The sequence below is a fragment of the Pseudomonas reidholzensis genome, assembly GCF_900536025.1.
In the GTDB taxonomy this organism is placed as follows: Bacteria; Pseudomonadota; Gammaproteobacteria; order Pseudomonadales; family Pseudomonadaceae; genus Aquipseudomonas; species Aquipseudomonas reidholzensis.
Window position 1 is genome coordinate 54920 of record NZ_UNOZ01000004.1, and the last position, 111462, is coordinate 166381.

Sequence of the window (111462 nt, forward strand, 5' to 3'; positions counted from 1 at the left end):
GCGCAACTTGCAGAGCATTCGAGAAGCCACAGCCAGGTCAGAGCCGTCATCCAGGCATTGGCGCAACAAAAGGCCGAACTTGTGCAACAGCTCGACACCTTGACTGCTGTCCGAACCACGTTGCTGGGCATTCAAAAATACCTGCAAGTACAAGTCGTGTTCTTCAACGACGTTTCAAACTTCTACGTGACCGCGAGCACCTATTGCGACAGCGCCAACTTCAATGTCGACATGGCCACGGAAATGCTCGGCGTATTGAGCGATGACCCGCATGCCGTTGAGTTTGTTGACGATATGAAAGTGGAAGTGTTGTCCATCCACACCGCCGTCACGCGTTTTGACCAAATGATGTTTGATCTGCAAGCGGCGACGCATCATCTACCGTCGTCCGTCGCCTGTGATGGCTGAGTGTGCCCAACACTGCAGTTACCTTTACGCCCGTTGTGACATTCAGCGTGTTTGAAGTTTAACGGGTCATTTGCTTTCACCCCGTCCACCCGCTCACCGTCGGTTTGAACCGGCGGCGTCAGCCCTTTGCCTTGAGGAATGTGCAATGAGTGAAGATACCTTCATCATCGACAACCATGAATACTCCATCAGCCAGTCACCGTTGCCCGGTGATGTCTTGGTGCTTAAAAAGAAGCAAGCCATCCTCGGCAGCTTGCGCTTGGACACCGTCACACAAAACCTCGAACTGTGCGTCGATATGTACCGCTTGGCCTATATTGGCGCGACTGCGGCCAATGCCGGCCCTACCAAAGCCCGCGTAGTCGGGTTGCAAAGTGAATTTGGCAAGATCTGTGTGCAGGCCAACGAGGCAATGGGTACGCTCAAGGATGCCTCGCAACTGACGCTGGAATTGTTGCTCGGCGCCTACCGATACCTGGTGACGGGTAAGGACAAGGTGGCCCTGGCAAAACTGGCCCGCTGCTCGGAGCAGGCCAAACGCATGGCTGCTGCGGCGGCGAAGCTGTCCCAGGAGTTTCTGGCGCTGCAAAGCAAGTCTGCAGAAGCCAAGAGCGAGGCGGTACTGGCGCATGCCAGTGAAGAGGAAAAACGCCGCACCGCTGATGCCGAGATGGCCCGTTTTACAGAAGAGGTCAATGGTTTCAATGCGTCCATGTCGAACTTGATAGAGGAGTTGGATGCCCTCAATGAAACCCAGAGAAAGGCCGAAAAGCAGTTGGCCGAAGATAATAAAAAGGGCTTCATCATGGGCATTATTTCGGTCGTGGCCAACGTGGCCGCGACCGGCTTGCAAACCTACGCCAAGATGAGCAACCCGCTTTCGGTGTTGGTCGCACAGAACAGTGCAGGCCAGCTTGATAACGCCGAGCTCAAGGCCGCCACCGAGAAATGGGAAGCTGCAGAAAAGCAGCGGCTGGCGAGTGAGCAGACGTTGCGCGAGTTGAACCGTCAGGTCGGGACCCTTAAAAAAACCATTGCCGATTGCGAATTGGAGATACAGCAGCTCAACGCCAAGCAGTCAGCAGAGGGGGTGGACAAGGCGGCCCCTGACAATGCACAGCGCATTGCCGACAAGCAAACGATCCTCAATGACCAGACGGCCAAGCTGCAGGCGCTTGAGGGGCAGATCGAAGACCAGAAGGTTACGTTGGCGCAACACACCAAGACCTGTGCAGCCTTGGGTGATTCTGCGCGAACGTTGGCCACCGGCTGCGACAACATGGCCAAGCAGGCCTTTAGTGCGGCCGACAAGTCGCAAGCGGTGCTGGACAAGGCAATGGACAACCAACGCAAGGTCCGTCAGGAACGGAATGAGCTGCAGTTGAAAATGGGCGGTGTGCTGGGGCAACTCGCTGCCACCAAACTGGTGTCCAACAACGCCGAAGTCGCGGTCAAGGCGCTCCAAGTGTCCATGTTCGCCATCAGCCAGGTCATCATCGCGCTCAATGATGCCAGCCTGTTCTGGACGCAAATGGCGGGTGCCTGCGAGGCCCTTGATCAGCGCGGCCTCGACCGCGATGTGATTGACATGGACCTGTTGCAGCCCGAGGAGCGGATCCAGGAATACAAGACCGACCCGTTCCGCTATGCCTACCTGCAGCATATTTGTTCATGGGTGGCGCTTAACGACATTGCCAGTGAGTACCTGGTCTACGTCGAATCGTCGCGCACGCAGAACAATCACAACATCAGCCATTCCATTGACGACCCTCAACAGGCGGCCCAGCTTGTTTCCAGCTTGGCCCAGTCGATCAACGAGAAGATGGACAAGTACGCGAGTCAGGCTATAAAAGCCGTGGCTTGAGGCGCTAGTGCACGCACTGTTTTTACATTACCACGCTCATGTTTAAGTGGGAGCCTGTTATGCCTAATTACCTGAAGTTTCAATATGTGTCGCTAGAAAAGCCAACCTTGCCGATCCATGATGATTTGCAGAATACCTTTCTCGAGTATGCCGTCCAGGACCCTACGCTGAGAGTGGAACTGCAAGTGTTGCCGATGAGTGCCCGTTACCGGGTGATTCGATTTTTGCATGCGGTTGACCAGGCGCAAGCCTCATCGCATTTTGACCCTGCGCACACAACGCTGAAGCTGATGGTGGCGCCAGAGTTCTTTTTCAGGGACGACACCACACTCGACAGTTATCAGGATGTCACCCTGGTGACTCAGATATACGCCACGCTGTTGCGGGCGCTATCGACACCTCAGTACAAAGACTGGTTATTCATCCCAGGCTCGGTGTTCTGGCACTCGCTGATCAACGGTGTGCCGCACTATTTCAACACCACCCTGATCATCAACGGCGGTGGCCATCAGGTCGCCCCCGGGCAGGGGCGTACAGCGCAAGGCATCCGCGTGGTGGGCGCAGGCGTGACCACTCAGAAGGCCCTGATGTCGCGGATAGATTACGCGGTGGGCCTTGATAAGACGGCCCAGGACGGCGCGTTGAATGAGTTGTTCAAGCCTATCATTGGTGACCTCGAGTGGCGCAGGGACCACGTCTTCAGTCCCTATGGCAAGTCGGACTCGCAGGGCAATCCGCTGCTAGTGGGGGTGGAGACTTGCCTTGAGCATGTGCAGTCCACCCAAGGCGCACAGATCGGTTTGATCAAGGACGTCGAGCGTGAACTGCAATCCCTTGGCCAACACCTGCCACCGCTGCATTTTCAGGTAGTGAGCTCTTGTGGCATGCGGCTTAATCCTGCCAGCTTGCATATTCGCCCAAACAACGCGTATGCCTTGTTGTGCGACGGTGCAGGGGGAGGGACTACCGGTTGCACAACAGTATTGTACGGCGCCGTCAACCCGATCCAGTACAACACGGAACCGCTACCGCCACTGGCCGTCAAGACGCTGAAGGCGCCGGGGCTTGTACCGCTCAATCTTCCAGCGACCTTTAACACGGAGTTGAAGATTTACAAGCCCGAGCCACTGTGAGGTATGAGCCTGGAGCGGTCGGCTCCGTTGGCGAATTGAGTCTGATAGTCGCCCGGTAGGGTTCCATGTCAATGGTTTACCGGCCTACAGGCAAAGCCCGCCGACTGCGGGCTTTGTTTTTTCTTCTCGGATGGCCTTTACGTCTAAGTCGATCCTGCGGGCTATGCGCATCAGGCTCGCCGATTCGCGTGATGTCCAGCAAAGGGACTGGCTGCTAGCCCGTGCAGGTCCGGCCAGGCTACGGCGACCTCCCTTCCCGACCCACTCCATTGCCTCCCAATTCGACTTATGGGCGCACGTCATTCGAGATAGTGCTTATCTTGAATTTTGATTTCGTCCAGTGTTTCCGGGAAGAAAATCGTAAATTTTAGAGATAGTGCTTCAACCGCTCAGAGATGTTTTCTGGATTCGGGTTGTTCCGCCCGTCAGCTACTGGTAACGGGTGGGACGAAGCTGCTCACCCATGCGCTGTTGATGAAGTAGGGCTTTGAGGTGAACGTCGCTGGCGGTCTGTTGAATCCCACTTCAACTTTTGTCTTTTTTCCTTCAACACTCCAGGAAATTTCTGCCCCCCTCGGCCCTTGCGCTGAGGTCCTGCCAAGGGATAGATTCTTTTAGTCGCAGCAAAATCTGCGACCGGGTGTAGGAACCCGCTGATAAACTTGGCGCACGCATTAGGCGCCCCTATCACCACAGCTGGCGCTTTTTTTGTGCCCGCTGCGATGTGTTATGGCGGCTGTGTGTGGGCAGGCTTCGGCCTGGCCGGGTTCCAAGTTTCCCGGTATTCCTACCCCATGCACAGCTGCCACCCAATCCCGTAGGAAGGATCGTGGTAGCTCCAACCTGAAAACTTGGAGTCTCATGCATGCCTATCCGCATTCTGAGCAACATCCTCGCATCCGCTCTCCGCCGCAGCGCGCCGACGGTGTCCTCTCATTGCTTCTATCCAATCCACACCCAGTCCCACCGTAAATCCGTTCAAAAGAAGGTATCCCCATGACCGATAATGAACGCTTGTCCAGCGTCCAGAGCTTTGTCTGGACCCTCGAACTGCTTGGTGAAGCGCTCGTCCAGCACGACGAGGTGCTGGAGTGTGAACACAATCCGCAACTGAGCTTCCGCAACACGGCGGGTATCCATCAGGCGATTCGCATCATCAGTCGTCTGGCGGCTGAGCAATGCGGCAAGCTGCTCAAGACCGACGAAGAGATACCGGTCGATAGCCGCTAGGCAAGGCGCGCAGAACCTGTGAGTGGGCCGCGCTTACTTAAGCGCGGCTCCTCTCACTGTCCAATTTGCTTGGATTCTGTGATGCATTTGATCACTGCAGTCTAAACGTATTTTTCAGACGCTCGACGATTCCGGCCAGCTCGCCACTGAGCCCCAAGTCTTTCAAATTTACGTTCTCTCCCTCCAGCAACTCCAGAAACACCTTCATATCCTCAGTGATCCTGTCTGGTAGCTCGACTGGATCGGAGGTCAGCAACCCCGTTAGCGCCAGTACATCATTGCGGTGTTTGCGGATGTTTCTTGCGTCGATCTTTTCTCCTGCTTGCTGGCGAGTCGACAAATCCAGCCATGCTTTAGCTTTGAACGGAATGAGTCGATCAGCACCGATGTAGCAATGCAGTTGATTCTGCTGGCGCCCACCCAGAAGAAAGTTGTAGTAAGCGTCGTCCAGCAGGATCGCAGACAAACTCGACAATGCTTCATCAGTAGGGATGGGTGTGAGCGTCGCATTCTCGGGGTGCTCAAGGCTTTCCGTTGCCCGAGAGAAGAGCTCGATCTGCACGGGGTAAGCTTCATCCGAGGGGTGCTGGAAGCGGTAGAACACAGGACGTCCGATGCTGCTTTGCTTGATGCGATAGCCGCCGCTCTTGATGTACTCCCAGAAGGTGGCGAAAAACGCATTGTTCAGCGCCTCGATGACCAGGACGATGTCGAGGTCCTTGGTTGTCCTGAACGTCTCCCCGGCATCCTCCATCGTCAGCGAAGCAGCGACACCGCCAATCAGCACATAGCGATGCCGATGCTCGCTGAAATACCGTCCAAAATGCGCTAGCCCTCTGACTTCAGCCATTCCAATCGCTCCCTGAGTTCATCGAGCGCAATCTGGATGCGCTCGTCCGGACTAGTGTCCAGACTCAGGAGCAATGAAGCTTCATCCGCTACTTCACCGGATATTTCCAACGTGGCATATGCCCAGATCTCCACCCAGGCGTGGGTCTCGTCTACCGAGTCCACAGCCCTGAAAACCTGCGCTTGCGACAGTTGGTCAAACCGCTGCTTGGTCATGCCGTAGACGGGCTGTTGGGGTTCGGCAAGCATCGTATACGTCGCCAGTGCAGTTTCGCCCGCGAGGAATGTGCCGTTGCCAAGAGGCGGTTTGGCATCAATTGCCACTTTCCGTTTCACAGGTGAGCGAAGGCATGGCAGGGCCTGCTTGAAGACTTCAGATGGCGTGCCTGCAAACGCATATGAATGGGTAGCAGCCTTGCGTTGAGCCTGTTGAATCAGCTTCAGCTGGAGTAACTGATCGACAACCTTAGAGAGCGTGACTCGGCTGTATCTCAGCTTGCCCATGAGGGCATTTGCCTGGAACAACGGGTGGTCGCTCCACCCCTCATACAGGCAGCGGAGCAGCATTGCCTGGGCCGCAGGCAGCAGTGTGGCTACCTCACTGCGTGTCTCGCGTTTGCGGAAGCGCTCGCGCAGGTCCATTGCCAGCTCGGGAATGAACATCTGGTAGCCCGGCTGGATGAAGTTGAGGCGGTGCGCAATCAGGCTGCGGCGCTCCTGGGCGGAGAGGGATTTGCAGACGTATACGGGCACTGCCTCAGTCGCTTTGCGGACCTGAGCGATGTGCTTGCCCAAAGTGATTGCGCCCGGGTACTCGTCGGCAACGGACGCTAGCAGTAAAAGGGGCGGCGTCGGGTCTTCGAACTGGAGTGTCAGTTCGCAGAGCGCGTAAGCATCCTGGATACCGTAAGCGACCTTGGCCTTCGACCGCTCCACGTGCGCTGGCACGCCCAGGATGGACTCAAGATAGAACCTGACTTCGTCTCTGAGCGTGGCCATTTCAAGTCTTCGTGTTAACTCTATTTTTTAACTGTAAGCATTAGAGGTTTGCAAGTCAAAAATTGGGTTAACACCGAGGCCCTGGCATCAGTCGCATCAAGCCGCCAAAAGCGCTTTACCTAGGCCGGACGCTATTCAGCCTCAAGTACAACGGTGACAGGATCAGCACTCCAGCCGCGTGACCCACTCATTCGTTTCCTCGCAGTCAAACTCCGTAGCATCGAACGCCTCCCCAAACCACTCCATCCTGAACGCATGGTCCGGGTGGTCAGCATCAGCCATCGCCGCGACAAACTCGGAGTAGCCCCAAGGTCCGCCGACATCCTCCGGCGGGCAGGCATTGGCGCCGTCGATGCAGCACGGAACCTGCGGGTAGGCGATGGCCGGGAGGATTTCTTCCACTTCGATCCGGTGCTGCCAGCTGTCACCGAAGTCGTAGAGGTAGCGAAACTCATGCTGACCATTGAGGACTTTGGCCAAGCGCTTGCGGGCTTCTGACTGCACCGGGCTGCCCCAGCCATCCGGGTCGGGGACGCTGTAGCGCTCGGCACCGATGTGAAACTCATGCAGGTGGCAATCCTGCCAGCCCATCGCAGCCTGGATGACCTTGTGCAGGCGAGTCAGGGTGATGGTGTCCGGCACGACTACACGACGCCAGATCTTAGGCTCGATGTCTTCAAGTTCGATGCGCAGCACAAACAACGATGCTGCGGGCTTGGAGGGGCGAACAGGTTTAACCATTGGCTGGCGGTCTCGTAAGGCTTGTAGGGCGTGAGCGCTTATCTTAACGAGGTTTTCTGCGCAGCAAGTGCTCAGTTGTCCTGTTCAGCGAATGCCTCAGTGCGCTTGGCTGCCAATGGCCTAGGCAATTCAGGCTGGGAGGGAGCGGTACGGCCCGCTTTCATGCCTTTTCTGCATGCAGCACAACCACCAACAGGTCGACTTTCGTCCGTAGCAGGTTTATATTTTTAGAGAATTTATAAATTCTATAAACCGCTCAGAGAGGTCAGCCATGATCGGTGAACGCCTGAAACGCGCTCGCGCTGCCGCAGGCCTGTCGATGCAGGCGCTCGGAGACCTGGCCGGCGTCAGTGCCAACATGATCAAGAAGTACGAGCATGACCAGAGCATGCCTGGCTCCGCCACGCTGATCCGGTTGTGCAAGGCGCTTTCGGTGCGGGCTGAGTATTTCTTCCGGCCCGTAAAGGTCGAACTCTCGGGTGTCGAGTATCGCAAGCGCTCCAATACGCCCAAGGCAACGCTAAAGCGGATCGAGGCCGACGTGCTCGATCAGGCTGAGCGCTGGCAGGAACTGATCAATGCCTGGCCGGAGTTTCCTCTGCAGGCCTATGCCCCGCCCGCCGGGCTGCCTGGGCGAGTCAGTACGCTGGAGCAGGTCGACGGTCTGGCTGACCATGTGCGGGCTCAGTGGGCGCTTGGCTTGAGTCCGATCCCTGACCTGATTGATGTGCTCGAGACGCACGGCATCCTGGTGATCATCACCGATGTCGAGGCGCACGCTAAGTTCGATGGCCTTCAGGCTAGCGTGGGCGGCCAACCGGTGATTGTGGTGTCCAGCAACTGGCCTGGGGACCGGCAGCGTTTCACCCTTGCCCATGAGCTAGGGCATTTGCTGTTGCATGAGCGTCTGGCATCAGAGCTAGACGAGGAAAAGGCTTGTAATCGTTTCGCGTCGGCATTCCTGGCACCCGCCAGCGCGATGCGCCAACATCTGGGCAGCCAGCGGCACATGCTGGAGATGCGTGAACTCTACCTGCTCAAGGCCGAATATGGCCTGAGCATGCAGGGCTGCCTTTACCGAGCAGGTGACCTGGGTATCGTCGCGCAAAATGTCCGAGAGCGCCTGTTCATGGTCTTCGTCAAGCAAGGCTGGCGTAAGCAGGAGCCAGGGCAACCGTATCGCCAGGAGACCACGCGATTGTTCCAGCAACTTGTCTATCGTGCGCTGGGGGAGGGCATTGTCGGTGAGTCCAAGGCCGCCGAGCTTTTGGGGATGACTGTGTTCCATTTCCATCAGGCGCGTAAGCTGGAGTTGTTGGATGCAGCTGCTCATCAGTGATGCCAACATCCTGATCGACCTCGAGGAAGGAGGGCTGCTTGAACAGCTCTTCAGGCTTGCGTACCGGTTCACCATTCCCGATATTCTTTTCTATGACGAACTTGAATCACAGCATGCGCACCTGTTGGAGCGTGGGCTTGAGTTGGGCGAACTGAGCCCAGACACCATGCTTTATGCGATGAATCTCATTGCTAGAGTGCGCGGGCCGAGCCGCAATGACTGCTTCGCTCTCGCGTTGGCCAAGCAGGAGAATTGTCCGCTGCTTTCTGGCGATGAGGCGTTGCGCAAGGCTGCAGTCAGAGAAGGGGTGGAGGTCAAAGGTACGCTGTGGGTGGTTGAGGCGCTCGTGGGCAGCAACATCATTTCGCTTGCTCAAGCCCACGCAGCCTACGAGCTGATGAAATCGAATGCCCGGCGTTTGCCCTGGACGCTCGCTCATCAGCGGCTGGATGAGCTAGAGCGCTGAGTCCATTTTCCAAGCTACGACTAGCTATCCAGTTCAGCGAGTGCATCATTCCGCTTTCTGGGCGCCTTGCCCGGCACTGCTGGCACCGCCTCAGTCTCTTTACGCAGCCCAACGCCGCGCTCACTCATATTCGCTCCCACTGCTTGCCCCACCTCAAACCACCCCGGCCAAGAACTCCGATGGCGGCTCTCCACCTCAACACAAGGGATCAGCCGCTCAGTAAGCACGGCCGTCTGCCCCACCGACTTGGCCGTCCGATATTTCACGCTGTGCACGCACTCTCGATCGCCAAACTCGCAGCGGTTCAGCGATGTCCCGCCGCAAGGCCCATTGGCGAGGCCTTTGGGGCACGTCTCAGGGCAGATATAAAGCGTATCTTGCAGTCGGCAACTGCCGCAGGTGTCACAGCCCACCAGCGGCCTTTTGATGCTGCGTTCCAGCCCATGCAGCACGCGTGCGGCGCCGGGCGATAACCAGAGCGGGCGGGTCACGGCCCAGCCGAATGCGCGGCTGACCCAGTTGCGCCGGTCAAACAGCAACGCGTGGAAACCGGACAGCAGGTGATACCGCGCTTTCTCGCGAGGGCTGGCGCTGACGTGGGATTCGCCGAGCCGCCAGTTCGCACCCGGTGGGTTGAAGGCCACGGCAGGCAACCCTGGCATCTGCCAACTGGCTGCCCACGCCGGCGCCCACTGCTCCAGCGTGTCGATCTGCGGCTGCCAGGTCTCCAGCGCCTGCTCCAGCGCGTGCAGCTGGGCAAGGTCGTGAATCCCCGACAGGTGCACGCCGGCATACCCCATCAACTTCAACCCGATGATCTGCAGTGCCAGGCGCTCCACGCTGCGCGCCTGGGCGAATGCCTTGGACACCTCGAGCTCGGCCGCGAGGATCTCGCGCATGGAGGGCGTGACGACAGCGCCGGCGACGTGCTCGAGCATCTTCGCGCGGCCGTGGGTCAGGGCCATCAGGCAGGCGATCAGGGGCTTGGGCGAGCGTTGGCGGCGCATCCACTGCAGGGCTTCGTGGTGCTTGCGGTCGTCGTAGCCGAGTTGCAGGGTCATGAAGTCCGCGCCCGCCGTGAGCTTTTTCTCGGCCTTGAAGTACTGCGCGCCGCCTTCCTCCTCAACGTACTTGAAGGGGTTGAGGGCGGCGCCGAGCAGCCAGTTGGGGCGCGCCTGGCGGGCGATCTGCAAGGCGGCGACGGACTCGAGGTAGCGCACCGGGCGCTGGCCGGGCTCGTGGCCGGGCAGGCGGTCGCCGGTGAGGATCAGTAGCTGGTCGAGGCCGGCGGCGTCCATGTGCTGCAGCTGGGTGAGCAGGTCCTGGCGTTCACGGGCTTTGCCGGAGAAGTGCAGCAGGGCGGGCACGGGGGTGTCGAAGGACGTGAAGGCGTCCAGGGGCGACATGTCCAGCGGGCTGCCGACGCGGTCGCCGATGGCCACGGTCAGGGGCCAGCCGCACAGCTGGGTGCGGGCCATGATCGCTTCGATCGCGGCGAAGCGATCAGCGCTGGGCTTGGGGACGAACTCCATGACGCAGACGAAGCGGTGTTCGTGCAGCGCCTCTTTCAGCAGGCTCATGGGGGCGGGTCACCGGGTCGGGGTAGGGTGGCAGTGTGCGGGATGTTGGGGGGCGGCGCTTGTCTGGATGCGCAGGCTAGTGATTCGGTTGAGACATCGCGCAGCAGGCCGAGCACGCTGTGGTCATGAAAAAATCTCGCGATGACTACAAATTATATGAGTTTGTCTCACAACCTCGATCCCCGGAAAATCCCCTCATTGAATTTCCACTCTACGGGACAAGAAACATGGCACTGGCGCACAACCTGGGTTTCCCACACATCGGCCGCGACCGTGAGCTGAAGAATGCCCAGGACGCCTTCCGCAAAGGCGAGCTGGACGAGGCCGGCCTGCGCGCCGTTGGCCGCCAGTTTCGCGCCAGCCACTGGCAAGCCCAGAAAGACGCCGGTATCGAGCTGCTGCCCGTCGGCGACTTCGCCTGGTACGACCAGGTTTTGAGCCACTCGCTGGCCTTCGGCGTGCTTCCGGCGCGTTTGCAGGGGCACGACGTTGCCCACGCGCAGGAACTGGCCACCTGGTTCGACACCAACGATCAGTACCGGGTCCCCGCGTTCACCGCCGATCAACAGTTCGCCCTGAGCTGGGAGCAACTGTTCGAAGAGGTGGACGAAGCCAAGGCCCTGGGCCATGCCGTCAAGCCGGTAGTGATCGGCCCGCTGACCTACCTGTGGCTGGGCAAGACCCAAGGCGCTGAGTTCGACAAGCTGGAACTGGTCGACCGCCTGCTGCCGCTGTACGACGAGATCTTCAACCGCCTGGCTGCCCAGGGCGTGGAGTGGGTGCAGATCGATGAGCCGATCCTGGTCCTGGACCTGCCGCAGGCGTGGAAGAATGCCTACGAGCGCGTCTACAACATCCTTCAGCGCGCGCCGCTGAAAAAGCTCGTCGCGACCTATTCCGGTGGCCTGGAAGGTAACCTTGGCCTGGCCGCCAATCTCCCCGTCGATGGCCTGCACGTCGACTTGGCCCGCGCGCCAGAACGGTACCTGACTGTCCTCGATCGTCTGCCTGCCTATAAGGTGCTGTCGCTGGGTGTGGTCAATGGCCGCGATATCGCGCGCTGCGACCAGGAACAGACCCTGGATGTGCTGCGCCACGCGGCCCAGCGCCTCGGTGATCGCCTGTGGGTGGCGCCGTCCTGCTCGCTGCTGCACAGCCCGGTCGACCTGGGCGGTGAAGACCGGCTGGCGCTCGCGGTGCAGAAATGCCAGGAGGTCGCGGAGCTGACCCAGGCCATCAATCAGCCGGTCGCCGAAGTGATCACCTTCGAGCCCTCGCGTGCGGACATGGCGCGGGTCAACAGGGTCGCGGCGGCGCGGGAACTGCGTGGCGCAGCCCTGGCCTGAGCGATGCGGTAAGTACGGCAACGGGACGCACTGCGTCCCGTTTTGCGTTGCGGCGAGTCAGGGTCATGTCTTGATACACCTGAGGCTTTGCCGGCTGTTTGGGCTTCTGTTTGGATGGCCGCTGGCAATCTTGTCGACAGGGAGCGTTGCATGAAAGTACTGGTGGTAGGTGCCAGCAAAGGGCTGGGCAAGGCATTGATCGAGGGCCTTGGCGACCCGGGCGATACGCTGATCGGCGTGTCGCGCGCGCAGCCTGAACCGCTGCCGGCAAGGGCTGGCATCGAGGTGCAGTGGGTTACCGCAGACCTGGGGCAGCCGGGTCGGGCTGTGGAGGCCATCGTCGAGGCAGTGCAGCAGGGCGGCGTCGATGCGTTGATCTACAACCTAGGGGTGTGGGAGACGCAGGCGTTCGAGGAGGGGTACCGTTTTCTGGCCGACAGTGATCCGCAACTGGAGCACATGGTCAGTTGCAACATCACCTCAACGATCTTGCTGATCAAGCGCTTGTTGCCGGTGCTGCTCAAGAGCGACAGACCGCGGATCATCCTGACGGGCTCGACGTCTGGGCTGCCGCAGAGTGGGCGGCCGGAGGTGACATTTGCAGCGTCGAAGTTTGCCTTGCGCGGGATTGCCGAGGCGCTGCGCGAGGGGTATCGGGACCAGCAGTTGGGGGTGACGTGCCTGAACCTGGGCTATCTGAATACCGAGGATGGTTTGGCGGTGCCGCTGGACGAGGCGGCGCAGCGGGGGGCAGGGGGGCTGATACCCGTGCATGATGTGGTGTTGATGGTGCGTACGATCTTGAGTCTTTCGGCGGCGAGTTATGTCAGGGAGCTGACCTTGCCGGCGATTCTGGATGAGCGATTCTGAGCTGAGACCTTGGGGCTGCTGCGCAGCCCATCGCAGGACAAGCCAGCTCCTACAGGGGCCGTGCCGAGCCGAGGATTGGAGGGTCGGCACGGGCCTGTGCGGCGGTTGGGGGGTGGTCAGCGTTCGATCGCCAAGGCCACGCCCTGACCACCGCCAATGCACAGCGTCGCCAGACCTTTGTGCGCATCGCGCTTGATCATCTCGTGCAGCAGCGTCACCAGCACGCGGCAACCGGAAGCACCAATCGGGTGGCCCAAGGCGATGGCGCCGCCATTGACGTTGACCCGCTCGGCATCCCACTCCAGCGATTTACCCACCGCCAGCGCCTGGGCGGCAAACGCTTCGTTGGCTTCGATCAGGTCGAGGTCCGCGAGCTGCCAGCCGGCCTTTTCCAGGCAGCGCTGGGTCGCCGACACCGGGCCAATGCCCATGATCGCCGGGTCGACGCCGGCACTGGCATAGGCGGCAATCCTCGCCAATACCGGCAAGCCCAGCGCCTTGGCCTTGGTCGCGCTCATCAGCAGCACGGCGGCGGCCCCGTCGTTGAGGCTGGAGGCGTTGCCCGCCGTGACGCTGCCGTCCTTCTTGAACGCCGGCCGCAGCTTGGCCAGCGACTCGGCCGTGGTCTCGGGGCGCGGCTGCTCGTCACGGTCGACGATCGTTGGCTCGCCCTTTTTCTGCGGCAACACGATCGGCGTGATCTCCTCCTTGAAGCGCCCAACCTCGATCGCCGCCACCGCCTTGCGCTGCGACGCAGCAGCAAACGCATCCTGCTGCTCACGGCTGATGTCGAATGTATCCACCAGGTTCTCGGCGGTGATGCCCATGTGGTAGTCGTTGAACGCATCCCACAGGCCATCGCTGATCATGCTGTCGATCAACTGCCCATGGCCCATGCGCTGGCCGGTGCGTGCGGACGGCATGACGTAGGGCGCCAGGCTCATGTTCTCCTGGCCACCGGCGATCACCACCTCGGCATCGCCACAGCGAATCGCCTGGGTCGCCAGGTGCAGCGCCTTCAGGCCCGAGCCGCAGACCTTGTTCAGGGTCAGCGCCGGCACCGCGAAGGGCAGGCCGGCCTTGACCGCGGCCTGGCGCGCAGGATTCTGCCCGGCACCGGCGGTGAGCACCTGGCCGAGAATCACCTCATCGACCTGCGCCGGGTCGAGCCCGGTCTGCTCGAGCAGGCGCTTGATCACCGCCGCGCCGAGGTCGACCGCCGGCACGCTGGCCAGGGCACCCTGGAAACTGCCAATGGCCGTGCGGGTAGCCGCGACGATGACGACTTCATTCATTGTGGTGTTCTCCATGCAGGGTGAGGCGCCGGGACGACGCGGTGCACCAGCATCGGGGGGATTGGCTGATTTGTTAAGTTTGTTTTTCTGAGTGATTGATGTGAAAAGCAAATGAATGGGCGGCGAGTGACTTGCTACCACACAGCTAAGCTTTTTGGGCTTGGCCGCGCATCACGCTGGTTCACCCACACTGGAGCTCATTGGCATGCGTACCCTGATCATGCTCAGCCTGCTGCTCGTCAGCGGCACCGTTCTTGCCTCGCCCACCTGCACCACCGCCGAACGCAGCACCTGGCAGGACCCGGAGAAATTCCAGACCCAGCTCAAGGATCAGGGCTACAAGATCAACAAGTTCAAGGTCACCAAGGGCAATTGCTACGAGATCTATGGCTTCGACCCGCAGGGCCGCAAGGTCGAGATCTACCATGATCCGGTCAGCGGCAAGGCGGTGAAGACCGAGATCGAAGACTGATGCCTGCCGCCACGGTGCGGCTGTGGGACCCGCTGCTCAGGTTCTGCCATTGGTCAGTGGCGACGGTGTTCTTCGCCAATTACTTCTTCAACGAGGAAGGTGACGACTGGCACCAGTGGCTCGGGTATTACGCCGTGGGCTGTGTGCTGGTGCGGGTCGGGTGGGGCTTCGTCGGGCCGCGGAGTGCGCGTTGGGTCGACTTCTGGCCGACCCCGGCGCGGCTGGCTGCGCATACGCGGGCGGTGCTGCGTGGGCAGCCTTTTCATCGGCTCGGGCATTCGCCGATTGGCGCGTTGGTGATGCTGCTGATGCTGGGGTGCATTGCCGGGCTGGGGCTGACCGGGTGGTTGTCGCAGGAGGTGGACGCGCTCTGGGGCGCGGACTGGCCGGTGGATATACATGCCGTGCTCGCCAATACGCTGCTGGGGTTGGTCTGCGTGCATGTGCTGGCGGCGATCGTCGAGAGTGTGCGGATGCGTGAGAACTTGCCGTGGTCGATGATTACCGGGCGTAGGCGTGGGCCTGAAGATTCGTGAACCTGGGGCCGCTTCGCGGCCCTTTCGCGACACAAGGCCGCTCCCACAGGGGTTGCGCAAGGCTTGAGAGCAGCGCTTTCCCTGTGGGAGCGGCCTTGTGTCGCGAAAGGGCTGCGAAGCAGCCCCAGAGGCCCTGATTACACCGCCGGGCACTGGTGAGTAACGCAGTGGATGCCGCCACCGCCCGCCGCAATCGCATCGATATCCAGCTGCACCACCGCCCGCCTCGGATACAGCTTCACCAACAATCCGCGGGCTTTTTCATCCGCCTCTTGATCACCGAATTGCGGCGCAATCACCGCCCCATTGATCACGAAATAATTGATATACCCCGCCGCAAAATCCGCATTCCCCCGGCTGAACTTGCTCCGCCGCGGCGCCAGCGGTGGCGACAGCAAATGAATCTCCAGCCGGCGCCCATCTGCGTCGGTGGCCTTCTGCAGAATCTCCAGATGCCGCTTGGTCACCGCGTGATCATAGGACTGCGGATCGCTGTCCAGATTCGCCACCACCACCCCAGGCCGGACAAAGCGGGCATAGAAGTCCACATGCGCATCGGTGATGTCCTTGCCCTTGATCCCCGGCAGCCAGATGATCTTGCGCAGCCCCAGCCGCGCCTTGAGTTCTTCCTCGACCTCGGCCTTGCTCCAGCCAGGGTTGCGGTTTTCGTTGACCCAGCAGCTCTCGGTCATGATCCCGGTGCCATGCCCGTCCACCTCGATCCCGCCACCTTCACCGACCAGCTCGCTGCGCTGGTACTGCGCGCCGGCCAGGGTGGCGACCCGCGCCGCCAGGCGGGCATCGTTGGCGTGGCGTTGCTTGCCACCCCAGCCATTGAAGTTGAAGCCCACTGCGCCGAGCGCGCCGTCATCGTCGACGACGAAGTTGGCGCCGATGTCGCGCATCCAGATGTCGTCCAGCGGGCAGCTGACAAAGGTGACGTTGTGGCTGCCACAGTGCTGCTCCGCCAACGCCCGCTCGCTGGCGCGGCAGAACACCGTCACCGGCTGATAGCCGGCAATGGCGCGGGCAATGCGCCCCAGGGCGGCCTGCACATCGGCGGTAAAGTCTTCCCAGATGGCCTCCTGGGCGCCAAAGGCGAGGTAGGCACGCTGCTGCGCTTCGCCCTCGTCGGGCATGAACCAGCGGCCGGCTTCGGCGGCACGCGCAGCGCCCAGCGGCAGCCCGAGCCCGGCGCCAAGGCCGGCGGCCAGGGACAGTTGCAGAAAGGTTCGGCGGGTCGGCATGGGGTCAGTCCTGTGCAGTCTTGAAGCGGGTCCACACGCGCATGCGCGCACGCATGTCTGCCTGGGGGATGTCCTTGCCCGGGATCAGCCGGGCATAGGTCGCGTCGTCGAGGTAGATGTCGGGGTTGTCGCGCATCTGCGCATCCACGGCCAGGCGCGCCTTGGCGCTGGCGGTGGGGTAGCCGGTGAAGTTGCTGATCGCGGCCATGTTTTCCGGGCGCGTGACGAAGTTGATGAAACGATAGGCGTACTCCGGGTGGCGTGCGTCGGCGGGGATGGCCATGGTGTCCATCCACACCGTGGTGCCCTCGCGCGGTACGCGGTACTGGAAGTCGATGGCCTTGCCCGCGGCGGCGGCGGTGCGCTGGGCCTGGATCACGTCGCCGCTGTAACCGAGCGACAGGCAGAGGTTTTCGTTGACCAGTTCGGTCACCGGCTGCGACTGGAACTTGCGCACGTACGGGCGGATGGCGCTGAGCAGCTCGCTGGCCGCCTGCAGGTCTTCGCGCTTGGCGCTGCGTGGTTCGCGGCCTAGGTAGTTGAGCACCACGGCGAGCGCTTCGTCGGGCGAGTCGATGATCGAGATGCCGCAGTCGGCGAACTTCGCCGCCAGTTCCGGCTTGAGCAACAGGTCGAGGCTGTTCAGCGGCGCATCGGGCATGCGCTGGCGGACCTTGTCGGCATTCACCGTCAGGCCAATGGTGCCCCAGGTGTAGGGCACGGTCGCCTGGCGCGCCTTGGGGTATTGGTCGTGCAGCTTGCGCAGGCCCGGCTCGAGGTCATCCAGTGCCGGCAGTTGGCTGCGGTCGAGCGGTTGCAGGCTGCCGGCGCGCATCAGCCGTTCGGCCACGGTGTCCCCCGGGAACACCAGGTCATACCCGCTGCGCCCGGACATCAGCTTGGCTTCGAGCACTTCGCTGCCGTCCATGACGTCGTAGATCACCTGGATGCCGGTTTCGGCGGTAAACCGCTTGAGGGTGTCCTCGGCAAAATAGTCGGCCCAGTTGTACAGGCGCAGGGTCGGTTGTTCGGCCACGGCGTGGCTGGCGCAGGACGCCAGGGCAACAGCCGCGAGCAGGTGGCAAGGGCGCAGGGGCATGTTCAGGTCCTCGTGCTGGGTTGGCCGTCGAGTGTCATCAGCGGCGCGTACAGGTCGGGGCGGCGGTCGCGGTAGATGCCCCAGCTCAGGCGGTCTTCGCGCATGCGCGCAAGGTCCAGGTCGTGCAGCCAGACGCCGCTGCTGTCGCGGTCGGCTTCGGCCAGCAGCGCGCCCTTGTGGTCGCAGATGAACGACGAGCCGTAGAAGCGCATGGCAAGGTTCTGGTCGCTGGGTGCGACTTCGCGGCCGACCCGATTGGCCGCGACCACCGGCAGCAGGTTGGCGGCAGCGTGGCCGCGCATGGCGATCTGCCAATGGTCGCGCGAGTCGACCTCGGCGGCGCCGGGCTCGGAGCCGATGGCGGTGGGGAACAACAGCACTTCGGCGCCCATCAGGGCCAGGCAGCGGGCGGTCTCGGGGAACCACTGGTCCCAGCAGATACCGATACCCAGGCGGCCGAACGCGGTGTCCCAGACCTTGAAGCCGGTGTCGCCGGGGCTGAAGTACTCCTTCTCCTGGTAGCCGATGGCGTTGGGGATGTGGGCCTTGCGGTAGACCCCGAGCAAGCGCCCGTCGGCATCGGCCACGCTCAGCGAGTTGAAGAAGGCGTTGCCGGCGCGCTCGTACCAGCTCAACGGCAGCACCACGCCAAGCTCGCCGGCCAGCGCCGCAAAGCGTTTGAGCAACGGGCTGTGTTCATACGTCTGGGCCAGCGCCTGGTGGCTGTGGCACTGCTCGATGCAGAAGTACGGCGTGGCGAACAGCTCCTGCAGCAGGATCACCTGCGCGCCCTGGGCCGCCGCCTGGCGCACCAGTTGCTCGGCGCGGTCGAGGTTGGCCGGCAGGTTCCAGTCGCAGCTCATTTGCGTGGTGGCAATGCGCAGCAGGCTCATGGCCGCGCCTCCTGCAGTGGCCAGGCCGGCTGCTGCTGGGTGATGCAGTGGATGCCGCCGCCGCCGTGGGCGATGTGGTCGATGCGCACCGGGACGATTTCGCGGCCGGGGAAGGCCAGCGCCAGTTGGCGGGCGGCGGCCTGGTCGGCGTCGATGCCATAGGCCGGCATGATGACCGCGCCGTTGCACAGGTAGAAGTTGGTGTAGGAGGCGCAGAACACCTCGGCTTCGGGGTCGACGGCCGCGCTCGCCTCATACAGGTCGAGCAGCTCGAACGCGCGGCCTTGGGCGTCTGTGGCGAGCTCGAGGGCGCGGCGATTGTCCCGCGCTACTTGCGCGTACACCGAGCCGTGCTCATGGGTCGCGTCGACCAGCAGCACGCCGGGGCGGGCGAAGGCGCAGACGCCATCGACGTGGCCATCGGTCATGTCGCCGGTGACGTAGTCCGGGTCACCCGGCAGCCAGATCGTCTTGCGGATGCCCAGCACGCGGGCGAAGCAGTCCTCGAAGTCGGCCTTGCTGATGCCGGGGTTGCGGTTGGGGTTGAGCAGCACCGATTCGGTGGTGATCAGGGTGCCTTCGCCGTCCACATGAATCGCACCGCCTTCGTTGCACAGTGGGGTGCTGAAACCCTCAAGCCCAAGGTGGTCAAGGATGCGCCGGCCAAGGCTGCGGTCGTGCCCATGCTCGGACTTGTCGCCCCAGGCGTTGAAGCGCCAGCTCAGGCCCGCCAAGCCCTGCTGCGGGTGGCAGATAAAGCTCGGCCCGCTGTCGCGGCACCAGCTGTCGTCCACGGCCAGTTCCACCAGCTCGATGCCATGACCGCACAGGCCCCTGGCGCTGGCGACGGCCGACGGGTGGACGACCATTTTCACCGGCTCGAAGCGGGCGATGGCAGTGGCGACCTTGGCATAGTCACGCTGCACATCCGCCAGGGTCACGCCCCAGCCGGACTCCCACAGGGCTTGGTTGTGTGGCCAGATCATCCAGGTGGCGGCGTGGCGGGCCCATTCGGCGGGCATACGCCAGCCGCTGTCGGTGGACAGGTGCATAGACAACTCCGTTCAAGTAAGAATTATTTATCAACGAAGCCCGCCGTCGCGGGTGTTGGTGTCAATGCTAGGGCTAGGAAGGGGCAGCGACAAACGATAGATTTAGCGTATATCTGATCAGTCAGGCTTATCACCATGCTCAAACACTGGCCCCCACTGAATGCCTTGCGCGGCTTTGAAGCGGCTGCCCGCCTGGGCAGTTTTCACAAGGCCGCCGAGGCGCTGAACCTCACCCAATCGGCGATCAGCCAGCAGATCCGCAGCCTGGAAAGTTACCTGGAGCAGCCGTTGTTCCACCGCAACGGGCGCAGCGTCAGCCTGACCGATGCCGGGCATGACCTGCTCAGCACCACTCAGTCGATGCTGCAGCAACTGGCGGTGGGTATTCGCCGGCTCGACCAGTACCGCAAGCCCAATCAGCTGGTGGTCAACACCACGCCGGCGTTCGCCCGGCATTGGCTGCTGCCGCGGCTGGGGGATTTTCGCCAGCGCTGCCCGGAGGTGGACCTGTGGCTGTTCACCAGTTTTGAGGTGCCCGACATGGCCAGCCAGACCATCGACCTGGCCATCCGTGACGACCTCAGCGCGCAGGCGGAATGCAGCTTCAGCGTGCTGCATCAGGACCAGCTGTATCCGGCCTGCCAGCCGTCGTTGCCGGCCGCGGGTCGTTGCACCCTGCATGGCGAGCGCGAGATGGACTGGAGCCATTGGCAGGTGGAGGGCGGCGAGGATGTCGGGCAGCAGGGCAAGGGGCTGAATTTTTCCGACCCGGGGTTGTTGCTCGATGCGGCCTGCGAAGGGCTGGGGATTGCCCTGGTGAGTCAGTTGCTGGCGCAGCGGGCGGTGGCCGAGGGGCGCTTGCAGGCGCTGTCGCCGCAACGGGTGCGGGGGCCGGCGTGGGCGTGCCTGGTGCACCGGGACAGCCAGGATGATCCGCTGGCGCGGGGGTTTCTCGAGTGGTTGCGGGGTGAGCTTGGGTAGCGGTTGTCAGGTCGGCCCTCTTCGCGGGTAAACCCGCTCCTACAGGGCGTATTTACCTGCGAAAAGGGCGACTTGCTTCCGAACCCTGATTGTGTCGACAATAATGCGACGAATTATCATTTGCGATCACCATCATGGATGCAGGAAGCACCGGCGCGCCCGCCGTCGATATCGAGCAGCTGTATGGCGAGCATCACGGCTGGCTGAGGGGCTGGCTGCGAGTGCGCACCGGCAACCACGCCGATGCCGCGGACCTCGCCCAGGACACCTTCGTGCGCATGCTCGGCCTGCGACAGTTGCCGGTGCTGCGTGAGCCGCGCCACTACCTGGTGACCATCGCCCGTGGCCTGTTGATCGACAAATCGCGTCGCCGCCTGCTCGAGCAGGCCTATCTCGAAACCCTTGCCGCACGCCCCGAGCCGGTGCAGATCTCCGCCGAGGCGCAGCACCTGATCATCGAATCGCTGCTGGCCATCGACTCTATGCTCGATGGCCTTGGCGCGCGTACCCGGCAGATCTTCCTGCTGGTGCAGCTCGAGGGGCTCAGCTATGTCGAGGTCGGCCGACAACTGGGCTTGTCGGTGACCACGGTGAAAAACCACCTGGCCAAGGCCATGCTCAACTGCATCCTGCTGGTGGACGAGTGACCCCCAAGCCGAGCCGCGCCCAGCTGCAGGCGGCGGTGCAGTGGTACCTGACCCTCAACGACGAACAGGTCGCCCCCGAACAGCGCCTGGCCTGGCAGCGCTGGTGCGCGGCCAGCGTGCAACATGCGCAGGCCTGGGCGCGGATCGAGCAGGTCCAGTCACGTTTGCGCGGTGTGCCGCAGGCGGTGGCGCTGCCGGTGCTGACGCAGATGGGCGTGAAGCGCCGCGAGGCGCTCAAATTGCTGCTGGTGCTGGGTGTCGGCGCTGCGGGTGTCGCCGGTTATCGGCAGTCATCGTTGAGCGTCGATTACGCCACCCGCACCGGCGAGCGCCGGCCACTGCGCCTGGAGGAGGGCAGCCAGCTGGTGCTGAACACCGATAGCCGTGTGGATGTGCGGTTCACTGCCGGTGAACGGCTGATCGTGTTGCATCAGGGTGAAATCGCCGTCACCACCGGCAAGGACCCCCGGCCGTTTTCGGTGCAGACCGTGGATGGTCGGGTGCTGGCGCTGGGTACCCGTTTCAGCGTGCGGCTGCACCGCGACTTCACGGTGGTCAGTGTTCAGGAGCACGCCGTGCAGGTATGCGCCGTGCAGCGGGTCGAGGCCGGGCAGGCGCTGACGTTTGCCGCCGGGCAAGTCGGCCCGGTGCGCCGCGAGGCGGTGGACGGCAGTAGCTGGACCACGGGGATGCTGATCGCCATCGACTGGCGGCTGGGCGATTTCATCCAGGAACTGGCGCGCTATCGACCGGGGTACCTGGGGTGCGCCGAGGCGGTCGCGCAGATGCGTATTTCCGGGTCTTTTCGCCTGGATGACCTGGAGGGCGTGCTGGCCAATCTTCCCGCGTCGTTGCCGGTCAAGGTGCGGCACTTTTCACGGTACTGGGCGCGGGTGGAAGCGGTCGGGTAGGGGTTGCTAGTACTGGCCTCTTCGCGGGGCAAGCCCGCTCCCACAGGTACCGGGCTGGTCTGAAGTCTTGCACGGTACCTGTGGGAGCGGGCTTGCCCCGCGAAGAGGCCGGCAACTGACACAACGAAACCTGTGCTCAAAAAAATCCCGGTTCGGCCTTGCCGATTGCCATTGCCGTTCGGCTCCCCCTGTAGAGCGGTCATTTCAGCCGCCATCACCGCCACCGCACAGGAGCCCCGTCAATGACTCACCCTGCACCCGCACGCGTGCGGCAACGTCTCCAGCAAGCGCTGTTCAGCGTAGGCCTCGGCGTCGCCAGCAGCCTCTGCCTGCCGCTCGGCAGCGCCCAGGCCGCCGAAGCCATGGCCTATCACATCCAGCCCGGCCCGCTGGGCACCGCGCTGAGCCAGTTCGCCGCCGCCAGCGGGGTGACCCTGTCGTTTGGCTCGGCACAGACCGCCGGCCTGCGCTCGCCGGGGTTGCAGGGGCGCTTCGAGTTCTACGACGGTATCAGCCGCTTGCTCGCAGGCAGCGGCCTGCAGTTGCGCCAGGAAGGCCCAGGGCGTTACAGCCTAGTCACGGGCGAAAACACCTCGGCCCTCGAACTGGGCGCGACCACCGTGTCCAGCAATCGCCTGGGTGCCGTCACCGAAGGCAGTGGCTCCTACACCTCGGGGCCGATGAGCAGCGCCACCAAGTTCCAGGCCAGTGCGCGGGAGACGCCGCAGTCGGTCAGCGTGATCACCCGGCAGCGCATGGACGACCAGAACATGCAGACCCTCGAGGACATCGCCCTCAATACCACCGGTCTGAGCCTGCGCAAGACCGGAGGCGAGCGCCCGGAATTCTATTCCAGAGGCTCGGCGATCGACGCGATCATGATCGACGGCCTGCCGATCGGCTATGACAGCGACACCCTTGGCAGCGCCACCTTGGCCATGTTCGACCGCGTCGAAGTGGTGCGTGGCGCTTCCGGGATGATGGTCGGTGCGGGCAACCCGGCCGGCACCTTGAACCTGATCCGCAAGCGCCCGACGCTCGACCCGCAACTGTCGGTCAGCCTCGGTGCCGGCAGTTGGGACAACTACCGCAGCGAGATCGACGCGAGCAATCGGCTCAATGCCTCGGGCAGCATTCGCGGGCGTGTGGTCGCGGCCTACCAGGACCGCAACAGCTTCACCGATGCCTACAGCAACAAGCGCCAGCTGCTGTACGGGATCACCGAGTTCGACCTGTCCGAGGCCACGCGCCTGACCCTCGGTGGCTACTACAACCGCGAAGACAACCCCGGTGCCGACTGGAACGGCATGCCGACGTTTGTCAGCGGCAACTTCCTGCCGGTGTCGCGCTCGACCCGCTACACGCCGTCCTGGACGTACTGGGACAAAGAAAACCACAACCTCTTCGCCGAGATCGAGCACCGGTTCGACAACGACTGGAAGCTGCGCCTGAACACCGCCTGGCTCAAGTCCAACCTTGAAATGCTCGGCGGCAGCTTCTACCGCGAAGACGCTACCGACAACCTGACCCTCAACATCGGCCGCTATTCCTACGAGCACACCCAGAAGACCGTGGACGGTTACGCCACCGGCCCCTTCGAACTGTTCGGCCGGACCCATGAGCTGGTCATCGGCGGCAGCTATCGGCACGATGACACCGACGATGGGCCTGGCGGCGGACCGGACCTTGACCAGTTTCGGGTGATCGTCGACCCACTGAACTTCGACTACCACTCGGTGGCCCAGCCGGGCATCGTCTACAACTGGTCGCGCAAGGGCACGGTTGAGCAATCCAGCGCCTACCTGGCCGGGCGTTTCAGCCTGCGCGACGACCTCAAGCTGATCCTCGGCAGCCGCCTGGACTGGTACGCGTACGAGCAGACCACGGCCGTGGGTGATTTCTCCTTTGGCGGCAGCTCGAAGGCCACCCGTGAGCCGACCCCGTATGCCGGCCTGATCTTCGATATCGATGACACCTACTCGGTGTATGCCAGCTGGACGCGGATCTTCAAGCCCCAGCAGTATCGCGACGTCAGCGGCAGCTACCTGGACCCGGTCACCGGCACCAACCTCGAAGCCGGGCTCAAGGCGGCCTACTTCGACGGTGCGCTCAACGCCAGCGTAGCGGTGTTCCAGCTCGAGCAGGAAAACCTCGCCCGCTACATCCCCTGTGCCAGCACCGACGGCTGCTATGAAGCCGCAGGCGAGGTGCGTACGCGTGGTATCGAACTGGAACTGGCGGGCGAGTTGTTGCCCGGCTGGCAGGCTTCGGCGGGCTACACCTACGCCACCGCCGAATACCTTGAAAGCAACAGTGACGGCATCGACAAGGGTGACCGGTACGCCAGCGACACGCCGTACAACCTGTTCAAACTCGCCACCAGCTACCAACTGCCAGGCGTACTGGAGCGCTGGAGCATCGGCGGTGCCCTGCGCACGCAGAGCAGCGCCTACACCAGTTTTGGCGTGCAGCAGGGCGGCTACAGCATCGTCGACCTGATGACGGGCTATCGCGTCAACCAGCACCTCAAGCTGCAGGCCAACCTCAACAACGTGTTCGACAAGCGTTACTACCAGAGCATCAGCAACCCGGCCGGGGCGAATATCTTCGGCGACCCGCGCAACATGATGCTGACCCTGAAATGGTCGCTCTGAGCCGATCCTGAGCGTTGCGGCTGCTGCTGCATGGGGTGAGGAGGTTGCGACGCTGACTTGCAACCCGGCGATCACTGCTTAAGATGTGTCGGATCGCTTGCGGGTGTAGTCTCACCCTCCAGATAACCGGACGACCGTCGTGCTGACGGTCGCCCCATGCATAAACACCTGATGAGGTACTGACATTGGCCATCATTCATCCTAAGGTCCGCGGTTTCATCTGCACCACGACCCATCCGAAGGGCTGCGAGCTCAACGTCCGTGACCAGATCGAAGCCACCCGCAAGTTGGGCGTGCGCGAGGATGGGCCGAAGAAGGTCCTGGTGATCGGTGCATCCAGCGGCTACGGCCTGGCTGCGCGCATCACCGCGGCGTTCGGCTTCAAGGCCGACACCTTGGGCGTCTTCTTCGAAAAACCGGGTACCGAAACCAAGCCTGGCACCGCCGGCTGGTACAACGCCGCGGCCTTCGACAAGTTTGCCAAGGCCGAAGGCCTGTACAGCAAGTCGATCAACGGTGACGCCTTCTCCGACGAAGCGCGGGCCAAGGTCATCGAGCTGATCAAGAACGAGATGGGCGGCAAGGTCGACCTGGTCATCTACTCGCTGGCCTCGCCGGTGCGCAAGCTGCCGCAGACCGGTGAACTGATCCGCTCGGCGCTCAAGCCGATCGGCCAGCCGTACAAGTCGACCGCCATCGACACCAACAAGGACGTCATCACCGAAGCGTCGATCGAGCCGGCTTCCGAGCAGGAAATCGCCGACACCATCACCGTGATGGGCGGCCAGGACTGGCAGCTGTGGATCGACGCGCTGACCCAGGCCGACGTCCTGGCTGACAAGGCGCGCACCGTCGCGTTCAGCTACATCGGCACCGAAATCACCTGGCCGATCTACTGGCACGGTGCGCTGGGCAAGGCCAAGCAAGACCTCGACGACACCGCTGAGCGCCTGAACGCCAAGCTGGCCAGCGAAATCGGCGGCGGCGCCAACGTGGCCGTGCTGAAGTCGGTGGTCACCCAGGCCAGCTCGGCCATCCCGGTGATGCCGCTGTACCTGTCGATGGTGTTCAAGATCATGCAGGAGAAGGGCGTCCACGAGGGCACCCAGGACCAGCTCGACCGCATGTTCCGCGACCGCCTGTTCCGTACCGACGGCGCACCGGCAGAAGTCGACGAGAAGGGCCGTCTGCGCCTGGACGACTGGGAGCTGCGTGATGACGTGCAGGACGCCTGCAAGGCGATGTGGCCGCAAGTCACCACCGAGAACCTGTTCGAGCTGACCGACTACGCCGGTTACAAGAAGCAGTTCCTCAACCTGTTCGGTTTCGAGCGCGCTGACGTCGACTACGACGCCGACGTAGCCACCGACGTGCAGTTCGACTGCGTCCAGCTGTAAGCAAGCCTCTGGCCGTGCACCGGGAGCCTCCCGGTGCACGGTTCTCGCCCAGGCAGGGAGTGCGCCATGAGCAGCCTCACCCAACCCGCCAGTGCCTTCAGCTACCTTGCCGCCGACGGCTGTCGCCTCGCCGGTTTCTGCTGGCGCCACGCTCACCCCGATCCACAGCGCCCGCTGGTGATCATCAATGCCGCCACCTCGGTGCGCTGTCGTTACTACTCGCGTTTTGCCGATTACCTGTTTGCCCAGGGCTGCGATGTGCTGACCTACGATTACCGTGGGATTGGTGAATCGAGGCCGGCCTCGTTGCGCGGGTTCAGGGCGAGCTGGAGTGATTGGGGGCGGTTGGATTTCGAGGCCATGCTGCAGTTGGCGGCCGAGCAGTTTCCGGGGCAGCCGGTGGACGTCGTGGGGCACAGTTTTGGCGGCTGGGCGGTGGGTTTGGCGCCGTCTGCGCAGCGCGTGCGGCGGGTGGTGATGGTCGGCGCGCAGTTTGCCTACTGGCGTGACTATGCGGCGCAGGAGCGTTGGCAGCTGTTTGCCAAGTGGCATGTGCTGATGCCGTTGCTGACGCGGGTGTTGGGGTATTTTCCGGGCAAGCGGCTGGGGTGGCTGGAGGATACGCCGGCGGGTGTGGTGGCGGACTGGAGCACGCGCACGCCGCGTTTCGAGCAGCGGCCGAGCGGGAGGTTGCTCGAGACGTTGCCGTTTGCCCAGGTGCGGGCGGCGACGCTGGCGATCACGTTGAGTGACGATCCGTTTGGCACGGTGGCGGCGACCGAGCGGTTGTTGGGGTATCTGACCGAGGCCGAGACGGCGCACTGGCGGGTGGCACCGGGGGATATCTCAGTGGACGAGATTGGCCATTTCGCGTTTTTCCATGACCGGTTTCGCGAGGTGCTGTGGCCGATTGCCTTGCAGTGGTTGCAGGCGGGGCGGGTGGCACAAGAGGCGCCGGGGCAGCGATTGCGCTGACCCGGCTGGCCTCATCGCGGGCAAGCCCTAATGCCAGTCAGTTAAGACGTGGTCGCCTGTTTTGGGGCCGCTCTGCGGCCCTTCGCGGGTAAACCCGCTCCCACAGGGTTCTGTGGAACCGCAGAATTGAGGCCTCGCAGAGAACCTTGTGGGAGCGGGTTTACCCGCGAAGGGCCGCAGAGCGGCCCCCAGGGCTATCAGGCCAGGCGCTTGAGCGGCTGTTCGGCGAACTTCACGCCCGCCAGGCCATGGGCGATCAGCGCGCGGATATTGCCATGGTCGCTGCCGTCCGGCGTCGCCACCACACTGCGGTAATGCTCACCAAACGCCAGCAGCGCTTCCTGATCGGTCAGGCCTTCGAGCAACGCCAGGCCCAATGTCTTGCACGAGCCTTCGTTCTGCCCGGCGGCGTTTTCCACGCCGCCATTGTTGAAGGCCTGAGGCTGGTAGCTGTACTGCTCGGCAATGAACGCCAGGGTGTCGGCAAAGGCATGTTCGCCGCCGGCAAGGCTGGCGCGCAGGGTGTTCAGATCAGTCACTGGGGTTTTCCTTGTTCGAACGCCGCTTGCTGCTCGGCGCTGGCTTCTTTCTGGTATTGGGCTTTCCACTCGGCATAAGGCATGCCGTACACCGCTTCGCGGGCATCGTCCAGGCTCAGGTCGATGTGCTGCTCGTCGGCCGCCGCCTTGTACCACTTCGACAGGCAGTTGCGGCAGAAGCCGGAGAGGTTCATCAGGTCGATGTTCTGCACGTCGGTGCGTTTCTGCAGGTGGTCGACCAGGCGCCGGAACGCGGCGGCTTCGAGTTCGAGCTGTTGTTGTGGGGTCATGGGCTTCTCTCAGGTCATGCGGTTCTTCAGATGGCGGCCACCGTTGATGACCACCTGGCTGCCGGTGCTGTACTGGCTGTCGAGCAGGTAGCGGACCGCCTCGATCAACGGCCCGGCGCCGGGTTCGAACTCCAGCAGGGCCTTTTTCAGGGTCTGCTGGCGGTACGCCTCGTCGCCGCCTTCCTTGAGGATCAGCAACCCCGGCAGGATACCGTTGACGCGCACCGTGGGCGCGTACTTTTCGGCGAATGACAGCACCATGTTCTGCAGCGCGGCCTTGGTCGCGGCATAGCCGATATGGCTCTTGCTGCCGCGTGACGAGGTCTCGTCGCAAATATGAATGATGTCGGCCTTGTCGACCTGGGTCAGCAGATCGCCCAACGCCAGGTTGAGGTGATAGGGCGCTTCGACGTGCAGGCGGAACATCATCTCGAGGTTGTCCAGGCCGTCGTCGAGCCACACCGAGGCGTTGTGGATGATCGCCCGCAACCCGTCGTAGTGGCTGTGCAGGTGGTCGATCAGCGCCTGGCGCTCGGCCTGCTGGCAGAGGTCGGCGCGAAACTGGACGATGTTCGGGTGCGGGCTCTGCGCCTGCACGTGGCGGCTGGCCGTGACCACGCTGTGGCCGGCCTGCGCCAGGTCAAGCGCCAGCGCCAGCCCTACGCGTTGGCTGGCGCCGGTGATGAGGATCGGGCTATTCATGTTCAGGGCGGTCTACTTGTCTGTGCATGCAGTGATGCCCCAGCATACCCGAACTGTCTGCCTCTTGGGTGGCGTGCCTCAGCGGCTGCGCAGGCCGCGCGGCGATGGCTCGGCGGTGCGTGCGGCGGGGTGCAGCCAGCGCGCCAGTAAACGGGTCGACAGGGGTATGAACAGGTAGACCATCACCGGCGTCAGGGCCAAGGTGCTGAGCACCACCCGCGGCACCAGGTCGAGTGCCGACAGCCAATGGCCGAACAGCACATTGAACAGCAGCGACACCGGGAAGAACGCCAGCCAGATGGCCACCGCCTGCTTCCAGCGCGGTGGTTTCTGCACCGTATGGGTGCCAAACCAGTCGTCGATGCCGCTCACGCGCTGCTCCCTGGGGCGCTCGAACAGGCCATCGCCGCGTTGCAGCCAGGCGCGGCGCGAGGCCGAATGCTCCCAGGCATGCAGGGTGTGCTCGTCGGTAAAGCGGAAGATGATCTGGAATTCATCGCCATCGCTGGGCGGCGCGAGGATGCCCGAGCCGAGGTAACCGGGGAAGTCGGTGGCCAGCTGCTCGCCTTCATGCAGCCAGGTCAGCAGGTCCTGGTAGCGGCCGTGGGCGGCCCGGCGCGAGACCATCAAGGTGACGGGTGGGGTAGACATCGTGTATCTCCTGGCGACGGGGCTGGCGGGTAGCTGGCCCCTTGGCTTGATCGCCCGGGGTGGTGGGCGACCAGAGCATGCATGCAAGAATCAGGCGCGGATTATCGCGGATAAATCGTGACTCGTCAGTGCCAGTCGGCGAATAGTGGGCACGGAACCCTTTTTCGCTCGCCGCGCGTAGAATGCCTTTCGAATACTTGATTCAGGGGAGTCAGGGCGCATGAACAATCAGCTATCGACGTTTGCCGATGCCGTCGATCTGGAGCGGGAGCTGTTCCCGATCCGTGAAGTGTCGCGCCTGACCGGCGTCAACCCGGTCACCTTGCGGGCCTGGGAGCGCCGCTATGGGCTGATCCAGCCGACGCGTACCGAGAGCGGCCACCGGCTGTATTCGCAGGCCGACATCACGGCCATCCAGAGCATCCTCGGCTGGCTCGAGCGCGGCGTGGCGGTGAGCAAGGTCGGTAGCATCCTGGCTCGCGGCCAGGCCCTGGCCGAGGACAGCTGGGCGGCGACCAGCGCCGACGACCTGGCACGCTGGCGCACCCAGGTCCGCGAGGCGGTGCAGCGCTTTGACGCCGGCGGCCTCGATCGGCTGTTCGACCAGGTGTTTGCCGGCAACGCCCAGGACCAGGCATTCAGCGACATCTTCATGCCGGTGTGGCACGCCTTGCGTGTCGGCCAGAGCGGCTTCGGCCAGGCCAGTGAGTGGGCGTTTCTCGACCAGTTCTTGCGCGGACGGGTGTTGATGCGCCTGCACCTGGCGCGTGGCCGGCATCGCCAGCAGGTGCTGCTGGCGCCGTTGGGTGACTACCTGCAGGAGCTTGAACTGCTGGTCGCCGGGCTGTTGCTCGGCAGTGACGAGGTCGGTGTGCGGGTGCTGCCGGTGACCCAGCCCCTGGAGGAGCTGGCGCTGGTCTGCGAGCGGTTGGTGCCGGATGCGCTGGTGCTGTTTTCCAACCAGCGGCCGACCACCGAGTTGGCCAAGCGCCTGCCACGGCTGGGGTTGGCGGTGGGCTGCCCGTTGTTGCTCGCGGGGGAGGCGGCCGAGTTGGCCCAGGAGACCCTGGCAGGCAGCCCGGTGGCGTGCCTGGGCGCCGACGCCAGCCTGATGCGCAAGCGTCTGCGGCAATACCTGGCGGGTCAGCTCGACACTTAAGCGTGCAGTTCCGGGTGGGCCGCGCGGTGGGCCTGGAGGATGTACTCGCGCAGGCGCTCGATCTCTTCGGCGGGGCTGCGGCTCAGGTCGTAGGCGGCCAGGTCGCGGCCGATGCGCCGGCGCAGCACGCCGTGCAGGCTGATCGGCGGGATACCCTCCGGGGCAAAGCGCAGTTCGAAGCGCTTGGGCGCCGCGCGCAGGCCGCGCACTTCCACCAGTGCGCCCTTGAAGGAAATGTCGCGTACCCGCAGGCCGCTGTCTTCACCCTTGTGGCCGAGCAGTGGCGACGGCTCGTCCATCGACAGCCGCCAAGGGCGCAGCATGGGGCCGTCTTCGTAGATTTCCGGTGAGCCGAGCTGCAGGTGCAGGGCGTGGAACTCGTCCTCGACCAGTTGCAGCGGGAAGCTGATCTGCTGGTTGTTGAAATTCGCCTGCAAGGTGACCTGCTCGTTGGCCGCGAGGCGCGTGAGCAATTGCTGGAGCTGACGGTCGCCGTTGACCAGCAGGCTCGACATGGGGTCAGCCAGATTCAACTGCGGCGTATGCTGCATGTCCTGAATGAAGCTCATCTCGTCCTGAGTGAGGAGGGCGTCTGCTTGTTGCATGATCGAACTCGAATGTGGCGATTTCTTCAAGAGTGAGAAGATGGACAGCGGTTAGGGCGCTTGGTTCAGCGGCGCGCCGTGGATTTCATCTCGGCCAGTTGCGCGTGGCTCTTGTCCAGCTCGCGCTGCAGCTCGACCTGGCGGCTGACGTCCTTCTGGATGCCGATGAAATACGTGCGGTTTTCCGCCTCGTTGTACACCGGGGTGATCGACAGCTCGTTCCAGAACGCGCTGCCATCCTTGCGGTAGTTGCGCAGCACTTCGCGGCACGGCTTGCCCTCGGCCAGCGCCTTGCGGATCCGCGCGCGGCCCAGTTGGTCGCGGTCGTCGCCCTGCAGGAAGCGGCAGTCCTGGTAGAGGATTTCATCTCGGCTGTAGCCGGTCAGGCGTTCGAACGCCGCGTTGACGTAGAGCAGGATGGTGTCTTCACCTTCCTGTTCAGCCACCACGATGCCGTCGTTGGAGGCATCGACCATGGATTGCAGCAGTTGTGCGTTGATCATGTCTGGACCATTGTCGAGTGAGCGTGCGGTAGGCGGATGCGGCCTTTTGCCACTGCTGGGTGCTAGTATCCTACGTTTTCACTCAGTTTCGGAATTCCCTTTCAGATGAAAGTCGCCATTATTTCCGGTTCGGTGTACGGCACCGCCGAAGAAGTCGCCCGTCATGCCGAATCGCTGCTCAAGGCCGCAGGGTTTGAAGCCTGGCACGCCGCCCGTGCCAGCGTCCAGGATATCCAGGGGTTTGCGCCGCAGGCGTTGCTCGCCGTGACCTCGACCACCGGCATGGGCGAGTTGCCGGATAATCTGATGCCGTTGTTCAGCACCATTCGCGACACCTTGCCAGCCGAATGGCGCGGCCTGCCCGGCGCGGTGATCGGCCTGGGTGACTCGAGCTACGGTGACACCTACTGTGGCGGTGGCGAGCAGATGCGTGAACTGTTCGCCGAGCTCGGCGTGCGCGAAGTGCTGCCGATGCTGCGCCTGGACGCCAGTGAGACCGTGACCCCAGAGACCGACGCCGAGCCTTGGCTGGCCGAGTTCGCCGCCGCGCTCAAAGGCTGATCCTGAAGCCGTCAGTACCGCCTCATCGCGCGGTGGTACTGGCAGCCCTGATTCGACCGTTCATACCCCTGACCCGCAAGGTCATCAAGCTGGCTGCCAACGCAAGTTTCGCGGCCGCGGCCGCTGACTAGACTGTTCCTCGACACGACATAGAGAGCACATGTAAGTGCCGAGGTGACATGCAATGACCGCAGCCTTGCCGTTTGACTCAACCGATTCTCTCCCGGGACGACTCTGATGCCTTTGGCCGAAATTCCATTGTGCGTCTGGCGAACCCGGAGTCAGAGTTTCTCATTCCGGGGCCAGAGCATCCGCTACTGGACCGCAGGGCAAGGAGAGCCCCTGCTTTTGCTGCATGGTTTCCCCACAGCCAGTTGGGATTGGCACTATCTGTGGGGGCCTTTGGCCCAGCGCTTTCGCGTGGTGGCCTGTGACATGCTCGGCTTTGGCGATTCGGCCAAGCCGGTTGACCACCACTACAGCCTGATCGAGCAGGCCGATCTGCAGCAGGCCTTGCTGGCTCACCTGCAGATTGACGAGCCGGTGCACCTGCTCGCCCACGACTACGGCGGCAGCGTCGCCCAGGAGTTGCTCGCCCGGCATCACGAGCAGCGCGCCGAGCTCGCCAGCTGCGTGTTCCTCAACAGCGCGCTGTTCCCTGAACGCTGCCCGCTGCTGCTGGTGCAGAAGCTGCTGCTCAGCCCGCTGGGCTGGCTGGTCGGGCGTTCGTTCGGGCGCGATGACCTGGTGCGCACGGTCAGCCAGATCTACGGGCCCTGCACCCACCCCAGCGAGAGCGCGCTGGACGACAGCTGGAGCCTGATCGCCGCCAACCGCGGCACGCGCATCCTGCACAAGCTGATCAGCTACGTGCCGGAGCGGCGCAGCCACCGCGACCGCTGGGTCGGCGCGATGCAGCGCGAGGGCGTGCCGTTGCGCTTCATCAATGGCGCGGTCGACCCGTTGTCCGGCGCGCACATGCTCGAGACGTATCGGCAACAGGTGCCCGACGCCGACACCGTGCTGTTGCAGGGCATCGGCCACTACCCGCATATCGAGGCACCGGTACAGGTGCTGCGTCACTACCTGACCTTTCGCGAGCAGCCTTTGAGCTATATCCCGCAGAAGGTTGCCTGGTCCTAGCATGAGCACACGGCCGATGCCCGTCATCGGCCGGTCTTATCGCCTGTCATTCAGCCCCAGTGCGCTTGATTGTCCGCTGGCCTCGGCTGGCCGAAACTGCCCTCGATCCGACCCCTGCCTGGAGCCTTGAACATGAGCGAATCAGTACGTCTGCAAGACCGTGTGGTGATCGTCACCGGCGCCGGTGGTGGCCTGGGCCGGGCGCATGCCCTGCTGTTCGCCGCCCATGGCGCGCAGGTGGTGGTCAACGACCTTGGCGGTTCGACCCACGGTGAAGGTGCCAATGCCTCGGCGGCCGATCGGGTGGTCGAAGAGATCCGCGCCGCTGGCGGTGTGGCGGTGGCCAACCATGACTCGGTGAGCGACGGTGCGCGCATCGTCGAACAGGCGCTGGACACCTATGGCCGAGTCGATGTGCTGGTGAACAACGCCGGCATCCTGCGCGACAAGACCTTCCACAAGATGGAAGACGCTGACTGGGAGCAGGTCTACCAGGTGCACGTCGAGGGTGCCTACAAGGTGACCCATGCGGCCTGGCCGCACCTGCGCGGGCAGAACTGGGGGCGGGTGATCTTCACCGCATCGACCTCGGGCATCTACGGCAATTTCGGCCAGGCCAACTACGGCATGGCCAAGCTTGGCCTGTATGGCCTGACCCGCACCCTGGCCATCGAGGGGCGCAAGCACGGCATCCTGGTCAATGCCATCGCGCCCACCGGCGGCACGCGGATGACCGAGGGGCTGATCCCGCCGCAGGTGTTCGAGCGGCTCAAGCCCGAGTTGGTCAGCCCGCTGGTGGTGTACCTGGGCAGTGAGCAGTGCCAGGACAGCGGTGGGTTGTACGAGGTGGGGGGCGGCTGGGTCGGCAAGGTGCGCTGGGAGCGCAGCCTGGGGGTTGGCTTCGACCCGCGTGAAGGCTTCACGCCGGAGCAGGTCGCGCAACGCTGGGCGCAGATCGGTGACTTTGCCGACGCGGTGCATCCCGAGGACAGCTTGCAGGCCCTGCAGCAGATGATGGCCAACCTGCAGCAGTATCCCCTGGACTGACGCCTTCGCGGGCAAGCCCGCTCCCACAGGACCGCGCAAATCTTCAGAGCAACGCCATCCCTGTGGGAGCGGGCTTGCCCCGCGAAGAGGCCCGAGCAGCCCCCACAAAACCATCAGGCAAAAAAAAGCCGCTGCAAACGCAGCGGCCAATGGGACGTTAGATCAAGGAGCTTCAAAATCAACGTCGGTACACCGTGGTCGGCGCGAGTGGCGGGGGAGTGCCCTTCGTGCCGGCCAGTGAGATCAGAATAAGCGCTTGATCCCGTAGGAAAAATAGCCGCTTATGACATTCACTTTTACGCTCAGGGTAAGAGTGAACGCGGCGACTATACCCACTCAGTTCGACGTTTCCATGTAATGCTTTGTCAGCGTTTCAGCTGACCGGTGCATACCCCATGCGCCAGCTGATCTCCCGCGTCGCCGCCAGCAGGCGCTCGGCCGCCGGCCCATGCTCGTCGGCATGGAAGATCGACGTCGGGCCGACCACCGTCATCACCGCCACCACCTGCCCCATGGCGTTGAACACCGGTGCCGACAAGGCATCCACCCCCGGCATCAACAGCCCGTGCACATGGTGCAGCCCGCGCGCGCGGATGCCCGCCAGCAACGGCGTGTAGCTGTCGAAGTCTTGCCCGAGCACCGCCAGTTCCCGCTCACGCAACTCGACCGTCTCGCGTTCCGGCAGGTGCGCCGCGAACACCAGGCCGGTGGACGAGCTGAGCAGCGGCAGCACCGAGCCGATCTGCGTCACCACCGTGACCGCGCGCACCGCCGGTTCGATACTGACCACGGTCGCGCCCTGGTTGCCCCACACCGCGATAAAGCAGCTTTCGTTGAGCGCGTCACGCAGTGCCGACAGCGGTAGGGCCGCGACCTTGAGCACGTCGATGCTGCCCAGCGCCGCCATGCCCACGCGCAATGCCTCACGCCCCAGGCCATAGTGGTTGGTGGCCGAATCCTGCTCGGCGAAGCCGCTGGCGATCAGCGCCTGCAGGTAGCGATGGACCTTGCTCGCCGGCATGCCCACGTGCTCGGCCAGGCGCGACAGCGAGGTCGACGGGGAAAGTTCGGCCAGCGCCTTGAGGATGTCGGTGCCGACTTCCGCCGAGCGGACCTTCTGCTTGCCGGTGTCGGCAGAGTTGCTGGCTTTGGCCATGGGGAAGTTGAGTCCAGAGTGACAGATGGCGACTTTATAGCTTGACGCCATGCATCGAGCAAATTACGTTATTCGTAATCTGATTACGATAATAACAATTGCAGACGCGCTGCCACGCCTGAGCCATCGAGCCCGGGGTCGGGCCCGCAGCCAGCTGCCAGCACGGCTCCCAGTGAGCCCGGAGGCACAGATGACCCGCGACACCTCACCGCTCGAGTACCTCAGCGGCTTTGCCAACGAGTTCGCCAGTGAGGCGCTGCCTGGCGCCCTGCCGGTTGGCCAGAACTCGCCACAGCATGCGCCCTACGGCCTGTACACCGAGCTGCTGTCGGGTACCGCGTTCACCATGGCCCGCAGCGAGCTGCGCCGCACCTGGCTGTACCGGATTCGCCCGTCGGCCCTTCACCCGCGTTTCGAGCGCCTCGCGCGCCAGCCGCTCAGCGTGCCGCTGGGTGCGGTGACGCCCAACCGCCTGCGCTGGAACCCGCAGCCGATGCCGAGCGAGCCGACCGATTTCATCGACGGCTGGCTGCCGATGGCGGCCAACGCCCCAGCCGATAAAGCGGCCGGGGTGAGCCTCTACCGCTACTGCGCCAACCGCTGCATGGAACGGGTGTTCTTCAACGCCGACGGCGAACTGCTGCTGGTGCCTGAGCAAGGCCGCCTGCGCATTGCCACCGAGCTGGGCGTGCTGGAGATCGAACCGCTGGAGATCGCGGTGATCCCGCGCGGCATGAAGTTTCGCGTCGAACTGCCTGACGGCCAGGCGCGCGGCTACATCGCCGAAAACCACGGTGCGCCGCTGCGCCTGCCCGAGCTTGGGCCGATCGGCAGCAACGGCCTGGCCAACCCGCGCGACTTCCTCACCCCGGTGGCGCACTACGAAGAGGCGGACGGCCCACAGCAGATGGTGCAGAAGTTTCTCGGCGAACACTGGGCCTGCGAGCTGCAGCATTCACCGCTGGACGTGGTCGCCTGGCATGGCAGCAACGTGCCGTACAAGTATGACCTGCGCCGTTTCAACACCATGGGCACGGTCAGCTTCGACCATCCGGACCCGTCGATCTTCACCGTGCTGACCTCGCCGACCAGCGTGCATGGCCTGGCCAACATGGACTTCGTGATCTTCCCGCCGCGCTGGATGGTGGCCGAGAACACCTTCCGCCCACCGTGGTTCCACCGCAACCTGATGAACGAGTTCATGGGCCTGATCAGCGGCGCCTACGACGCCAAGGCCGAAGGCTTCCTGCCCGGCGGCGCCTCGCTGCACGGCGTGATGAGCGCCCACGGCCCGGACGCCGAGACCTGCAGCAAAGCCATCGCGGCAGACCTCGCACCGCAAAAGATCGACAACACCATGGCGTTCATGTTCGAGACCAGCCAGGTGCTGCGCCCGAGCCAACAGGCGCTCGAGAGCCCGCAATTGCAGGCCGACTACGACAGCTGCTGGGCCACCTTGCCGAGCACCTTCAACCCGAATCGGAGATAACCCATGAACCACACCGCCATTGCCCGTAGCTGGGTCGAACACGCCAACGGCCACCGCGACTTCCCGTTGCAGAACCTGCCGCTGGGTATTTTCAGCCGGCCGGGTGAAGCGCTGCGTTGCGGCGTGGCCATCGGCGACGCGATCCTCGACCTTGAGGCCGTGCTGGCTGCCGGGTTGTTCGAGGGGCCGGCCAAGGCCGCGGTGGAGGCGACCCGCGGCGGTGCCCTGAACGGCTATTTCGCCCTTGGCCGCAGTGCCCGGGTGGCCCTGCGCGAGCGCCTGCTGGTGCTGCTGGGTGAACACAGCGAACACCAGGCACTGCTGCAGGCGGCGCTGTATCCGGCCAGCGACTGCCAGCTGCACCTGCCCGCCAAGGTCGGTGACTACACCGATTTCTATGTCGGCATCGAGCACGCCAAGAACGTCGGCAAGCTGTTCCGCCCCGACAACCCGCTGCTGCCCAACTACAAGTACGTGCCGATCGCCTACCACGGCCGCGCCTCGACCTTGCGCCCGTCCGGTACCGACGTGCGCCGGCCCAAGGGCCAGACCCTGCCAGCCGGCCAGACCGAGCCGAGCTTCGGCCCCTGCGCGCGCCTGGACTACGAGCTGGAAATGGGTATCTGGATTGGCCAGGGCAACGACATGGGCGAGTCGATCGCCATCGGTGATGCCGCCGAGCATGTGGCCGGCTATTGCCTGCTCAACGACTGGTCGGCGCGCGATATCCAGGCCTGGGAATACCAGCCGCTGGGGCCGTTCCTGTCGAAGAGCTTCATCACCAGCCTGTCGCCATGGGTGGTGACGGCCGAGGCGCTGGCGCCGTTCCGCTGCGCCCAGCCGGCCCGCCCCGAGGGTGACCCCGAGCCGCTGTCGTACTTGCTGGACAAGCGCGACCAGGCCAATGGCGCCCTCGACATCGAGCTGGAAGTGCTGCTGATCACCGAGCGCATGCGTGAGCAAGGCCTGCCTGCCCATCGCCTGGCCCTGAGCAACACCCGCAGCATGTACTGGACCGTGGCGCAGATGGTGACGCACCACAGCGTCAACGGTTGCCAGCTGCAGCCGGGTGACCTGTTTGGCTCGGGGACGCTGTCGGGCGCCCAGCCTGGCGCCTTCGGCAGCCTGCTGGAAATCACCGAGGGCGGCAAGCAGCCGATCGAACTGGCCAGCGGTGAGGTGCGCAAGTTCCTCGAGGACGGCGACGAAATCATCCTGCGCGCCCGCTGCACGCGTGACGGCGTGGCCAGCATCGGTTTCGGCGAATGCCGCGGCACGATCATCGCGGCCAACTGAGAGGGCAGGGTGATGGAACTGTTCGGCTACTACCGTTCCACGTCCTCCTATCGGGTACGTATCGCCTTAGCGCTCAAAGGCCTGGATTATCAGGCCGTGCCGGTCAACCTGCTCAAGGGCGAGCAGCGCGCGCCTGAGTACCTCGCGGTCAACCCGCAGGGCCGGGTGCCGGCGCTGCGCACCGACGGCGGGACGCTGCTGGTGCAGTCATCGGCGATCATCGAGTACCTCGAGGAGGGTTATCCACAACCTGCCTTGTTGCCCGAGGCGGCCGAGGCGCGGGCCAAGGTGCGCGGTGTGGCGGCGCTGGTCGCCTGCGATATCCACCCGCTGCACAACGTCAGCGTGCTCAACCAGCTGCGTCAGTTGGGGCATGACGAGGTGCAGGTCAATCAGTGGATAAGTCACTGGATCAGCCAGGGCCTGGCCGCAGTGGAGCAGATGATCGGTGACGACGGCTTCTGCTTTGGCCAGGCGCCGGGCTTGGCGGATGTCTACCTGGTCCCGCAGCTGTATGCGGCCGAGCGCTTCAATGTCGACCTCGGCAGCTACCCGCGCATTCGCCGGGTGGCGGCGCTGGCCGAGCAGCATCCGGCCTTTGCCTCGGCGCATCCGGCCCGGCAGGGGGATACGCCGGCTCAGTGAAGCGACTGGCTGCTGGCCGGCAGGTGGCCGAGGCGCTCGCTCAACTTCACCCGCTGTACCGGGTCATCGGTCAGCAGCAGGGCGTGCTCCAGGTCGTAGCGTTCGGCCTGTGGGCAGTCCAGGCGCTGGTAGAGCGTGGCGCGCGCCAGGTAGTCGCTGACCTGCACTGGCCCCAACTGCATCACCCGCTCGGCGTCGATCAACGCCGCCAGGTCGTTGTCGTTGCTGATGTGCAACTGGCGCAGGTTGCGCGACAGGCGCTGCATCATCTGCAGCGGGCTGGCCGCGAGCATGTGTTCGGCCGTCAGCGTCACTTGCGGGCCGAACTGGCGCGCGAGCAACTGGCGGCATTCGGCCGGGTACAGCCGCCGGCCGCCACACGGGTCGAGCAGGTGGTCGGCACCGGGCACGCGGAGCAGGAAGTGGCCGGGGAAATTCACCCCTTCCAGCGGGATCGACAGGCGTCGGGCCAGCTCCAGGGCCAGTATCGCCAACGCCAACGGCTGGCCGCGACGGCGCTGCAGCACCTTGTCCAGCAGGGCCGCCTGTGGGCGCAGGGGGTGGTATTCGTCCTGTTGAAAGCCCAGGGCGTTGAGCTGGCGCAGCAGCGGTTGGGCCAGCTCGCACAGCGGCAGCATCGGCAGGCTGGCGTTGATTTCCCGCTGCAGGTCCTGCAGGCGGGCAAGGCTGTCCGCGGGCACGACGCTGCGCTCGTGCTCGGCGGCTATCCATAACGAGGCTTCCAGCAGGGCAACCGGCTCGCGTTCCAGGCAGGCCAGGCAGGCTTGACGTGGTTTCATGAAAATCTCCCGACAGGCTTAACTATTAGCCCTGGCGCGCGGTTTCGTCCAGTGGTCCGGCGGCCAGGCGCCCACTGGTGGCCTGCCTATACTGTGTGGAGCACCTCTTCGGGGAGCCGGTCGATGTTCGCGCTCATGCAAAGCACCCGTACGCAGTCCCTGCACCTGTTCATCGACCCGCCCACGGGCCTCAAGGCCGTGGTGGCGATTCACAGCGAGCAGCTCGGCCCCGCCTTGGGTGGCTGCCGCTACCTGCCGTATGCCGACGACGAAAGCGCCATGACCGATGCCATTCGCCTGGCCCAGGGCATGAGCTACAAGGCGGCCCTGGCCGGGTTGGCGCTGGGCGGCGGCAAGGCGGTGATCATGCGCAACCCGCACGTGGAAAACCGCGCCGCGCTGTTCGAGGCGTTCGGCCGCTTCGTCGACAGCCTGCAGGGGCGATTCATCACTGCAGTGGACAGCGGCACCTCGACCCTGGACATGGACTGCATTGCCCAGAGTACACCGCATGTCACCAGTACCACGGCCTCGGGCGACCCCTCGCCGCATGCGGCCATGGGCGTGTTCGCCGGTATTCGCGCGACCTCGATGGCGCGCCTGGGTAGCGACAACCTCGAAGGCTTGCGCATCGCCGTGCAAGGCTTGGGCAATGTCGGCTACGCACTGGCCGAGCAGCTGCATGCGGCGGGCGCGGAGTTGCTGGTGAGTGATCTCGACCCGGGCAAGGTGCGCTTGGCGGTGGAGCAGTTCAATGCGCACCCGGTCATGAATGACGCGTTGATCAGTACTCCCTGCGATATTTTTGCGCCGTGCGGGGTTGGCCCGGTGCTCAACGGGCAGAGCGTGATGCAACTGCGTTGTGCGGCGGTGGCGGGGGCGGCGAACAACCAGCTGACGACCTTGCAGGTGGCGGATCAGCTGGAGAAGCGCGGGATCTTGTATGCGCCGGATTATGTGATCAATGCGGGCGGGTTGATCTATGTGGCGTTGACCCACCGCGGCGAGGCGCTGGGCACCATTACCGCGCACCTGGCGCGGATCCCCTCACGGCTGACCGAAGTGTTTGCCCATGCCCAGGCAGAAAAACGCTCGCCGGCGCGCGTGGCGCAGATGTTGGCTGAGCGTTTGTTGTACGGCTGACTGGCCTCTTCGCGGGGCAAGCCCGCTCCCACAGGATCGCGCCGTTCTTTCGGTCAGCAGAGATCCTGTGGGAGCGGCCTTGTCTCGCGAAAGGGGCGCGCAGCGCCCCCAGCGATGTCACTCGGCAGCGCCGCCCTCGAGCAATTCGGCCAGCGCATCTGGCTGGCTCTTGAACGCCCGGGCGAACACATCGCGGTTCTTGGCCATGTAGATACCGGCTTCCTCGACCTGCTGTTCGCTCAGCGACGGCACCGCCTTTTGCAGCACCTCGGCCAGGCGCTCGGCCAGTTCGAGCATCTTGTCATGACGATCGGCTTCGACTTTATCCATGAACAAGCGCTCCGGGTCGCGGCTGCTGCGGTACACCACTTCGACGGCCATTCATCACCTCTGTGCCTTTTTGCGGGTTGATTGCTAGATAACTGTATCTATATACAGTAATCGCTCCGGCCCCCTCAGCGCAACTAAATAGTGGCCATTTATCTCCGGGAAAAGCGTAGCGCACAGGTGCCTTGCGGCAATCGGTCGCCTTCCAAGGCAGGTGCCTGGCCTTTTTACTGCATGGCACAAGCGTCACAGGCGTGACGCATCATCCTTCATGTCGTATCGGGGACTGGACAATCGTGAACATCAAATGGGCAGAAAAGCTGCGCAAGAGCCTGCACGGCACCGCCGACTCACTGGGCAACCTGTGCGTCGAGTCGTTCCACTACCTGGCGTTGTTCGGGATCGGCGGGATTACCGCCTGGGCGGCGGTGGTGACCTTCCTCGAGATGCTCAGCAAGGGCGGGGTCAGCGTCGATGACATCCTGCTGCTGTTCATCTACCTGGAGTTGGGGGCGATGGTCGGGATCTACTTCAAGACCAACCACATGCCCATCCGCTTCCTGCTGTACGTGGCGATCACCGCGTTGACGCGCCTGTTGATCGGCGATGTGTCGCACCACAAGGCGCCGGACGAAGGCTTGCTCTACGTGTGCGGCGGCATCCTGCTGCTGGCGTTCTCGATCCTGGTGGTGCGCTATGCGTCGTACCGCTACCCGTCGAGCCGGGTGCTGGACGCCAATGGCAAGGAAGTCGACGAGGGCCGTTGACCCTCAGGTAGCGACGCGGGTGGCCGTGAAGCGGTGCTGGCGCGGGTCGCGGGTCAGCGCGGCGAGCACTTCCAGCGGGTTCTCGCCCTGCTCGATGGCCAGGCCCAGGCGGATGCTGTCGATCACCCGCTGCAGGCGGACCGGGTCATTGCGTTGGGCTTCGCTGATCAGCCGCTTGGCGACCGCGCCGCTGTCATCGGACAGGGTCAGCATGATGCTGCCGTCGAGGCGCTCGATGCTCAGGTTTACCCGGTAGCGGGGGGCGAAGGCGTCACTGATGAGGTCGAACGGGTTGTGCATGGTCGCGCACCTGCAAATGGCAATGGAGCAATTGACCAGGCTACCGCAGGGTTGGTTCACGGCCGCTGATCGGCCATGAACGAAAACGCCCGGTGCAATGCACCGGGCGTTTGTGTTCAGCAGACCTCGATCATTCCTCCGGATCACTCGGTTCGAGGATCACCCGCTTGCTGCGCAACTTGCCGTAGAAGTGTTCAAGGGCGTTGTTCAGCTTGCTGGCGGCGCCATCTACCGCATGGTCCAGGGTAGTGGCGGTGTGGGTCACGGAAATCGGTTGATGGCCTTTGGGGCGAGCCTCCATCTGGCAGCGTTTGTCATGCGGTCCGGGTTTTGCGCCGTTGTCGTCGCGCAAGTGGACCTCGATGCGGGTCAGATCGTCCTCGTAGCGTTCGAGGGTGCTCTCTAGCGTGCTGCGGACCCACTCGTTAAGCCGGATGTTGCTTTCGATATGGTTGCTGCTGTTGACCTGGATTTGCATGACTTCAATCCTTATTCAGCTTGCTCGCAAAGAGACGCGCCTAGGCCACTGAGGGCTGTGGAATTGTTTCGCCTCTTGACTCTAAGGTCAGGCATCCGCGCGACGATTTCAACCCCTTTTTCAGATAAATTTTTTGTAGCAAATACACCGTCGCAAAGCGCCATTTGCGGTCTATGCGCGCGGTGATGTGCCTGGCGATGCGGGCGAGACGCGCAGTTGATCGTTCAAGCTTTGCTTATGAGAATTAAAATCATTATTATTGCAGCCCCGTTTTTTCGGACCCTGTCATGAAGAGCAAAGCCGCCGGGTTGCCCCTGAGTTACCGACTGGCCGTGACCTCGCGCAGCCTGGCTGCATTGCTGGGCGGCTACCTGCTGGCCTCCATGGCGAGTATCAGCCTGGCCTTGCTGCTGCCCCTGTCGAAAGTCGACGCGACCCTGATCGGCACGCTGCTGTCGTTCGTGTTCTATCTGCTGGCGTTCATCGGGTGTTTCGCCTGCCGCAGCGCCTGGCGGGCCTGGCTCGGGGTACTGCTGCCGAGCCTGCTGCTGGGGATGATCAATGGAGTGGCCTACTGGATGAAAAACCCATGAAAGAGGGCTTCCGCCAGGCCATGGCCTGGTTGCACACCTGGACCGGCCTGATCTTCGGCTGGCTGCTGTTCGCGATCTTCCTGACGGGCACGATGTCCTACTTCAAGGACGAGATCAGCCACTGGACCCAGCCCGAAATCCGCAGCCACCGGCTCGACCCGGTCGCCAGCCTGGGCCTGGCCCAGCGCTACCTGGAGGCCAACGCGGGCGATGCCAGCAGCTGGTTCATCCGCCTGCCCAGCGAGCGCGAGGCGGCATTGGGTGTCGGCTGGCGTGACAAGGACGCGGTCGGTCGGCGCGGCTTCACCAACAAGGCGCTGGACGCCGGCGACGGCGAAGTGGTCGAGGCGCGTGACAGCCGCGGCGGCGATTTCTTCTACCGCTTCCACTTCCAGCTGGAGATGCCGCACCCCTGGGGCCGCTGGTTGTCGACCTTCTGCGCGTTCATCATGCTGCTGGGGTTGGTCACCGGGATCATCACCCACAAGAAGATCTTCAAGGAGTTCTTCACCTTCCGGCCGGGCAAGGGCCAGCGCTCGTGGCTGGACGGCCACAACGCGATCGGCGTGCTGGTGCTGCCGTTCCACCTGATGATCAGCTACAGCAGCCTGGTGCTGTTCATGTACATGGTCATGCCGGCCGGCATTCTTGCCAGCTATGGCAACACTGGCGGCTACTTCAATGACCTGTTCGGCCGCGACGAGCCACCCGCGTTGAGCGGTGTCGCCGCGCCGATGACGCCGCTGCCCGCGTTGTACGCCAAGGTGCAGGCACTCGAGCCCGGCGCGCGGATGGGCTTCATCCAGGTACAGAACCCGGGCGATGGTAATGCCCGGGTAACCTTTACCCAGTCCGCCGCCGACCATGTCGCCTACCGGCGCAGCGCCAACTGGACGTTCGACGGGGTCACCGGCGAGCTGTTGCGCCAGGGCGCGGGAGAAAGCGCCGCGATGATGACTGCCTTCAGTTTCGCCGGCCTGCACATGGGCAACTTCGCTGGGCCGTGGCTGCGCTGGTTGTACTTCGTCTTCGGCATTGCCGGCACCGCGGTGATCGGCACCGGCCTGGTGATGTGGCTGGGCAAACGCCAGCTCAAGCACGCCAAGAGCGCCAGCATGCCGGGCGAACTGCGCCTGGTCGAAGTGCTGAACATCGCCAGCATGAGCGGCTTGCTGCTCGGCGTGGCGGCATTCTTCTGGGCCAACCGCCTGTTGCCGGTGGGCCTCGAGGGCCGCGCCGACTGGGAGGTCAACGCCTTCTTCCTGGCCTGGGCGCTGTCGCTCCCGCACGCCGTCCTGCGCCCTGGGCGCAAGGCCTGGGGCGAGCAGCTGGCGCTCGGTGCGCTGGCGTTTGCCCTGCTGCCGCTGCTCAACGCCGTGGCCACCGGGCAGGGCCTCGATCAGTCGATCGCCGCCGGTGACTGGGTCATGGCCGGCTTCGACCTCACCGCGCTGGGGACCGGGCTGTTCCTCGCCTGGGCTGCCGGCAAGATGCTGCGCCCGCCAAAACCCGCCGCCAAGCGCGCGCCCCGCGCGGCCAAGGCCAGCGTCCAACCGCTGGAGGTGCCGTGATGTTGAGCATTGCCCTGATCGGCTTCGCCGGGTTCGCGGCACTATGCCTGGCGATGGACAAACACTTCACCGAGCTGCTCAAGCGCAAGCCACGCCCACTGCAACTGCGCGCCTTGCGCACGGCGGGCTGGCTGCTGTTGACCCTGGCCCTGGTACTGGCCGTGCACCAGCGCGGTTGGGCGCTGGGCCTGGTCGAGTGGATCGCCGTGCTGATGGCCGGGGTCACCCTGTGGGTGTTCGCCCTGCCGTACCAGCCGCGCCTGCTGCTCGGCCTGGCGGCGGCCAGCGTGGTGCTCGGCCCGCTGTTGGCCGTGTTCGGCGTGTGACGCGTGAGCGAGCCGGTGGACCTGAGCAAGCCTGAGGCCGACACCAGCAGCGGTCGGGCGCGGTTTCTCCAGGTATTCCTCGCCCAGCGAGGGCGCATGGAGGCGCTGGTCAGCCGGCGGGTGGGCTGCCGCGCCACCGCGGCGGACCTGGTCCAGGAGTTGTTCCTGCGGTTCTGGCGGCGGCCCGAGGTCAAGGTCGAGGCGCTCGACACCTACCTGTTGCGCTGCGCCGGCAACCTGGCGATCGACCACCTGCGCAGTGAAGGCAGCCGTGAACGGGTGGTCGAAGGCCTCGCGCCGACCGAGCACGACAGCGCGGGGCAGGCCCTGCAACAGGCCCTGGAAGTCGACCACGACCTGCAACGGATCGAGGCCGCCCTGCGCGCCTTGCCCGAGCGCACGCGGCAGATTTTTCTCCTCAACCGCATCCATGGCTGCACCTACGGCGAGATCGCCAAGGCCATGCAGCTGTCCCAGAGCGCGGTGGAAAAGCATATGATGCGCGCCCTCACTGTGTGCAAGGCGAGTGTTGCCGAGCCCGCACCCGCCATGCGCAGGCCAGGGAGCGCCGTTTGATGAGCCATACCGACCCGACCACCGCCGATCCAGGCCAGGCGGCCCTGAGCTGGCTGAGCCGGATCAACCAACAGCCTGCAGCGGCCGACAGCGCCGCCTTCAAGCGCTGGTTGCTGGCCGACCTCGCGCACCGCAATGCGTATGCCGAGGCCCAGGCGCTGTGGCGCTTGAGCGAGGCGCCGGCGGCGAAGCTCGCGGTTGAGCAGCACGCCAGCCTGCAGCCCTACCTGGACGCCATTCGCCAGGCCCCGGCCCCGCGCCCGTGGCGGCGGCGGGGCGGTGCCTTGGCTGTGGCCGCATGCCTGCTGCTGGCGCTGGGCAGCCTGGGCGGCTGGCAGCCGCAGTTCTGGCTGCAGGACCTGCAGGCCGACTACACCAGCACCGGCCAGCTGCGCCAGGTGACCTTGACTGACCACTCGCAGGTGACCCTCGACGCCGGCAGCGCGGTAGCTGTCGACTTCGCCCACGGCGAGCGGCGGGTGCGGCTGTTGCGCGGTGCGGCGTTTTTCGAGGTCACCCACACCGGTGAGCCGTTCCTGGTCGATGCGGCGGGGGGCGAGGTGCGCGTGCTCGGTACCCAGTTCGAGGTGCGCGATCAGGCTGATGGCGCCCAGGTTACGGTGCGCAGTGGCCGCGTCGCGGTGACGCCGGCTGCCGGCCAGCAGGCCCGCGAGCTGACGGCCAACCAGCAACTGGCTTACGCCGATGGCACAGCGGGGGAGACCCTGGCGGTGGACAGCGACAGCCGCCTGGCCTGGCGACAGGGCTGGCTGAACTATTACCAGGTGCCATTGGCGCAGGTGGTCGAGGACCTGGGGCGGTATTACCCAGGGCGGATCCTGCTGCTCGATGATGAACTGGGGCAGCGCAAGGTCAGCGGCAGTTTCCCGGTCGAAGAGCCGCTGGTGGCGCTTGATTCGCTGGGCAAGGTGATGGGCTTTTCGCGCAATACCCTCCTGGGGCGCCTGACCCTGCTGAGATAGGGGGCCGCTTTGCGGCCCTTCGCGGGTGAACCCGCTCCCACAGGAAAGGTGCTGGCCGTTCAAGAGCGCGGACCCTGTGGGAGCGGGTTCACCCGCGAAGGGCTGCAAAGCAGCCCCAACTCACCCTGCAATGAGTGTGAAGTGAACAGACGCATACTGAGCCTGGGAACATTTTTCTAATTATTTTCAGCACTCAGGTGAGGTACCCCGACGCGGCATCCGTGTAGTGAGTGAATTGCGATTCATTCGCAGGCAATCACCCCCTCACAGGTCAGCGTCCATGAAGTTCACCCCGCGTTGCGTTCCCCTCTGGCTCGGCCTCACCGCCCTGTCCGCCGTTGCCGTCGCCCCCTTGGCCAGCGCCGCGCAACAGGCCCAGGTGTATGCCTTCGCGCAACCGAGCCAGCCGCTGGCCGGGGCGCTCAACGCGTTCAGCCGCACCACCGGCCAGAGCGTGGTCTACACCCTCGAGCTGCCCGACCTGCAAGCCCCCGCGCTGAACGGCGCGCTCAGCGCCGAGCAGGCGCTGGCGCAGTTGCTCGGCAACGCCGGGCTGAGCTGGCGCCGGGTCGATGCGCGGACCCTGACCCTGGAGCCCGCCGACACCTCCGGCGCGCTCAACCTGCAGGCCACCAACGTCACGTCGCAGATGGACGCCTTCAGCTACCAGCCGCCGGCCAGCGCCTCGATCATGCGTGGCCAGGGCCCGACCCAGGACATCCCCCAGGCGATCAACGTGGTCCCCGCCCAGGTCATCCGCGACCAGGCGCCGCGCAACCTCGACGACGCCCTGACCAACGTCAGCGGTATCACCCAGGGCAACAACTTCGGCGGCACGTCCGACACCGTGATGAAGCGCGGCTTCGGCGACAACCGCGACGGCTCGATCATGCGTGACGGCATGCCGCTGGTGCAGGGCCGCAGCCTCAACGCCAGTAGCGAGCGGGTCGAAGTGCTCAAGGGCCCGGCCTCGCTGCTGTACGGCATCCAGGACCCGGGCGGGGTGATCAACGTGGTCAGCAAGCGCCCGCAGCGGGAGCAGTACAACGCCCTGACCGTGCGCGGCTCGACCTACGGCAGCGGCAAGAACGGCAGCGGCGGTGGCTTCGACAGTACCGGTGCGCTCGGCGACAGCCCACTGGCCTACCGCTTGATCGTCGATCACGAGGATGAAGACTACTGGCGCAACTATGGCGTGCACCGCGAATCGCTGGTGGCGCCGTCGCTGGCCTGGCTGGGCGAAGACACCCAGGTGGTGCTGTCCTACGAGCACCGCGAGTTTCTCTACCCGTTCGACCGTGGCACCGCCTTTGGCAGCGACGGCCATGCGCTGAACATCCCCGCCACGCGTCGCCTGGACGAGCCGTTCAACGACATGCAAGGGCGCTCCGACCTGTACCGCCTGGAGGTCGATCACCAGCTCAGCGACGACTGGAAAGCGCACTTCGGCTACAGCTTCAACCGCGAAACCTACGATGCCAGCCAGGTGCGCGTCACCGGCGTCAACGAGGCCGCCGGCACCCTGACCCGCAGCATCGACGGCACCCACGGCTCGCTGAGCCGCGCCCAGTACGCGACCTTCAGCCTCAACGGCAATGTCGAGCTGGCAGGCCTGCGCAACGACCTGCTGGTCGGCGTCGACCACGAGGACCGCAAGGTCTACCGCGCCGACCTGATCCGCCAGACCAGCAGCAGCACCTTCAGCTATGTGAACCCGGTGTACGGCCAGGAGCCGGAAGGCACCAACGTGCGCGCCAGTGACAGCGACCAGACCGACAAGCTGCGCACCGACTCGCTGTTCTTCCAGGATGCCTTGCACCTGGACGAACACTGGATCCTGGTGGCCGGTGCGCGCTTCCAGCAATTCGACCAGTACGCCGGTCGCGGCCGGCCGTTCAAGGCCAACACCGACAACAAGGACCAGGCGTGGGTGCCGCACGCCGGCATCGTCTACAAGGTCGATGACCAGCTGTCGCTGTATGGCAGCTACAGCGAGTCGTTCAAACCCAACTCGAGCATTGCGCCGCTGACCGGCAACGTCGTGCTCGACTCGTCGATTGCGCCGGAGGAGGGCAAGTCGTGGGAGCTGGGGGCCAAGCTGGACATGCCGGGCGCACTGACCGGCACGCTGGCGGTGTTCGACATCACCAAGCAGAACGTGCTGGTGGCCAACTTCGATGCGGCCACCGGCGACACGCTGTACAGCAACGCCGGCGAAGTGCGTTCGCGCGGTGTCGAGCTGGACCTGACCGGCCAGCTCAGCGAGCGCTGGAGCCTGATCGGTAGCTACGCCTACACCGACGCCGAAGTCACCAAGGACCCGTCGCTCAAGGGCAAGGCCCTGCAGAACGTGGCGCGCAACAGCGGCTCGCTGTCGGCGGTGTACGACTACGGCAGCCTGTTCGGTGGGGATCGCCTGCGCATCGGCGCCGGTGCGCGCTATGTCGGCGAGCGTGCCGGCAACCCGACCAACACTTTCGACCTGCCGGCCTACACCGTGGCCGACGCCTTCGCCAGCTATGAGACCCAGCTCGATGAGCACAAGGTGCGCTTGCAGTTGAACGTCAAGAACCTGTTCGACAAGGTCTACTACAGCTCGGCGGTGAACCAGTACTTCGTCGCCCTCGGCGATGCGCGCCAGGTCAGCCTGTCGAGCACCTTCGAGTTTTGAAGTCGGGTTCGTGAGCTTTTCTGAAACGGCGCATGGCTTGCGATTGCTGGGGCCGCTTCGCGCCCCTTTCGCGACACAAGGCCGCTCCCACAGTTACCCGGCAAGTCTGTAAAACTGCGCGGTCTCTGTGGGAGCGGCCTTGTGTCGCGAAAGGGCTGCGAAGCGGCCCCAGCCATCGCAGCGCCCACATAAAAGGCCGGGGTCTAATGCCGGAAGGCCGCGCGGTAGTCGCCGGGGGTTGCGCCCAGAGACTGGCGGAAGCGGTTGCTGAAGTGGCTGGCGCTGGCGAAGCCGCAGAGCAGGGCGACCTGCACCAGCGGCAGCTCGCCCACCCGTAGCAGCTGGCAGGCCCGTTGCAGCCGGCGGGCCAGCAGGTACTGGTGCGGCGGCAGGCCGAAGCTGGTGCGGAACATCCGCGCGAAGTGGTATTCGGAGAGGTTGCAGCGCAGCGCCAGGTCACCCAGGGTGATCGGCTGGTCGAGGTGCGCTTCGATGTAGTCGACCAGTTGCCGGCGCAGGCTCGGCGCCAGCCCGCCCTTCAGGCGCAAGCCCTGGCGCAGGCCGGCCTGGCTGAGCACGGCGTGGTCGACGATGGCGTGGGCCAGGCTGCTCGCCAGCAGGCGCTCGCCGGGCTCGGCCCACTCCAGCGCGATCAGCTCGCGGAAACGCCGGGCCTGTTGCGGGTCTTCGAGAAAGGTCGCTTCGCGCAGCTGCATCTCGCGCGGTTCGCGGTCGAGCAGGCGAATGCAGCCGAGGGCGAACTGCGCTTCGTCGATGTACAGGTGGGCCAGGCGGATGGCGCCGTTGACCACCCAGTTCGACTCGTGGCCGGCCGGCATGATGCACAGTTTGTCGGGCGCGCCTTTGGCCGACGGGCGCTGGCGACGAAAGGTGCCGGTGCCGTCGGCGATGTAGCACGACAGGGTGTGATGGCTGGGCGCCTGGTAGTCGCGGGCGTCGTCGCGGTTGCTCCACAACGCCGCGGCCAGGCCGTCGCCCAATTGCGCGCTGTGCTCCAGGCGGGCATGGGGGGAGGCGTGCATGGCATTGAAGACGTGCAGCTGGCTGAGTGGCGACATGAGTGATTCCTCTGAATGCCATCCTACTGCGCCCGCACGGCGATGACAGCCGTTGCCGATGGAAAAGCGCAAGTTTGTGCAAGCGCACCGGTCATTCGAGGTTCGACACTGTTGGCACGTCTTCAGAGTCTCCCGCCATGAACCTCTCGCTCTACCTGCTCACCGTGCTCATCTGGGGCACCACCTGGATCGCCCTGAAACTGCAACTGGGGGTGGTCGCCATCCCGGTCTCGATCGTCTACCGCTTCGCCCTGGCGGGGCTGATCCTGTTCGCCATCCTCCTGCTCACCCGCCGGCTGCAACCGATGAACCGGCGTGGTCACTTGATCTGCCTGGCCCAGGGTGTGTGCCTGTTCTGCGTCAACTTCATGTGTTTTCTCACCGCCAGCCAGTGGATCGCCAGCGGCCTGATCGCCGTGGTGTTCTCCACCGCGACCCTGTGGAACGCGCTCAATGCACGGGTGTTCTTCGGTCAGCGGATCGCCAGCAACGTGCTGGCCGGCGGCGCCCTGGGCTTGCTTGGCCTGGGCCTGCTGTTCTCGCCGGAGCTGTCGAGCCATGCCGCCAGCCGCGAAACCCTTTATGGGCTGGGCCTGGCGCTGCTTGGCACGCTGTGCTTCTCGGCCGGCAACATGCTCTCGAGCATGCAGCAGAAAGCCGGGCTCAAACCCATGACCACCAATGCATGGGGCATGGTCTACGGCGCGGCGATGCTGTCGGTGTACTGCCTGGTCAGCGGCATTCCCTTCACCATGGAGTGGAACAGCCGCTACCTGGGCTCGCTGATGTACCTGGTGATCCCAGGTTCGGTGATCGGCTTTACCGCCTACCTGACCCTGGTCGGGCGCATGGGGCCGGAACGCGCGGCGTATTGCACGGTGCTGTTCCCGTTGGTGGCGCTGAACGTTTCGGCGTTTGCCGAGGGCTATGAATGGACGGCGCCGGCGCTGGCTGGGCTGGTCGCGGTGATGGCGGGCAATGTGTTGGTGTTTCGCAAGCCCAAGGCAAGCAGGGTGCAAGGGGCAGCCGTTGTGAGGTGACCTTGTCGGCCTCTTCGCGGGGCAAGTCGCATCGGCGCACCGCCGCTCCCACAGGATAGCGCCGCTCTTCCGGTCAGCAGAAATCCTGTGGGAGCGGGCTTGCCCCGCGAAGAGGTCGGTACATTCAGTGAAGAACGATCAGCCCTTCCACACCTGCGGGTTCACCAGGTCGCGTGGCCGCTCACCCAGCAGCGCTGCGCGCAGGTTGTCGATCGCGCGGTTGGCCATGGCTTCGCGGGTCTCGGCGGTGGCCGAGCCGATGTGCGGCAAGGTCAGCGCATTCGGCAGGCTGAACAGCGGCGACTCGCTCAGCGGCTCCTTCTCGTACACATCCAGCCCGGCGCCGCGAATCGTGCCGGTCTGCAGCGCCTCGATCAGCGCCGCCTCATCCACCACCGGCCCACGGGCGATGTTGATCAGGTAGGCGCTGGGCTTCATCAGCTTCAGCTCACGTGCGCCGATCAGCTTGCGTGTGGCGTCGGACAACGGCACCACCACGCAGACGAAGTCCGACTCGGCGAGCAGTTGCTCGAGGCTGCGGTACTGCGCGCCGAGCTCCTGTTCCAGCGCCTGCTTGCGGCTGTTGCCGGCATACAGGATCGACATGTTGAAGCCCAAGCGCCCACGCCGGGCGACGGCTGCGCCGATATTGCCCATGCCGATGATACCCAGGGTCTTGCCGTGCACATCACTGCCGAAACGGTCCGGGCCGACGGTGGCCTGCCACTGCCCGGCCTTGGTCCAGGCGTCCAGCTCGGCGGTGCGGCGGGCGCAGCCCATGATCAGCGAGAAGCCCAGGTCGGCGGTGCTTTCGGTGAGCACGTCGGGGGTGTTGGTCAGGGCGATGCCGCGCTCGTTGAAGTAGTCGACGTCGTAGTTGTCGTAGCCGACCGAAACGCTGGACACCACTTCGAGCTTGGCCGCGCCTTCGAGCTGGCTGCGGCCGAGCTTGCGGCCCGCGCCGATCAGGCCATGGGCCTCGGGCAGGGCTTCATTGAACTGGGCCGCGATGTCGCCGAGCTTGGGCGACGGGACGATCACGTTGAAGTCGTGCTGCAGGCGCTCGGCCATGGGCGGGGTGATGCGGCTGAAAGCCAGGACGGTCTTTTTCATCGGCAACTCTCTGCAAGGCGCGGGGTTAATGGATAGCAACCTACCATTGTCCCCCGCCCCAATGCAGCAGCTTTTTCAGTTGGCGATCAGCAACTCATGGGTTTTCAGGTCAGCCTCATGGGCCGCCAGAATCTCCGGCAACGAGTTGCGCAGGTACTCGACCCAGGTCTTGATCTTGGCATCCAGGTACTGCCGCGACGGGTAGATCGCGTACAGGTTCAGCTCCTGCAGGCGGTAGTCGGGCATCACCCGCACGATGCTGCCATCGCGCAAGCCGTCGATCGCCGAATAGATCGGCAACACCCCAACCCCCATGCCGCTGCGGATCGCCGTCTTCATCGCGTCGGCCGAGTTGACCTGGAACGGCGCGCTGGTGATGTTCACCAGCTCCTGCCCCTCGGGCCCGTCGAACAGCCACTTCTCCAGCGGGATCACCGGGCTGACCATGCGCAGGCAGGCGTGCTTGAGCAGGTCGACCGGCTTTTGCGCGATGCCGTGCTTGGCCACGTACTCAGGGGACGCACAAACGATGCTGTAGGTGATGCCCAGGCGCTGCGAAACGAAGCCGGAGTCGGGCAACTCGCTGGCGAGCACGATGGACACGTCGTACCCCTCGTCGAGCAGGTCCGGCACGCGGTTGGCCATGGTCAGGTCGAAGGTCACGTCCGGATGCGATTCACGGTAGCGGGCAATCGCGTCAACGACGAAATGCTGGCCGACGCCGGTCATCGAATGCACCTTCAACTGCCCGGCCGGGCGCGCGTGGGCGTCGCTGGCCTCGGCTTCGGCTTCCTCGACATAGGTGAGGATCTGCTCGCAGCGCATCAGGTAACGCTTGCCCGCCTCGGTCAGGGCGATGCGCCGGGTGGTGCGGTTGAGCAGGCGGGTTTGCAGATGGGCTTCCAGGTTGGAGACCGCCCGCGACACGTTCGCGGTGGTGGTATCCAGCTGCGCGGCGGCGGCAGTGAAGCTGCCGAGCTGGGCGACGCAACTGAAAGCACGCATGTTTTGCAGGGTGTCCATGGGTCACTCTCAAGATAGAGGCCGAAATTGTGACATGAAGTGGCGGATTTGTTCCTTCGACCAAAGCCGGATTATCGCTGTTTTGGTAACAAAGATTCGCAGGATTATGCGCTTATCGCCAGTGCGGCGGCCCCCTAGAATTGCTCGGCCTCATTCACCTCTTCCTCGGGAAATCGCAGCTGTGCCGCGTCGCATCATCAGAGCGTTGAAGGCGCTCAGTGCCTGTGCCCTTAGCCTGACCTTGTCTGGCTGTATCGGAACCTGGGGCATCGCCCCGCAAAGCGAGACGCTGCACGCCAATACCCTGACCCCCGATCACGCCATCCGCGAGGCCGCCGGCGACGCCCGCTGGCCAGACCAACAGTGGTGGCACGCCTATGGCGATGCCCAGCTCGACCGCTGGGTGGCGCTGGCCCTGGCTGGCAGCCCGAGCCTGGCGATGGCCGCGGCACGGGTGCGCGAAGCCAAGGCGATGGCCGGCGTGCTCGAGTCGGCGGAGCAGCTGCAGGTCAATGGCCAGGCCACGCTCAAGCGGCACAACTGGCCGGAGGATCAGTTCTACGGCCCGGGCGCGCTGTCGGGCGCCAACACCTGGGACAACAATGCCGCGCTCGGCCTGAGCTACGCCCTCGACCTCTGGGGGCGTGAGCGCAACGCCAGCGAGCAGGCGGTCGACCTCGCCCACATGAGCGTGGCCGAAGCCCGCCAGGCTCAGCTGGAACTGGAAAACAACCTGGTCAAGGTCTACATCCAGTTGGCCCTGCACTTCGCCCAGCGTGACATCGTCAAGGCCGAGCTCGAGCAGCAGGCGCAGATCGTCAGCCTGGCCAAGCGCCGCCTGGACGGCGGCATCGGCACCCATTTCGAGGTCAGCCAGGCTGAAGCACCGCTGCCCGAGACCCATCGCCAGCTCGACGCGCTCGACGAAGAAATCGCCCTGGCGCGTAACCAGCTGGCGGCGCTGGCCGGTAAAGGCCCGGGCGAGGGCGCACAGTTGCAGCGCCCGACCCTCACCCTCGGTGCGCCGCTCACGCTGCCGTCGGCACTGCCCGCCGAACTGGTCGGCCAGCGCCCGGATGTGGTCGCCAGCCGCTGGCAGGTCGCGGCGCAGGCGCGCGGCATCGACGTCGCGCATGCCGGCTTCTTCCCCAATGTCGACCTGGTCGGCGGCCTGGGCTTCATGGCCACCGGCGGTGGTGCGCTAGAATTTCTCACCGGGCGCAAGTTCAACTACAACGTCGGCCCGGCCATGAGCCTGCCGATCTTCGATGGCGGCCGCCTGCGCGCGCAACTGGGCGTGGCCTCGGCCGGCTATGACGTCGCCGTCGCGCGTTACAACCAGACGGTGGTCGGTGCGCTGAAGCACATCTCCGACCAGTTGATCCGCCGCGAATCGATGCAGCAGCAGGCGCACTTCGCCGCCGAGTCGGTGGCCGCCGCGCAGAAGACCTACGATATCGCCCTGGTGGCCTTCCAGCGTGGTCTCACCGACTACCTCAACGTGCTCAACGCGCAGACCTTGCTGTTCCGCCAGCAGCAAGTCCAGCAGCAGGTCCAGGCGGCGCGCCTGACCGCCCATGCGGAGCTGGTCACCGCCCTCGGTGGCGGTTTGCAGGCCGGCCAGGATGCCCCGGCCGACGAGCGTCAGGCCGCGCCGAAAACCCCGGCCACGCTGGCCGTGTTCGACCACTCGGGCGCCGCCCAATGAGCAGCGCAAGCCTGACCCTGCGCTGGCTGCACAGCCTCGAGTGGCGCCGCGGCTTCTTTGCCTGGGCGCGCACCGACGGGGTCACCTGGGTGTATATCTTCAAGGTATTGGCCGCCGCGTTCATCACCCTCTGGCTGGCCATGCGCCTGGAGCTGCCGCAGCCGCGCACGGCGATGATCACCGTGTTCATCGTCATGCAGCCGCAGAGCGGCCACGTCTTCGCCAAGAGCTTCTACCGGGTGCTCGGCACCCTGGCCGGCTCGGCGATGATGGTCGCGCTGATTGCGCTGTTTCCGCAGAACAGTGAGCTGTTTCTGCCTAGCCTGGCGGTGTGGGTCGGCCTGTGTTCAGCCGGCGCCATGCGCTACCGGACCTTTCGCGCCTATGGCTTCGTGCTGGCCGGTTATACCGCGGCGATGATCGGCCTGCCGGTGCTCGAGCACCCCGACCAGGCGTTCATGGCCGCCGTCTGGCGGGTGCTGGAGATCTCCCTGGGGATCCTCGTGTCGACCCTGGTCAGCGCGACGATCCTGCCGCAATCGGCCAGCGCCGCGATGCGCAACGCGCTCTACCAGCGCTTCGGGGTGTTCGCCGGGGTGGTCGTCGAAGCCCTGCGCGGCGACAGCCAGCGTGACCGCTTCGAGACCAGCAACGTGCGCTTCATCGCCGAGGCGGTGGGCCTGGAAAGCCTGCGCAACGTCACCGCCTTCGAAGACCCGCACATGCGTCGGCGCAGCGGCCGGCTGGTGCGCATGAACAGCGAGTTCATGGCCATCACCACCCGCTTCAACGCCCTCCATCGCCTGCTCGAGCGCTTGCGCGCGCGGGGCCCGCTGCAGATCGTCGGCGCCATCGAGCCCGGCCTGAAGACGCTGGCAGAATTGCTCGAACCCTACGTCGGCCGGGCCCTCACCGACGCCGACGCGCTGCGCCTGACCCTCGAACTGGCCGCCTATAAAGAAGGCCTGCAGGCGCAGGTGCGCAGCCTGCGCGCCGAGTACCTGGAGACCGACCCCAGCGACAGCGACCTGCTCGATTTTCACACCGCCTTCGAGCTGCTCTACCGCTTCGTCGACGAGATGTTCAGCTACGCCCAGACCCACGCCTCGCTGTCGGCGCACAACCACCCGCTTGAGCAGTGGGACGAGCCCTACGTGTCGCAGACCAGCTGGCTGGTGTCGCTGGCCGCTGGCGTGCGCGCCTCGGCGGTGTTGCTCCTGCTTGGCAGCTACTGGCTGCTCAGCGACTGGCCGAGCGGGGCGATGATGACCCTGATCGCCACGGTGACCGTCGGCCTCTCGGCGGCCTCGCCGAACCCCAAGCGGATGTCCTTCCAGATGGCCTGCGGGACGCTGATCGGCGCCTTCATCGGCTTCTTCGAAACCTTTTTCGTGTTCCCCTGGATCGACGGCTTCCCGCTGCTGTGCATGGTCCTGGCGCCGGTATTCGTGCTCGGCGCGTTTCTCTCGTCGCGCCCGGCGTACGCCGGCTACGGCATCGGCCTGCTGGTGTTCTTCGCGATTGGCTCGGTGCCCAACAACCTCACCGTGTACGACCCCTACACCTTCATCAATGACTACATCGGCATGGTCATCGGCATGCTGGTCTGCGCCGCCGCCGGGGCGATCATCCTGCCGCCCAACAGCCGTTGGCTGTGGAGCCGCCTGCAGCGCGACCTGCGCGAGCAGGTGCTGTTCGCCATCGGCGGGCGCCTGCGCGGGCTCGGCTCGGCGTTCGAAAGCCGCACCCGCGACCTGCTGCACCAGGCCTATGGCCTGGCGGCCGGCAAGCCGCAGGTGCAGAGCGAGCTGATGGGCTGGATGTTCGTCGTGCTCGAAGTCGGCCACGCCATCATCGAACTGCGCAAGGAGCAGGCCCGCGCCCCGGTGCACCCGGCCTATGCCGAGTCGCAGCCCTGGCGCCAGGCGATCCGCGTGATGGGCCGGGCACTGGCGCGGCTGTTCCTGCAGCCCAGCGCCAGCAACCACGAGCGCGCGCTGGTCGCGGTCGACCATGCGATCAGCCGCGTGCAGGCCACCGACGAACCGTTCGCCCGCCACTTCGACACCTCGGTACTGCGCCGCACACAAAGCTACCTGCACTTCATCCGCAGCTCGCTGCTCGACCCCCAATCGCCGCTGGCCCCGGCCAAAGGACTGCACTGATGCCCCGTGAGATCGCCTTTCATGGCGTGTACATGCCGACCATGACCTTGATGTTCCTGTTTGCCGCGGGCCTGGCCTGGGGCCTCGACCGCTTTATCGCCAGCCACGACGGCTACCGCTTCTTCTGGCACCCGGCGTTGTTGCGCCTGTGCCTGTTCATCTGCCTTTTCGGCGCCCTGGCGCTGACTGTCTACTGGTGAGAAACCTTCGATGAAAAAGTTCTTCAGCCTGATCGCCACCCTGCTGGTGCTGCTGGCGGCCGTGGCCATCGGCCGCCAGTTGTGGCTGCACTACATGACCACCCCATGGACCCGCGACGGCCGCGTGCGCGCCGACATCATCAACGTCGCGGCCGACGTGCCAGGCTATGTCAGCGATGTGCCGGTGCACGACAACCAGCGGGTGAAGAAGGGCGATGTACTGATCCAGATCGACCCCGAGCACTACCAGGTCGCGGTCGACCAGGCCAAGGCGCTGGTGGCCTCGCGCAAGGCCACCTGGGAGATGCGCAAGGTCAACGCCAAGCGCCGTGCCGACCTGGACAACCTGGTGATCTCCCGCGAGAACCGCGACGACGCCAGCAACATCGCCAACGCGGCCCAGGCCGATTACCAGCAGGCCCAGGCGCAGCTGGCCGCGGCCGAGCTGAACCTCAAGCGCACGCGCATCCTCGCCACCGTCGATGGTTACGTGACCAACCTCAATGTGCACCGCGGCGACTATGCCCGCACCGGGGAGGCGGTGATGGCGGTGGTCGATGAGAGCTCGTTCTGGGTCTATGGGTTTTTCGAAGAGACCAAGCTGCCACACGTGAAGGTGGGTGATCAGGCCGAGCTGCAGATGATGAGTGGCGAGCGCCTCAGCGGGCATGTCGAGAGCATTGCGCGCGGCATCTATGACCGCGACAACCCGCAGAGCCGCGAGCTGATCGCCGACGTCAACCCGACCTTCAACTGGGTGCGCCTGGCCCAGCGGGTGCCGGTGCGGATTCACATCGATGCGGTACCGGAAGGGTTTTTGCTGGCGGCGGGGACGACGTGTACGGTGGTGGTCAAGCCGAGTGAGGGGTGAGCTGGGTTGTAATGGTTGTGGGCTGCCGGGTGCATGTCACAGCTTCTCTAGCGCTCTCACTATCGAGCGCCGCCCGCGCGGCGCTTCGCGAGTAAACTCGCTCCCACATTTGTTGCAACGCACCATGGCCTGTGAAAGAGGAGTTGCCAGCCTTGGTGCAAGGCGAAAGGTTGCAGGAAGGCCATTTGGGTCGGCTCAAGATTTTCGCCGGACAAACAAGGGCTACGCTTGGGGGCTGTCAGGCCATGGCACGATGTAATAAATGTGGGAGCGAGTTTACTCGCGAAGCGCCGCGCGGGCGGCGCTCGATCTTGAGGACGCTGCAAAAGCAGGTGACAGGCTAAACAGTAGCCCCCACCAGCACCGGAATCTCCACCCGATCAATCACCTTCCCGCTGACCGACGGATCCAGCAGTCGCCCCAGCCGTGACAGGTGGCGGTGGCCCATGATGATCAGCTCGCAGTCCAGTGCCTTGGCCGTGTCGACGATGGCATCCACCGGCTCGGCGGCGAGTGTGCTGCCCTGAGTGGTGAAGCCAGCATCGCGCAGGGTCTGCACTGCGTGGGCGATGGCGCGTTCGGCGAGTTGCTGCTCTTCGCAGGCGGCGGGGTATTCGCTGAGTTCGCCGGCGGTGTACGGGGCGGGTTGGCCGTGCACGGCGAAGGTCGAGTCGATGGCCAGGAGCACGTGCAGTGCGTGCTCGTCGGGGTGGCAGTAGCGCTGGGCGAGGGCCAGCAGGGCGCTGGTGGCGGGGGAGGCGTCGATGGCGATCAGGACGGGGCGGGGCATGCAGGCTCCTCGGTGGGCTGGATTGTCGGTGGCAGTGCTGGCCTCATCGCGGGCAAGCCCGCTCCTACAGGACCGCGCAAACCTTCAGAACAGCGCGGTCCCTGTGGGAGCGGGCTTGCCCGCGAATACGCCAGCACTGCCCATGCATCATTTAAGGCCTATTAGCTGTCCGGGATAAATAGCCCGGCACGCACGGCGTCGTTGCGTCTGGCGCAATCATGCGACCTGTTAACATCAACCTTCCCACAGCGGTCACGGAAAACAGCCATGCAACTCCCGGACATGAACCTGCTGGTCGCCCTTGATGCCCTGCTCGACGAGGGCAGCGTGGTCGGCGCGGCGCAGCGCATGAACCTGAGCCCGGCGGCGATGAGCCGGACCTTGGGGCGCATCCGCGAGGCGCTGGGCGATCCGATCCTGGTGCGTGCCGGCCGTGGCCTGGTGCCGACGCCGCGGGCGCTGGCCCTGCGCGAGCAGGTCGGGCAACTGGTCGAGCAGGCCGGGCAGGTGTTTCGCAGCGCCGAGGATGTTGACCTGCTCCACCTCGACCGGGCCTTCAATATCCGCACCAACGACCTGTTCATTGCCCTGTATGGCGCCCAGCTGCTGCGCATGATGCACGAGCAGGCGCCGCGCACGGTGCTGCGCTTCGTGCCGGAAAGCGGCGGGGGTGACGACGACATCGTGCTGCGTGATGGGCGCACCGACCTGATCATCAGCTCGAGCATCGACCTGCCGCCGGAGATCAAGGTGCAGACCCTGTTCCATACCTACTATGTCGGGCTGGCGCGGCGTGATCATCCGATCTTCGAGGCCGAGATCACCCCGGCGCGGTTCGCCGAGTACCCGCAGATCAGCGTGTCGCGGCGCGGGCGGGCCAATGGGCCGATCGATGCCGAGCTGGCCAACTTCAAGGTGGAACGGCGGGTGGCGTTGATCACCCCGAGTTTTCACTCGGCACTGTTCTCGCTGCCGGACTCGGACCTGATCCTGCCGATGCCGGCGAATATCCTCAACAGTGTCGCCCGGCTCGGGCTGCCGCTGCGCTCGTTCGAGATCCCGGTGCCGTTGGAGCGGGTGAACGTGATGCAGGCGTGGCATCCGCGGTTTCACAATGATCCGGCGCATCGCTGGTTGCGGCAGACGTTGAAGGCTTGCTGCCAGGTTGATCCTTGAGATCGGTATCGCCCTTTTCGCGGGTAAACCCGCTCCCACAGGGTCCGCGTCGGGTACAAAATGGATGTCTTGGCGAAGATCCTGTATGTGAGTAAAACCGCTCTTACAGGGGCCGCGTCGGGCACAAAATGGATGCCCAGCTGCAGACCCTGTGGGAGCGGGTTTACCCGCGAAAAGGACGACGCGGACTATCCGGATTGCGTCTGACGCAATCTAAACCTGCTGATAAGTCAGTTTTCGTAAGCATTCAAGCTTTCTAAAATCCCTCCAGCCCAATTTGTTGCTGGAGATGTCCGTCCCATGACTTCGCTCACCGCCCCACCTGCCGCGCTCGGCGCCGCCCCTGCGGCCGCTGCGCCTGCGCAAACGGCGTTCGGCCTGCGGGTGGTGGTCGGGTTGTTCGGCGTGCTGCTGGCCGTACTCTGCGCCGGCCTCAACGAGTCGGTGACGAAGATCTCGCTGAACGACATCCGTGGCGCCATGGGCATCGGCGCCGACGAGGGCGCCTGGCTGCTGGCGGTGTACGCCGCGGCCTCGGTGTCGGCCATGGCCTTTTCGCCCTGGCTGGCGACGACCTTTTCGCTGCGCCGCTTCACCCTCTGCGCGATCGGCCTGTTCGCCGTGCTCGGCCTGCTCCAGCCGTATGCGCCCAACCTGCACAGCCTGATGCTCCTGCGCGTGCTCCAGGGCCTGGCCTCGGGCGCCTTGCCGCCGATGCTGATGAGCGTGGCGCTGCGCTTCCTGCCGCCGGGGATCAAGGTCTACGGCCTGGCCTGCTACGCCTTGACCGCGACCTTCGGGCCCAACCTCGGCACGCCGCTGGCGGGCCTGTGGACCGAGTACGTCGGCTGGCAGTGGGCGTTCTGGCAGATCATCCTGCCGTCGCTGCTGGCGATGGGCTGCGTGGCCTGGGGCCTGCCGCAAGACCCACTGCGCCTGGAGCGCTTCCAGCAGTTCAACTGGCGCGGCGTGCTGCTCGGCCTGCCGGCCCTCAGCAGCATCGTCCTCGGCCTGTCGCTGGGCGACCGCTGGGGCTGGTTCGACTCGACGCTGATCTGCTGGCTACTCGGCGGTGGCCTGCTGTTGCTGGTGCTGTTCCTGTACAACGAATGGTCCGAAGCGGTGCCGTTCTTCCAGCTGCGCATGCTCTCGCGGCGCAACCTGAGCTTTGCCCTGGTGACCCTGGCCGGGGTGCTGATCGTGCTCTCCGGCGTGGGTACCATCCCCTCGGCCTACCTCGCGCAGATCCAGGGCTACCGCCCCGCGCAGACCAGCCCGCTGATGATGCTGGTGGCCATGCCGCAACTGATCGCCCTGCCGCTCACCGCCGCGCTGTGCAACCTGCGTGCGGTGGACTGCCGCTGGGTGCTGGCGCTCGGCCTGGGCATGCTGGCGGTGTCGTGCGTGGGCAGCAGCCTGCTCACCTCGGTGTGGATTCGCGACAACTTCTACGGCTTCTACCTGTTGCAGGTGTTTGGCCAGCCAATGGCCGTGCTGCCGCTGCTGATGCTCTCGACCAATGGCATGAGCCCGCAGGAAGGGCCGTTCGCTTCGGCCTGGTTCAACACCGTCAAAGGCCTGTCGGCGGTGATCGCCGCTGGCCTGCTCGACGCGCTCGGCACGCTGCGCCGGCATTTCCATTCCAACCACCTGGTCGACAGCCTGGGCAATGCGCCGCTGATCGACGATCGCGCGGCGGGCCTGGCCCAACGGATTCATCAACAGGCCCTGGTACTGACCTCGGCCGATCTCTACCTGGTCATGGCGTGTGTCGCCGTGGCCCTTATCTGCCTTATTCCTTTCGTGCCCACTCGGGTCTACCCGCCGCGTGCGGTGGCCTGACCCCTGGATGAATTCGAGAACAGTAAAATGACCCACACTCGCAAGACACTCGTCATCGGCTCGGTCATCGCCGTGGCCGTGCTGGCCGGCCTGGTCGGCCCCTGGATGCTCGGCAGTGACCACCAGCAGCGCACCAACGACGCCTACGTCAGCGCCGACTACACCGTGGTCGCGCCCAAGGTCGCCGGCTTCATCAAGGAGGTGCTGGTCGAGGACAACCAGCCGGTGCAGGCCGGCCAGTTGCTGGCGACCCTCGATGCCCGTGACTACCAGGCCGCGCTGGACGCCGCCGAAGCCCAGTTGCTGGTGGCCAAGGCGCAAAGCGCCGATGCCCGCGCGACCCTCGAACGCCAGGCGGCGTTGATCGCCCAGGCCGAGGCGGCGGTCAAGGCGGCCCAGGCCGAAACGGCCTTTGCCGACCATGAGGTCAACCGCTACAGCCGCCTCGCCGAGCAGGGCGCAGGCACCGTGCAGAACGCCCAGCAGGCGCGCAGCCGGGTCGACCAGGCGCGTGCGCGGCTGGCCAACACCCAGGCGGCGCTGCTCGCCACGCGCAAGCAAGTGGACATCCTCACCGCCCAGGTGGCCAGCGCCGATGGCCAGCTCAAGCGCGCCGAAGCCGGGGTAGAAAAAGCCCAGCTGGACCTGTCGTACACGCGCATCACCGCGCCGGTCGACGGCATGGTCGGCGAGCGCGCCTTGCGCGTCGGTGCCTACGTCAACCCGGGTGCGCGGCTGTTGTCGGTGGTGCCACTGGATCGGGCCTACGTGGTCGGCAACTTCCAGGAGACCCAGCTGACCCACGTGCAACCTGGCCAGCCGGTGAGCATCAGCGTCGACACCTTCTCCGGTGAAACCCTCAAGGGCCATGTCGAGAGCATCGCGCCGGCCACCGGGGTGACCTTTGCCGCGGTCAAGCCCGACAACGCCACCGGCAACTTCACCAAGGTGGTCCAGCGGATCCCGGTGAAGATCGTCTTCGATGACGGCCAACCGCTGCTGCAGCGCCTGCGTGTCGGCATGTCGGTGGTCGCGACCATCGACACCCACGGCGACACGCTCGAAGGCAAAGAGGTCAGCGCACGATGAAACCGTTATCACGTCTGAGCCCGTTGCTGCTGGCCGTGCTGCTCGCAGGTTGCACCCTGGGGCCGGACTTCCAGCGCCCCGACAGCCAGGCACCGGCCGACTGGGCGCCGGTGCAGGGCAAGGCCGCCGCCAGCCAGCCGGTCGCCGAAGCACTGGAGCTGCGCTGGTGGGACAGCTTTCACGACGCCAAGCTGAGTGCGCTGATCCAGCGCGTCGCCGAGCGCAACCTCGACTTGCAGATGGCCACTGCGCGCCTGCTGCAAAGCCGCGCACTGCGAGGCACCGTCGCCGCCGACGAGGCGCCTTCGGTAGACATCAATGGCGGCTACAGCCGGGCCCGCAACAGTGCCGAAGGCCTCAGCGACCCGTCCGGCAACGCCGGCAAGTCGGCGTACAACCTCTGGCAGGGCGACCTGGTCGCGGGTTGGGAGCTCGACCTGTGGGGCCGGGTACGGCGTCAGGTCGAGGCCGCCGATGCGTCCGTGGCCGTGGCCGAAAATGACCGTCGCGGTGTGCTCCTGGCGTTGCTGTCGGAGACTGCGGGCAACTACATCCAGCTGCGCGCCGTGCAGCACACGCTGCAGGTCACCGAAGACAACCTCAAGGTGGCCCGGCACAGCTTGCAGTTGTCCCAGGACCGCCAGGCCGAAGGCGTCGCGACCCGGCTCGATGTGGCCCAGGCCGCTGCCCAGGTGGCCTCGATCGAAGCGCGCCTGCCGACCCTCGAGGCGCGCCGCGACGACCTGATCAACGCCCTCAGCCTGCTCGCCGCCGAGCCGCCGCGCAGCCTGCAAAACGAATTGCTGGCGAGCGCCGAGCTGCCGACGCCGCAGCAGAAATTTGCCATCGGCGTGCCGTCCGAGCTGGCCGAACGACGCCCGGATATCCGCCAGGCCGAGGCTCGCCTGCATGCGGCGACGGCCAGCATCGGCGTGGCCAAGGCCGATTTCTACCCGAGCATTCGCTTGTCCGGCAGCGTCGGTTTCCAGGCCTTGCAACTGGCGGATTTCGGGGCCTGGGATTCGCGCCGGTTCGCCTTCGGCCCGCAGCTGTCACTGCCGATTTTCGAGGGTGGGCGGCTCAAGGGCACGCTGCAGTTGCGCGAGGCGCAGCAGCAGGAAGCGGCGCTCAACTACCGCAAGGTGGTGCTCAGTGCCTGGCATGAGATCGACGATGTGCTGCGCCTGTACAACGCCAGCCAGCTGCGCCGCGATCACCTGGCCGAGGCGGTCCGTGAAAACCGCATTGCCCTGGAGACCGCTCAGCGTCAGTACGTCGAGGGCGCGGTGGACTTTCTCAACGTGCTGACGGTGCAGTCGGCATTGCTCGCCAGTGAAGAGCAGTGGACCGAGAGCTCGGCGGCGGTGTCGCAGGCCATGGTCGGCTTGTACAAGGCGCTGGGTGGCGGTTGGCAGGCCTTCGATGAGCCGACCGTGACACGCTGACGTTCAGCCCAGGAGCCACCGATGTCCATCTCCCTCAACGGCAAGCGCGCCCTGGTCTGCGGCTCCACCGCTGGCATTGGCCTGGCCATCGCCATCGGCCTGGCCCAGGCGGGCGCCGAGGTGGTGCTCAATGGCCGCACCCAGGCGCGGGTCGATCAGGCGCTCAAGCAGGTTCGCGCGCAACACCCCGCCGCGCGCATCATCGGCATCGCCGCCGACCTCAACACCGAGCAGGGCACCCAGACCTTGATCGAGCGGGTGCCGCACACCGATATCCTGGTCAACCACCTGGGTATTTATGCGGCCAGCCCATCCCTCGCGGTGCGCCTGGCGGAGCATTACGCCGAGGGCATGGCACAGCGCAAGTGGGGGCGGTTGATGGTCCTTGGCGAGCCTGATGCGGGAGGGCTGGGGGAGACCCTGGCGGGCACCGGCGTCACCTTCGACGCGGTGCTGCCGGGGCCGGCGGTGGCGGATCGGGTAGTCGCGCTGGCGACTACCGACTCACAGCGGCCGGAGTAACCCGAAGCGCTTGCGCAGCACCTTGTCGAGCACGCGTTGCGGCAGCAGGCGGGCCAGCAACGGCAGCGCGGTGCTGCCATTGCCCAGGCGCACCAGCGCGGGCACCGGCGACTTGCGCGTCGCCGCCAGCACGCCCTGGGCAAACGCGGCGGCCGGTGTCGGCTTGTCTTGCGACGCCCGTGCCCGCGCCTGCACATGCTCGCGCAACGGCCACCACGGCGACTCGGCCGCCAGCACCTGCGCCGCCTGCTGCTGGGCGTTGCTGGCAAATTGCGAAGCGATCGCCCCGGGCTGCACTTCCATCACGCGAATGCCGAACGGCGCCAACTCCAGGCGCAGCGCGTCGCTCAACGCGTGCACCGCCGCCTTGGAGGCGCAGTAGGCGCCGGCGAACGGTGTCACCAGCACCCCGGAGACACTGCCGATGTTCACCACCAGGCCGCGGTTGCGCCGCAGCAGCGGGAACAGCGCGCGGGTCACCCCGACCACGGCGAACACGTTGGTTTCGAACTGTTGGCGCATGGCCTCGACGCCGCCGTCGAGCAGCGGCCCCATGGCGCCGTAGCCGGCGTTGTTGATCAGCATGTCGAGGCCGCCGTGGCGGTCCTGCAGCTCCTCGGCCAGGCGCGCCAGGGCGTCGGGGTCGTTGACGTCCAGTTGCCGTGCGGCGAAGCCTGCGCTTGCGAGCTGCGCGACATCGGCGGGCTTGCGTGCGGTCGCCCAGACTTCGTGGCCGGCATCGCGAAAGGCGTTGGCCAGGGCGCGGCCGATACCGCTGGAACAACCGGTGATCAGAACGGTGAGCATAAGGGAGTCCAGTCAGCAGGTGAGTTGTGTGTCGCCGATGCTGGCCTCTTCGCGGGTAAACCCGCTCCCACAGGATCCCCGCTGTTCCCAGGTTCTGCGCAGTACCTGTGGGAGCGGGTTTACCCGCGAAGAGGCCGGCCCAGGCAACCGATCAATTGGCGAATGTACCTTGCAGATGCTCCGCGCGAAACTCCAGCGTCTGCGGGCGATACCCCGAGCGCAGTGGCGGCAGCGGCAGGCAGTCGCTCCACTCGGCACCCGGCTGCAGATCGCCGGGCCCGCGGTAGCGCGGCGCACTGTAGGTATTTTCGGCCAGGTTGACCGAGTCTCCCGGGGCATATGCGCCGACGCGCCAGCGCAGTTCGGTGAGTGGCGCCTTGTTGCCGTTCTTCATGGTCACCCGCAGGCTGCGGTCGGCCGGGCATTGCTCGGGGGCGTAGGTCAGACGCAGGTCAAGGTGGGCCAGCTGCGAGGACTCGCGGGTGTCCTGCCAGGCGACCCACAGCGCCACCAGGCCGAGGCCGAGCACCGCGGCCAGGGAGATCGGCAGCGCCTTGGCGGGGTAGCGCAACAGCAAGACCAGCCAGGTAAGGATGAGCAGGGCGCCGATGATCATCGAGGAAAACCTTGGATACGCTGATTTGCCCATCCTAGCAGTTCTTGCAGTACCGCCGTTACGACCTTGACCTTACCGTGAGTGCGCATCACGACGATCTAACCCTCAGCATCGCGGTGTCCTGCAGGGTTATCACTGAGTTACCGCGGGTGGAGTAGCAAGATGAATCTGGATACGTTTGATTGCATTGCGGACAATGCAAAAGGTTGTGTGGTTGCGACCCTGCCGACGGGCGAACCGTTTGTGGCTGAAGTGGTCGTGTTCGACACACTCGGCGGTGTGATGGGCATTCGTAAACTGATGCAAGAGGGTGAAAGCTTCGTCTACATCGGTTTTCCTCTGGACATCGAGGATGGCGACCATCTGGTAGGCCAGGGAGGGGTATCCGCCCACCTCGGCGGTGACCAGTCTGGCGTTGCCGAAGCGGGCCGTGTCCAGGGCCTGAAGTGGAACAGGACCGACGGTACGCTCACGGGCAAGTTCGAGTTCAGTGGCAAGGATGAGAACGGCCAGGCGTTTACTGTCACCGGCGGTGAGTTCAATCTTGTCGTGAGCGATTGCTCGCAGGCGCTGCAAGCCCAGACCGCAAGTACCGCGTGTGCCATTATCGCACCCGCACTCAGAGGCAATACCCGAATCGGTACCACTACGCTGGTGCTTGATGATCGGGAGCGTCCAAGTTTTATTGAGGCGAGGCAGACGCTGGATCTTGTGGGCGGGGTGTGGCGGCTCGGAGCAGCATTCTTTGTGACATACGACGAGCAGGGTCTTCCCGAGATCACGCGTGCCTTTGCTACCGTTGACAATGGAGGCTATCTGGCGCGAGACGTATCCATCACCCGGATGAATTGGGTGCCTGGCGAAGGGTTGTCCTTCGACTTCGCACTGTCGTTCGATTACAACGGGACGCTTTACACAATGCACGACGGTCGTGTCGACCTGAAGCTTTAAGCGTTAATCCGCAGCCATGAAAAAGCCCCGCGCCGTTACCGGCTGCGGGGCTTTTTTTGCAGGTCGCCTTACTGGGCGATGGTCTTCACCGAAACGCCCCGCTCGATCGGCGTGGCGCTACGCCCGTAAACGTCCTCGAAGCGCTCGATGTCATCCTCGCCCAGGTAGCTGCCGGACTGCACTTCGATGATCTCCAGCGGGATCTTGCCCGGGTTGCGCAGGCGGTGCACCGAGGCGATCGGGATGTAGGTCGACTGGTTCTCGGTCAGCAGGAACACGTTCTCGTCACAGGTCACCTCGGCCGTGCCCGAGACCACGATCCAGTGCTCGGCACGGTGGTGGTGCATCTGCAGCGACAGGCTGGCGCCGGGCTTGACGGTGATGTGCTTGACCTGGAAGCGGCCGCCCATGTCCACCGAGTCGTACGAGCCCCACGGGCGGTACACCTCGAGGTGGTTCTGGGTCTCGCTGCGGCCCTGCTTGTCGAGGGTGTTGACCATCTGCTTGACGCCTTGGACCTTGTCCTTGTGGGCGATCATCATGGCGTCCTTGGTCTCGACCACGACGATGTTTTCCAGGCCGATCACCGACACCAGCTTGCCGTTGCCATGGATCATGCAGTTGCGGCTGTCCTGCACCACCACGTCGCCCTTGGTGACGTTGCCGTTGTCGTCCTTCTCGTGCACGTCCCACAGCGACGACCAGCAACCCACGTCGCTCCAGCCGGCCGACAGCGGCACCACGCAGGCGCGCTGGGTCTTTTCCATCACGGCGTAGTCGATCGAGTTGTCCGGGCAGCAGGCGAAGGTGGCTTCGTCGATGCTCAGGGTGTCGCCGTCTTCGCTGCTGCGCTCAAGCGCCAGCAGGCAGGTGTCGTAGATGTCCGGATCGTGCTTTTTCAGCTCTTCGAGGTAGCGGCTGGCGCGGAACAGGAACATGCCGCTGTTCCAGAAGTAACCGCCGGCGCGGACGAACTCGGTGGCGCGCTTCTCGTCGGGCTTCTCGACGAATTGCGCGACACGGGCGACGCCTTCGGGCAGCAGCGAATCCTGGCTCGAACGGATATAGCCGTAGCCGGTTTCCGGCTTGGTCGCCGGCACGCCGAACAGCACCATCTCGCCACGCTCGGCGGCCACGGTGGCCAGCGCCAGGGCGCGTTGCAGGGCCTTCTGGTCATCGATCACGTGGTCGGCCGGGAGCACCAGCATCAGCTCGTCGCAGCCTTCGTTGACCAGCTTCATGGCGGTGATCGCCACCGCCGGTGCGGTGTTGCGGCCAAACGGCTCCATCAGGATCGCCTGGGTCTGCAGGTTCAGCGCGCCCAGTTGCTCCTGGACGATGAACTTGTGGTCCTTGTTGCAGACCACGATCGGCGCTTGCATGCCGTCGAACACCAGGCGCTCGAGGGTCTGCTGGAACAGCGTGTGCTCGCCGGTCAGGGCCAGGAACTGCTTGGGGAACTGCTTGCGCGACAGAGGCCACAGACGCGAACCGCTACCACCAGAAAGAATTACCGGAATCATGATGTTTCTCCAAAGGTTGATAGAGGCAGTGATCAGTTGCTAGTCACGGGACGGGTTACCCACACCGGCGCCAGGCTGCTGCCGGAGCCGGTGACATACAGCACGGCCGCTTCGCCGCGCTCGAGGGCGACGGGTTTGACGTCGCCGACTTTCTTGTCGCCTTGGTACAGGGCCAGGTTGACCTTGACCGGATTGATCTCGCGCTCGCCGCGGCCGTTGGCGGCCACGGGCTTGACCACTTCGGTCTTGCCGTCGGCGGTCTTCAGGGTCAGCGACTGGTCGGTGAGGTTCTGCACCCGCACCAGGGCTTTCTGCTTGTTCTTGAACGGCGGCTCTTCGATCAGTTGCGGGTTGCCGCCGTTGTTGTTGACCAAGGTGTAGTACTTGTCGGAGGCCAGCTTGACCGGTACCGACTTGCCGGCGACCTGGGCGGTGTAGTCGCCACCCGGGAGGAAGCTGAAATCGCTGCTGGCCTGGGCGCCGACCTGCTTGATCTGGGTGTTGCCGACGCTGGCGGCGGTCGGTGCGCTGGTGGCGTTGTACAGGCGCACGAAGGTCGAGCCTTTAGGCGCGCTCGGGCCGTACAGCGCCGCATCGGCGCCGGCAAAGGCCTGTACCGAGGCCAGTGCCGAAAGGGACAGCCCGGCGGCGAGGGTGAGGGCTTTGGCAAAAGATGGCTTATGGTTCATGTGCGTGTTCCTCTCTTTCAAGGGTTCGCCCGGTTGGACGACAGGGCCAGGTTTTCTTCGGATTTACGGGTGTTTTTCAGCTGGGCGATCCACTGCGGATCAAACCCGCTGAGGTCGTTTTTCATCGGCAGATAACGTTCTGGGAATTCCCACACCACCACTTGTGGCGCGGCGTTCTTGAAGGCATCGCTTTGCAGGTACTTGAGCATCGGCAGCAACGGCCCGTGGCCGTCTTCGGCGTAGTTGGCGACGTCGCTGTGCAGCGCTTGCTGCAGCGCACCGAGGAAGTTCCAGTGCGGGTTGGCGCTGTAGCTGGTGCCGACCAGCGCGACCGGGATCTGGCTGTCGGCGAACAGCGCGTCGTCACCGTCACCGTCGCCCTCGGCCTGGGCCGGGCGCGTGGTGCGTTGCTGGAGGGTGTCCGGCGCCGGCAGCAAGTCGCTGAACAGCGGGTCGAGCGGCAGGAAGTTGGTCAGGTCGCCTTTGTACGGCGCGCTGCTGCCCGCCTCGGTGATGTACGCCTGCGGCTCGCCGCTGAGCAGCTTCTGCCGCGCTACCGCCTCGGCCACGGCCTGCGCCGCGACCTCGGCGCCCATTGGCGTCCAGTGCGTGTCGGTGCGCAGGAACACCTGGCCGCGGGCCTTGGCCTCGGTCATCGGCGCCTGCAGGTCGGGGGCGAACACGTTGGCCTGGCGGGCCTGGGCATGGAACTGGTTGAACAGGTCGTCGTGCAGGCTGGCCGGTGCCTCCTGGCCGAGGTATTCGGAGTAGATCCGCGCCTTGGCCGGGATGATCGCCAGCACCAGCTGGCTGCCCTGGCGCTGCAGGGTGTCGCGCACGCCGCGGATCAGCGCCAGGTTTTCTTCGGTCAGTTGCTCGGCACCGGCGGTGGGCTTGAACTCTTCATCGCTGAACAGCCACTGCTCACGGCCCAGTACCACGCCGGGGCGGCCTTCGTTGAACAGCTTGAAGTCCAGCGCCGCCCACAGGTTGGTGCTGATGCGCTTGATCGGGAACTGCTCGTCGTAGTGGGTCTCGGCGGCCTTGGCCAGCTTGCCGTTGAGCACGGTCATCTGCTCGGTGCGCTGGAAGCTCGAGGCGCCGCTCAGCGACCACACGCCCAGGCCGGTGAGCAGGCCGAGGAAGGTCAGCGAATAGGTGATGCGTAATGTCCGGGTCATGGTCATCCGTGCCTCAGAACTGGAAGTAGAGGAAGGGCGAGTAGCTCTGCGCCGAGAGCTTCAGCACCGAGGCGACGAACAGCAGGAGTACCAGGGCGCGGGCCATGACCCGGGTCCAGTCCAGGCCGATCGAGCCGTCCGCGTTGATCTGTACCGGGGTCGCCGTGGGCGTCGGCTTGGCATTGCGGTAGAAGTCGCGCAGGCCGAAGAACGCCAGGGTCGCGTAGGCGATGAACATCGTCGCCACTTGCAGGCCGGTGAGGTTGGCGCGGTTGAGTTCCGACAGCTGCCATTCGCCGAAGCTGAACATGGCGGCGTACATGCGCCCTGCGACATCCAGGTTCTCGGCGCGGAACATCACCCAGCCGGTGACCACCAGGAGGAAGGTGAACGCCCACTTGACCGGGTTGAAGCGCTGCGGGTTGGTGTCCAGGCCGAGCGCGCGTTCGATCGCCAGCCAGATGCCGTGCCAGGCGCCCCAGAGGATGTAGGTGATGTTGGCGCCGTGCCACAGGCCACCCAGGAGCATGGTCAGGAACAGGTTGCGGTAGGTGTTGAAGGTGCCTTTGCGGTTGCCGCCCAGGGTGATGTACAGGTAGTCGCGCAGCCAGGTCGACAGGCTGATGTGCCAGCGCCGCCAGAACTCGGTGATCGACTGGCTGATGTACGGCTGCTTGAAGTTCTCCATGAAGCGGAAGCCCATCATCAGGCCGAGGCCGATGGCCATGTCGCTGTAGCCGGAGAAGTCGAAGTACAGCTGTGCGGTGTAGGCCAGGGCGCCCAGCCAGGCGTCACCGGTGGTCGGGTTTTCCAAGGCGAAGCAGTGGTCGGCGACCACCGCCAGGGTGTCGGCGATGAACACTTTCTTGATGAAGCCCTGCATGAAGCGGGTGCAGCCTTCGGAGAACTTGTCCAGGGTGTGGGTGCGGTTGTTGAACTGGTCGACCAGGTCCTTGAAACGCAGCACGGGGCCGGCGATCAGGTGCGGGAAGATCGCCACGAACGCCGCGAAGTCGATCAGGTTGCGGGTGGCCGGGGTGTCGCCGCGGTACACGTCGATGATGTAGCTGATCGACTCGAAGATGTAGAACGAGATCCCGATCGGCAGCAGCACGTGGGTGATGATGAACGGCTCGAGGCCGAACGAGGCGATGATCGCGTTGAGGCTGTCGACGCCGAAGTTGGCGTACTTGAAGTAGCCGAGGATCGCCAGGTCGACACCGACGCCGAGCAGCAGCCAGCGCTGGGCCGGCTTGGTGCGTACGCCGGCGGCGCCGACCTTGAGGCCGATCCAGTAGTTCCACAGGGTGACCCCGGCGAACAGCGCGAGGAAGTCCACCCGCCACCAGGCGTAGAAGATGTAGCTGGCGACCAGCAGCAGCAGGTTGCGATAGCGTTGCCCGCTCAAGTAATACAGGCCGAGGAAGATCGGCAAGAACAGGAACAGGAACACGTTTGACGAGAAGACCATCCCGGTTCTCCTAATTTGTTCACAGCATCCAGGGCAAAGCGCCCCCCAAACCCCCCACCGAAGCGAAGGATCACCGAGAACCCTGTGGGAGCGGGTTTACCCGCGAACAAGGGCGAAGCCCTTGCCAGACACCGCGGTGTCTTCTTCGCGGGTAAACCCGCTCCCACAGGGATTTTTGTTACTTGTTGGTTTGCGCACTCGGGTCATAGACCCGGGTCAGGTTGCCGCCCAGGCGGAAACTGTCGAACGGCTGCATGCCGCGCTTGCGCTGCAAGGTGTCGCCGTTGCACTGATAGAGGCTGCAGTACGGTTCCAGCCAGGAGTACTTGCTGTCGATCTTCAGGTCCTTCATGTCCTGCTTCTCGCCATTGCGCTGCTTGAACGCGCTCGGGTCCCTGGCCCCGGCCAGCACTTTCTGCCCCAGGCGCTGCAAGGCGTTGTTGTTCTCACCGCGCACATCGACGCCATTGACCTGGGCGAAGCTGGCGATCATCGCCAGCGGCGGCAGGGCATAGTTGTGGTAGGCCAGCGCGCGTTGCTTGCGCTTGAGTTCGTTGGGCAGGAAGCCCTGCTCGTCGATCTGGTTGGCGCCGACCTTGTATTCCTTCACCGCCCAGTCGAACAGGTCGCGGCGGTCGGTGGCCACGGCGGTGGCCATCACCGACCAGGCCGCCCAGTAGCTGTGGTTGTTGATCTTCTCCAGCGGCAGGTCGCTCCAGTCACGCACGGTCTGCTCGGCCAGGCGGCCGAACCACTTCTCGATCACCTCGGCCTCGGCCTGGTGCGCCGCCAGCGGCTGCGAGTTGGAGAACTTCAAGCGCAGCCACGAACCGCTCATGCTGCCCAGCGCCCATTTGCGCATGGACTTGCCGGTGTGGTTGTAGTTGGTCGACATCAAGGCGTCGGCGCGGGCCCAGGTGCCGAGCCAGGTCAACGCACAGTCGAGCTGGGCCGGGCGGCCATCGCGCATGTACTGGCCGACCATCTTGCTGATGCCGCGCTCGAGCGTGGTGATCTGCTCGGTGGAGTCGCGAAAGGCCTGCTCGGACTCGACATTGAGGGTCGCCCGGGCCTTGTCCGAGCCTTCGTACTTGCTGCGAAACTGCAGCGGGCCGGTGTACGGCGTGGGCGCGGCTTCGCAGCGGAACTTGCCGTCAGTGCTCTTGAGCTTCTCGATGCCGCCGTAGTAGCCCTGCGGTGGCACCAGCGCCGCGTGCGCGGCGCCGCCGAACAGCGCCAGGGCGAGCAGGGCGGGTGCGAAGGGTGTGCGGGTCCGGGTCTTGGTCATGATTCGCCTCACTGGCCAGCTTGCGCGGTGTGCGCGGGGCTGGCGAAGTTGTTGCGTTTACAGAGCTTGGCCTCGACTTTCTGGGTGCCTTTTTCCGGGCCCTGGACTTCCAGCGCCAGCAGGTTCTGGTTGGCCCAGTCCTCGTCTTCACGCAGCTGGAAGACGAAGCGCCCGTCGGTGTCGGAGGTCTCCGGTTTCTCGATCTTGATGTCCTCGTGGCGGCCGTTGAGGTACCACAAGGTGGCCTGCAGGACCTTGACCGAGGTGTCTTCGAACTTGATGTCCATCTGCAGGTTGCGGTTGACCAGGTCTTTGATGACGCCGCCCTTGCCGTTGACCATCAGCTCGTTGGTGCCGGGCTTGAGGGTGGCGCTGGCGCTCAGTTGCGCCGGGCGATCGTCGCAGCCGTCGTCGAGCAGGCCGAGGATCTGCCGCCAGATGGTTTCCTGGTCGAGGCGATACAGCGGGGAGAATTCCCAGATGAGGATCTTCGGCGGATGGGCCTGGAATTCTTCGCTGCCCAGGTACTGGATCATCGCCCCTTCCAGGCCGCCACCGGGGAACGCGACGTTGAGCACGTCGGCGCCGATGTACTGCTCGAGGAAGCCCGAGAAGTTGTAGTTCTTGCCGCTGTGGCTGGTGCCGACCAGGGTGATCTCGGCGTTGCCGCCGTCACCGAACAGGTCGTCGCCGCCGCCGGCCGAGCCTTTCGGTTCGGTGGCGAACTGGTCCATGTACTGCACCGCGTAGCTGGTGTTGCACAGTTGCCCGGCGACGTTGTGCAGGGTGCCGGTCTTGCCCATGCGGCCGGACTTGTGGGTCTCGAATTCCTTGCGCGGGATGCCCTCGAAGGCCGGCATCTTGTGCACCGTGTCAGCCACGATCCTGGCCGCGCGCTCGGCGCCGTACGGGGTCCAGTGCTGGTCGCCGCGGAAGTAGAAGTCTTTGCCCTGGTCGGCCGCCGCCAGCTGTTCGTTGGTCAGCGGCGAGAGGTCCGGCACGGCGTAGCCCATCTTGGCGAAACGCTGGAGCATGGCCTGGTAGTTGCTCACGGCCTTCTGGTAATCGAAGGCGGCTTTTTCTTGCGGCTTGAGCATGTTGCGGTTCACCAGGCCACGGGTCGGCTGGTAGACCACCACCAGTTCGACGCCGCGCTTCTTGAACGCGTCGTGCACCTGCTGCAGGCGCTGGTAGCCGGCGGCGCTGGTGGTGAACTCGGTGCGCAAGTCTTCGCGGGTACGGAACAGCCAGTCGCCCTGCGCCTGCACCAGGGTGGTGAAGTTCTGCTGGTAGCGGGTGGTGTAGCGGCTCGCGTCATGTGCCTCGGGGCACAGTTGGCAGCAAGGCTCGGCGCTGAAGCTCGGCGCCTGGACCTCGTCGGCGCGCACGCCCTGGCTGATGGCCAGGAGGGCGGCGGACAGGCCGAGCAGTTTGATCAGGTGTGGGGTGGTCATGGTCAGGGCTTCCTTAATCGATCATTTCGGTCTGGCGTTCGACCGGGTCGATCAGCACGGCCTTCTGCTGGCGCACCAGCAGGTCGAGGATTTCGTCCTGGCGCTCGCCGAGCACGCCATTGAGGCTGATGCCGTTGGACTTGCGCGGGGCGAGCATGGCGACCTTGTACAGCTCCACCGACAGCGGCGAGTCGATCGACAACGGGCCGGAGCCGTTGGCGGTCAGCTCACCGCCGACGACGATCAGCGACACCTTGGTGTCGAACGGGTCGAGGGCGATGTCGCGGTCGGTGTCGGAGAGGTCCTTGATGTGCCCGTAGACCCCGACCAGGCCGTTGGCCATGGCGATGTTCTCGTACAGGCGAATGTTCACGCTGTTGCGCACGCGGATGCCGTGGCGACGGTTGTTGATCACTTTGTTGCCCCAGATCAGGTTGTCGCCGCTTTCGTACAGGGTGATGCCGTCGGTGTGGTTGCGGTAGATCTCGTTGTAGGCGATCAGGTTGTTGACGCTGTTACGGTCGATCACCACCCCGGAGAGCTTGTTGTCGTAGCTCTTGTTGTTGATGATCCAGCTGTCGTTGACCTCACGCGAAACGATGATGCCGTGCTTCTTCTTGGTCCCGTGGACGGTGTTGCCGGCGATGATCAGCCGGTGCGAACGGTCGTGCGGGTCGATGCCGTAGACGATGTTGTCGCGGTAGGTGCTGTCCTTGACCACGAAGTCGCTGGTCTCGTAGCAGTAGAAGCCGTACCACATGTCGCTGAACTCGGAGCCGATGATCCAGCCGGTCGGCTCGGCGCGGCCCATGCGCTTGGCCATGTTCGGCGTGTACTGCGAGATGCTCACGCCGTACGACTTGGACTTGGCGTAGCCGAAGCTGGCCATCTTGCTGTTGACGATGTAGGTCTCGGTGCCGCCCCACGACAGCAGGAACGGGCGGAATTCCTTGGGCGAGCGGAAGGTCGACGGGCCGTTGTCCTTCTCGCGCCAGCCGGTGACCCGGGTGTCGCTGACGAACAGCTTGCCGTCGTTGACCAGAAACGCGCCGCCTTCCTGGGACAGGCGCAGTTCCTTGACCTTGCCGTCGATCTCGAGGATGCCCTTCTGGCCGACCACGATCGGCAGGCGAGCGAGGAACACCCCCGGCGAGACTTCGCGCAGGTACTGGTCAGGCACCTGCTTGCTCAGCTGGGCCATGTCGACATGGCCGTCATCGACGAAGATCGCCTGGGGGATGCCGTGCTGGCGCTGGACCCATTCGGCGGCCTTGTTGTCGCCGCCAATGAACTCCTTCAGCGACTCTTCCTGGAGCATGCGGCGCACGCTGACCTTGCCCTTGTGGCTGCGGTCGATCTTCTGCTGCACCGCTTGCGCGGTGTAGCCGGAGAGGTCGGGCAGCGTAGGCGCGGGCATCTGCAGGGGCTCGATCGGCGCGCTGGAGATGGTGTAGGTCTTGGCCTGCTGCAGCTCCTTGGCCTTGACCGCGGGCTCGGCCGCGACGGCAAGGCCGGCGGCCAGCAGCAGGGCGCTGGCGAGTAAGCTGTGGCGAAGGTGCGGGTGCAGGTTCATGGTTTCCTCTCCCGGCTCAGAAGCGCCAGATCACGTCGACAAAGGCGCGGTGCATGTACGAGTCCGCTTCCTTGCCATAGGCGTCGCCCGGCTTGAACACACCGGCACGCAGGCGCACCAGGGCCGACGGTTCGTCGATCGACTGGCTCAGCGACGCGGGCAGCAGGCCTTGCTTGAAGTACTTGGTGACGACCACGTCCATCTCCTGGCCCAGGTCCTTCTCGCCGCTGATCAGCGGACGGTTGACGCCGTTGTCCTCGACCACCGCGTTGATGCCGCTGGAGCCGATGTTCTGCTGGCCGTCGACGCGCCAGAACTTGTGGTAGATCAGGCTGGCGTCGTAGTCGTCGCGCAGCTGCCAGGAGGCGAACAGGGTGGCCGCCTGGAGGTTGCCCAGCTCACCGCGGAAGGCTTCGCCGAAGCGGTGCACGCGCGAGCGGGTGCCGGTGAAGTTGGAGCGGTTGCTCTCGAGGCCGGTCTGCTCGAAGTTGTTCGAACCGTCGCTGCCACCGCCGCCGCTGCCGCGGGCATAGGCGGCGCCGACCTGCCATTGCGGGTCGAGGCGCAGGCGGATACCGAGGTCGGTGGCCCAGGCATTGACGTCGCCGCTCTGCTTGGCGTTGACCACTTGCTCGCCGTTGACCGTCTCGCTGCTCAGCTTGTCGCGGTCGCCGGTCAGCCAGGTCAGGCTGCCCCAGTAGTTGACGGTGTGGTCGTTGCGCCAGTTGTAGGCGTCGCTGTTGGCCTCAAGGCCCAGCCAGGTGAGGTCGCCGGTGCGGGTCTTGTCGAGCGCGTCGATGGTCTCGCCGGGGGTCTTCAGGCTGCCGCTGTCATGGGTATGGTGGGCGCGCAGGCCGACCCAGTGACCGGGGGTCCATTGCGCGGCGACGTTGCCGTACAGGTGGGTACGGTCTTCGTCTTCCGGGGCCAGCTCGGTGAGGTCGGTGCGGTATTCGCTGAAGCGCTGGGCGACGCCGACATCTGCCTTGAGCAGGGTGGTGTCGAAGCTCCAGTTGAGCGCCTCGATGTTGGTGTCGCGCCACATGCCGTCGTCGTTGCGCAGGCGTTGCCGACCGAAGCGCAGGTACTCGCCGGGGTAGGGCGTGAAGCCGTTGTAGCCGACCCAGAACTCGCGCAGCGCCAGGTAGCTCTTGTCCGGCTGGCGGCTGTCGTCGCCGGTGTCGATCGAGCTGCCGTCGTCCGAGGCGCGCAGGGTGTCGGTCTCGATGATGTCGGTGGCGGTCACGGCCTGGCCCATGGCGTAGGCGTTCCAGTTACCGCGCTCGCCGTAGACCCATGGACGCAGGTCGAGGCCCAGGCCATTGACGTCACCGCCGGAGCGGGTGCCGAGGTCGCGGTCGTCTTCGGACTGGCCGGTGACCTTCACTTCCAGGCCGAAGTTTTTCTCGGCGGTCATGTCGGCCAGGGTCGGGCACGACCACAGCAGGGCAAAGCTCAGGCCGATGCCGGCCTTCACGAATGGGTTGAGCGTCATAGGGAAGAATCCTCGGCGTCTTCATCGTCTTGCAGGGCTTCGATGGCCATGACGCTGTTGGCGCCCTGGGCCATGCTGCCGCGCGCCTGCTTCTCCTGCGCCAGCAGGCGTTCGGCCTGGCTGCGCTGGTCAGGCGTCAGTTGCTGATCGAGTTGCTGGAGCATTTCGCTCGACTGCTCGGTGGGGTTGGCCTGCGCCAGTTGGGCGAAGACCCAGGCGTTGCCGGGGTTCTGGCGGATGCCGTGGCCTTCGCTGTAGAGCTGGGCGAGGGCGTAGTCGGCACTCAGCTGGCCACCGCGTGCAGCGCTGAGCAGGTGGTCGACCGCTTTTTGCGGCTCGACGTTGCCGAGGTAGCCACGGCGGTACAGCTGGCCCAGGTAGTAATGGGCGCTGATCTCACCGGCGTCGGCGGCGGCCTGCAGGTGGGTTTCGGCCTTGTGGGCATCGGCTGGCAGGGTCTTGCCTTCGTAGTACAGGCGGCCCAGCAGCAGTTCGGCGCGTGGCTGTTCGGCGGCGCGGCCTTTGTCGATGTAGCCGAGCAACTGGTCGGTGTCGCCCAGCTCGGGGAAGTCATAGAGCAGTTGCGCCAGGCTGACCCAGGACGCCGGGTTGGCCGGCGCGACGTGCTCGAGCAGGTCCTTGGCGGTCTTCTCGTCGGTCTGGCCGAGGTTGCGGTCGGCCAGTACGCGGGCGACGCTGTCGACCCGGGTCGCCGGCACGCTGCCGCGCGCATAACCCGCCTTGAGCTGGTCGAGCAGGGCGTTGCGTTGCTCGGCCTGGTTGCGTTTCTGGTAGACGGTGGCCAGCTCGACGTAGCAGATGTCGGTGCTGTTGATCGCGGCCTTGCAGATCGATTCGACGTCATCCAGGTGCTGGTCGTAGGTGCCCTGGGTGCGGTACAGGAGGATCTGCGCCAGGCCCGCTTCCGGGTTGCCGGCGGCGCGCCACTGCTCGATCTGCTGCTGCGCGTTGACGTTGGGGAAGCTCTGCGGGTACTGCAGGTAGAGCATGGCCAGCGGGATCAGGGTGTTGCCTTCACCCTGCTGGGCGGCGAGCTTGAGCAGGGTTTCGGCTTCTTCACGCTCGGCCTGGGTGCTGTCCGGCTTGGCCACCAGCAGGCGGCCGAGGCGTGCCTGGGCACGCGGCGAGGTGGCCGCGGCGGCGCGGTAGGTGGCTTCGGCTTGCTTGAGCTGGGCCGGGTCGCGCGAGGCGACCTTGATGTCGGCCAGGCCCACTTGCGCGTCGCTGTAGCCAAGGTCGGCGAGGGCCTTGTAGTTGCGCTCGGCGGTGGCCGTGTCGCCGCGCTTCATGGCCTCGTTGGCCAGGCGCTGGTCAGGCAGGCCAGCGCAGCCGGCGAGGGTGATCGCGGCGGCAAGGGCGCAGATGCCAAGGCTGGCCTGAGCCCTGTAGGAGCGGGCTTGCCCGCGATGCGTTGGCAGGGACGATGAGGCAGGTGCGGCTGCCGCCATCGCGGGCAAGCCCGCTCCTACAGGGTCGGTGTGCGTGTTCGAGATCATGCTCAGATCCTCTTAAAGCCCACGGGCCGCGGCTTTGCTGATCAGCCAGTCCAGCGACGGACCACGGTCGCTGTTGACCGCTGCCGGGCGCCCGGCCAGTTCGGCCGGCAATGCGCCGTCAGGCTTGATCTGCACACGGATGTCGGCGGCCAGGTCTTCGCTGTTGAGGCTGGCGCTGCTGACGATCTGGCCAGTGCGCACTTCGTCTTCGCCGGCCACCTGGAAGTTGACCCGGGTACCTGGCTTGACCTCGTCGAACTGGCGGTAGCTGAAGCGTGCCTCGACCATCGGGTTGGTGGTCCGCGGGATCAGCTGGAAGATCGCCTGGCCTTTGCTGGCGTACTGGCCGTCGTCGACCAGCTGGCGGGCGACCACGCAGTCGCACGGGCTGGTGAGGGTGCCGGCGAGTTGCTTGCCGAACAGTTCTTCGACCTTGGCCGGCTCCAGTTGCGAGTCGTCCAGGTGGCCCTTGAGCATGTCCAGCATGCTGGTGCTGAAGCTCGCCAGTGGCGCGCCCTTGACGATCTGCCCACCGCTTTCGACCAGGCTCTTGACGGTGCCGTCGCGCGGCATGGTGACGGTGGTGGTAGGCACCGCGACCACGCCGGCTTCGGCATGGCTGATGAAGTACATGCCATACAGCGACTTGGCGACGAAGCCAAAGGCGGCGATGCCGACCACGAATACGCCGAGGGTCACGGTCACGGCGCGCAGGCGGCCAAAGGCGCTGAGGCCGGAGCCGCCGTCCTTCTGCTTGCGCGCCTTGGTGAAGTTGTCACGCTGCAGGGTGCTGAGCACGTCGCCCGCGGTGATCAGCTCGCCCGACAGGTGCGAGGTGATGATGTGGCGCAGGGTGGCGATGTCGCGCTGCTCGAGGTTCTGGAACTCGGCGCCGGTACGGCCAGTGCTGCTGTCGCTGGCACGTACCAGGAACTCGATGTCCATCGACAGGCCGAGGTTGTCGACCACGAACTGCAGGCGGCCACGGCGCGCTTCGCCGATCGGCAGCGCCTGCTTGGCATGGAACGACAGGCCCCCGGCGGACAGGTCGTCGACCTTGACCTCTTGCGGCTCACGGTTGCCGTCCAGGTAGCGCAGCTTGGCGGGGATGCGGACCCGGGCGTGCTGGCGCTGGGCTTCGGACTCATGCACGACATTGACGTTGACGGCGGTATTCATGGCGATTTCGTTCCTGTTGTATCCGATCCGGGGTGGGTCACATGACCATGAACAGCACGGCGACGAAGATGCTCGCGGCCGAGAAGGTCATGGTCCGCGAGGACCAGGTGTTGAACCATTGTTGAAAGCTGGCAAGGTCACGCTTGAGGGCAGTTGGCTGGCGGGTCCAGGACTGCTTGTCGAGGCGGAAGAACACGTAGATCTTCATCACCGCGCCGATGATCTGGTTGTAATAGAGGATCAGCGGGTAGGCCGGCCCGACCTTGTGGCCCGAGCACAGCAGCATGATGGTCAGGATCAGTCGGGTGATGCCGATCCACAGCAGGTACACCAGCAGGTAGGCCATGCCGAACTTGAGGCTGGCGATCACCGCCACGGTCAGGCCGAGCAGGCTGGTCCACATCGACACGCGCTGGTCGAACAGCACCACGCTGGTGAACAGCCCCAGGCGCTTGAGGCCCAGGCCCAGTGCGCGGGAGTTCTGCCGCAGGTTGTTGCCGTACCAGCGGTACATCAGTTTGCGGCTGGCCTTGAGGAAGCTTTTTTCCGGCGGGTGCTCGACCGTGTTGATCGCCGCGTCCGGCACGTAGAAGGTGTCGTAGCCCAGGCGCATGAGGCTGAACCAGCTGGACTTGTCGTCGCCGGTGAGAAACTTGAAGCGGCCCAGGCGCCAGTGCATCAGCGAGTCGCTTTCGACGTCGGCGATGAACTCGGGGTTGGTCACCACGCTGGCGCGGAACATCGACATGCGCCCGGTCATGGTCAGCACGCGCTTGGACAGGGCCATCGAGCACATGTTGATGTGGCGCTGGGCGAAGCGCAGCTTGTGCCACTCGCTCATGATGTAGCCGCCGCGCACTTCGCAGAATTCGTTGGTGGTCAGGCCACCGACATTGGGGAACAGCTTGAACCACGGCACGGTCTTGCGTACCACGCCTTCGCCGAGCACGGTGTCGCCGTCGATCACCGCCACCACCGCATGCTGGTCGGGCATCATCCGCGAGATGGCACGGAAGCCGAACGCCAGGCCGTCACGCTTGCCGGTACCGGCAATACGCACGAAATCGAGGGTGACGTGCGCCGGTGGGTTGTATTTGGCCCACAGGCTTTTCACCAGCAGCTCGTCGGACTTTTCCACCAGCGAGCAGACCACGGTGGTCGGGTAGCCGCAGTCGATCGCTTCGCGGATCACCGAGCTGTAGACCTGGGCAGTGGTCAGGGCCTCGATGCGAAAGCTGGTGACCATCAGGTACACGTGCGACGGGTCGGCCGCCTTGCCCAGCTTGCGCACTTTGTTGCGCAGGTACGGATAGACGCCGTAGAGAAAGATCATGCCGCGGATGAAATGGGTGGCGCCCATCGAGTAGCGCCAGATGCCGACAGCGCCGACCAGGAAGATGAAATGCTTCGACTGCGAGTCGAAGATGTCGCTGGGCAGGGCCAGGGCGATCAACATGAGCAAGCTCATGTAGAGCAGCCACCCGGCGCACTGCAGCAGCACTGTCTGGAACCTTTGCATGTTCGGCATCCGTCGCGAAATCTAGTAGAGAGCGGGGCCTGGCGGCCCCGCGTCAGGCTGGCTTACCAGCAGATGCCTTCGGTGCGGCTGGTGGTGCAGGTCGCGTTGCTCATGAAGCCGACCAGGTCGATCACTTGCTTGCCTTCCGGTGCACGGTCGGCGAGGGCGCGGAACTGCTCGTCGCGGTTGCCCAGGATGATGATCTCGGCGTCGTTCACCACCTGCTCGAAGTTGGCGTTGAGCAGCGACGACACGTGAGGGATCTTCGACTCGATGTAGTCTTTGTTGGCGCCGTGGACACGGGCGTACTCGACGTTCTGGTCGTAGATGTTGAGCTCGTAGCCTTTGCCGATCAGGCGCTCGGCGAGTTCTACCAGCGGGCTTTCGCGCAGGTCGTCGGTGCCGGCCTTGAAGCTCAGGCCGAGCAGGGCGATCTTGCGTTTGTCGTGGCTTTCGATGATGTCGAAGGCGTTTTGCACCTGCGATTCGTTACTGCGCATCAGCGAGTCGAGCAGCGGTGCCTTGACGTCCAGGCTCGAGGCCCGGTAGGTGAGGGCGCGCACGTCCTTGGGCAGGCACGAGCCGCCGAAGGCGAAGCCTGGGCGCATGTAGTACTGCGACAGGTTGAGCACCTTGTCCTGGCAGACCACGTCCATCACTTCGCGACCATCGACGCCGACCGCCTTGGCGATGTTGCCGATCTCGTTGGCAAAGGTGACCTTGGTCGCGTGCCAGACGTTGCAGGTGTACTTGATCATCTCGGCGACGGCGATGTCCTTGCGGATCACCGGTGCGTCGAGCTCTTCGTACAGGGCCTGGAGCACGTCGCCGCTGGCCTTGTCGAGTTCGCCGATGACGGTCATTGGCGGCTGGTCGTAGTCTTTGATCGCGGTGCTTTCACGCAGGAACTCAGGGTTGACCGCAACGCCGAAGTCGACCCCGGCCTTCTTGCCCGAGCAGTCTTCGAGGATCGGGATCACCACGTTCTTGACGGTGCCTGGCAGCACGGTGCTGCGCACCACGATGGTGTGGCGGCTGGCTTTGTCACGCAGGACGTAGCCGATCTCGCGGCACACCGACTCGATGTACTCCAGGCCCAGGTCGCCGTTCTTCTTGCTTGGGGTGCCGACGCAGATCATCGACACGTCGCTGGCGCGGATGGCCTCGGCGAAGTCGGTGGTGCCACGCAGGCGGCCATTGGCGATGCCCTGTTGCAGCAGTTGCTCCAGACCCGGCTCGACGATGGGCGACTTGCCCTTGTTGATCAGGTCGATCTTGGTGTCGGACACGTCCACACCAATCACTTCATGGCCCCGTGCCGACAGGCAACCTGCACAGACTGCACCCACATAACCCAAACCAAAGATGCTGATACGCATCGCATTCACCTCGTGTGTTTATCACGCCAGCCCTTCTAAGAAAGAGCCGGCCGGGTAGATTAACCAGCAGTATTCGGGCGCACGGTGCCGTGGCGAATTGACACTTCACCGAACGCAGGCATGAATAAATCCGGAGCGCAAAAGTTGTGCACTCACAAATGGCAGTCAAAGGCCGATAATTAAATGGCGTGCCCTGTAATGCAGCCGTCTTTATTGCAATCCGCTACTTGGCGAACTGCTGTGCTTGTTTTTTCAAGTGAATAAATCCTTTGAAATCAACCACTAGGACGATCAAAAGGGGCGCGTCTATCCTCCATGGGACAGGGCGTTCTGGCGGTTGCCGTTGCACCTGTCTAACGTTTCCTTGAGCAGGGTTTGGTGACCTGCCGTTGTCATCTGTAAGTCATCTCTCACGTTCAACGCTCGTGAATCGTTACGGGTGCTATGAGCGGTCGGCGCTGGGAGAAGTTCCTGAACGGGTTCGTGCAGAATGAATGATTTCTAAATATTTATTCAGGCGCGAATACTTTCATATTGATGGCACCGGGGAGTGCCATCCCTGTATATAAAGGGCGAAAACGAGGTGGGATGTTTTAATGCCAGCATGAGAAAAATAATTTCAAAATTCGTCAAAAAAGTACGAACGGTCTTATGGCGTTTTGCTTGGAAGGGAGGTTTGCCGGTTTGTTGGCGCCTGAAGTTTGGCGTAGTGGCAAAATGAATTGGTGCGGCGGGAGGGGAGATGGGGCGGTCAGTTGAAACTGGGGCCGCGAAGCGGCCCCGGCGGTCTCAACCTTCAGAATGATCGCGCAAGAACACCAGATGGTCCGGCTTGGACTGCTCGGCACTGTAGTAGTACCCCTGCACGTCGAACTGCTTGAGGCGCTCTGGGTCGTTGACCCGCTCCTCGATGACGAAGCGGCTCATCATCCCGCGGGCCTTCTTGGCGTAGAAACTGATGATCTTGTACTGGCCGTTCTTCCAGTCCTTGAAGTCGACGTTGATGATCCGCGCGTTCAGGGCCGTGCGCTTGACCGCACTGAAGTACTCGTTGCTGGCCAGGTTGAGCAACAGGTCGTCGCCCTGATCGGCCAGCGCCTGGTTCAGCCATTCGCTGATGCGCGTGCCCCAGAACGCATACAGGTCCTTGCCCCGCGCGTTGGCCAGCTTGGTACCCATTTCCAGGCGATACGGCTGCATCAGGTCGAGCGGGCGCAGCAGGCCGTAAAGGCCGGAGAGCATGCGCAGGTGATCCTGGGCGTAGCTGAAGTCGTCTTCGCCCAGGCTTTCGGCGTCGAGCCCGGTGTACACGTCGCCCTTGAACGCCAGCAGGGCCTGCTTGGCGTTGGCCGGGGTGAAGTCCGGGGTCCAGCTGCCAAACCGTGCGGCGTTGAGCCCGGCGAGCTTGTCGGACAGGTGCATCAGCTCGCTGATCTGCGCCGGTGACAGCTCGCGCAGTTGGGTGATCAGCACCTGGGAATCGTCCAGGTACTGCGGCAAGGTGAAGCGCTGCGTCACCGCAGGGGTGTCGTAGTCGAGGGTCTTGGCGGGGGAAATCACCGTCAGCATCGGGTCGGCTCCTTGAATCGTAGGAGCGGATTCTACGGGCTGGGCCGGGCAAGTCCAAACTATGCCGACGATAGTCAAAGAACATCGGCCAGGCTCGCGTTATAGTGCGCCTCACGATGTTGCGGAGAGTTCGATCGTGCGCATTGCCTTCGCCCTGCTGGCCTCCCTGCTGAGCCTGGCCGCCGTGGCCGCCCCACCCCAGCAGGCCAGCCTCGACCGCAGCCTGTGGCCTGAGCAACTGGACAGCCCGGCGCTGTTCGATGTCGCGTCGCGGGCTGAAATCCTCACCTTTGCCCAGGCCCTGCAAGAGAGCGAAATGCTCGATGAGCCCGCGCTGGCGGCACGCCTGAAACTCAGGCAAGTCAACCTCACGGTGGTGCGTGCGGTGCGCGCACGGCTGTGGCAGCGGCTCTGGCAGAACTACCAGCAGGCGCTGCGCAGCTGCGAGCAGGACGCGTCGTTCTGCTACCCGGTCGCGAGCATGGCCGAGCTGCGCACCCAGGCCGCCACCTTCACCGCGGATGTGGGCGAGTTCTATGCCGGCTGGATCGAACCGAGCCGCAGCTTCCACAACCGCTACCTGGATGAACAGCTGCGCAAGGCGGCGCTGTTCCCGCAGACCAGCAGCGAGATCGAACGGCTGTCCAGCCGTGAACGCAATGGCGACGAACTCAACGACCGGATGTTCCTGCTGACCTTTGTTGGCGGCCCGGGCGCCGAGGGCGGCAGCACCGACAGCCTCACGGATTACCTGCGCCGGCAAAAGCTCGACGGCACCTTCTTTGTGCTCGGCAGCCGCCTGCAGCAGCGTCGCGACGGCGCCGCCAGCAGTGTGCGCGAGGTGTATGCCGGGCACTGCGTGGGGATCCAGGGCTGGGAGTACCGCTCCCACGCGCAGTGGCAGGGCTGGCAGGAGTCGTTGCGGCGCAGCCAGGCGCGGGTCCAGGCGGACTTGCCCGAGCAGTATGTCGGGCTGTTCCGCCCGCCCTACGGCCAGCGCCGTGCTGATGGCGAGGCGTTCATGGCCAGCCAGGGGCTGCAGGTGTCGCTGTGGGATATCGATGCGCTGGACGATGGCACGCTGAGTGCCGAGGCGTCGGCGCAGCGGGTGGTGACGCTGATACTGTTGTGGCGCAAGGGCGTGATCCAGTTCCACGATACCCTGCCCAAGGCCCAACCGGCGTTGGAATGGCTGTTGCAGAACACCGCGCAGAGCGGCATCGGCTGGGAAGACTGCCACGCCTACGCGCAGCCTGATGGCCCCGGGCAATCACGCTAGGCGCGCCGGGTTCACGAATGCAGGGCCTGATCTATGACTTTAGTTCGCAGATCCCCCCTCGCCAAGGTCGCTGGGCCCTTCGGAAAAATAAACTTCATCTGTACGTAAAAAAGCTTTTTTTGGTCATGCTTTTTACTGTATGAAAGAACCAGACAGCCGATTCCTGCAGCACAGGTGGCGTCATCCAGACCCTCCTTGCCAGGTGCGCTTCCCGCCCGTAACGACGCGGATACGGGGAGAACGGCGTCACTCTGCGGTGCAGCGGTTACGCGCCGCGCGGTTCTGACACAAGGTGCCCGAGTATGGATGACCATGGACGCAACCCTTCCTCCACCAAGCCAATCCTCTATGTGCTCGATACCAATGTCCTGATTCACGATCCCAACGCTTTGCTCAACTTCGAGGAGCATCACGTCGCCATTCCGATGACGGTGCTGGAGGAACTCGACAAGCTCAAGACCGGTAAACAGACCATCGCCGCCGAATGTCGCCAGGCCATCCGCCTGATCGACCAGACCCTGGCAGACGCCTCGCCCGCGGATGTCGAGCTGGGGGTACCGATCCAGCGCGGCAAGAGTGGCCCCAAGGGCTTCCTGTCGATCCTGATGAGCCCGCGCAGCGAGCCTAATCGCCTGCTGCCGGAGAACCTGGCCGACAACATCATCATCAACCAGCTGCTGGAGCTGCGCGCCAAGCGTGCCGACCTGGACGTGGTGCTGGTGACCAAAGACATCAACATGCGCCTCAAGGCGCGCGCCTGCGGGATCGCCGCCGAGGACTACAGCACCGACCAGCTGGTCGACGACGTATCACTGCTGTCCAAGGGCTACCACTCGGTGACCGGCTCGTTCTGGGACCGCGTGAGCAAGGTCGAGACCCGTCAGGAGCGGGGCCGTACCTGGCATCGGGTGCAACTGACCGACAACCTGCCGGCCGTGCACGTCAACGAATTCATCATCGACGAGCAGGGCTTCGTCGGCTGGATCAAGGGCATTCGCGACAGCGAGCTGCTGCTGCTCGACCTGCACCAGGAGCCTCTACTGCACCAGGAAGCCTGGGGCCTCAAACCGCGTGACATCCATCAGAGCCTGGCGCTGTTCGCCCTGCTCGACCCGGACATCCACCTGGTCAACCTGACCGGCGCGGCCGGCTCCGGCAAGACCATCCTGGCCCTGGCCGCGGCCATCGAACAGACCATGGTCAGCAAGCGCTACCGGCGCATCATCGCCACCCGCAGCGTGCAGGGGCTGGACCAGGAGATCGGCTTTTTGCCGGGCACCGAAGCGGAGAAGATGGAGCCTTGGCTCGGCGCCATCACCGACAACCTCGAAGCCTTGCACATGGACGACGAGAGCACCCATGGCAGCGTCGAATACATCCTCGAGCGGGTCCCGCTGCAGTTCAAGTCGCTGAACTACATCCGTGGCCGCAGCTTCCAGCAGAGCCTGATCCTCATCGATGAATGCCAGAACCTCACCCCGCACCAGATGAAGACCATCATCACCCGTGCAGGCTCTGGTTCCAAGGTGGTCTGCCTGGGCAACCTGGCGCAGATCGACACCCCTTACCTGTCCGCCACCAGCTCGGGCCTGACCTACCTGACCGAGCGCTTCAAGGACTTCCCGCATGGCGTGCACATCACCCTGCAAGGGGTGCCGCGCTCGGTCCTGGCCGAGTACGCCGAGTCGCATCTGTAAGGCCTTTGCCGCGAGCCTGCCTTAGGCAGGCTCGCGGTCTTGCAGTGACAGTGCCGGCCTCTTCGCGGGCAAGCCCGCTCCTACAGGGTTCTGCGGTGCCCAGAGAATTCGGGCCTTGCAGAGAACCTGTGGGAGCGGGCTTGCCCCGCGAAGTGGCCGCCCCAGTCACTGCCTTCCCTTCAGTTAAAAGTCATAGGCAATCTTGCTGTACCAGTAGCCACCACCGGGGTAGAACGGCGGGTTGCCGTAGGGCGCCAGGCCCAGGTTGCTGTACACCGCATGGTCATCTGGCCGTTCGTTGAAGATGTTGGTGCCCCCCAGGCTCACGGTCAGGTGTTCGGCGAAGGTGTAGCTGACGTCCAGGTCGGTGATCCATTTCGCGCCGAAGCTGCGGTCGCCGGTGGGGTTCACCGCCAAAGTCTTGACCGAGCCGTAACGGGTGGTCTGCAGGTTGACCGCCAGGTCGGCGATCTTCCAGTTGGCACCGATGATCCACTTGGTCTTCGGCGAAGCTTCGGTGAGGTCACCCTCGCGATCACGGCCCACCACGTTGACCCCTGAACTGGCCAGCGCCGCCGGCGTGTCGCGGGTGCCTTCGATGGTGGTCTTGTTCCAGTTGAACGCCAGGCTCCAGCGCACGTCGCCCCAGGCGTCCAGCGGCGTGCTGTGGTCGGCGACGATGTCCAGGCCGCGGGTGCGGGTGTCGAAGGCGTTGGTGTAGTAGTTGACCCAGGTCCCGGCCGGCACGCCTTGCGCGGTGAGGATGCTGTTGATGACACCGTTGCCCTGGTCATAGATGTTGGTGGTCAAGGCGATGCGGTCATCGATGTCGATCAGGTAGGCGTCGGCCGTGATGCTGGTGCGCGGCGCCGGTTGCCAGGTCACGCCGAGGCCGAGGTTACGCGACTTTTCCGGCTTCAGGTCGTCGCCACCCAGGGCCTGTGCCAGGCTGCTGCCCGAGGGGGTCAGGCGGGTCACCGCGGGCACGACGTTGCCGTTCACATCCACGGCCACCCGGTTGTCGGCGACGGTGTAGCCGATCTGGGTCAGCGACGGCGCGCGGAACCCGGTACCCACGGTACCGCGTACCGCCACGGTATCGGTCAGTTCGTAGCGCGAGTTCACTTTCAGGCCAAAGGTGTTGCCCGAATCGTCGTCGTAGTGCTCGACCCGGCCGGCGACATCGAGGAACCAGCGCTCGGTCAGGTCGAAGCCGAGGTCGAGGTAGCCGGCATAGTTGTTGCGGATCAGGCTGACTTCGTCCTCCGGGCGGATGGTGACCGCCGCCTGGGCGCCGGAGGCTGCCGGGTAGGTGCCGGTGACATAGGCCTCAGGGTCGCCGGCAAAGGTGCTGAACCGCTCCCAGCGATGCTCCAGGCCCGCCGACACCTGCACCGGCGAGGTCAGGTTGAACAGGCTGTCGTAGCGGCGGGTGACGTCGAAGTTGTTGACCCACTGCTCGAAGCGAAAGGTCGCCAGGTTGTCGAATTTGGTCGGCGACGCGGTGCCCAGCGACGGGTTGATGTTGAGGTCGCTGGAGTGGTGGACGTTGTTGCGCCCGTAGGTGGTGCTGAGGTCCCAGTTCCAGTCGGCCACTTCACCCTTGCCACCGAACAGCAACTGGTAGTCGCGGTCCTTGATGTTGTTCAGCGGGTAGTAGCCGTCCGGAAACACCTCGGGTACGGCGGCCGTGCCGGTCGGCAGGCGGAAGTAGTTGGCGGCCTCGGCGTCGCGCTCGCCATACGTGGAGAACGAATACAGGGTCAGGTCTTCGAGCGGCAGTTCGGCGTTGTAGGCGACGTTGAAGGCCTTCAGGTCGGGGTCGCCGTTCTTGATCGCCTCGCGGTTCCAGGCGGCTTCCTTGGCCGGGTCGGCGAAGGCCCTGACGCTGGCGTCGGCCTTGTCGTTCCACGAGGCGTTGCCGCGTTTGCGGGCGTCGGCGGAGAGGTGCAAGAAGCCGTTCTCGCCCAGCGTGAAGCCTTGGTTGCCGGCCAGCTTGATGGTCTCACCCTCACCGGAAAACAACTGGCCGTAGCTGCTTTCGATGTGCCCGCCCTCGCGATTGGACTTGAGGATGATGTTGATCACCCCGGCCACCGCATCCGAGCCGTACTGGGCGGCGGCGCTGTCCTTGAGCACTTCGATATGGTCGACCGCACTGACCGGGATCAGGTCGATGTCGACGGCATTGGCGCCGCTGTTGTCGATCGAACCGCGCTGGCCGGTGGCGCCATTGTGGCGGCGTTTGCCGTTGACCAGCACCAGGGTATAGGCGGGGCCGAGGCTGCGGTTGCTCAGTGGCCGGGTGACCGAGTTGTAGCCCGCGATGTTGGTGCCGAAGTTGAACGACGGCAGCAGCTTGGAGATTGCTTCGGACAGTTCGGCACGGCCGGTCTTGAGCAGTTGCTCGCTGTTGATCACGTCGATCGGCGCGGGGCTGTTGGCCACGGTTCGCTCTTGCCCGCGCACACCGGTGGAAATCACCGTCACGGTGCTCAGCGTGGGGTCGTCGGTGGCGGCCTGGGCCAGCGGCGGCAGGGCCGCCAGGAGCAGGGCGCTGGTCAGCAGTGATCGGTGAAACGTCTTGTCGTGGCGTGGGGAGGCGATAACTGGCATGTCAGAAGTAATCCATTAAGCCTGGCACTGGCCCGTGGCGCGGGTACAGTTCAAAAGCCTGTTCGGGTTAAGGGTTAGGGGCAGGCGCGACCGGTGGTTACGAGGCGACCCGCAGTGGCGCGTGCGTTTCGCTGTGGCGGTTGTGCGGTACGTCGATGCCCAGGTGGCCGCGCAAGGTGCTGGCCTGGTACTCGCTGCGGAACAACCCGCGCTCGCGCAGAATCGGCAGGACCTCATCGGTGAAGCGGGCGAATTCACTCGGCGCACCGACATGAATGTTGAAGCCGTCGACGGCGCCTTCGAGGAACCAGCGCTCGATCTCGTTGGCCACCGTCAGGGCCGAGCCGGCGAAGCCGGAGAACGGCCGGGCGAAACGCAGGGCGGTTTCGCGCAGGGTCAGGCCCTGCTCCGAGGCGACGCGCTTGATCCGCTCGGCGTGGCCGCGATAGCCGTTGCTGCCCAACTCGCCCAGCTCAGGGAACGGCGCATCGAGGTCGTACTGCTTGAAGTCGTGATAACTGAACGGCCGGCCGAGCTGGACCAGCGCCTTGTTCAGGTCGAGTTCGCCGTCACGCTGGCGCTGCAGCGCCTGGGCCTGTTCGTCGGTGTCGGCGATGATCGGCGTGATCCCGGGGAACAGCAGCACCAGGGCTGGGTCCCGGCCGGCCTCGGCGGCCCTGCGCTTGATGTCGGCGTAGTACTCGCGGGCGTCCTCGAAGTTGTCGACGCCGGCGAAGATGCCTTCGGCGATGTCCGCCGCCAGACGCCGGCCCGACTCGGAGATACCCGCCTGGAAGATCACCGGCTGGCCCTGTGCCGAGCGCGAGATGTTCAGCGGCCCGGTCACCGAGAAGAACTCGCCTCTGTGGTCCAGGCGGTGCTGCTTGGCGGGGTCGAGAAACTGCTTGTGGGCTTTGTCCCGCGGGAAGGCGTCATCCTCGTAGCTGTCCCACAGCCCTTGCACCACCTGCACATGCTCGCGCGCCCTGCGGTAGCGTTCGCCGTGGTCGATGTGCTGCTCCAGGCCAAAGTTGCCCGCCGCGCCTTCGAGCCCGGTGGTGACCACGTTCCAGCCGGCACGGCCCTGGCTGATGTGGTCGAGCGAGGCGAACTGGCGGGCCACGTTGAACGGCTCGGTGTAGGAGGTGGTGAGGGTGGCGACCAGGCCGATCTTGTCGGTGGCGCCCGCCAGGGCCGAAAGCAGGGTCAGCGGCTCCAGGCGGTTGAGGAAGTGCGGCGCCGAGTCGGGGGTGATGTAGGGGCTGTCGACGATGAACACGAAGTCGAAGCGGGCGGCCTCGGCGGCACGCGCCTGCTGTTTGTACCAGTCGATGTCGATGCTGGCGTTACCCGGGATTTCCGGGTGCAGCCATTCCTGTTGATCGGTGCCGACGCCGGTCAGGATGGCGCCCAGATGCAGCTGACGTTTACTCATGGTGGTCTGATCCCTGGTGGTCTTGGGTTGATCCTCCACCAGGTATGGGGTCGGTCTTTGAGCGAAGATATGCCTATAAGAAACGTCCGTGAAAGGCTTTTTTGGAATAACGTAATTATCAGAAATTGTAATTTTAATATTTTATAAAATTACCTATTTTTATTATGTGCCTGTCCACTACGGTGCGCGGGGCCTGGCGGTTTTTTTGCTGCGAAAAGCTGACCTGCGGGTTTACACTCTGGGTTCCCTTCACAGGAGCAGAGCAGTGCTGACTCATCTCGATTCCCAGGGGCGCGCCAACATGGTCGACGTCACTGAAAAAGCCGTGACCGAACGCGAGGCGGTGGCCGAGGCGCGGGTGCGCATGTTGCCGCAGACCCTGCAGATGATCGTCGAGGGCGAGCATCCCAAGGGCGATGTGTTCGCCGTGGCGCGGATCGCCGGCATCCAGGCGGCAAAAAAGACCAGCGACCTGATCCCGCTGTGCCATCCGCTGATGCTGACCAGCGTCAAGGTCGAACTGAGCGCTGAGGGCAGTGACGCCGTGCGCATCGTTGCCCGCTGCAAGCTGGCCGGGCAGACCGGGGTCGAGATGGAAGCGCTGACCGCGGCCAGCGTCGCTGCGCTGACGATCTATGACATGTGCAAGGCCGTCGACAAGGGCATGGTCATCGAGCAGGTGCGCCTGCTGGAGAAGACCGGCGGCAAGAGCGGCCATTACCGGGTGGAGGCGCAATGAACGTCGACGTGGTGTATTTCGCCCGCTACCGAGAAGTGCTGGCCCGTGATGGCGAGCGCCTGCAGGGTGAGTTCGCGGTGCTCGACGATGTGCGCAAGGCGCTGCTGGCCAAGGGCGGTGCGTACCAGGTACTGGCCGAGCAGAACCTGATGTGCGCGCGCAATCAGGACCTGTGCCGCCTGGCAGAGCCGTTGGCGGAGGGCGACGAAGTGGCGTTCTTCCCACCGGTGACCGGAGGCTGAGCATGGCGGTGCGAGTGCAGCAGCAGGCGTTCGATCCGGGTGCCGAAGTCAACGCCCTGCATGCCGCCAATGTCGGCGTCGGGGCGGTGGTCGGTTTTGTCGGCTATGTGCGCGATTTCAATGATGGCCGGGACGTGGCCGGGATGTTTCTCGAGCATTACCCGGGGATGACCGAAAAGGCCCTGGCCAAGATCGTGGTCGAGGCCGAGCAGCGCTGGCCGTTGCTCAAGGTCGAGGTGCTGCACCGCATCGGTGCCCTCGAGCCGGGCGAGCCGATCGTGTTCGTCGGGGTGGCCAGTGCCCATCGTCAGGCCGCATTCGATGCCTGCAACTTCATCATGGACTACCTGAAGACCCGCGCGCCGTTCTGGAAGAAGGAGAACACCCAGGAGGGACCGCGCTGGGTGGAAGGCAAGCAGTCCGATCAGGACGCTGCGCAGCGCTGGTAATGCGTGGGGGAGGGCCGGGGCGATGCCCCGGTTCGCGGGCAAGCCCGCTCCTACAGGATCCTTGCATCAGCAGGGAGCCTGTGAGAGCGAAGCCCGCAGCGGTCAGGGGTGCTTGCGCGGCACCGCTTGCAGCAGTTCGTCCGGCGGCATCTCGCACTTGATCTTGCGCCCCAGCAGCGTTTCGATCGCCGGCAGTTGATACGAGTCATCCTCGCCGGCAAAGCTGATCGACACACCCGCGGCGCCAGCCCGGCCGGTACGGCCAATCCGGTGCACGTAGTCGTCGGGGTCTTCTGGCAGGGTGAAGTTGATCACGTGGCTGATGCCATCGATGTGAATCCCACGGCCCGCCACATCGGTCGCCACCAGCACGGTGATACGCCCTTCGCGGAAGTTTTCCAGGGTACGGATGCGCTTGTGCTGCGGCACGTCACCCGACAGCTGGGCGGCGTTGATGCCGTCGCGCACCAGGCGCTCTTCGATGCGCCGCACTTCATCCTTGCGGTTGGCGAAGACCATCACCCGTTCCCACTTCTGTTGGGTCACCAGGTTGTACAGCAGCTTGTACTTGTCGCTGCCAGCCACCGCATACACGTGCTGCTCGACGGTCTCGCTGGCGACGTTCTCCGGCTCGATCTCGACGATCGCCGGGTTGGTGGTCCACTGCTTGGCCAGGTTCATCACGTCTTCGGTGAAGGTCGCGGAGAACAGCAGGGTCTGGCGTTCGCTCTTCGGTGGGGTCTGGCGGATGATCTGCCGCACCTGGGGGATGAAACCCATGTCGAGCATGCGGTCGGCTTCGTCCAGGACCATCACTTCGACCATGTCCAGGTGCACTTCGCCACGCTGGTGGAAGTCCAGCAGGCGCCCCGGAGTGGCCACGAGGATGTCGCAATGGCGCGCTTCGAGGGCCTTGAGCTGCTTGTCGAAGTCCATCCCGCCGACAAACGTCATCACGTTGAGGCCGCTGTACTTGGTCAGCGCCGCGGCGTCCTTGGCGATCTGCACCACCAGTTCACGGGTCGGGGCGATGATCAGCGCACGCGGCTCGCCCATGTAGCGCTCTTTGGGCGGTGGCGTCTGCTGCAGCTGGGAAATGATCGAGATCAGGAACGCAGCGGTCTTGCCGGTGCCGGTCTGGGCGCGACCAATGGCGTCCTGGCCGCGCAGGGTGTAACCCAGCACCTGGCCCTGGATCGGCGTGCAGTAGGGGAAACCCAGGTCCTGGATGGCGTGCATCAGCTCGTTGGAGAGCTTGAAGTCATGGAAGCGGATCTTGCCTTCCTGAGGCTCGACGACGAAATCTTCCGGTTTCCACAGGCTGGCCTGTGGCTTGGGCTTGCGCTCGCGACGCGGCTTGTCCTGGACAGGCGTGTCGACGCGAGGGCTGGCAGGGGGCTCAGCCACTGGGCTGGCCTTGGCCTCGGGAGCCGGCGGCGTAGCCGCAGGCACGGGCAGGATCACGTGGGCATCGGGTGCGACGGCCTGAGGCACGGCGTCTCCCTTGCCGAATATTTTTTTCAGTGCCTTGAGCACGGTCATCTCATCAATTGATTAAGGAATGTACGCCGGGCAGTGTAATGCAAGAATCAGGCGCGGCGTAGCCCAATGCTCAGGCAACTACAAGCGGGCCCGGATCAGAGCAGGCGCTCGTGCAACCAATCGCCGATATCCTTCAGCTCGGCCACGGCAACCTCATGCTCCATGGGGTATTCCTGCCAGCGCGCGGCCACGCCCCAGGTGTTGAGGTATTCGAAGGCGGTGCGGCCCATGGACGGGATCACCACCGGATCATGCACGCCATGCAGGCACAGTGCGGGTGTGCGCTGCTGGCAGGCCGACAGCTGGTGGCTGTCGCTGAAGGTCGGGGCGTAGGTGGACAGCGCGATGACCCCGCCGAGCGCTTCTTGCCACTTTATATAGGCAGTGTGCAGCACCACCGCGCCACCCTGGGAGAAACCGGCGAGAAGGATGCGTGCCAGGTCGATGCCCTTGGCCTGCTCGGCCTTGATCAGCCCGATGATCTGTTCGGCCGACTCCTCCAACTGGGCTTCGTCGATGGCACGGGCTGGGCTCATGGCCTTGATGTCGTACCAGCTGGGCATTGCATAGCCACCGTTGATGGTCACTGGCCGGGTCGGCGCCTGGGGCATGACGAAGCGCGTGCTGAGCAAACGCTCCTGGAGCAGTTCGGCCACCGGTAGGAAGTCGTAACGGTCGGCACCCAGGCCGTGCAACCAGATCACACAAGCGTCGGCGGTGTTTTGCGGTTCGAGAATCAACGGGTTGGTCATGACTGCTCCGAAAGTGTGCGCGCGTACTGAATAAGTGCGTGAAAAGAAGGCGTCGGTGGCCAATGTCAGAAAAGGATGTCGCAACTCTACAACTTTTCCTACTTGACGGCCGCTTAATCGCTTAAGCCCCCGACTGTGGTACGCGCTTTGCTATGAATCAAGTGATGCGAAGGGAATGGCCCGAGACGGTAACACCCTAAGCGCGGTTCGAAGGCTGTCATAGAACAGCTCATTGCGCCAATTGACCCAAAAACAAGCCAACCAGGGTCGGATGCGCCTCATAAGGGTGCGGTGCAATACCGGCTCGATACAACAAGAGCGATTTGGAGGTTGTGAATGAAGATGTTGAAAACCACCCTGGCAGTCCTGACCGCTGCCGCCACGCTGGGCTCGGTGGGCATGGCCCACGCCGGTGCCACGCTGGATGCGGTAAAGAAGAAGGGCTTCGTCCAGTGTGGCGTGAGTGATGGCCTTCCCGGTTTCTCGGTCCCTGACTCCACGGGCAAGATCGTCGGCATCGATGCCGATGTCTGCCGCGCCGTCGCCGCTGCGGTATTCGGCGACGCCACCAAGGTCAAGTTCAGCCAGCTCAACGCCAAGGAGCGCTTCACCGCGCTGCAGTCCGGCGAAGTCGACGTGCTGTCGCGCAACACCACCTGGACCAGCTCGCGCGATTCCGGCATGGGCCTGGTGTTCGCCGGCGTCACCTACTATGACGGCATCGGCTTCCTGGTCAACAAGAAGCTCGGCGTCTCCAGCGCCAAGGAACTCGACGGCGCCACCGTGTGCATCCAGGCCGGTACCACCACCGAACTGAACGTCTCCGACTACTTCCGCGCCAACGGCCTGAAGTACACCCCGATCACCTTCGACACCTCCGACGAGAGCGCCAAGTCGCTGGAGTCCGGTCGTTGCGACGTGCTCACCTCGGACAAGTCGCAGCTCTACGCACAACGCTCCAAGCTGGCCGCGCCGACCGAGTACGTGGTGCTGCCGGAAACCATCTCCAAGGAGCCGCTTGGCCCGGTGGTGCGCAAAGGCGATGAAGAGTGGTTCAGCATCGTCAAGTGGACCCTCTACGCCATGCTCAACGCCGAAGAGGCGGGCATCACCTCGAAAAACGTCGAGGCCGAAGCCAAGTCCACCAAGAACCCGGACAACGCCCGTCTGCTGGGTGCCGACGGTGAATACGGCAAGGACCTCAAGCTGCCCAAGGACTGGGTAGTGCAGATCGTCAAGCAAGTGGGTAACTACGGCGAAGTGTTCGAGAAGAACCTTGGCAAAGACACCCCGCTCGCGATCGACCGTGGCATGAACGCCCTGTGGAACAACGGCGGCATCCAGTACGCACCACCGGTGCGCTGACTGGCTGCACCCTGCGGCGGCATCCCGCCGCCGCAGGCTGTTCTGATCCCTTTTTTCCGGGGCACTTCATGCAAAATCGAATCGACGCACAAAAGGGGTTGTCCCTGAACGACCCGCGTGTGCGCGCCTGGCTGTTCCAGATCCTCACGGTGCTGTTCGTGGTCGGTCTGGGCTGGTACCTGTTCCACAACACCCAGACCAATCTGCAACACCGGGGCATCACCTCCGGTTTCGACTTCCTTGAACGCAGCGCCGGCTTCGGCATCGCCCAGCACCTGATTCCCTATGTGGAGTCAGACAGTTATGCGCGGGTGTTCCTCATCGGCCTGCTCAATACCCTGCTGGTGACCTTCATCGGCATCATCCTGGCCACCCTGCTGGGGTTCATCATCGGCGTGGCGCGGCTGTCGCCGAACTGGATGATCAGCAAGCTGGCCACCGTGTACGTGGAGACCTTCCGCAATATCCCGCCGCTGCTGCAGATCCTGTTCTGGTACTTCGCGGTGTTCCTGACCCTGCCCGGACCGCGCGGCAGCATCAACATCGACGACATGTTCTTCATCAGCAACCGCGGCCTGAACATGCCCGGCGCGTCCATGGCCGAGGGCTTCTGGCCGTTCGTCATCGCCGTGCTGCTGGCGATCGTGGCGGTGGTGCTGATGGTGCGGGTGGCCAACAAGCGCTTCAACGAGACGGGTGAGCCGTTCCACAAGTTCTGGGTCGGCCTGCTGCTGTTGCTCGGGGTCCCGGGCGTCTGCGCCGTGCTGTTCGGCAGCCCGCTGCACTGGCAAATGCCCGAGCTCAAGGGCTTCAACTTCGTCGGTGGCTGGGTGCTGATCCCGGAGCTGCTGGCGTTGACCCTGGCGTTGACCATCTATACCGCGGCGTTCATCGCCGAGATCGTTCGCTCGGGGATTCGCTCGGTCAGCCATGGCCAGACAGAAGCCGCGCGTTCGCTGGGCCTGCGTGAGGGCCCGACCCTGCGCAAGGTGATCATCCCTCAAGCGCTGCGGGTGATCATTCCGCCCTTGACCAGCCAGTACCTGAACCTGGCGAAGAACTCGTCGCTGGCGGCCGGTATCGGCTACCCGGAAATGGTCTCGCTGTTCGCCGGTACGGTACTCAACCAGACCGGCCAGGCGATCGAGGTGATCGCGATCACCATGAGTGTCTATCTCGCCATCAGCATCAGCATCTCGCTGCTGATGAACTGGTACAACAAGCGCATCGCGCTGATCGAGCGGTGAGGTTCTGCCCGTGAATGCACACGTTTTCAAACCCGATATGCCGCCCCCGGTGAAAACCGTCGGCGTGCTCGCATGGATGCGTGCAAACCTGTTCTCCAGCTGGCTCAACACCTTGCTGACCCTGGTCGCCCTGTACCTGGTGTGGCTGATCGTGCCGCCGCTGCTGCAGTGGTCGCTGATCGATGCCAACTGGGTCGGCACCACCCGTGCCGACTGCACCAAGGAGGGCGCCTGCTGGGTGTTCATCCAGCAACGCTTTGGCCAGTTCATGTACGGCTACTACCCCCCCGAACTGCGCTGGCGCGTCGACCTGACGGTGTGGCTGGCGGTGATCGGCGCGGCGCCGCTGTTCATCAATCGCTTCCCGCGCAAGGCGATCTACGGCCTGGGCTTCCTGGTGCTGTACCCGGTGCTCGCCTACCTGCTGCTGCATGGCGGCAGCTTCGGCCTGACGACGGTGCCGACCAACCAGTGGGGCGGCCTGATGCTGACCCTGGTGATCGCCACCGTGGGTATCGTCGGAGCCTTGCCGCTGGGCATCCTGCTGGCGCTGGGGCGCCGCTCGAACATGCCGGCGGTGAAGGTGGTCTGCGTGACCTTCATCGAGTTCTGGCGCGGCGTGCCGTTGATCACCGTGCTGTTCATGTCGTCGGTGATGCTGCCGTTGTTCCTGCCCGAGGGCATGAGCTTCGACAAGCTGCTGCGGGCGATGATCGGGGTGATCCTGTTCCAGTCGGCGTACATCGCCGAAGTGGTGCGCGGCGGCCTGCAGGCCATTCCCAAGGGCCAGTACGAGGCCGCTGCGGCGATGGGCCTGGGCTACTGGCGGGCGATGGGCCTGGTGATCCTGCCGCAGGCACTCAAGCTGGTCATCCCCGGCATCGTCAACACCTTCATTGCCCTGTTCAAGGACACCAGCCTGGTGATCATCATCGGCCTGTTCGACCTGCTCAACAGCGTCAAGCAGGCGGCGGCCGACCCGGCCTGGCTGGGCATGGCGACCGAGGGCTACGTGTTCGCGGCCCTGGTGTTCTGGATTTTCTGTTTCGGTATGTCCCGCTACTCCATGCACCTGGAGCGCAAGCTGGACACTGGCCACAAGCGTTAGGAGTTTCGAAATGAGTGAAGCGATCAAGCAGCCTGCTGGCCCCGAAGGCATCATCCAGATGCAGGGTGTGAACAAATGGTACGGCCAGTTCCACGTGCTCAAGGACATCAACCTCAACGTCCGTCAGGGCGAGCGCATCGTCCTCTGCGGGCCGTCGGGCTCGGGCAAGTCGACCACCATCCGCTGCCTCAACCGGCTCGAGGAGCATCAGCAGGGGCGCATCGTGGTCGATGGCGTCGAGCTGACCAACGACCTCAAGCAGATCGAGGCGATCCGCCGCGAGGTGGGCATGGTGTTCCAGCACTTCAACCTGTTCCCGCACCTGACCATCCTGCAGAACTGCACCCTGGCGCCGATGTGGGTGCGCAAGATGCCCAAGCGCAAGGCCGAGGAAATCGCCATGCACTACCTTGAGCGGGTGCGGATCCCGGAGCAGGCGCACAAGTTTCCCGGGCAGTTGTCAGGTGGTCAGCAGCAGCGCGTGGCGATTGCCCGGGCGCTGTGCATGAAGCCGAAGATCATGCTGTTCGACGAGCCGACCTCGGCGCTCGACCCAGAAATGGTCAAGGAAGTGCTGGATACCATGGTCGGCCTGGCCGAGGATGGCATGACCATGCTCTGCGTGACCCACGAGATGGGCTTTGCCCGGACCGTGGCGAACCGGGTGATCTTCATGGACAAGGGCGAGATCGTCGAGCAGGCGGCGCCGGATGACTTCTTCGACCGGCCGCAGAGTGATCGGACCAAGCTGTTCCTGAGCCAGATCCTGCATTGATAAAGCGGGGGCCGCGAAAGCGGCCCCAGGCTGTAGATCATTTCTCTTCGGTATTGGCCACCGGCGCCGGTGGCGGGCGCAGCCCCACCTCGGCAATCAGCTTCAGCTGCTGCCCGTTGCGCATGACCTCGATGGCCACCTTGTCGGTCGGCTTGATCCGCGCCACCTGGTTCATCGACTTGCGCCCATCACCGGCCGGCTCGCCGTTGATGCTCAGGATCACATCACCCAACTGCAAGCCCGCACGCTGCGCCGGGCCATCGCGGAAGATCCCCGCGACGACGATCCCCGGACGCCCCTCCAGGCCAAACGACTCCGCTAGCTCCTGGCTCAGCGGTTGCACCTCGATGCCCAGCCAGCCACGGATCACCTGGCCGTGCTCGATGATCGACTTCATCACCTCCAGCGCCAGTTTGACCGGGATGGCGAAGCCGATGCCCTGCGAGCCGCCGGATTTGGAGAAGATCGCCGTGTTGATGCCCACCAGGTTGCCGTTGGCATCGACCAGCGCACCACCGGAGTTGCCCGGGTTGATCGCTGCATCGGTCTGGATGAAGTCTTCGTAGTTGTTCAGGCCCAGCTGGTTACGCCCGGTGGCGCTGATGATGCCCATGGTGACTGTCTGGCCGACGCCGAACGGGTTGCCGATGGCCAGCGAGACGTCGCCGATATGGATAGTGTCGGAGCGGCCGATGGTGATCGCCGGCAGGCTCTTGAGGTCGATCTTGAGCACCGCCAGGTCGGTTTCCGGGTCGCTGCCGATCACCCGCGCGACGGTCTCGCGGCCATCCTTGAGCGCCACCACGATCTGGTCGGCACCGCTGGTGACGTGGTTGTTGGTCAGCAGGTAGCCCTCGGGGCTCATGATCACCGCCGAACCCAGGCTCGACTCCCAGCGCCGCTGCTTGGGCAGGTTGTCGCCGAAGAAGCGGCGGAACTGCGGGTCCTCGAACAGCGGATGGGCGCTCTTGTTGACCACCTTGGTGGTGTACAGGTTGACCACCGCCGGTGCGGCCAGGGTCACCGCATCGGCATAGGACACCGGCCCCTGCATGATCTGCGTGGTCTGCGGCGCCTGCTGCAGGTTGACGTCCTGGCTGGGCAGGCCGACCCATTCGGGGAAACGCTGGATAACCAGCAACGCGATCAATGTGCCAGTGAGCAGTGGCCAGCCAAAGTAACGCAGAACCTTGAGCATCGAAAAATCCTGGGAGTGGGGCAAGGGCCGTTGCAGAGCGGCCCGGGACGCAAACGCGCGCGATCATACACCTCGACAGGGGTGATCGGCGACGGCTGGAATGGCTGCCCCCAGGCGACTGCGCCGGTTTCCCCGAAGCCGGCGACGGCCCATAATGGCGGCCATTATACGGGCGTTGAGCCCGCCAAACGTGCAGATTTCGAGGAGATTTTCCATGGCCGTCGCCCTGAGCACCCTGGTCGAGGAAGCCGAGCGCTATCTGTCCAGCGCCAAGATCCAGGATTACTGCCCCAATGGCCTGCAGGTCGAAGGGCGCCCACAGGTCAGCCGCATCGTCAGCGGCGTCACCGCCAGCCAGGCGCTGCTGGACGCGGCGGTCGAGGCCGAGGCCGACCTGGTGCTGGTGCACCACGGCTACTTCTGGAAAGGTGAAAACCCGTGCATCACCGGCATCAAGCAGCGCCGCCTGAAGACCTTGCTCAAGCACGACATCAGCCTGCTGGCGTTCCACCTGCCGCTGGATGTGCACCCGGAGGTGGGCAATAACGTGCAACTCGCGCATCAGTTGGGGATTACCGTCGAGGGCCCGCTGGACCCTAGCAACCCGAAGGTGGTGGGCATGGTCGGTTCGCTCGATGAGGCCATGTCGGCGCGTGATTTCGCCCGCCGTGTGCAGGACGCGCTGGGCCGCGAGCCGCTGCTGATCGAGGGTGAGCAACGGGTGCGGCGGATCGGCTGGTGCACCGGGGGCGGCCAGGGTTACATCGACACGGCGATTGCCCAGGGGGTCGACCTGTTCCTCAGTGGCGAGGCCTCCGAGCAGACCTTCCACAGTGCCCGCGAGAACGGCATCAGCTTCATCGCCGCCGGCCACCATGCCACGGAGCGCTATGGCGTGCAGGCGCTGGGCGATTACCTGGCGCGGCGGTTTGCCGTGGAGCACCTGTTCATCGATTGCCCGAATCCGATCTGATCGCGAGGTGCTCATTTCGCGGGCAAGCCCGCTCCTACAGAGATCGCGCAAGACCCTGTAGGCGCTGGCTTGCCTGCGATGGCCTGCGCAGCAGGCCCCTTGCCAGCCCAAACCCACAGTCATATGGTTAGACCGTTTCGATCTAGCCACCCTCCTAAATAGAATCAGGCCCTGTGATAAAGTGGCCCGCTCGAACACGGCCCGCTGGCCGTTCATAAGATCGTTTTACGTGAGTAGCCATGGTCGACAAACTGACGCACTTGAAACAGCTGGAGGCGGAAAGCATCCACATCATCCGCGAGGTGGCCGCCGAGTTCGATAACCCGGTGATGCTGTACTCGATCGGCAAGGATTCCGCCGTGATGCTGCACCTGGCGCGCAAGGCCTTTTTCCCGGGCAAGCTGCCGTTTCCGGTGATGCACGTCGACACCCGCTGGAAATTCCAGGAGATGTACAGCTTCCGCGACAAGATGGTCGAGGAAATGGGCCTGGAGCTGATCACCCACGTCAACCCGGAAGGGGTGGCGCAGGGCATCAACCCGTTCACCCATGGCAGCTCCAAGCACACCGACATCATGAAGACCCAGGGCCTCAAGCAGGCGCTGGACAAGTACGGCTTCGATGCCGCCTTCGGTGGTGCGCGCCGTGACGAAGAGAAGTCGCGGGCCAAGGAGCGGGTCTACTCGTTCCGTGACAGCAAGCACCGCTGGGACCCGAAAAACCAGCGCCCCGAGCTGTGGAACGTCTACAACGGCAAGGTCAACAAGGGCGAGTCGATCCGCGTGTTCCCGCTGTCGAACTGGACCGAGCTGGACATCTGGCAGTACATCTACCTCGAAGGTATCCCGATCGTGCCGCTGTACTTCGCCGCCGAGCGTGAAGTCATCGAGAAGAACGGCACCCTGATCATGATCGACGACGAGCGCATCCTCGAGCACCTGAGCGACGAAGACAAAGCCCGCATCGTCAAGAAGAAGGTGCGTTTCCGTACCCTCGGCTGCTACCCGTTGACGGGCGCGGTGGAATCGGAGGCCGAGAGCCTGACCGATATCATTCAGGAAATGCTCCTGACGCGCACTTCCGAGCGCCAGGGCCGTGTCATCGACCACGATGGCGCCGGCTCCATGGAAGACAAAAAACGTCAGGGCTACTTCTAATTTTCAGGGTTACTCCATGTCGCATCAATCCGATTTGATCAGCGAAGACATCGTCGCTTATCTGGCTCAGCACGAGCGCAAAGAACTGCTGCGTTTCCTCACCTGCGGCAACGTCGATGACGGCAAGAGCACCCTGATCGGGCGCCTGCTGCACGACTCCAAGATGATCTACGAGGACCACCTCGAAGCGATCACTCGCGACTCGAAAAAATCCGGCACCACGGGCGAAGACATCGACCTGGCACTGCTGGTCGACGGCCTGCAGGCCGAGCGCGAGCAGGGCATCACCATCGATGTCGCCTACCGCTATTTCTCCACCGCCAAGCGCAAGTTCATCATCGCCGACACCCCCGGCCATGAGCAGTACACGCGCAACATGGCCACCGGCGCCTCGACCTGCGACCTGGCGATCATCCTCGTCGATGCCCGTTATGGCGTGCAGACCCAGACCCGTCGGCACAGCTACATCGCCTCGTTGCTGGGCATCAAGCACATCGTCGTGGCGATCAACAAGATGGACCTCAAGGGCTTCGACGAGGCGGTCTTCGAGTCGATCAAGGCCGACTACCTGAAGTTCGCCGACGCCATCAACCTGACCCCGAGCAGCCTGCACTTCGTGCCGATGTCGGCGCTCAAGGGCGACAACGTGGTCAACCGCAGCGAGCGTTCGCCGTGGTACACGGGCCCTGCGCTGATGGAAATCCTCGAGACCGTTGAAGTCGCGGCCGACCGCAACTTCACCGACCTGCGTTTCCCGGTGCAGTACGTCAACCGTCCGAACCTGAACTTCCGCGGCTTCGCCGGCACCTTGGCCAGCGGCGTGGTGCACAAGGGCGATGAAATCGTCGTATTGCCGTCGGGCAAGAGCAGCCGGGTCAAGTCCATCGTCACCTACGAAGGTGAGCTGGAACACGCCGGCCCAGGCCAGGCCGTGACCCTGACCATGGAAGACGAGATCGACATCTCCCGTGGCGACCTGCTGGTGCATGCCGACAACGTCCCGCCGGTGACCGACCAGTTCGACGCCATGCTCGTGTGGATGGCCGAGGAGCCGATGCTCCCCGGCAAGAAGTACGACATCAAGCGCGCCACCAGCTATGTGCCGGGCTCGATTGCCAGCATCACCCACAAGGTCGATGTGAACACCCTCGAGAAGGGCGCGGCCAGTGCGCTGCAGTTGAACGAGATCGGCCTGGTCAAGGTCAGCCTCGACGCCGCCATCGCCCTCGACGGCTATGACAGCAACCGCACCACCGGCGCGTTCATCATCATCGACCGCCTGACCAACGGTACCGTGGGTGCCGGCATGATCATCGCCCAGCCTGTCCTGCCGCACGGCAGCACCGGCCAGCATGGCAAGCAGGCGCACGTTGCCACCGAAGAGCGCGCCCTGCGCTTCGGCCAGCAGCCGGCCACCGTGCTGTTCAGCGGCCTCTCCGGCGCGGGCAAGAGCACCCTGGCCTATGCCGTGGAGCGCAAGCTGTTCGACATGGGCCGTGCGGTCTACGTGCTCGACGGCCAGAACCTGCGCCACGACCTGAACAAGGGCCTGCCGCAGGACCGTGCCGGTCGCACCGAGAACTGGCGCCGTGCCGCCCACGTGGCGCGTCAGTTCAACGAAGCCGGCCTGCTGACCCTGGCCGCGTTCGTCGCCCCGGATGCCGAAGGCCGCGAACAGGCCAAGGCACTGATCGGCAAGGAGCGTCTGCTGACCGTGTACGTCCAGGCATCGCCGATTGCCTGCCGTGAGCGTGACCCGCAAGGCCTGTATGCCGCTGGCGGCGATAACATCCCGGGTGAAAGCTTCCCGTTCGATGTGCCGCTGGATGCTGACCTGGTGATCGACACCCAGAGCACCGGGGTTGAAGAAAGCATCAAGCAAGTGCTCGACCTGCTGCGTCAGCGCGGCGCGATCTAAGCGCTGGTGTTGGATGTATGAAAAACCCCGCTTCGGCGGGGTTTTTTGTTTGTCCGGGGAAGTCTTGCGCCTTTAGGTCCATCCCTTTCAAGGCGTGTTGAAATTGCGCTTGTCGTGAGCTTGCCGGGGCCGCTGCGCGCCCCTTTCGCGACACAAGGCCGCTCCCACAGGATGCGGTGTTGCCCAGTTTCTGTTTCGTTCGCGAACGTTACTGCACGACGCCGCCCATGTGGGAGCGGCCTTGTGTCGCGAAAGGGCTGCGCAGCGGCCCCGGCGAGCTCAAGCCAAGGATAAATTCAGGAACAATACGAAGACCTTGAAAGGGATGGCCTTCAGGGCATCACTCTTATGGAGTGGCAGTTCAGTCACTGGCTTGCCGGGTGCTGGTTGGTTGGAAAGGGCTGCAGAGCAGCCCGGTCCGGTTCAGTGATCCGTGCGCGTCATGCCGAGTTCGGCGTCATCCAACAGTGCCTTGGCCAATGCGCTCAGGTAGTGCGAGGCCCAGACCAGTTGCGGGTTATCTTCCATCACACCGGTGATGGTCAGCTCTCGCACAACGCCCATCAACTCCGAGGCCTGCTCGCGGGCATGCTGGCAAGGGATGCCGGGTTCTATGCAGAACAAGGGCTGGGTCATGCCTTCGCCTTGGTAGAAACGGGTCTTGCCGACGGTGGTGGGTGTGGTGATGTCGTCATTAGCCATTTTTCACTCTCCCTGATTGTGTGTCTGGCCGGGCCTCATCGCGGGTAAACCCGCTCCTACAGGCATCGCGCAGACCCTGTAGGAGCGGGTTTACCCGCGAAGAGGCCCGGCCAGTCAACACCTGACTGGGCCTTAGTGCGCCGTGCGCCGGCCTGCTGGCAACTGAACCTGCATCAACGCCGACTCAAGCAGCGTGCGCAGCGCCTCTAGCTCGTGCACCGTGGCCATCATCAGCATCGAGCCGGGTGATCGGGGTTGGAGCAGGATCGCCTGCTGGGCCACCGTCTGCGCGCACAGGGCGTACTCGGTGGCCTGGACGAGGGTGTCTTCAATGGAGTGGGGATTGTGGGGTGGGTCGGGGACAATCTTAAGCATGGTCTTACCCTCAATTTGCAATGGGGCAGCACCATTTGCTGTCAAACAAAGGGTGGCAGCTGTGAGCGGGTTGACAGACCGGCCAAATTGAGGAAAACCGGCGCACCCGAAGATGCCCCACACACAGCCGCCATTAAAGGCAAAGCCATGGGTTTCAATTTGAGTCGGCCTGTCAAAGCCGGTCGCTGATTGGTAGCGACCGCCCGAGACTAGGGCTCAACCCAGAACACCGCAATGGCTTGAAAGGGGTTGGTAGTGTGTTTGGGAAATGGACTACAAGGAATAGGGTAAGTCCTAAACCCGGGTGCAAAACCAGGCCGGGATACCGAGCCATCCCGCGCGCTAAATATGCTTCTCCGAAACCGGAATCACCCGCCGCTCCTTCACCGCCTTATACGAAAAACTCGAGTAAATCTCCTTCACCCCCGGCAACCGCTGCAGCACCTCGCGGGTAAATTCCCCAAACGATTCCAGGTCCCTCGCCAGAATCTCCAGCAAGAAGTCATACCGCCCAGAAATATTGTGGCAAGCCACGATCTCGGGAATCTCCAGCAACCGCTGTTCGAACGCCAGCGCCATGTCCTTGGTGTGCGAGTCCATCATGATGCTGACGAACGCCGTCACCCCGAACCCTAACGACTTGGGCGACAAAATGGCCTGATACCCGGTGATATAGCCGTTGTCTTCCAGCAACTTGACCCGCCGCCAGCACGGTGAAGTGGTCAGCGAAACCTGGTCGGCCAGTTCAGACACGGTGAGGCGGGCGTTGTCCTGCAAGGCGGCAAGCAGGGCGCGGTCGGTGCGGTCGAGGGTTGAAGGCATGGTTTGCCCTCCTGCAAGGGTAATTGTTGTTTTTGTTCCAATAACCACCCGCTTGCGTGGGCAACTTTGGAAAAATCCCGGTAGCGCATTGGCATAAGCTTATTACAAACCACACGAGGCTGTTGCCATGCGCGACTGCGACAATAATTCAGGGTTTTCCACGCGAGCGATCCACCACGGCTACGACCCGCTGTCGCACGGCGGGGCATTGGTGCCGCCGGTCTACCAGACCGCCACCTTCGCATTCCCGACCGTCGAATACGGCGCGGCGTGCTTTGCCGGGCAAGAGCCCGGGCACTTCTACAGTCGCATCTCCAACCCGACCCTGGCCCTGCTGGAACAGCGCATGGCTTCACTGGAGGGCGGTGAGGCAGGGCTGGCCCTGGCCTCGGGCATGGGCGCGATCACCTCGACCTTGTGGACCCTGCTGCGGCCCGGCGACGAGCTGATCGTCGGGCGCACGCTGTATGGCTGCACCTTTGCCTTCCTGCACCACGGCATCGGCGAATTCGGGGTCAAGGTCCAGCATGTCGACCTCAACGACCTGCAGGCGCTACGTGCAGCGATCACCCCGAAAACACGGATGATCTACTTCGAATCGCCGGCCAACCCCAACATGCAACTGGTCGATATCGCCGCCGTGGTCGGCGTGGCTCGTGAGCACTCGGTGCAGGTGGTGGTCGACAACACCTACTGCACGCCTTACCTGCAACGCCCGCTGGAACTGGGCGTGGACCTGGTGGTGCATTCGGCGACCAAGTACCTCAGTGGCCATGGCGATATCACCGCCGGGCTGGTGGTCGGGCGCAAGGCGCTGGTCGATCGCATTCGCCTCGAAGGGCTGAAGGACATGACCGGCGCGGTGCTCTCGCCGCACGACGCCTCGCTGCTGATGCGCGGGATCAAGACCCTGGCCCTGCGCATGGACCGGCATTGCGCCAATGCCGCGCAGGTGGCGGCCTTCCTCGAGGCTCAGCCGCAGGTGGAGCTGCTGCATTACCCAGGGCTGGCGAGCTTCCCGCAGTACGCATTGGCGCAACGGCAGATGCGTTTGCCGGGCGGCATGCTGGCCTTCGAGCTGAAGGGCGGCATCGAGGCGGGCAGGCGCTTCATGAATGCCTTGCAGCTGTTCAGCCGGGCGGTCAGCCTGGGCGATGCCGAGTCGCTGGCGCAGCATCCGGCGAGCATGACCCACTCCAGCTATACGCCGCAGGAGCGGGCCGCGCATGGCATCTCCGAAGGGCTGGTGCGGCTGTCGGTGGGGTTGGAGGATATCGAGGACCTGATTGCCGATATCGAGCAGGCATTAGGGGCGTAAGGCTGAGGATATACGTTGGGTTTTTCGCGGGTAACCCTCCACTGGACTTTGTAACGACGCCTCACCCTGTGGGAGCGGGCTCGCCCGCGAACGAGGGCAAAGCCCTCGCCGTACATCGAGGGTGCTACAGCCGGCCTCTTCGCGGGCAAGCCCGCTCCCACAGGGACCCTGCTAAAGCAATGAAATGGCATCCATTCTGTGGGAGCGGGTTCACCCGCGAAGAGGCCTGACCCGCAAGGCACAAAAAAGGCCCCTCACGAGGCCTTTGTTCATTGCATCCGGATCAACGCTTGAGGCCGTAGCTCTCGTCGAGCATGCCCGGCGAGTTCGGCGCCTTGGGCGCGTAGTCACGCGGTACTTCCGCGGTGTCTTTCGGCGGCGTCAGGCGGTCGCGTGGACCTTGCGCAGCTTCGGAGTGCAGGGCGGCCAGCAGGCGCTGACGGGTCAGCTCGTCGAGTGCCAGGCGGTTGGCACCGTCGGCCAGGTGGTCCTGGACGTCCTGGTAGCTCTGGGTCAGGCGCTGGACCAGGGCTGCGGTGCTGTTGAAGTGCGTCACCACTTCGTTCTGATAACTGTCGAAACGCTGCTGGATATCATCCAGCTGACGTTGCGTGCTGCTCGGCGCAGCGTTGGGCAGCAGGCGGGCCACGACGAAGCCGGCGACTACGCCGACGACCAGGGCCAGGGTCGGCAACAACCAAACAAGGAGCGAGAGTTCCACGAGTCCTTCCTCTATAAACGGCTTTGCTTTACGTTAACGGCTCAGACCTGCGCTGTATACCGCGAGCGATCGCAAATATTTCAGAACAGAATTCATCAGCTAGACGAGTCGACCCTTCCTGAGGTCACGGAGTAGTGCTTTGCTTATCCGCGAAACCCCCTTGTTCATCGATGGCCCCTGCGGCCAACTGGAAGCCCTGCTGCTGGAAGTCGCCGATGCCCGCGGCATCGTGGTGATCTGCCACCCCAACCCGGTCCAGGGCGGCACCATGCTCAACAAGGTGGTTTCGACCCTGCAGCGCACCGCCCGCGATGCCGGTTACAGCACGTTACGCTTCAACTACCGCGGTGTCGGCCAGAGCGCCGGCAGCCATGACATGGGCGCCGGCGAAGTGCAGGACGCCGAGGCGGTGGCCGCCTGGGTGCGTGCCAACCACCCCGCGCAGGCGCTGGTGCTGATGGGCTTCTCGTTTGGTGGCTTTGTCGCCGCCAGCCTGGCCGGGCGCCTCGAGGCCCAGGGCGAGACACTGCAGCAGCTGTTCATGGTCGCGCCTGCGGTCATGCGTCTGAATGAAGATTTCCCGTTGCCGCAGCGCTGCCCGCTGACAGTGATCCAGCCGGAGACCGACGAAGTGGTCGATCCGCAGCGGGTTTACGCATGGTCCGACAGCCTGTCGCGCCCCCATGAGCTGCTGAAAGTGGCAGAATGCGGACACTTTTTCCATGGCAAGCTGACCGATCTGAAGGATCTGGTGCTGCCGCGTCTCTCGAACTGAGCCAAGCCTGATCAAGCGATTACCCATGACTACGCGCATCCTTACCGGTATCACCACCACCGGCACCCCGCACCTGGGCAACTACGCCGGCGCCATCCGCCCGGCCATTCTCGCCAGCCAGCAGCCCGGTGCCGACTCGTTCTACTTCCTGGCCGACTACCACGCGCTGATCAAGTGCGATGACCCGCTGCGCATCCAGCGCTCGCGCCTGGAAATCGCCGCGACCTGGCTGGCCGGTGGCCTCGACCCGGACAAGGTGACCTTCTACCGCCAGTCGGACATCCCCGAGATCCCCGAGCTGACCTGGTTGCTCACCTGTGTCGCCGGCAAGGGCCTGCTCAACCGCGCCCACGCCTACAAGGCCTCGGTCGACAAGAACCTGGAAAACGGCGAAGACCCGGACGCCGGCGTCACCATGGGCCTGTTCAGCTACCCGGTGCTGATGGCCGCCGACATCCTCATGTTCAACGCGCACAAGGTGCCGGTGGGCCGTGACCAGATCCAGCACGTGGAAATGGCCCGCGACATCGGTCAGCGCTTCAACCACCTGTTCGGCCAGGGCAAGGACTTCTTCGCCCTGCCGGAAGCGGTGATCGAGGAGAGCGTGGCGACCTTGCCGGGCCTGGACGGTCGCAAGATGTCCAAGAGCTACGACAACACCATCCCGCTGTTCGCCAG

The 111462-nt window shown here is 64.3% G+C and carries 104 protein-coding genes and 1 pseudogene (2 of these 105 only partly in view); 57 read left to right on the forward strand and 48 right to left on the reverse strand.

What is annotated here, in order from left to right:
* The 4 genes from CCOS865_RS04670 to CCOS865_RS04685 form a co-directional block, all read left to right on the forward strand.
* A protein-coding gene (locus CCOS865_RS04670; RefSeq protein WP_119138342.1) for a hypothetical protein crosses the window boundary here: on the forward strand, positions 1–408 show its 3' end. 555 nt of this gene lie to the left of the window's left edge; 408 of the gene's 963 nt are visible here — the last part of the coding sequence; the start codon falls outside the window, past its left edge; it ends in the stop codon at positions 406–408.
* A 145-nt stretch (positions 409–553) separates the two neighbouring features.
* Complete coding sequence (locus CCOS865_RS04675) at positions 554–2272, forward strand: coiled-coil domain-containing protein (RefSeq protein ID WP_119138344.1); 1719 nt, start codon at positions 554–556, stop codon at positions 2270–2272.
* A gap of 59 nt (positions 2273–2331) precedes the next feature.
* Complete coding sequence (locus CCOS865_RS04680) at positions 2332–3405, forward strand: hypothetical protein (protein ID WP_147406489.1); 1074 nt, start codon at positions 2332–2334, stop codon at positions 3403–3405.
* A gap of 996 nt (positions 3406–4401) precedes the next feature.
* A complete protein-coding gene (locus CCOS865_RS04685) occupies positions 4402–4635 on the forward strand; it encodes a hypothetical protein (RefSeq protein WP_119138348.1) in 234 nt (77 codons plus the stop codon).
* Between the two features lie 91 nt (positions 4636–4726).
* On the opposite strand, the gene CCOS865_RS04690 is transcribed toward CCOS865_RS04685, so the two are convergent.
* From CCOS865_RS04690 to CCOS865_RS04700, 3 genes are all read right to left on the reverse strand, one after another.
* Positions 4727–5485 carry a hypothetical protein gene (locus CCOS865_RS04690; RefSeq protein ID WP_119138350.1) on the reverse strand — a complete coding sequence of 253 codons (759 nt, stop codon included), beginning with the start codon at positions 5483–5485 and terminating at the stop codon, positions 4727–4729.
* Positions 5464–6483 (reverse strand): hypothetical protein, encoded by a 1020-nt coding sequence (locus tag CCOS865_RS04695; RefSeq protein WP_119138352.1) that lies wholly within the window; start codon positions 6481–6483, stop codon positions 5464–5466. The genes CCOS865_RS04690 and CCOS865_RS04695 overlap by 22 nt, the downstream gene beginning before the upstream one ends.
* 162 nt (positions 6484–6645) lie before the next feature.
* Entirely contained in the window at positions 6646–7224 is a 579-nt protein-coding gene (locus CCOS865_RS04700) for a plasmid pRiA4b ORF-3 family protein (RefSeq protein ID WP_119138354.1), read from the reverse strand.
* A 271-nt stretch (positions 7225–7495) separates the two neighbouring features.
* Here CCOS865_RS04700 and CCOS865_RS04705 point away from each other — a divergent pair, with 271 nt between their 5' ends.
* Together CCOS865_RS04705 and CCOS865_RS04710 are read left to right on the forward strand one after the other, a co-directional pair.
* Entirely contained in the window at positions 7496–8563 is a 1068-nt protein-coding gene (locus CCOS865_RS04705; RefSeq protein ID WP_119138356.1) for a helix-turn-helix domain-containing protein, read from the forward strand.
* Complete coding sequence (locus CCOS865_RS04710) at positions 8544–9029, forward strand: PIN domain-containing protein (RefSeq protein WP_119138358.1); 486 nt, start codon at positions 8544–8546, stop codon at positions 9027–9029. Before CCOS865_RS04705 ends, CCOS865_RS04710 begins: the two co-directional genes overlap by 20 nt.
* A gap of 20 nt (positions 9030–9049) precedes the next feature.
* Here the strand turns inward: CCOS865_RS04710 and CCOS865_RS04715 are convergent, their stop codons facing one another.
* Positions 9050–10609, reverse strand: a complete 1560-nt coding sequence (locus tag CCOS865_RS04715; RefSeq protein WP_119138359.1) for a methylenetetrahydrofolate reductase C-terminal domain-containing protein — start codon at positions 10607–10609, stop codon at positions 9050–9052.
* A gap of 227 nt (positions 10610–10836) precedes the next feature.
* Between CCOS865_RS04715 and CCOS865_RS04720 the strand changes: the two are divergent.
* Positions 10837–11934: pseudogene (locus tag CCOS865_RS04720) on the forward strand (5-methyltetrahydropteroyltriglutamate--homocysteine S-methyltransferase); the annotation flags it as partial.
* A 171-nt stretch (positions 11935–12105) separates the two neighbouring features.
* Positions 12106–12825 carry an SDR family NAD(P)-dependent oxidoreductase gene (locus CCOS865_RS04725; RefSeq protein WP_119138361.1) on the forward strand — a complete coding sequence of 240 codons (720 nt, stop codon included), beginning with the start codon at positions 12106–12108 and terminating at the stop codon, positions 12823–12825.
* Between the two features lie 116 nt (positions 12826–12941).
* On the opposite strand, the gene CCOS865_RS04730 is transcribed toward CCOS865_RS04725, so the two are convergent.
* Positions 12942–14120, reverse strand: coding sequence for an acetyl-CoA C-acetyltransferase (locus CCOS865_RS04730; RefSeq protein ID WP_119138363.1), 1179 nt, complete (start codon positions 14118–14120; stop codon positions 12942–12944).
* Positions 14121–14325: 205 nt separating this feature from the next.
* Here CCOS865_RS04730 and CCOS865_RS04735 point away from each other — a divergent pair, with 205 nt between their 5' ends.
* Both CCOS865_RS04735 and CCOS865_RS04740 read left to right on the forward strand, forming a co-directional pair.
* Positions 14326–14592, forward strand: a complete 267-nt coding sequence (locus CCOS865_RS04735) for a PepSY domain-containing protein (protein ID WP_119138365.1) — start codon at positions 14326–14328, stop codon at positions 14590–14592.
* Positions 14592–15128: a cytochrome b/b6 domain-containing protein gene (locus CCOS865_RS04740; protein ID WP_119138367.1), complete on the forward strand. Its 537-nt coding sequence runs from the start codon at positions 14592–14594 to the stop codon at positions 15126–15128. Before CCOS865_RS04735 ends, CCOS865_RS04740 begins: the two co-directional genes overlap by 1 nt.
* Before the next feature lie 137 nt (positions 15129–15265).
* On the opposite strand, the gene CCOS865_RS04745 is transcribed toward CCOS865_RS04740, so the two are convergent.
* From CCOS865_RS04745 to CCOS865_RS04760, 4 genes are read right to left on the reverse strand one after another with little or no spacing between them, the layout of a single operon-like run.
* Positions 15266–16375 (reverse strand): agmatine deiminase family protein, encoded by a 1110-nt coding sequence (locus tag CCOS865_RS04745; protein ID WP_119138369.1) that lies wholly within the window; start codon positions 16373–16375, stop codon positions 15266–15268.
* Between the two features lie 4 nt (positions 16376–16379).
* On the reverse strand, positions 16380–17474 hold the full coding sequence (locus CCOS865_RS04750) for an extracellular solute-binding protein (RefSeq protein ID WP_119138371.1): 1095 nt from the start codon (positions 17472–17474) through the stop codon (positions 16380–16382).
* A 2-nt stretch (positions 17475–17476) separates the two neighbouring features.
* Positions 17477–18367, reverse strand: coding sequence for an N-carbamoylputrescine amidase (aguB, locus tag CCOS865_RS04755; protein ID WP_119138373.1), 891 nt, complete (start codon positions 18365–18367; stop codon positions 17477–17479).
* Entirely contained in the window at positions 18364–19419 is a 1056-nt protein-coding gene (locus tag CCOS865_RS04760) for an agmatine deiminase family protein (RefSeq protein WP_119138375.1), read from the reverse strand. Before CCOS865_RS04760 ends, aguB begins: the two co-directional genes overlap by 4 nt.
* A 135-nt stretch (positions 19420–19554) precedes the next feature.
* Here CCOS865_RS04760 and CCOS865_RS04765 point away from each other — a divergent pair, with 135 nt between their 5' ends.
* The 6 genes from CCOS865_RS04765 (at position 19555) to CCOS865_RS04790 (ending at position 26984) form a co-directional block, all read left to right on the forward strand.
* Positions 19555–20400: a LysR substrate-binding domain-containing protein gene (locus tag CCOS865_RS04765; RefSeq protein ID WP_119138377.1), complete on the forward strand. Its 846-nt coding sequence runs from the start codon at positions 19555–19557 to the stop codon at positions 20398–20400.
* Positions 20401–20534: 134 nt separating this feature from the next.
* The gene (locus CCOS865_RS04770) at positions 20535–21047 is read left to right on the forward strand and encodes a sigma-70 family RNA polymerase sigma factor (RefSeq protein ID WP_119138379.1); all 513 of its coding nucleotides are present in this window, start codon (positions 20535–20537) and stop codon (positions 21045–21047) included.
* Positions 21044–21958, forward strand: a complete 915-nt coding sequence (locus tag CCOS865_RS04775) for a FecR domain-containing protein (RefSeq protein ID WP_119138381.1) — start codon at positions 21044–21046, stop codon at positions 21956–21958. Before CCOS865_RS04770 ends, CCOS865_RS04775 begins: the two co-directional genes overlap by 4 nt.
* A 242-nt stretch (positions 21959–22200) precedes the next feature.
* Positions 22201–24612 carry a TonB-dependent siderophore receptor gene (locus tag CCOS865_RS04780; RefSeq protein WP_119138383.1) on the forward strand — a complete coding sequence of 804 codons (2412 nt, stop codon included), beginning with the start codon at positions 22201–22203 and terminating at the stop codon, positions 24610–24612.
* Between the two features lie 185 nt (positions 24613–24797).
* A complete protein-coding gene (gene fabV / locus CCOS865_RS04785; protein WP_119138385.1) occupies positions 24798–26009 on the forward strand; it encodes an enoyl-ACP reductase FabV in 1212 nt (403 codons plus the stop codon).
* Positions 26010–26075: 66 nt separating this feature from the next.
* Complete coding sequence (locus CCOS865_RS04790; protein WP_119138387.1) at positions 26076–26984, forward strand: alpha/beta hydrolase family protein; 909 nt, start codon at positions 26076–26078, stop codon at positions 26982–26984.
* Positions 26985–27181: 197 nt separating this feature from the next.
* On the opposite strand, the gene CCOS865_RS04795 is transcribed toward CCOS865_RS04790, so the two are convergent.
* The 4 genes from CCOS865_RS04795 to CCOS865_RS04810 form a co-directional block, all read right to left on the reverse strand.
* A complete protein-coding gene (locus CCOS865_RS04795) occupies positions 27182–27523 on the reverse strand; it encodes a HopJ type III effector protein (RefSeq protein ID WP_119138389.1) in 342 nt (113 codons plus the stop codon).
* Entirely contained in the window at positions 27520–27813 is a 294-nt protein-coding gene (locus CCOS865_RS04800; protein ID WP_119138391.1) for a DUF1244 domain-containing protein, read from the reverse strand. The genes CCOS865_RS04795 and CCOS865_RS04800 overlap by 4 nt, the downstream gene beginning before the upstream one ends.
* Before the next feature lie 9 nt (positions 27814–27822).
* On the reverse strand, positions 27823–28515 hold the full coding sequence (gene folM, locus CCOS865_RS04805) for a dihydromonapterin reductase (RefSeq protein ID WP_119138393.1): 693 nt from the start codon (positions 28513–28515) through the stop codon (positions 27823–27825).
* Between the two features lie 78 nt (positions 28516–28593).
* Positions 28594–29166: a putative antibiotic biosynthesis monooxygenase gene (locus tag CCOS865_RS04810; RefSeq protein WP_119138395.1), complete on the reverse strand. Its 573-nt coding sequence runs from the start codon at positions 29164–29166 to the stop codon at positions 28594–28596.
* 220 nt (positions 29167–29386) lie between these two features.
* On the opposite strand from CCOS865_RS04810, the gene CCOS865_RS04815 reads away from it, so the two are divergent.
* Positions 29387–30325 carry a MerR family transcriptional regulator gene (locus CCOS865_RS04815; RefSeq protein ID WP_119138397.1) on the forward strand — a complete coding sequence of 313 codons (939 nt, stop codon included), beginning with the start codon at positions 29387–29389 and terminating at the stop codon, positions 30323–30325.
* Here CCOS865_RS04815 and CCOS865_RS04820 read toward each other — a convergent pair.
* Both CCOS865_RS04820 and CCOS865_RS04825 read right to left on the reverse strand, forming a co-directional pair.
* Positions 30322–30930, reverse strand: coding sequence for a hypothetical protein (locus CCOS865_RS04820; protein WP_119138399.1), 609 nt, complete (start codon positions 30928–30930; stop codon positions 30322–30324). The genes CCOS865_RS04815 and CCOS865_RS04820 overlap by 4 nt on opposite strands.
* 65 nt (positions 30931–30995) lie before the next feature.
* Complete coding sequence (locus CCOS865_RS04825) at positions 30996–31433, reverse strand: PAS domain S-box protein (protein WP_119138401.1); 438 nt, start codon at positions 31431–31433, stop codon at positions 30996–30998.
* 105 nt (positions 31434–31538) lie between these two features.
* Here CCOS865_RS04825 and CCOS865_RS04830 point away from each other — a divergent pair, with 105 nt between their 5' ends.
* From CCOS865_RS04830 to CCOS865_RS04840, 3 genes are all read left to right on the forward strand, one after another.
* The gene (locus CCOS865_RS04830; RefSeq protein ID WP_119138403.1) at positions 31539–31994 is read left to right on the forward strand and encodes a flavodoxin; all 456 of its coding nucleotides are present in this window, start codon (positions 31539–31541) and stop codon (positions 31992–31994) included.
* Positions 31995–32231: 237 nt separating this feature from the next.
* The gene (locus CCOS865_RS04835) at positions 32232–33137 is read left to right on the forward strand and encodes an alpha/beta fold hydrolase (protein WP_119138405.1); all 906 of its coding nucleotides are present in this window, start codon (positions 32232–32234) and stop codon (positions 33135–33137) included.
* 132 nt (positions 33138–33269) lie between these two features.
* On the forward strand, positions 33270–34184 hold the full coding sequence (locus CCOS865_RS04840; protein WP_119138407.1) for an SDR family oxidoreductase: 915 nt from the start codon (positions 33270–33272) through the stop codon (positions 34182–34184).
* Between the two features lie 373 nt (positions 34185–34557).
* Here CCOS865_RS04840 and CCOS865_RS04845 read toward each other — a convergent pair whose 3' ends face one another.
* Positions 34558–35340 (reverse strand): IclR family transcriptional regulator, encoded by a 783-nt coding sequence (locus CCOS865_RS04845; RefSeq protein WP_119138409.1) that lies wholly within the window; start codon positions 35338–35340, stop codon positions 34558–34560.
* A gap of 190 nt (positions 35341–35530) precedes the next feature.
* Between CCOS865_RS04845 and hmgA the strand changes: the two genes are divergently transcribed.
* Genes hmgA through maiA form a run of 3 tightly spaced genes read left to right on the forward strand, consistent with a single transcriptional unit; the run spans position 35531 to position 38770 of the window.
* Positions 35531–36829, forward strand: a complete 1299-nt coding sequence (gene hmgA / locus CCOS865_RS04850) for a homogentisate 1,2-dioxygenase (RefSeq protein ID WP_119138411.1) — start codon at positions 35531–35533, stop codon at positions 36827–36829.
* 3 nt (positions 36830–36832) lie between these two features.
* A complete protein-coding gene (gene fahA, locus CCOS865_RS04855) occupies positions 36833–38125 on the forward strand; it encodes a fumarylacetoacetase (protein WP_119138413.1) in 1293 nt (430 codons plus the stop codon).
* Positions 38126–38137: 12 nt separating this feature from the next.
* Positions 38138–38770 (forward strand): maleylacetoacetate isomerase, encoded by a 633-nt coding sequence (gene maiA, locus CCOS865_RS04860; RefSeq protein ID WP_119138414.1) that lies wholly within the window; start codon positions 38138–38140, stop codon positions 38768–38770.
* Here the strand turns inward: maiA and CCOS865_RS04865 are convergent.
* The gene (locus tag CCOS865_RS04865) at positions 38764–39570 is read right to left on the reverse strand and encodes a SirB1 family protein (protein ID WP_119138416.1); all 807 of its coding nucleotides are present in this window, start codon (positions 39568–39570) and stop codon (positions 38764–38766) included. The two genes, maiA and CCOS865_RS04865, sit on opposite strands and share 7 nt — an antisense overlap.
* 123 nt (positions 39571–39693) lie before the next feature.
* On the opposite strand from CCOS865_RS04865, the gene CCOS865_RS04870 reads away from it, so the two are divergent.
* Complete coding sequence (locus CCOS865_RS04870) at positions 39694–40713, forward strand: Glu/Leu/Phe/Val dehydrogenase family protein (protein WP_119138418.1); 1020 nt, start codon at positions 39694–39696, stop codon at positions 40711–40713.
* A 117-nt stretch (positions 40714–40830) separates the two neighbouring features.
* Here the strand turns inward: CCOS865_RS04870 and CCOS865_RS04875 are convergent, their stop codons facing one another.
* Positions 40831–41094 (reverse strand): YebG family protein, encoded by a 264-nt coding sequence (locus CCOS865_RS04875; protein WP_119138420.1) that lies wholly within the window; start codon positions 41092–41094, stop codon positions 40831–40833.
* A gap of 242 nt (positions 41095–41336) precedes the next feature.
* Between CCOS865_RS04875 and CCOS865_RS04880 the strand changes: the two genes are divergently transcribed.
* Positions 41337–41807, forward strand: coding sequence for a phosphate-starvation-inducible protein PsiE (locus CCOS865_RS04880; protein WP_119138422.1), 471 nt, complete (start codon positions 41337–41339; stop codon positions 41805–41807).
* Positions 41808–41810: 3 nt separating this feature from the next.
* Here the strand turns inward: CCOS865_RS04880 and CCOS865_RS04885 are convergent, their stop codons facing one another.
* The gene (locus CCOS865_RS04885) at positions 41811–42107 is read right to left on the reverse strand and encodes a DUF3509 domain-containing protein (protein ID WP_119138424.1); all 297 of its coding nucleotides are present in this window, start codon (positions 42105–42107) and stop codon (positions 41811–41813) included.
* Between the two features lie 130 nt (positions 42108–42237).
* Complete coding sequence (locus CCOS865_RS04890; RefSeq protein WP_119138426.1) at positions 42238–42585, reverse strand: HPF/RaiA family ribosome-associated protein; 348 nt, start codon at positions 42583–42585, stop codon at positions 42238–42240.
* Positions 42586–42872: 287 nt separating this feature from the next.
* Here CCOS865_RS04890 and CCOS865_RS04895 point away from each other — a divergent pair, with 287 nt between their 5' ends.
* The 6 genes from CCOS865_RS04895 (at position 42873) to CCOS865_RS04920 (ending at position 49305) form a co-directional block, all read left to right on the forward strand.
* Positions 42873–43178, forward strand: a complete 306-nt coding sequence (locus tag CCOS865_RS04895) for a DUF3649 domain-containing protein (protein ID WP_119138428.1) — start codon at positions 42873–42875, stop codon at positions 43176–43178.
* Entirely contained in the window at positions 43175–44749 is a 1575-nt protein-coding gene (locus tag CCOS865_RS04900) for a PepSY-associated TM helix domain-containing protein (RefSeq protein WP_119138430.1), read from the forward strand. Before CCOS865_RS04895 ends, CCOS865_RS04900 begins: the two co-directional genes overlap by 4 nt.
* Positions 44749–45075: a DUF3325 domain-containing protein gene (locus CCOS865_RS04905; protein ID WP_119138432.1), complete on the forward strand. Its 327-nt coding sequence runs from the start codon at positions 44749–44751 to the stop codon at positions 45073–45075. The genes CCOS865_RS04900 and CCOS865_RS04905 overlap by 1 nt, the downstream gene beginning before the upstream one ends.
* 3 nt (positions 45076–45078) lie before the next feature.
* Positions 45079–45651, forward strand: a complete 573-nt coding sequence (locus CCOS865_RS04910; protein ID WP_119138434.1) for an RNA polymerase sigma factor — start codon at positions 45079–45081, stop codon at positions 45649–45651.
* Positions 45651–46634 carry a FecR family protein gene (locus CCOS865_RS04915; RefSeq protein WP_119138436.1) on the forward strand — a complete coding sequence of 328 codons (984 nt, stop codon included), beginning with the start codon at positions 45651–45653 and terminating at the stop codon, positions 46632–46634. The genes CCOS865_RS04910 and CCOS865_RS04915 overlap by 1 nt, the downstream gene beginning before the upstream one ends.
* A gap of 280 nt (positions 46635–46914) precedes the next feature.
* On the forward strand, positions 46915–49305 hold the full coding sequence (locus tag CCOS865_RS04920) for a TonB-dependent siderophore receptor (RefSeq protein ID WP_119138438.1): 2391 nt from the start codon (positions 46915–46917) through the stop codon (positions 49303–49305).
* Positions 49306–49508: 203 nt separating this feature from the next.
* Here the strand turns inward: CCOS865_RS04920 and CCOS865_RS04930 are convergent, their stop codons facing one another.
* Positions 49509–50384: a helix-turn-helix domain-containing protein gene (locus tag CCOS865_RS04930; RefSeq protein WP_119138441.1), complete on the reverse strand. Its 876-nt coding sequence runs from the start codon at positions 50382–50384 to the stop codon at positions 49509–49511.
* A 137-nt stretch (positions 50385–50521) separates the two neighbouring features.
* On the opposite strand from CCOS865_RS04930, the gene CCOS865_RS04935 reads away from it, so the two are divergent.
* Positions 50522–51424 carry a DMT family transporter gene (locus CCOS865_RS04935; protein ID WP_119138443.1) on the forward strand — a complete coding sequence of 301 codons (903 nt, stop codon included), beginning with the start codon at positions 50522–50524 and terminating at the stop codon, positions 51422–51424.
* 138 nt (positions 51425–51562) lie between these two features.
* On the opposite strand, the gene CCOS865_RS04940 is transcribed toward CCOS865_RS04935, so the two are convergent.
* On the reverse strand, positions 51563–52537 hold the full coding sequence (locus CCOS865_RS04940; protein ID WP_119138445.1) for a 2-hydroxyacid dehydrogenase: 975 nt from the start codon (positions 52535–52537) through the stop codon (positions 51563–51565).
* A gap of 75 nt (positions 52538–52612) precedes the next feature.
* Complete coding sequence (locus tag CCOS865_RS04945; protein WP_119138448.1) at positions 52613–53560, reverse strand: LysR family transcriptional regulator; 948 nt, start codon at positions 53558–53560, stop codon at positions 52613–52615.
* A gap of 181 nt (positions 53561–53741) precedes the next feature.
* Between CCOS865_RS04945 and CCOS865_RS04950 the strand changes: the two genes are divergently transcribed.
* The 4 genes from CCOS865_RS04950 to CCOS865_RS04965 are packed head-to-tail and all read left to right on the forward strand — an operon-like array spanning position 53742 to position 58504.
* The gene (locus CCOS865_RS04950; protein ID WP_119138450.1) at positions 53742–55268 is read left to right on the forward strand and encodes an efflux transporter outer membrane subunit; all 1527 of its coding nucleotides are present in this window, start codon (positions 53742–53744) and stop codon (positions 55266–55268) included.
* Positions 55265–57433 (forward strand): FUSC family protein, encoded by a 2169-nt coding sequence (locus tag CCOS865_RS04955; protein ID WP_119138452.1) that lies wholly within the window; start codon positions 55265–55267, stop codon positions 57431–57433. The genes CCOS865_RS04950 and CCOS865_RS04955 overlap by 4 nt, the downstream gene beginning before the upstream one ends.
* Complete coding sequence (locus tag CCOS865_RS04960; RefSeq protein ID WP_119138454.1) at positions 57433–57633, forward strand: DUF1656 domain-containing protein; 201 nt, start codon at positions 57433–57435, stop codon at positions 57631–57633. The genes CCOS865_RS04955 and CCOS865_RS04960 overlap by 1 nt, the downstream gene beginning before the upstream one ends.
* Positions 57634–57643: 10 nt before the next feature.
* Positions 57644–58504 carry an efflux RND transporter periplasmic adaptor subunit gene (locus CCOS865_RS04965; RefSeq protein ID WP_119138456.1) on the forward strand — a complete coding sequence of 287 codons (861 nt, stop codon included), beginning with the start codon at positions 57644–57646 and terminating at the stop codon, positions 58502–58504.
* Between the two features lie 340 nt (positions 58505–58844).
* Here the strand turns inward: CCOS865_RS04965 and CCOS865_RS04970 are convergent, their stop codons facing one another.
* Positions 58845–59294 carry a universal stress protein gene (locus tag CCOS865_RS04970; RefSeq protein ID WP_119138458.1) on the reverse strand — a complete coding sequence of 150 codons (450 nt, stop codon included), beginning with the start codon at positions 59292–59294 and terminating at the stop codon, positions 58845–58847.
* Between the two features lie 267 nt (positions 59295–59561).
* Here CCOS865_RS04970 and CCOS865_RS04975 point away from each other — a divergent pair, with 267 nt between their 5' ends.
* The 5 genes from CCOS865_RS04975 to CCOS865_RS04995 all read left to right on the forward strand — a co-directional run bounded on the left by CCOS865_RS04975 (position 59562) and on the right by CCOS865_RS04995 (position 65368).
* Complete coding sequence (locus tag CCOS865_RS04975) at positions 59562–60470, forward strand: LysR family transcriptional regulator (protein ID WP_119138460.1); 909 nt, start codon at positions 59562–59564, stop codon at positions 60468–60470.
* A gap of 300 nt (positions 60471–60770) precedes the next feature.
* A complete protein-coding gene (locus tag CCOS865_RS04980) occupies positions 60771–62312 on the forward strand; it encodes an MFS transporter (RefSeq protein WP_119138461.1) in 1542 nt (513 codons plus the stop codon).
* A gap of 27 nt (positions 62313–62339) precedes the next feature.
* Positions 62340–63401, forward strand: coding sequence for an HlyD family secretion protein (locus tag CCOS865_RS04985; protein ID WP_119138463.1), 1062 nt, complete (start codon positions 62340–62342; stop codon positions 63399–63401).
* Positions 63398–64846, forward strand: a complete 1449-nt coding sequence (locus CCOS865_RS04990) for an efflux transporter outer membrane subunit (RefSeq protein WP_119138465.1) — start codon at positions 63398–63400, stop codon at positions 64844–64846. Before CCOS865_RS04985 ends, CCOS865_RS04990 begins: the two co-directional genes overlap by 4 nt.
* Before the next feature lie 21 nt (positions 64847–64867).
* Entirely contained in the window at positions 64868–65368 is a 501-nt protein-coding gene (locus tag CCOS865_RS04995) for an SDR family NAD(P)-dependent oxidoreductase (RefSeq protein ID WP_119138467.1), read from the forward strand.
* On the opposite strand, the gene CCOS865_RS05000 is transcribed toward CCOS865_RS04995, so the two are convergent.
* Both CCOS865_RS05000 and CCOS865_RS05005 read right to left on the reverse strand, forming a co-directional pair.
* A complete protein-coding gene (locus CCOS865_RS05000) occupies positions 65351–66175 on the reverse strand; it encodes an SDR family oxidoreductase (protein WP_119138469.1) in 825 nt (274 codons plus the stop codon). The genes CCOS865_RS04995 and CCOS865_RS05000 overlap by 18 nt on opposite strands.
* Positions 66176–66326: 151 nt before the next feature.
* Positions 66327–66791 (reverse strand): multidrug transporter, encoded by a 465-nt coding sequence (locus CCOS865_RS05005; RefSeq protein ID WP_119138471.1) that lies wholly within the window; start codon positions 66789–66791, stop codon positions 66327–66329.
* A gap of 162 nt (positions 66792–66953) precedes the next feature.
* On the opposite strand from CCOS865_RS05005, the gene CCOS865_RS05010 reads away from it, so the two are divergent.
* A complete protein-coding gene (locus CCOS865_RS05010; protein WP_119138473.1) occupies positions 66954–67742 on the forward strand; it encodes a hypothetical protein in 789 nt (262 codons plus the stop codon).
* 68 nt (positions 67743–67810) lie between these two features.
* Here the strand turns inward: CCOS865_RS05010 and CCOS865_RS05015 are convergent, their stop codons facing one another.
* From CCOS865_RS05015 to yaaA, 13 genes are all read right to left on the reverse strand, one after another.
* The gene (locus CCOS865_RS05015) at positions 67811–69265 is read right to left on the reverse strand and encodes a mannose-1-phosphate guanylyltransferase/mannose-6-phosphate isomerase (protein ID WP_119138475.1); all 1455 of its coding nucleotides are present in this window, start codon (positions 69263–69265) and stop codon (positions 67811–67813) included.
* A gap of 32 nt (positions 69266–69297) precedes the next feature.
* A complete protein-coding gene (locus CCOS865_RS05020) occupies positions 69298–69954 on the reverse strand; it encodes an alginate O-acetyltransferase AlgF (RefSeq protein WP_119138477.1) in 657 nt (218 codons plus the stop codon).
* A gap of 17 nt (positions 69955–69971) precedes the next feature.
* A complete protein-coding gene (locus tag CCOS865_RS05025) occupies positions 69972–71135 on the reverse strand; it encodes an alginate O-acetyltransferase (RefSeq protein ID WP_119138617.1) in 1164 nt (387 codons plus the stop codon).
* 13 nt (positions 71136–71148) lie between these two features.
* Complete coding sequence (locus CCOS865_RS05030; protein WP_119138479.1) at positions 71149–72606, reverse strand: MBOAT family O-acyltransferase; 1458 nt, start codon at positions 72604–72606, stop codon at positions 71149–71151.
* A 178-nt stretch (positions 72607–72784) separates the two neighbouring features.
* Positions 72785–73894 (reverse strand): mannuronate-specific alginate lyase, encoded by a 1110-nt coding sequence (locus CCOS865_RS05040; protein WP_119138481.1) that lies wholly within the window; start codon positions 73892–73894, stop codon positions 72785–72787.
* An 8-nt stretch (positions 73895–73902) separates the two neighbouring features.
* Entirely contained in the window at positions 73903–75348 is a 1446-nt protein-coding gene (locus CCOS865_RS05045) for an alginate O-acetyltransferase (RefSeq protein ID WP_119138483.1), read from the reverse strand.
* 13 nt (positions 75349–75361) lie between these two features.
* A complete protein-coding gene (gene algG / locus CCOS865_RS05050) occupies positions 75362–76921 on the reverse strand; it encodes a mannuronan 5-epimerase AlgG (RefSeq protein WP_119138485.1) in 1560 nt (519 codons plus the stop codon).
* A gap of 16 nt (positions 76922–76937) precedes the next feature.
* On the reverse strand, positions 76938–78416 hold the full coding sequence (locus CCOS865_RS05055; protein WP_119138487.1) for an alginate export family protein: 1479 nt from the start codon (positions 78414–78416) through the stop codon (positions 76938–76940).
* A complete protein-coding gene (gene algK / locus CCOS865_RS05060; protein ID WP_119138489.1) occupies positions 78413–79885 on the reverse strand; it encodes an alginate biosynthesis TPR repeat lipoprotein AlgK in 1473 nt (490 codons plus the stop codon). The genes CCOS865_RS05055 and algK overlap by 4 nt, the downstream gene beginning before the upstream one ends.
* Positions 79886–79945: 60 nt before the next feature.
* Entirely contained in the window at positions 79946–81112 is a 1167-nt protein-coding gene (locus CCOS865_RS05065) for an alginate biosynthesis protein Alg44 (RefSeq protein ID WP_119138491.1), read from the reverse strand.
* Between the two features lie 37 nt (positions 81113–81149).
* Positions 81150–82631, reverse strand: a complete 1482-nt coding sequence (locus tag CCOS865_RS05070; RefSeq protein WP_119138493.1) for a glycosyltransferase family 2 protein — start codon at positions 82629–82631, stop codon at positions 81150–81152.
* A 62-nt stretch (positions 82632–82693) separates the two neighbouring features.
* Entirely contained in the window at positions 82694–84010 is a 1317-nt protein-coding gene (locus tag CCOS865_RS05075) for a nucleotide sugar dehydrogenase (protein ID WP_119138495.1), read from the reverse strand.
* 789 nt (positions 84011–84799) lie between these two features.
* Positions 84800–85579, reverse strand: coding sequence for a peroxide stress protein YaaA (gene yaaA / locus CCOS865_RS05080; RefSeq protein WP_119138497.1), 780 nt, complete (start codon positions 85577–85579; stop codon positions 84800–84802).
* A gap of 136 nt (positions 85580–85715) precedes the next feature.
* Between yaaA and CCOS865_RS05085 the strand changes: the two genes are divergently transcribed.
* Both CCOS865_RS05085 and CCOS865_RS05090 read left to right on the forward strand, forming a co-directional pair.
* Positions 85716–86858, forward strand: a complete 1143-nt coding sequence (locus tag CCOS865_RS05085) for a polysaccharide deacetylase family protein (RefSeq protein ID WP_119138499.1) — start codon at positions 85716–85718, stop codon at positions 86856–86858.
* 302 nt (positions 86859–87160) lie between these two features.
* Positions 87161–88555: a PhoH family protein gene (locus CCOS865_RS05090; protein WP_119138502.1), complete on the forward strand. Its 1395-nt coding sequence runs from the start codon at positions 87161–87163 to the stop codon at positions 88553–88555.
* 183 nt (positions 88556–88738) lie between these two features.
* On the opposite strand, the gene CCOS865_RS05095 is transcribed toward CCOS865_RS05090, so the two are convergent.
* Entirely contained in the window at positions 88739–91171 is a 2433-nt protein-coding gene (locus CCOS865_RS05095) for a TonB-dependent receptor plug domain-containing protein (RefSeq protein WP_119138504.1), read from the reverse strand.
* Positions 91172–91268: 97 nt separating this feature from the next.
* Positions 91269–92606 carry an LLM class flavin-dependent oxidoreductase gene (locus CCOS865_RS05100; RefSeq protein WP_119138506.1) on the reverse strand — a complete coding sequence of 446 codons (1338 nt, stop codon included), beginning with the start codon at positions 92604–92606 and terminating at the stop codon, positions 91269–91271.
* A gap of 265 nt (positions 92607–92871) precedes the next feature.
* On the opposite strand from CCOS865_RS05100, the gene moaC reads away from it, so the two are divergent.
* Genes moaC through moaE form a run of 3 tightly spaced genes read left to right on the forward strand, consistent with a single transcriptional unit; the run spans position 92872 to position 94036 of the window.
* Complete coding sequence (moaC, locus tag CCOS865_RS05105) at positions 92872–93345, forward strand: cyclic pyranopterin monophosphate synthase MoaC (RefSeq protein ID WP_119138508.1); 474 nt, start codon at positions 92872–92874, stop codon at positions 93343–93345.
* Positions 93342–93587 (forward strand): MoaD/ThiS family protein, encoded by a 246-nt coding sequence (locus tag CCOS865_RS05110; protein ID WP_119138510.1) that lies wholly within the window; start codon positions 93342–93344, stop codon positions 93585–93587. The genes moaC and CCOS865_RS05110 overlap by 4 nt, the downstream gene beginning before the upstream one ends.
* Positions 93588–93589: 2 nt before the next feature.
* Positions 93590–94036, forward strand: coding sequence for a molybdopterin synthase catalytic subunit MoaE (gene moaE / locus CCOS865_RS05115; RefSeq protein WP_119138512.1), 447 nt, complete (start codon positions 93590–93592; stop codon positions 94034–94036).
* A 102-nt stretch (positions 94037–94138) separates the two neighbouring features.
* Here the strand turns inward: moaE and rhlB are convergent, their stop codons facing one another.
* Positions 94139–95572, reverse strand: a complete 1434-nt coding sequence (gene rhlB, locus CCOS865_RS05120) for an ATP-dependent RNA helicase RhlB (protein ID WP_119138619.1) — start codon at positions 95570–95572, stop codon at positions 94139–94141.
* 101 nt (positions 95573–95673) lie between these two features.
* Entirely contained in the window at positions 95674–96330 is a 657-nt protein-coding gene (locus tag CCOS865_RS05125; RefSeq protein WP_119138513.1) for an alpha/beta hydrolase, read from the reverse strand.
* 336 nt (positions 96331–96666) lie between these two features.
* On the opposite strand from CCOS865_RS05125, the gene CCOS865_RS05130 reads away from it, so the two are divergent.
* From CCOS865_RS05130 to CCOS865_RS05145, 4 genes are all read left to right on the forward strand, one after another.
* Positions 96667–97695, forward strand: coding sequence for an amino acid ABC transporter substrate-binding protein (locus CCOS865_RS05130; protein ID WP_119138515.1), 1029 nt, complete (start codon positions 96667–96669; stop codon positions 97693–97695).
* A gap of 68 nt (positions 97696–97763) precedes the next feature.
* Positions 97764–98942, forward strand: a complete 1179-nt coding sequence (locus CCOS865_RS05135) for an amino acid ABC transporter permease (protein WP_119138517.1) — start codon at positions 97764–97766, stop codon at positions 98940–98942.
* 10 nt (positions 98943–98952) lie between these two features.
* Positions 98953–100050, forward strand: coding sequence for an amino acid ABC transporter permease (locus CCOS865_RS05140; protein WP_119138519.1), 1098 nt, complete (start codon positions 98953–98955; stop codon positions 100048–100050).
* A gap of 10 nt (positions 100051–100060) precedes the next feature.
* On the forward strand, positions 100061–100825 hold the full coding sequence (locus tag CCOS865_RS05145) for an amino acid ABC transporter ATP-binding protein (protein ID WP_119138521.1): 765 nt from the start codon (positions 100061–100063) through the stop codon (positions 100823–100825).
* A 37-nt stretch (positions 100826–100862) separates the two neighbouring features.
* On the opposite strand, the gene algW is transcribed toward CCOS865_RS05145, so the two are convergent.
* Entirely contained in the window at positions 100863–102023 is a 1161-nt protein-coding gene (algW, locus tag CCOS865_RS05150) for a Do family serine endopeptidase AlgW (protein ID WP_119138523.1), read from the reverse strand.
* 214 nt (positions 102024–102237) lie between these two features.
* Here algW and CCOS865_RS05155 point away from each other — a divergent pair, with 214 nt between their 5' ends.
* The 3 genes from CCOS865_RS05155 to cysN all read left to right on the forward strand — a co-directional run bounded on the left by CCOS865_RS05155 (position 102238) and on the right by cysN (position 106071).
* Entirely contained in the window at positions 102238–102996 is a 759-nt protein-coding gene (locus CCOS865_RS05155; protein WP_119138525.1) for a Nif3-like dinuclear metal center hexameric protein, read from the forward strand.
* 239 nt (positions 102997–103235) lie between these two features.
* On the forward strand, positions 103236–104153 hold the full coding sequence (gene cysD / locus CCOS865_RS05160; RefSeq protein ID WP_119138527.1) for a sulfate adenylyltransferase subunit CysD: 918 nt from the start codon (positions 103236–103238) through the stop codon (positions 104151–104153).
* Between the two features lie 16 nt (positions 104154–104169).
* Positions 104170–106071, forward strand: a complete 1902-nt coding sequence (gene cysN, locus CCOS865_RS05165; RefSeq protein ID WP_119138529.1) for a sulfate adenylyltransferase subunit CysN — start codon at positions 104170–104172, stop codon at positions 106069–106071.
* Positions 106072–106494: 423 nt separating this feature from the next.
* Here cysN and CCOS865_RS05170 read toward each other — a convergent pair whose 3' ends face one another.
* The 3 genes from CCOS865_RS05170 to CCOS865_RS05180 all read right to left on the reverse strand — a co-directional run bounded on the left by CCOS865_RS05170 (position 106495) and on the right by CCOS865_RS05180 (position 107970).
* A complete protein-coding gene (locus CCOS865_RS05170; protein ID WP_119138531.1) occupies positions 106495–106773 on the reverse strand; it encodes a DUF3077 domain-containing protein in 279 nt (92 codons plus the stop codon).
* Positions 106774–106905: 132 nt separating this feature from the next.
* A complete protein-coding gene (locus CCOS865_RS05175; protein ID WP_119138533.1) occupies positions 106906–107148 on the reverse strand; it encodes a hypothetical protein in 243 nt (80 codons plus the stop codon).
* Positions 107149–107490: 342 nt separating this feature from the next.
* Positions 107491–107970, reverse strand: a complete 480-nt coding sequence (locus tag CCOS865_RS05180; RefSeq protein ID WP_119138535.1) for an Lrp/AsnC family transcriptional regulator — start codon at positions 107968–107970, stop codon at positions 107491–107493.
* Positions 107971–108097: 127 nt separating this feature from the next.
* Here CCOS865_RS05180 and CCOS865_RS05185 point away from each other — a divergent pair, with 127 nt between their 5' ends.
* Positions 108098–109288: a methionine gamma-lyase gene (locus tag CCOS865_RS05185; RefSeq protein ID WP_119138537.1), complete on the forward strand. Its 1191-nt coding sequence runs from the start codon at positions 108098–108100 to the stop codon at positions 109286–109288.
* A 283-nt stretch (positions 109289–109571) separates the two neighbouring features.
* Here the strand turns inward: CCOS865_RS05185 and CCOS865_RS05190 are convergent, their stop codons facing one another.
* On the reverse strand, positions 109572–110009 hold the full coding sequence (locus CCOS865_RS05190) for a Z-ring associated ZapG family protein (protein WP_119138539.1): 438 nt from the start codon (positions 110007–110009) through the stop codon (positions 109572–109574).
* Positions 110010–110148: 139 nt separating this feature from the next.
* Between CCOS865_RS05190 and CCOS865_RS05195 the strand changes: the two genes are divergently transcribed.
* Both CCOS865_RS05195 and CCOS865_RS05200 read left to right on the forward strand, forming a co-directional pair.
* Complete coding sequence (locus CCOS865_RS05195; RefSeq protein WP_119138541.1) at positions 110149–110784, forward strand: alpha/beta hydrolase; 636 nt, start codon at positions 110149–110151, stop codon at positions 110782–110784.
* 25 nt (positions 110785–110809) lie between these two features.
* Positions 110810–111462 carry the 5' end (the start) of a tryptophan--tRNA ligase gene (locus CCOS865_RS05200; protein WP_119138543.1) on the forward strand. Its footprint extends 697 nt past the window's final position, so the window shows 653 of its 1350 coding nt (coding positions 1–653); its start codon is at positions 110810–110812; the stop codon falls past the right edge of the window.

What these genes read in the sequence shown, in the direction of transcription:
- CCOS865_RS04675 (WP_119138344.1), top strand. Translation starts at nt 554, where the DNA reads ATGAGTGAAGATACCTTCATCATCGACAACCATGAATACTCCATCAGC.
- CCOS865_RS04680 (WP_147406489.1), top strand. Translation starts at nt 2,332, where the DNA reads ATGCCTAATTACCTGAAGTTTCAATATGTGTCGCTAGAAAAGCCAACC.
- CCOS865_RS04685 (WP_119138348.1), top strand. Translation starts at nt 4,402, where the DNA reads ATGACCGATAATGAACGCTTGTCCAGCGTCCAGAGCTTTGTCTGGACC.
- CCOS865_RS04690 (WP_119138350.1), bottom strand. Translation starts at nt 5,485, where the DNA reads ATGGCTGAAGTCAGAGGGCTAGCGCATTTTGGACGGTATTTCAGCGAG.
- CCOS865_RS04695 (WP_119138352.1), bottom strand. Translation starts at nt 6,483, where the DNA reads ATGGCCACGCTCAGAGACGAAGTCAGGTTCTATCTTGAGTCCATCCTG.
- CCOS865_RS04700 (WP_119138354.1), bottom strand. Translation starts at nt 7,224, where the DNA reads ATGGTTAAACCTGTTCGCCCCTCCAAGCCCGCAGCATCGTTGTTTGTG.
- CCOS865_RS04705 (WP_119138356.1), top strand. Translation starts at nt 7,496, where the DNA reads ATGATCGGTGAACGCCTGAAACGCGCTCGCGCTGCCGCAGGCCTGTCG.
- CCOS865_RS04710 (WP_119138358.1), top strand. Translation starts at nt 8,544, where the DNA reads ATGCAGCTGCTCATCAGTGATGCCAACATCCTGATCGACCTCGAGGAA.
- CCOS865_RS04715 (WP_119138359.1), bottom strand. Translation starts at nt 10,609, where the DNA reads ATGAGCCTGCTGAAAGAGGCGCTGCACGAACACCGCTTCGTCTGCGTC.
- CCOS865_RS04725 (WP_119138361.1), top strand. Translation starts at nt 12,106, where the DNA reads ATGAAAGTACTGGTGGTAGGTGCCAGCAAAGGGCTGGGCAAGGCATTG.
- CCOS865_RS04730 (WP_119138363.1), bottom strand. Translation starts at nt 14,120, where the DNA reads ATGAATGAAGTCGTCATCGTCGCGGCTACCCGCACGGCCATTGGCAGT.
- CCOS865_RS04735 (WP_119138365.1), top strand. Translation starts at nt 14,326, where the DNA reads ATGCGTACCCTGATCATGCTCAGCCTGCTGCTCGTCAGCGGCACCGTT.
- CCOS865_RS04740 (WP_119138367.1), top strand. Translation starts at nt 14,592, where the DNA reads ATGCCTGCCGCCACGGTGCGGCTGTGGGACCCGCTGCTCAGGTTCTGC.
- CCOS865_RS04745 (WP_119138369.1), bottom strand. Translation starts at nt 16,375, where the DNA reads ATGCCGACCCGCCGAACCTTTCTGCAACTGTCCCTGGCCGCCGGCCTT.
- CCOS865_RS04750 (WP_119138371.1), bottom strand. Translation starts at nt 17,474, where the DNA reads ATGCCCCTGCGCCCTTGCCACCTGCTCGCGGCTGTTGCCCTGGCGTCC.
- aguB (WP_119138373.1), bottom strand. Translation starts at nt 18,367, where the DNA reads ATGAGCCTGCTGCGCATTGCCACCACGCAAATGAGCTGCGACTGGAAC.
- CCOS865_RS04760 (WP_119138375.1), bottom strand. Translation starts at nt 19,419, where the DNA reads ATGCACCTGTCCACCGACAGCGGCTGGCGTATGCCCGCCGAATGGGCC.
- CCOS865_RS04765 (WP_119138377.1), top strand. Translation starts at nt 19,555, where the DNA reads ATGCTCAAACACTGGCCCCCACTGAATGCCTTGCGCGGCTTTGAAGCG.
- CCOS865_RS04770 (WP_119138379.1), top strand. Translation starts at nt 20,535, where the DNA reads ATGGATGCAGGAAGCACCGGCGCGCCCGCCGTCGATATCGAGCAGCTG.
- CCOS865_RS04780 (WP_119138383.1), top strand. Translation starts at nt 22,201, where the DNA reads ATGACTCACCCTGCACCCGCACGCGTGCGGCAACGTCTCCAGCAAGCG.
- CCOS865_RS04790 (WP_119138387.1), top strand. Translation starts at nt 26,076, where the DNA reads ATGAGCAGCCTCACCCAACCCGCCAGTGCCTTCAGCTACCTTGCCGCC.
- CCOS865_RS04800 (WP_119138391.1), bottom strand. Translation starts at nt 27,813, where the DNA reads ATGACCCCACAACAACAGCTCGAACTCGAAGCCGCCGCGTTCCGGCGC.
- folM (WP_119138393.1), bottom strand. Translation starts at nt 28,515, where the DNA reads ATGAATAGCCCGATCCTCATCACCGGCGCCAGCCAACGCGTAGGGCTG.
- CCOS865_RS04810 (WP_119138395.1), bottom strand. Translation starts at nt 29,166, where the DNA reads ATGTCTACCCCACCCGTCACCTTGATGGTCTCGCGCCGGGCCGCCCAC.
- CCOS865_RS04815 (WP_119138397.1), top strand. Translation starts at nt 29,387, where the DNA reads ATGAACAATCAGCTATCGACGTTTGCCGATGCCGTCGATCTGGAGCGG.
- CCOS865_RS04820 (WP_119138399.1), bottom strand. Translation starts at nt 30,930, where the DNA reads ATGCAACAAGCAGACGCCCTCCTCACTCAGGACGAGATGAGCTTCATT.
- CCOS865_RS04825 (WP_119138401.1), bottom strand. Translation starts at nt 31,433, where the DNA reads ATGATCAACGCACAACTGCTGCAATCCATGGTCGATGCCTCCAACGAC.
- CCOS865_RS04830 (WP_119138403.1), top strand. Translation starts at nt 31,539, where the DNA reads ATGAAAGTCGCCATTATTTCCGGTTCGGTGTACGGCACCGCCGAAGAA.
- CCOS865_RS04835 (WP_119138405.1), top strand. Translation starts at nt 32,232, where the DNA reads ATGCCTTTGGCCGAAATTCCATTGTGCGTCTGGCGAACCCGGAGTCAG.
- CCOS865_RS04840 (WP_119138407.1), top strand. Translation starts at nt 33,270, where the DNA reads ATGAGCGAATCAGTACGTCTGCAAGACCGTGTGGTGATCGTCACCGGC.
- CCOS865_RS04845 (WP_119138409.1), bottom strand. Translation starts at nt 35,340, where the DNA reads ATGGCCAAAGCCAGCAACTCTGCCGACACCGGCAAGCAGAAGGTCCGC.
- hmgA (WP_119138411.1), top strand. Translation starts at nt 35,531, where the DNA reads ATGACCCGCGACACCTCACCGCTCGAGTACCTCAGCGGCTTTGCCAAC.
- fahA (WP_119138413.1), top strand. Translation starts at nt 36,833, where the DNA reads ATGAACCACACCGCCATTGCCCGTAGCTGGGTCGAACACGCCAACGGC.
- maiA (WP_119138414.1), top strand. Translation starts at nt 38,138, where the DNA reads ATGGAACTGTTCGGCTACTACCGTTCCACGTCCTCCTATCGGGTACGT.
- CCOS865_RS04865 (WP_119138416.1), bottom strand. Translation starts at nt 39,570, where the DNA reads ATGAAACCACGTCAAGCCTGCCTGGCCTGCCTGGAACGCGAGCCGGTT.
- CCOS865_RS04870 (WP_119138418.1), top strand. Translation starts at nt 39,694, where the DNA reads ATGTTCGCGCTCATGCAAAGCACCCGTACGCAGTCCCTGCACCTGTTC.
- CCOS865_RS04875 (WP_119138420.1), bottom strand. Translation starts at nt 41,094, where the DNA reads ATGGCCGTCGAAGTGGTGTACCGCAGCAGCCGCGACCCGGAGCGCTTG.
- CCOS865_RS04885 (WP_119138424.1), bottom strand. Translation starts at nt 42,107, where the DNA reads ATGCACAACCCGTTCGACCTCATCAGTGACGCCTTCGCCCCCCGCTAC.
- CCOS865_RS04890 (WP_119138426.1), bottom strand. Translation starts at nt 42,585, where the DNA reads ATGCAAATCCAGGTCAACAGCAGCAACCATATCGAAAGCAACATCCGG.
- CCOS865_RS04895 (WP_119138428.1), top strand. Translation starts at nt 42,873, where the DNA reads ATGAAGAGCAAAGCCGCCGGGTTGCCCCTGAGTTACCGACTGGCCGTG.
- CCOS865_RS04900 (WP_119138430.1), top strand. Translation starts at nt 43,175, where the DNA reads ATGAAAGAGGGCTTCCGCCAGGCCATGGCCTGGTTGCACACCTGGACC.
- CCOS865_RS04905 (WP_119138432.1), top strand. Translation starts at nt 44,749, where the DNA reads ATGTTGAGCATTGCCCTGATCGGCTTCGCCGGGTTCGCGGCACTATGC.
- CCOS865_RS04915 (WP_119138436.1), top strand. Translation starts at nt 45,651, where the DNA reads ATGAGCCATACCGACCCGACCACCGCCGATCCAGGCCAGGCGGCCCTG.
- CCOS865_RS04920 (WP_119138438.1), top strand. Translation starts at nt 46,915, where the DNA reads ATGAAGTTCACCCCGCGTTGCGTTCCCCTCTGGCTCGGCCTCACCGCC.
- CCOS865_RS04930 (WP_119138441.1), bottom strand. Translation starts at nt 50,384, where the DNA reads ATGTCGCCACTCAGCCAGCTGCACGTCTTCAATGCCATGCACGCCTCC.
- CCOS865_RS04935 (WP_119138443.1), top strand. Translation starts at nt 50,522, where the DNA reads ATGAACCTCTCGCTCTACCTGCTCACCGTGCTCATCTGGGGCACCACC.
- CCOS865_RS04940 (WP_119138445.1), bottom strand. Translation starts at nt 52,537, where the DNA reads ATGAAAAAGACCGTCCTGGCTTTCAGCCGCATCACCCCGCCCATGGCC.
- CCOS865_RS04945 (WP_119138448.1), bottom strand. Translation starts at nt 53,560, where the DNA reads ATGGACACCCTGCAAAACATGCGTGCTTTCAGTTGCGTCGCCCAGCTC.
- CCOS865_RS04955 (WP_119138452.1), top strand. Translation starts at nt 55,265, where the DNA reads ATGAGCAGCGCAAGCCTGACCCTGCGCTGGCTGCACAGCCTCGAGTGG.
- CCOS865_RS04960 (WP_119138454.1), top strand. Translation starts at nt 57,433, where the DNA reads ATGCCCCGTGAGATCGCCTTTCATGGCGTGTACATGCCGACCATGACC.
- CCOS865_RS04965 (WP_119138456.1), top strand. Translation starts at nt 57,644, where the DNA reads ATGAAAAAGTTCTTCAGCCTGATCGCCACCCTGCTGGTGCTGCTGGCG.
- CCOS865_RS04970 (WP_119138458.1), bottom strand. Translation starts at nt 59,294, where the DNA reads ATGCCCCGCCCCGTCCTGATCGCCATCGACGCCTCCCCCGCCACCAGC.
- CCOS865_RS04975 (WP_119138460.1), top strand. Translation starts at nt 59,562, where the DNA reads ATGCAACTCCCGGACATGAACCTGCTGGTCGCCCTTGATGCCCTGCTC.
- CCOS865_RS04980 (WP_119138461.1), top strand. Translation starts at nt 60,771, where the DNA reads ATGACTTCGCTCACCGCCCCACCTGCCGCGCTCGGCGCCGCCCCTGCG.
- CCOS865_RS04985 (WP_119138463.1), top strand. Translation starts at nt 62,340, where the DNA reads ATGACCCACACTCGCAAGACACTCGTCATCGGCTCGGTCATCGCCGTG.
- CCOS865_RS04990 (WP_119138465.1), top strand. Translation starts at nt 63,398, where the DNA reads ATGAAACCGTTATCACGTCTGAGCCCGTTGCTGCTGGCCGTGCTGCTC.
- CCOS865_RS04995 (WP_119138467.1), top strand. Translation starts at nt 64,868, where the DNA reads ATGTCCATCTCCCTCAACGGCAAGCGCGCCCTGGTCTGCGGCTCCACC.
- CCOS865_RS05000 (WP_119138469.1), bottom strand. Translation starts at nt 66,175, where the DNA reads ATGCTCACCGTTCTGATCACCGGTTGTTCCAGCGGTATCGGCCGCGCC.
- CCOS865_RS05005 (WP_119138471.1), bottom strand. Translation starts at nt 66,791, where the DNA reads ATGATCATCGGCGCCCTGCTCATCCTTACCTGGCTGGTCTTGCTGTTG.
- CCOS865_RS05010 (WP_119138473.1), top strand. Translation starts at nt 66,954, where the DNA reads ATGAATCTGGATACGTTTGATTGCATTGCGGACAATGCAAAAGGTTGT.
- CCOS865_RS05015 (WP_119138475.1), bottom strand. Translation starts at nt 69,265, where the DNA reads ATGATTCCGGTAATTCTTTCTGGTGGTAGCGGTTCGCGTCTGTGGCCT.
- CCOS865_RS05020 (WP_119138477.1), bottom strand. Translation starts at nt 69,954, where the DNA reads ATGAACCATAAGCCATCTTTTGCCAAAGCCCTCACCCTCGCCGCCGGG.
- CCOS865_RS05025 (WP_119138617.1), bottom strand. Translation starts at nt 71,135, where the DNA reads ATGACCCGGACATTACGCATCACCTATTCGCTGACCTTCCTCGGCCTG.
- CCOS865_RS05030 (WP_119138479.1), bottom strand. Translation starts at nt 72,606, where the DNA reads ATGGTCTTCTCGTCAAACGTGTTCCTGTTCCTGTTCTTGCCGATCTTC.
- CCOS865_RS05040 (WP_119138481.1), bottom strand. Translation starts at nt 73,894, where the DNA reads ATGACCAAGACCCGGACCCGCACACCCTTCGCACCCGCCCTGCTCGCC.
- CCOS865_RS05045 (WP_119138483.1), bottom strand. Translation starts at nt 75,348, where the DNA reads ATGACCACCCCACACCTGATCAAACTGCTCGGCCTGTCCGCCGCCCTC.
- algG (WP_119138485.1), bottom strand. Translation starts at nt 76,921, where the DNA reads ATGAACCTGCACCCGCACCTTCGCCACAGCTTACTCGCCAGCGCCCTG.
- CCOS865_RS05055 (WP_119138487.1), bottom strand. Translation starts at nt 78,416, where the DNA reads ATGACGCTCAACCCATTCGTGAAGGCCGGCATCGGCCTGAGCTTTGCC.
- algK (WP_119138489.1), bottom strand. Translation starts at nt 79,885, where the DNA reads ATGGCGGCAGCCGCACCTGCCTCATCGTCCCTGCCAACGCATCGCGGG.
- CCOS865_RS05065 (WP_119138491.1), bottom strand. Translation starts at nt 81,112, where the DNA reads ATGAATACCGCCGTCAACGTCAATGTCGTGCATGAGTCCGAAGCCCAG.
- CCOS865_RS05070 (WP_119138493.1), bottom strand. Translation starts at nt 82,631, where the DNA reads ATGCAAAGGTTCCAGACAGTGCTGCTGCAGTGCGCCGGGTGGCTGCTC.
- CCOS865_RS05075 (WP_119138495.1), bottom strand. Translation starts at nt 84,010, where the DNA reads ATGCGTATCAGCATCTTTGGTTTGGGTTATGTGGGTGCAGTCTGTGCA.
- yaaA (WP_119138497.1), bottom strand. Translation starts at nt 85,579, where the DNA reads ATGCTGACGGTGATTTCCCCCGCCAAGACCCTCGACTACGACACCCCT.
- CCOS865_RS05090 (WP_119138502.1), top strand. Translation starts at nt 87,161, where the DNA reads ATGGATGACCATGGACGCAACCCTTCCTCCACCAAGCCAATCCTCTAT.
- CCOS865_RS05095 (WP_119138504.1), bottom strand. Translation starts at nt 91,171, where the DNA reads ATGCCAGTTATCGCCTCCCCACGCCACGACAAGACGTTTCACCGATCA.
- CCOS865_RS05100 (WP_119138506.1), bottom strand. Translation starts at nt 92,606, where the DNA reads ATGAGTAAACGTCAGCTGCATCTGGGCGCCATCCTGACCGGCGTCGGC.
- CCOS865_RS05110 (WP_119138510.1), top strand. Translation starts at nt 93,342, where the DNA reads ATGAACGTCGACGTGGTGTATTTCGCCCGCTACCGAGAAGTGCTGGCC.
- moaE (WP_119138512.1), top strand. Translation starts at nt 93,590, where the DNA reads ATGGCGGTGCGAGTGCAGCAGCAGGCGTTCGATCCGGGTGCCGAAGTC.
- CCOS865_RS05125 (WP_119138513.1), bottom strand. Translation starts at nt 96,330, where the DNA reads ATGACCAACCCGTTGATTCTCGAACCGCAAAACACCGCCGACGCTTGT.
- CCOS865_RS05130 (WP_119138515.1), top strand. Translation starts at nt 96,667, where the DNA reads ATGAAGATGTTGAAAACCACCCTGGCAGTCCTGACCGCTGCCGCCACG.
- CCOS865_RS05135 (WP_119138517.1), top strand. Translation starts at nt 97,764, where the DNA reads ATGCAAAATCGAATCGACGCACAAAAGGGGTTGTCCCTGAACGACCCG.
- CCOS865_RS05145 (WP_119138521.1), top strand. Translation starts at nt 100,061, where the DNA reads ATGAGTGAAGCGATCAAGCAGCCTGCTGGCCCCGAAGGCATCATCCAG.
- algW (WP_119138523.1), bottom strand. Translation starts at nt 102,023, where the DNA reads ATGCTCAAGGTTCTGCGTTACTTTGGCTGGCCACTGCTCACTGGCACA.
- CCOS865_RS05155 (WP_119138525.1), top strand. Translation starts at nt 102,238, where the DNA reads ATGGCCGTCGCCCTGAGCACCCTGGTCGAGGAAGCCGAGCGCTATCTG.
- cysD (WP_119138527.1), top strand. Translation starts at nt 103,236, where the DNA reads ATGGTCGACAAACTGACGCACTTGAAACAGCTGGAGGCGGAAAGCATC.
- cysN (WP_119138529.1), top strand. Translation starts at nt 104,170, where the DNA reads ATGTCGCATCAATCCGATTTGATCAGCGAAGACATCGTCGCTTATCTG.
- CCOS865_RS05170 (WP_119138531.1), bottom strand. Translation starts at nt 106,773, where the DNA reads ATGGCTAATGACGACATCACCACACCCACCACCGTCGGCAAGACCCGT.
- CCOS865_RS05175 (WP_119138533.1), bottom strand. Translation starts at nt 107,148, where the DNA reads ATGCTTAAGATTGTCCCCGACCCACCCCACAATCCCCACTCCATTGAA.
- CCOS865_RS05180 (WP_119138535.1), bottom strand. Translation starts at nt 107,970, where the DNA reads ATGCCTTCAACCCTCGACCGCACCGACCGCGCCCTGCTTGCCGCCTTG.
- CCOS865_RS05185 (WP_119138537.1), top strand. Translation starts at nt 108,098, where the DNA reads ATGCGCGACTGCGACAATAATTCAGGGTTTTCCACGCGAGCGATCCAC.